This window comes from Bradyrhizobium sp. JR3.5 (assembly GCF_054057015.1).
Genome location: NZ_JBSRYV010000001.1, coordinates 3,175,610 through 3,284,462, shown reverse-complemented (window position 1 = coordinate 3,284,462; position 108,853 = coordinate 3,175,610). Strand labels below are relative to the sequence as shown.

Annotated in this window: 85 protein-coding genes, 1 tRNA gene and 29 pseudogenes (1 of these 115 only partly in view); 61 read left to right on the top strand and 54 right to left on the bottom strand. The window is 60.4% G+C overall.

Features of this window, described 5'->3' with window-relative positions:
• Positions 1-134: 134 nt before the first annotated feature.
• Entirely contained in the window at positions 135-1,292 is a 1,158-nt protein-coding gene (locus tag ACVWW1_RS16585) for a diphosphate--fructose-6-phosphate 1-phosphotransferase (protein WP_456656571.1), read from the top strand.
• Positions 1,293-1,965: 673 nt separating this feature from the next.
• Positions 1,966-2,904, top strand: a complete 939-nt coding sequence (locus tag ACVWW1_RS16580) for an HlyD family type I secretion periplasmic adaptor subunit (RefSeq protein ID WP_456656570.1) — start codon at positions 1,966-1,968, stop codon at positions 2,902-2,904.
• Between the two features lie 179 nt (positions 2,905-3,083).
• Here ACVWW1_RS16580 and ACVWW1_RS16575 read toward each other — a convergent pair whose 3' ends face one another.
• The 3 genes from ACVWW1_RS16575 to ACVWW1_RS16565 all read right to left on the bottom strand — a co-directional run bounded on the left by ACVWW1_RS16575 (position 3,084) and on the right by ACVWW1_RS16565 (position 4,487).
• Positions 3,084-3,434 (bottom strand): hypothetical protein, encoded by a 351-nt coding sequence (locus tag ACVWW1_RS16575; protein WP_456656569.1) that lies wholly within the window; start codon positions 3,432-3,434, stop codon positions 3,084-3,086.
• 196 nt (positions 3,435-3,630) lie between these two features.
• A complete protein-coding gene (locus ACVWW1_RS16570) occupies positions 3,631-4,011 on the bottom strand; it encodes a hypothetical protein (RefSeq protein ID WP_456656568.1) in 381 nt (126 codons plus the stop codon).
• 266 nt (positions 4,012-4,277) lie between these two features.
• Positions 4,278-4,487 (bottom strand): hypothetical protein, encoded by a 210-nt coding sequence (locus ACVWW1_RS16565; RefSeq protein ID WP_456656567.1) that lies wholly within the window; start codon positions 4,485-4,487, stop codon positions 4,278-4,280.
• Between the two features lie 71 nt (positions 4,488-4,558).
• Here ACVWW1_RS16565 and ACVWW1_RS16560 point away from each other — a divergent pair, with 71 nt between their 5' ends.
• A complete protein-coding gene (locus ACVWW1_RS16560; RefSeq protein WP_456656566.1) occupies positions 4,559-5,008 on the top strand; it encodes a c-type cytochrome in 450 nt (149 codons plus the stop codon).
• A gap of 850 nt (positions 5,009-5,858) precedes the next feature.
• Here ACVWW1_RS16560 and ACVWW1_RS16555 read toward each other — a convergent pair.
• From ACVWW1_RS16555 to ACVWW1_RS16540, 4 genes and pseudogenes are all read right to left on the bottom strand, one after another.
• Entirely contained in the window at positions 5,859-7,295 is a 1,437-nt protein-coding gene (locus ACVWW1_RS16555) for a DUF1254 domain-containing protein (RefSeq protein WP_456656565.1), read from the bottom strand.
• A 140-nt stretch (positions 7,296-7,435) separates the two neighbouring features.
• Positions 7,436-10,091, bottom strand: a pseudogene (locus tag ACVWW1_RS16550) (arylsulfatase).
• Positions 10,092-10,499: 408 nt separating this feature from the next.
• A pseudogene (locus ACVWW1_RS16545) lies at positions 10,500-11,318 on the bottom strand (IS110 family RNA-guided transposase); the annotation flags it as partial.
• Between the two features lie 78 nt (positions 11,319-11,396).
• Positions 11,397-12,002: a GNAT family N-acetyltransferase gene (locus ACVWW1_RS16540; protein ID WP_456656564.1), complete on the bottom strand. Its 606-nt coding sequence runs from the start codon at positions 12,000-12,002 to the stop codon at positions 11,397-11,399.
• 378 nt (positions 12,003-12,380) lie between these two features.
• Here ACVWW1_RS16540 and ACVWW1_RS16535 point away from each other — a divergent pair, with 378 nt between their 5' ends.
• The 3 genes from ACVWW1_RS16535 (at position 12,381) to acuR (ending at position 15,373) form a co-directional block, all read left to right on the top strand.
• On the top strand, positions 12,381-12,899 hold the full coding sequence (locus ACVWW1_RS16535) for a hypothetical protein (protein ID WP_456656563.1): 519 nt from the start codon (positions 12,381-12,383) through the stop codon (positions 12,897-12,899).
• Positions 12,900-12,927: 28 nt separating this feature from the next.
• Positions 12,928-14,613, top strand: a complete 1,686-nt coding sequence (locus ACVWW1_RS16530; protein WP_456656562.1) for an alpha/beta hydrolase domain-containing protein — start codon at positions 12,928-12,930, stop codon at positions 14,611-14,613.
• 127 nt (positions 14,614-14,740) lie between these two features.
• Positions 14,741-15,373 carry an acrylate utilization transcriptional regulator AcuR gene (gene acuR / locus ACVWW1_RS16525; protein WP_456656561.1) on the top strand — a complete coding sequence of 211 codons (633 nt, stop codon included), beginning with the start codon at positions 14,741-14,743 and terminating at the stop codon, positions 15,371-15,373.
• 567 nt (positions 15,374-15,940) lie between these two features.
• Here the strand turns inward: acuR and ACVWW1_RS16520 are convergent.
• Positions 15,941-16,975, bottom strand: a complete 1,035-nt coding sequence (locus ACVWW1_RS16520; RefSeq protein WP_456656560.1) for an IS110 family RNA-guided transposase — start codon at positions 16,973-16,975, stop codon at positions 15,941-15,943.
• 284 nt (positions 16,976-17,259) lie between these two features.
• Here ACVWW1_RS16520 and ACVWW1_RS16515 point away from each other — a divergent pair, with 284 nt between their 5' ends.
• From ACVWW1_RS16515 to ACVWW1_RS16500, 4 genes and pseudogenes are all read left to right on the top strand, one after another.
• A complete protein-coding gene (locus tag ACVWW1_RS16515) occupies positions 17,260-17,577 on the top strand; it encodes a co-chaperone GroES (protein ID WP_456656559.1) in 318 nt (105 codons plus the stop codon).
• 141 nt (positions 17,578-17,718) lie between these two features.
• Entirely contained in the window at positions 17,719-19,362 is a 1,644-nt protein-coding gene (groL, locus tag ACVWW1_RS16510; RefSeq protein WP_456656558.1) for a chaperonin GroEL, read from the top strand.
• A gap of 441 nt (positions 19,363-19,803) precedes the next feature.
• Complete coding sequence (locus ACVWW1_RS16505) at positions 19,804-20,112, top strand: GlsB/YeaQ/YmgE family stress response membrane protein (RefSeq protein WP_456656557.1); 309 nt, start codon at positions 19,804-19,806, stop codon at positions 20,110-20,112.
• 15 nt (positions 20,113-20,127) lie between these two features.
• A pseudogene (locus ACVWW1_RS16500) lies at positions 20,128-21,196 on the top strand (fatty acid desaturase).
• Between the two features lie 453 nt (positions 21,197-21,649).
• On the opposite strand, the gene ACVWW1_RS16495 reads toward ACVWW1_RS16500, so the two are convergent.
• Positions 21,650-22,159 (bottom strand): chromosome partitioning protein ParB, encoded by a 510-nt coding sequence (locus ACVWW1_RS16495; protein WP_456656556.1) that lies wholly within the window; start codon positions 22,157-22,159, stop codon positions 21,650-21,652.
• A 189-nt stretch (positions 22,160-22,348) separates the two neighbouring features.
• Between ACVWW1_RS16495 and ACVWW1_RS16490 the strand changes: the two genes are divergently transcribed.
• Positions 22,349-23,143, top strand: a complete 795-nt coding sequence (locus ACVWW1_RS16490) for an enoyl-CoA hydratase/isomerase family protein (RefSeq protein WP_456656555.1) — start codon at positions 22,349-22,351, stop codon at positions 23,141-23,143.
• Between the two features lie 217 nt (positions 23,144-23,360).
• On the opposite strand, the pseudogene ACVWW1_RS16485 reads toward ACVWW1_RS16490, so the two are convergent.
• From ACVWW1_RS16485 to ACVWW1_RS16470, 4 genes and pseudogenes are all read right to left on the bottom strand, one after another.
• Positions 23,361-23,776: pseudogene (locus ACVWW1_RS16485) on the bottom strand (DUF2000 domain-containing protein).
• Between the two features lie 392 nt (positions 23,777-24,168).
• Positions 24,169-25,255, bottom strand: a pseudogene (locus ACVWW1_RS16480) (YeeE/YedE family protein).
• A gap of 73 nt (positions 25,256-25,328) precedes the next feature.
• Entirely contained in the window at positions 25,329-25,679 is a 351-nt protein-coding gene (locus ACVWW1_RS16475; RefSeq protein WP_456656554.1) for an ArsR/SmtB family transcription factor, read from the bottom strand.
• Positions 25,680-25,683: 4 nt separating this feature from the next.
• Positions 25,684-26,088, bottom strand: coding sequence for a thioredoxin (locus ACVWW1_RS16470; protein WP_456656553.1), 405 nt, complete (start codon positions 26,086-26,088; stop codon positions 25,684-25,686).
• An 88-nt stretch (positions 26,089-26,176) separates the two neighbouring features.
• Here ACVWW1_RS16470 and ACVWW1_RS16465 point away from each other — a divergent pair, with 88 nt between their 5' ends.
• Positions 26,177-26,908, top strand: a complete 732-nt coding sequence (locus tag ACVWW1_RS16465) for a cytochrome c biogenesis CcdA family protein (RefSeq protein ID WP_456656552.1) — start codon at positions 26,177-26,179, stop codon at positions 26,906-26,908.
• 3 nt (positions 26,909-26,911) lie between these two features.
• On the opposite strand, the gene ACVWW1_RS16460 is transcribed toward ACVWW1_RS16465, so the two are convergent.
• Positions 26,912-27,631, bottom strand: coding sequence for a hypothetical protein (locus ACVWW1_RS16460; RefSeq protein ID WP_456656551.1), 720 nt, complete (start codon positions 27,629-27,631; stop codon positions 26,912-26,914).
• A gap of 47 nt (positions 27,632-27,678) precedes the next feature.
• Here ACVWW1_RS16460 and ACVWW1_RS16455 point away from each other — a divergent pair.
• The 14 genes and pseudogenes from ACVWW1_RS16455 to ACVWW1_RS16390 all read left to right on the top strand — a co-directional run bounded on the left by ACVWW1_RS16455 (position 27,679) and on the right by ACVWW1_RS16390 (position 38,465).
• Positions 27,679-28,300: pseudogene (locus tag ACVWW1_RS16455) on the top strand (SoxW family protein).
• A gap of 126 nt (positions 28,301-28,426) precedes the next feature.
• Positions 28,427-28,883, top strand: a pseudogene (soxX, locus tag ACVWW1_RS16450) (sulfur oxidation c-type cytochrome SoxX).
• An 18-nt stretch (positions 28,884-28,901) separates the two neighbouring features.
• Complete coding sequence (soxY, locus tag ACVWW1_RS16445) at positions 28,902-29,354, top strand: thiosulfate oxidation carrier protein SoxY (protein WP_456656550.1); 453 nt, start codon at positions 28,902-28,904, stop codon at positions 29,352-29,354.
• 18 nt (positions 29,355-29,372) lie between these two features.
• The gene (gene soxZ, locus ACVWW1_RS16440) at positions 29,373-29,699 is read left to right on the top strand and encodes a thiosulfate oxidation carrier complex protein SoxZ (protein ID WP_176532082.1); all 327 of its coding nucleotides are present in this window, start codon (positions 29,373-29,375) and stop codon (positions 29,697-29,699) included.
• Between the two features lie 26 nt (positions 29,700-29,725).
• Complete coding sequence (soxA, locus tag ACVWW1_RS16435) at positions 29,726-30,547, top strand: sulfur oxidation c-type cytochrome SoxA (protein ID WP_456656549.1); 822 nt, start codon at positions 29,726-29,728, stop codon at positions 30,545-30,547.
• A gap of 27 nt (positions 30,548-30,574) precedes the next feature.
• Complete coding sequence (gene soxB / locus ACVWW1_RS16430) at positions 30,575-32,266, top strand: thiosulfohydrolase SoxB (RefSeq protein WP_176532080.1); 1,692 nt, start codon at positions 30,575-30,577, stop codon at positions 32,264-32,266.
• Between the two features lie 4 nt (positions 32,267-32,270).
• Entirely contained in the window at positions 32,271-33,542 is a 1,272-nt protein-coding gene (gene soxC / locus ACVWW1_RS16425) for a sulfite dehydrogenase (RefSeq protein ID WP_456656548.1), read from the top strand.
• Positions 33,526-34,218, top strand: a complete 693-nt coding sequence (locus tag ACVWW1_RS16420; RefSeq protein ID WP_456656547.1) for a c-type cytochrome — start codon at positions 33,526-33,528, stop codon at positions 34,216-34,218. Before soxC ends, ACVWW1_RS16420 begins: the two co-directional genes overlap by 17 nt.
• Entirely contained in the window at positions 34,215-34,679 is a 465-nt protein-coding gene (locus ACVWW1_RS16415; RefSeq protein WP_456656546.1) for a DsrE family protein, read from the top strand. Before ACVWW1_RS16420 ends, ACVWW1_RS16415 begins: the two co-directional genes overlap by 4 nt.
• A 14-nt stretch (positions 34,680-34,693) precedes the next feature.
• The gene (locus tag ACVWW1_RS16410; protein WP_456656545.1) at positions 34,694-35,599 is read left to right on the top strand and encodes an alpha/beta hydrolase; all 906 of its coding nucleotides are present in this window, start codon (positions 34,694-34,696) and stop codon (positions 35,597-35,599) included.
• A gap of 8 nt (positions 35,600-35,607) precedes the next feature.
• On the top strand, positions 35,608-36,051 hold the full coding sequence (locus ACVWW1_RS16405; RefSeq protein WP_456656544.1) for a DsrE family protein: 444 nt from the start codon (positions 35,608-35,610) through the stop codon (positions 36,049-36,051).
• Between the two features lie 116 nt (positions 36,052-36,167).
• Positions 36,168-37,254 (top strand): annotated as a pseudogene (locus ACVWW1_RS16400) (YeeE/YedE family protein).
• 112 nt (positions 37,255-37,366) lie between these two features.
• The gene (locus tag ACVWW1_RS16395) at positions 37,367-37,918 is read left to right on the top strand and encodes a YeeE/YedE thiosulfate transporter family protein (protein ID WP_456656691.1); all 552 of its coding nucleotides are present in this window, start codon (positions 37,367-37,369) and stop codon (positions 37,916-37,918) included.
• A 4-nt stretch (positions 37,919-37,922) separates the two neighbouring features.
• Positions 37,923-38,465, top strand: coding sequence for a YeeE/YedE thiosulfate transporter family protein (locus tag ACVWW1_RS16390; protein WP_456656543.1), 543 nt, complete (start codon positions 37,923-37,925; stop codon positions 38,463-38,465).
• A gap of 24 nt (positions 38,466-38,489) precedes the next feature.
• On the opposite strand, the gene ACVWW1_RS16385 is transcribed toward ACVWW1_RS16390, so the two are convergent.
• Positions 38,490-38,807, bottom strand: a complete 318-nt coding sequence (locus ACVWW1_RS16385) for an ArsR/SmtB family transcription factor (RefSeq protein WP_176532071.1) — start codon at positions 38,805-38,807, stop codon at positions 38,490-38,492.
• A 185-nt stretch (positions 38,808-38,992) separates the two neighbouring features.
• Between ACVWW1_RS16385 and ACVWW1_RS16380 the strand changes: the two genes are divergently transcribed.
• Positions 38,993-39,334 (top strand): rhodanese-like domain-containing protein, encoded by a 342-nt coding sequence (locus ACVWW1_RS16380; RefSeq protein WP_456656542.1) that lies wholly within the window; start codon positions 38,993-38,995, stop codon positions 39,332-39,334.
• A gap of 51 nt (positions 39,335-39,385) precedes the next feature.
• On the opposite strand, the gene ACVWW1_RS16375 is transcribed toward ACVWW1_RS16380, so the two are convergent.
• The 5 genes from ACVWW1_RS16375 to ACVWW1_RS16355 form a co-directional block, all read right to left on the bottom strand.
• Positions 39,386-39,595, bottom strand: a complete 210-nt coding sequence (locus tag ACVWW1_RS16375) for a hypothetical protein (protein ID WP_207837030.1) — start codon at positions 39,593-39,595, stop codon at positions 39,386-39,388.
• A gap of 241 nt (positions 39,596-39,836) precedes the next feature.
• Complete coding sequence (locus ACVWW1_RS16370) at positions 39,837-40,226, bottom strand: DUF302 domain-containing protein (protein ID WP_456656541.1); 390 nt, start codon at positions 40,224-40,226, stop codon at positions 39,837-39,839.
• A 40-nt stretch (positions 40,227-40,266) separates the two neighbouring features.
• Positions 40,267-40,470: a YgaP family membrane protein gene (locus ACVWW1_RS16365; protein WP_456656540.1), complete on the bottom strand. Its 204-nt coding sequence runs from the start codon at positions 40,468-40,470 to the stop codon at positions 40,267-40,269.
• 28 nt (positions 40,471-40,498) lie between these two features.
• The gene (trxC, locus tag ACVWW1_RS16360; protein WP_456656539.1) at positions 40,499-40,942 is read right to left on the bottom strand and encodes a thioredoxin TrxC; all 444 of its coding nucleotides are present in this window, start codon (positions 40,940-40,942) and stop codon (positions 40,499-40,501) included.
• The gene (locus tag ACVWW1_RS16355) at positions 40,939-42,225 is read right to left on the bottom strand and encodes an NAD(P)/FAD-dependent oxidoreductase (RefSeq protein ID WP_456656538.1); all 1,287 of its coding nucleotides are present in this window, start codon (positions 42,223-42,225) and stop codon (positions 40,939-40,941) included. Before ACVWW1_RS16355 ends, trxC begins: the two co-directional genes overlap by 4 nt.
• Positions 42,226-42,333: 108 nt before the next feature.
• Between ACVWW1_RS16355 and ACVWW1_RS16350 the strand changes: the two genes are divergently transcribed.
• The 8 genes and pseudogenes from ACVWW1_RS16350 (at position 42,334) to ACVWW1_RS16315 (ending at position 53,491) form a co-directional block, all read left to right on the top strand.
• Complete coding sequence (locus tag ACVWW1_RS16350; RefSeq protein ID WP_456656690.1) at positions 42,334-42,633, top strand: ArsR/SmtB family transcription factor; 300 nt, start codon at positions 42,334-42,336, stop codon at positions 42,631-42,633.
• Between the two features lie 125 nt (positions 42,634-42,758).
• Positions 42,759-43,748, top strand: a complete 990-nt coding sequence (locus tag ACVWW1_RS16345; RefSeq protein ID WP_456656537.1) for an efflux RND transporter periplasmic adaptor subunit — start codon at positions 42,759-42,761, stop codon at positions 43,746-43,748.
• Positions 43,745-46,969 (top strand): efflux RND transporter permease subunit, encoded by a 3,225-nt coding sequence (locus ACVWW1_RS16340; RefSeq protein WP_456656536.1) that lies wholly within the window; start codon positions 43,745-43,747, stop codon positions 46,967-46,969. Before ACVWW1_RS16345 ends, ACVWW1_RS16340 begins: the two co-directional genes overlap by 4 nt.
• A 10-nt stretch (positions 46,970-46,979) precedes the next feature.
• Positions 46,980-47,340 (top strand): annotated as a pseudogene (locus tag ACVWW1_RS16335) (carboxymuconolactone decarboxylase family protein).
• Between the two features lie 853 nt (positions 47,341-48,193).
• Positions 48,194-48,574, top strand: a pseudogene (locus ACVWW1_RS16330) (tyrosine-type recombinase/integrase); the annotation flags it as partial.
• 477 nt (positions 48,575-49,051) lie between these two features.
• Positions 49,052-50,090, top strand: a pseudogene (locus tag ACVWW1_RS16325) (efflux RND transporter periplasmic adaptor subunit).
• Between the two features lie 2 nt (positions 50,091-50,092).
• A pseudogene (locus tag ACVWW1_RS16320) lies at positions 50,093-53,171 on the top strand (efflux RND transporter permease subunit).
• Positions 53,168-53,491, top strand: coding sequence for a DUF3240 family protein (locus ACVWW1_RS16315; protein ID WP_456656535.1), 324 nt, complete (start codon positions 53,168-53,170; stop codon positions 53,489-53,491). The pseudogene ACVWW1_RS16320 and the gene ACVWW1_RS16315 overlap by 4 nt, the downstream one beginning before the upstream one ends.
• A gap of 44 nt (positions 53,492-53,535) precedes the next feature.
• Here the strand turns inward: ACVWW1_RS16315 and ACVWW1_RS16310 are convergent, their stop codons facing one another.
• The 6 genes and pseudogenes from ACVWW1_RS16310 to ACVWW1_RS16285 all read right to left on the bottom strand — a co-directional run.
• Positions 53,536-54,090, bottom strand: a complete 555-nt coding sequence (locus tag ACVWW1_RS16310) for a tetratricopeptide repeat protein (protein WP_456656534.1) — start codon at positions 54,088-54,090, stop codon at positions 53,536-53,538.
• A 287-nt stretch (positions 54,091-54,377) separates the two neighbouring features.
• Entirely contained in the window at positions 54,378-56,945 is a 2,568-nt protein-coding gene (locus ACVWW1_RS16305) for a cation-translocating P-type ATPase (protein ID WP_456656533.1), read from the bottom strand.
• A complete protein-coding gene (locus ACVWW1_RS16300; RefSeq protein ID WP_456656532.1) occupies positions 56,946-57,539 on the bottom strand; it encodes a hypothetical protein in 594 nt (197 codons plus the stop codon).
• A gap of 97 nt (positions 57,540-57,636) precedes the next feature.
• Positions 57,637-58,470 carry a universal stress protein gene (locus tag ACVWW1_RS16295; protein WP_456656531.1) on the bottom strand — a complete coding sequence of 278 codons (834 nt, stop codon included), beginning with the start codon at positions 58,468-58,470 and terminating at the stop codon, positions 57,637-57,639.
• Positions 58,471-58,790: 320 nt separating this feature from the next.
• On the bottom strand, positions 58,791-59,498 hold the full coding sequence (locus ACVWW1_RS16290) for an AI-2E family transporter (RefSeq protein WP_456656530.1): 708 nt from the start codon (positions 59,496-59,498) through the stop codon (positions 58,791-58,793).
• A 70-nt stretch (positions 59,499-59,568) separates the two neighbouring features.
• Positions 59,569-59,820 (bottom strand): annotated as a pseudogene (locus tag ACVWW1_RS16285) (AI-2E family transporter); the annotation flags it as partial.
• A gap of 212 nt (positions 59,821-60,032) precedes the next feature.
• On the opposite strand from ACVWW1_RS16285, the gene ACVWW1_RS16280 reads away from it, so the two are divergent.
• A complete protein-coding gene (locus ACVWW1_RS16280) occupies positions 60,033-60,602 on the top strand; it encodes a cytochrome b (RefSeq protein ID WP_456656529.1) in 570 nt (189 codons plus the stop codon).
• A 155-nt stretch (positions 60,603-60,757) separates the two neighbouring features.
• Positions 60,758-61,315: a Spy/CpxP family protein refolding chaperone gene (locus ACVWW1_RS16275; RefSeq protein WP_456656528.1), complete on the top strand. Its 558-nt coding sequence runs from the start codon at positions 60,758-60,760 to the stop codon at positions 61,313-61,315.
• Positions 61,316-61,456: 141 nt separating this feature from the next.
• Here ACVWW1_RS16275 and ACVWW1_RS16270 read toward each other — a convergent pair whose 3' ends face one another.
• Positions 61,457-61,702, bottom strand: a complete 246-nt coding sequence (locus tag ACVWW1_RS16270) for a hypothetical protein (RefSeq protein WP_456656527.1) — start codon at positions 61,700-61,702, stop codon at positions 61,457-61,459.
• A gap of 185 nt (positions 61,703-61,887) precedes the next feature.
• On the opposite strand from ACVWW1_RS16270, the gene ACVWW1_RS16265 reads away from it, so the two are divergent.
• The 9 genes and pseudogenes from ACVWW1_RS16265 to ACVWW1_RS16225 all read left to right on the top strand — a co-directional run bounded on the left by ACVWW1_RS16265 (position 61,888) and on the right by ACVWW1_RS16225 (position 70,169).
• A complete protein-coding gene (locus tag ACVWW1_RS16265) occupies positions 61,888-62,187 on the top strand; it encodes a PepSY domain-containing protein (protein WP_456656526.1) in 300 nt (99 codons plus the stop codon).
• Positions 62,188-62,853, top strand: coding sequence for a response regulator transcription factor (locus ACVWW1_RS16260; protein ID WP_456656525.1), 666 nt, complete (start codon positions 62,188-62,190; stop codon positions 62,851-62,853).
• Positions 62,850-64,242, top strand: a pseudogene (locus tag ACVWW1_RS16255) (sensor histidine kinase). The gene ACVWW1_RS16260 and the pseudogene ACVWW1_RS16255 overlap by 4 nt, the downstream one beginning before the upstream one ends.
• Before the next feature lie 151 nt (positions 64,243-64,393).
• Positions 64,394-64,975: a cytochrome b gene (locus ACVWW1_RS16250; RefSeq protein WP_456656524.1), complete on the top strand. Its 582-nt coding sequence runs from the start codon at positions 64,394-64,396 to the stop codon at positions 64,973-64,975.
• A gap of 17 nt (positions 64,976-64,992) precedes the next feature.
• Entirely contained in the window at positions 64,993-65,688 is a 696-nt protein-coding gene (locus ACVWW1_RS16245) for a VIT1/CCC1 transporter family protein (RefSeq protein WP_456656523.1), read from the top strand.
• Between the two features lie 290 nt (positions 65,689-65,978).
• Positions 65,979-66,101 (top strand): hypothetical protein, encoded by a 123-nt coding sequence (locus tag ACVWW1_RS16240; protein WP_456656522.1) that lies wholly within the window; start codon positions 65,979-65,981, stop codon positions 66,099-66,101.
• Positions 66,102-66,107: 6 nt separating this feature from the next.
• Positions 66,108-67,656: pseudogene (locus ACVWW1_RS16235) on the top strand (thymidine phosphorylase family protein).
• Positions 67,653-68,574 (top strand): annotated as a pseudogene (locus ACVWW1_RS16230) (ribose-phosphate diphosphokinase). The pseudogenes ACVWW1_RS16235 and ACVWW1_RS16230 overlap by 4 nt, the downstream one beginning before the upstream one ends.
• Entirely contained in the window at positions 68,571-70,169 is a 1,599-nt protein-coding gene (locus ACVWW1_RS16225; RefSeq protein ID WP_456656521.1) for an MBL fold metallo-hydrolase RNA specificity domain-containing protein, read from the top strand. Before ACVWW1_RS16230 ends, ACVWW1_RS16225 begins: the two are co-directional and overlap by 4 nt.
• A 343-nt stretch (positions 70,170-70,512) precedes the next feature.
• On the opposite strand, the gene ACVWW1_RS16220 is transcribed toward ACVWW1_RS16225, so the two are convergent.
• The 3 genes and pseudogenes from ACVWW1_RS16220 to ACVWW1_RS16210 all read right to left on the bottom strand — a co-directional run.
• Positions 70,513-70,623, bottom strand: a tRNA-Gln gene (locus tag ACVWW1_RS16220).
• 312 nt (positions 70,624-70,935) lie between these two features.
• Entirely contained in the window at positions 70,936-71,064 is a 129-nt protein-coding gene (locus ACVWW1_RS16215; protein WP_456656520.1) for a hypothetical protein, read from the bottom strand.
• A 93-nt stretch (positions 71,065-71,157) separates the two neighbouring features.
• Positions 71,158-71,526, bottom strand: a pseudogene (locus tag ACVWW1_RS16210) (SDR family NAD(P)-dependent oxidoreductase); the annotation flags it as partial.
• Positions 71,527-72,211: 685 nt separating this feature from the next.
• Between ACVWW1_RS16210 and ACVWW1_RS16205 the strand changes: the two are divergent.
• Positions 72,212-72,367: a hypothetical protein gene (locus tag ACVWW1_RS16205; RefSeq protein WP_456656519.1), complete on the top strand. Its 156-nt coding sequence runs from the start codon at positions 72,212-72,214 to the stop codon at positions 72,365-72,367.
• A gap of 407 nt (positions 72,368-72,774) precedes the next feature.
• Here ACVWW1_RS16205 and ACVWW1_RS16200 read toward each other — a convergent pair whose 3' ends face one another.
• Positions 72,775-73,203, bottom strand: coding sequence for a universal stress protein (locus ACVWW1_RS16200; protein WP_456656518.1), 429 nt, complete (start codon positions 73,201-73,203; stop codon positions 72,775-72,777).
• A gap of 61 nt (positions 73,204-73,264) precedes the next feature.
• On the opposite strand from ACVWW1_RS16200, the gene ACVWW1_RS16195 reads away from it, so the two are divergent.
• Positions 73,265-73,615 (top strand): hypothetical protein, encoded by a 351-nt coding sequence (locus ACVWW1_RS16195; RefSeq protein ID WP_456656517.1) that lies wholly within the window; start codon positions 73,265-73,267, stop codon positions 73,613-73,615.
• Positions 73,616-73,660: 45 nt separating this feature from the next.
• Here the strand turns inward: ACVWW1_RS16195 and ppsA are convergent.
• Positions 73,661-76,082 (bottom strand): annotated as a pseudogene (ppsA, locus tag ACVWW1_RS16190) (phosphoenolpyruvate synthase).
• A gap of 115 nt (positions 76,083-76,197) precedes the next feature.
• Here ppsA and ACVWW1_RS16185 point away from each other — a divergent pair.
• Positions 76,198-77,292 carry an SbmA/BacA-like family transporter gene (locus ACVWW1_RS16185; protein WP_456656516.1) on the top strand — a complete coding sequence of 365 codons (1,095 nt, stop codon included), beginning with the start codon at positions 76,198-76,200 and terminating at the stop codon, positions 77,290-77,292.
• A 26-nt stretch (positions 77,293-77,318) separates the two neighbouring features.
• On the opposite strand, the gene ACVWW1_RS16180 is transcribed toward ACVWW1_RS16185, so the two are convergent.
• The 3 genes and pseudogenes from ACVWW1_RS16180 to ACVWW1_RS16170 all read right to left on the bottom strand — a co-directional run bounded on the left by ACVWW1_RS16180 (position 77,319) and on the right by ACVWW1_RS16170 (position 80,651).
• Entirely contained in the window at positions 77,319-78,257 is a 939-nt protein-coding gene (locus tag ACVWW1_RS16180; RefSeq protein ID WP_456656515.1) for a 1-phosphofructokinase family hexose kinase, read from the bottom strand.
• Positions 78,254-79,252 (bottom strand): glucokinase, encoded by a 999-nt coding sequence (gene glk, locus ACVWW1_RS16175; protein ID WP_456656514.1) that lies wholly within the window; start codon positions 79,250-79,252, stop codon positions 78,254-78,256. The genes ACVWW1_RS16180 and glk overlap by 4 nt, the downstream gene beginning before the upstream one ends.
• Positions 79,249-80,651 (bottom strand): annotated as a pseudogene (locus tag ACVWW1_RS16170) (GH1 family beta-glucosidase). Before ACVWW1_RS16170 ends, glk begins: the two are co-directional and overlap by 4 nt.
• 119 nt (positions 80,652-80,770) lie before the next feature.
• Here ACVWW1_RS16170 and ACVWW1_RS16165 point away from each other — a divergent pair.
• On the top strand, positions 80,771-81,235 hold the full coding sequence (locus tag ACVWW1_RS16165) for a hypothetical protein (protein ID WP_456656513.1): 465 nt from the start codon (positions 80,771-80,773) through the stop codon (positions 81,233-81,235).
• 108 nt (positions 81,236-81,343) lie between these two features.
• Here ACVWW1_RS16165 and ACVWW1_RS16160 read toward each other — a convergent pair.
• The 5 genes and pseudogenes from ACVWW1_RS16160 to ACVWW1_RS16140 all read right to left on the bottom strand — a co-directional run.
• Positions 81,344-81,715 (bottom strand): annotated as a pseudogene (locus ACVWW1_RS16160) (FtsX-like permease family protein); the annotation flags it as partial.
• 42 nt (positions 81,716-81,757) lie between these two features.
• Positions 81,758-81,895 (bottom strand): hypothetical protein, encoded by a 138-nt coding sequence (locus ACVWW1_RS16155; protein WP_456656512.1) that lies wholly within the window; start codon positions 81,893-81,895, stop codon positions 81,758-81,760.
• 18 nt (positions 81,896-81,913) lie between these two features.
• The gene (locus ACVWW1_RS16150; protein WP_456656511.1) at positions 81,914-82,408 is read right to left on the bottom strand and encodes an ABC transporter permease; all 495 of its coding nucleotides are present in this window, start codon (positions 82,406-82,408) and stop codon (positions 81,914-81,916) included.
• Between the two features lie 70 nt (positions 82,409-82,478).
• Positions 82,479-82,526 (bottom strand): annotated as a pseudogene (locus ACVWW1_RS16145) (hypothetical protein); the annotation flags it as partial.
• 56 nt (positions 82,527-82,582) lie between these two features.
• A complete protein-coding gene (locus ACVWW1_RS16140; protein ID WP_456656510.1) occupies positions 82,583-83,362 on the bottom strand; it encodes an ABC transporter ATP-binding protein in 780 nt (259 codons plus the stop codon).
• Positions 83,363-83,515: 153 nt separating this feature from the next.
• On the opposite strand from ACVWW1_RS16140, the gene ACVWW1_RS16135 reads away from it, so the two are divergent.
• A complete protein-coding gene (locus ACVWW1_RS16135) occupies positions 83,516-83,710 on the top strand; it encodes a hypothetical protein (protein WP_456656509.1) in 195 nt (64 codons plus the stop codon).
• 165 nt (positions 83,711-83,875) lie between these two features.
• On the opposite strand, the pseudogene ACVWW1_RS16130 reads toward ACVWW1_RS16135, so the two are convergent.
• From ACVWW1_RS16130 to ACVWW1_RS16105, 6 genes and pseudogenes are all read right to left on the bottom strand, one after another.
• Positions 83,876-84,999 (bottom strand): annotated as a pseudogene (locus ACVWW1_RS16130) (ABC transporter permease).
• A gap of 6 nt (positions 85,000-85,005) precedes the next feature.
• Positions 85,006-87,744, bottom strand: a complete 2,739-nt coding sequence (rbbA, locus tag ACVWW1_RS16125; RefSeq protein ID WP_456656508.1) for a ribosome-associated ATPase/putative transporter RbbA — start codon at positions 87,742-87,744, stop codon at positions 85,006-85,008.
• Positions 87,745-87,753: 9 nt separating this feature from the next.
• Positions 87,754-88,849, bottom strand: a pseudogene (locus ACVWW1_RS16120) (HlyD family secretion protein).
• Between the two features lie 203 nt (positions 88,850-89,052).
• Positions 89,053-89,283, bottom strand: coding sequence for a hypothetical protein (locus ACVWW1_RS16115; RefSeq protein ID WP_456656507.1), 231 nt, complete (start codon positions 89,281-89,283; stop codon positions 89,053-89,055).
• 1,764 nt (positions 89,284-91,047) lie between these two features.
• Positions 91,048-91,323 carry a ChaB family protein gene (locus ACVWW1_RS16110; RefSeq protein ID WP_456656506.1) on the bottom strand — a complete coding sequence of 92 codons (276 nt, stop codon included), beginning with the start codon at positions 91,321-91,323 and terminating at the stop codon, positions 91,048-91,050.
• Positions 91,305-92,025, bottom strand: a pseudogene (locus tag ACVWW1_RS16105) (CBS domain-containing protein). Before ACVWW1_RS16105 ends, ACVWW1_RS16110 begins: the two are co-directional and overlap by 19 nt.
• Before the next feature lie 146 nt (positions 92,026-92,171).
• Between ACVWW1_RS16105 and ACVWW1_RS16100 the strand changes: the two are divergent.
• From ACVWW1_RS16100 to ACVWW1_RS16065, 8 genes and pseudogenes are all read left to right on the top strand, one after another.
• The gene (locus ACVWW1_RS16100; RefSeq protein ID WP_456656505.1) at positions 92,172-92,765 is read left to right on the top strand and encodes a nitroreductase family protein; all 594 of its coding nucleotides are present in this window, start codon (positions 92,172-92,174) and stop codon (positions 92,763-92,765) included.
• Between the two features lie 101 nt (positions 92,766-92,866).
• Positions 92,867-92,995 (top strand): OpgC domain-containing protein, encoded by a 129-nt coding sequence (gene opgC / locus ACVWW1_RS16095; RefSeq protein WP_456656689.1) that lies wholly within the window; start codon positions 92,867-92,869, stop codon positions 92,993-92,995.
• Between the two features lie 7 nt (positions 92,996-93,002).
• Positions 93,003-93,281 (top strand): annotated as a pseudogene (gene opgC / locus ACVWW1_RS16090) (OpgC domain-containing protein); the annotation flags it as partial.
• Between the two features lie 129 nt (positions 93,282-93,410).
• A pseudogene (locus ACVWW1_RS16085) lies at positions 93,411-94,595 on the top strand (ATP-dependent metallopeptidase FtsH/Yme1/Tma family protein); the annotation flags it as partial.
• Positions 94,596-94,774: 179 nt separating this feature from the next.
• Entirely contained in the window at positions 94,775-95,098 is a 324-nt protein-coding gene (locus tag ACVWW1_RS16080) for a BA14K family protein (protein ID WP_456656504.1), read from the top strand.
• Between the two features lie 33 nt (positions 95,099-95,131).
• A pseudogene (locus ACVWW1_RS16075) lies at positions 95,132-97,173 on the top strand (protein-L-isoaspartate(D-aspartate) O-methyltransferase).
• 59 nt (positions 97,174-97,232) lie between these two features.
• Positions 97,233-97,679 carry a baeRF12 domain-containing protein gene (locus ACVWW1_RS16070; RefSeq protein ID WP_456656503.1) on the top strand — a complete coding sequence of 149 codons (447 nt, stop codon included), beginning with the start codon at positions 97,233-97,235 and terminating at the stop codon, positions 97,677-97,679.
• A gap of 103 nt (positions 97,680-97,782) precedes the next feature.
• Positions 97,783-98,604 (top strand): universal stress protein, encoded by an 822-nt coding sequence (locus ACVWW1_RS16065; protein ID WP_456656502.1) that lies wholly within the window; start codon positions 97,783-97,785, stop codon positions 98,602-98,604.
• A 633-nt stretch (positions 98,605-99,237) separates the two neighbouring features.
• On the opposite strand, the gene groL (ACVWW1_RS16060) is transcribed toward ACVWW1_RS16065, so the two are convergent.
• From groL (ACVWW1_RS16060) to ACVWW1_RS16050, 3 genes are all read right to left on the bottom strand, one after another.
• On the bottom strand, positions 99,238-100,860 hold the full coding sequence (groL, locus tag ACVWW1_RS16060) for a chaperonin GroEL (RefSeq protein ID WP_456656501.1): 1,623 nt from the start codon (positions 100,858-100,860) through the stop codon (positions 99,238-99,240).
• Positions 100,861-100,938: 78 nt separating this feature from the next.
• A complete protein-coding gene (locus tag ACVWW1_RS16055; RefSeq protein ID WP_456656500.1) occupies positions 100,939-101,481 on the bottom strand; it encodes an Hsp20/alpha crystallin family protein in 543 nt (180 codons plus the stop codon).
• 879 nt (positions 101,482-102,360) lie between these two features.
• A complete protein-coding gene (locus ACVWW1_RS16050; RefSeq protein ID WP_456656499.1) occupies positions 102,361-103,083 on the bottom strand; it encodes a L,D-transpeptidase family protein in 723 nt (240 codons plus the stop codon).
• 663 nt (positions 103,084-103,746) lie between these two features.
• On the opposite strand from ACVWW1_RS16050, the pseudogene ftsH reads away from it, so the two are divergent.
• Both ftsH and ACVWW1_RS16040 read left to right on the top strand, forming a co-directional pair.
• A pseudogene (gene ftsH / locus ACVWW1_RS16045) lies at positions 103,747-105,594 on the top strand (ATP-dependent zinc metalloprotease FtsH).
• Positions 105,595-105,880: 286 nt separating this feature from the next.
• The gene (locus ACVWW1_RS16040; protein ID WP_456656498.1) at positions 105,881-106,183 is read left to right on the top strand and encodes a hypothetical protein; all 303 of its coding nucleotides are present in this window, start codon (positions 105,881-105,883) and stop codon (positions 106,181-106,183) included.
• Between the two features lie 457 nt (positions 106,184-106,640).
• On the opposite strand, the gene ACVWW1_RS16035 is transcribed toward ACVWW1_RS16040, so the two are convergent.
• From ACVWW1_RS16035 to ACVWW1_RS16015, 5 genes and pseudogenes are all read right to left on the bottom strand, one after another.
• A complete protein-coding gene (locus ACVWW1_RS16035; RefSeq protein ID WP_456656497.1) occupies positions 106,641-107,141 on the bottom strand; it encodes a c-type cytochrome in 501 nt (166 codons plus the stop codon).
• Between the two features lie 167 nt (positions 107,142-107,308).
• A complete protein-coding gene (locus ACVWW1_RS16030) occupies positions 107,309-107,482 on the bottom strand; it encodes a hypothetical protein (RefSeq protein ID WP_456656496.1) in 174 nt (57 codons plus the stop codon).
• 33 nt (positions 107,483-107,515) lie between these two features.
• Positions 107,516-107,716: a hypothetical protein gene (locus ACVWW1_RS16025; protein ID WP_456656495.1), complete on the bottom strand. Its 201-nt coding sequence runs from the start codon at positions 107,714-107,716 to the stop codon at positions 107,516-107,518.
• 146 nt (positions 107,717-107,862) lie between these two features.
• Entirely contained in the window at positions 107,863-108,645 is a 783-nt protein-coding gene (locus tag ACVWW1_RS16020; protein WP_456656494.1) for a lipid II flippase MurJ, read from the bottom strand.
• A 73-nt stretch (positions 108,646-108,718) separates the two neighbouring features.
• Positions 108,719-108,853 (bottom strand): annotated as a pseudogene (locus tag ACVWW1_RS16015) (lipid II flippase MurJ) (its annotated part continues 333 nt past the right edge of the window); the annotation flags it as partial.

The following is a 108,853-nucleotide window of genomic DNA, read 5'->3' as shown; positions in this document are numbered from 1 at the left end:
CACGGTTAGCAAGACGCAGATCCAAAGATCCATTCGCTGCAGGCCACAGCTCGTTGCAGAATTGGATAATTTTCGCTTCAATCGTCTTTCACTGTCCGCGGGCGGCACAGCAATAATAAAGTCATGGAGAATTCATGCAATCGATCGTCATTGCCCAGGGCGGCGGCCCCACCGCTGTGATCAACCAGACGCTGTGCGGCGCCATCCTTGCCGCGCGCAGGCATGATCCGTCGTTGCAGATTCTCGGCGCGCGCTATGGCGTGCGCGGCCTCACGGCGGACAACGTCGTCGACCTCACCGCCGTCCCCGAGGCGGATCTGCACCGCCTCGGCAATACGCCCAATTCGGCGCTCGGCTCGACCCGCGACAAACCAGATCCCGACACATGTTCTGATATCCTCGCGGCGCTGGACCGGCTCGACGCCCGTGCCTTCGTCTATATTGGCGGCAATGACACGGCCGGAACGCTCGAGCTGCTGCGTCAACAGTCAAGTGGCCCCTGCCATTTCGTGCATGCCCCCAAGACGATCGATAACGACTTGATGGAGAACGATCATGTCCCCGGCTTCATCTCGGCCGCCGCCTTCGTCGCCAACGCCCTTGTCAGCATCGATCTCGATTTTCGCGCCATGCCCGGCATCCATGTGGCCATCGTTATGGGCCGTCATGCCGGCTTTCTCACCGCCGCCGCCGCAGGCTGGCAGCAATCGCCCGACGATGCCCCGCATCTGATCTACACACCGGAACAGCCGTTCTCGATTCCCCGGTTCCTCGACGAGGTCGATGCGGTTTATGCGCGCCTGGGCCGCTGCATCGTTTCGATGTCCGAGGGCGTGCAGGACGAGATGGGTCGGCCTCTCACCGAGGCGTTGGCGGGCGGGGCGGTCGAGCGCGACGCCCATGGCAATCTGCAATTGACCGGCGGCGATCTCGGCATCGAAATCCAAAAAGCGCTGAAATCGCGTTTTCGCAAGGCAAGGGCGCGCGTCGATACGCTAGGCTATCTACCACGCGGATATATCGGCGTGATCGACGAAACCGACCGCAAGGAGGCTTTCGCCGCAGGCGAATTTGCCGCGCAAAGCGCCTTAACCGGCAATGGCTCGGTGGTGCTACACTATGACGGCGACCGCATCGAACCTCAGCTCGTGCCGCTCGAGCGTGTGGCTGGCAAAACGCGTCATATGCCGGACGACTTCTTTTCTGGCAGCAGTGCCGTTTCGGCTGAGGGACGGGGCTATTTTCGGCGGCTTCTACCCACACGGCCCGACATCTTCCTGCCGTTCGTGTGAAAATTCCGGATAGGGCATTCTCAACGTGAGGCTCTTAGAAGTGTTTTTTGGCACAACCGCGGACGTCCGCTCGTGGGCAACGCCGTCCTTGTGCGGAGCTTGGCTACAGTTCCAACCGGTCCGAAGTACGAGACCTGGAGAATAACCGTCGTCTTCCAATTACAACAGGTAGAGAGTTCATTTTCACCGCTCGGATTGGCTGCTGCATGACCGCGCTCTGGTGGCAGGCGGGTGTGTGTCATTCGGCGCGCGATTTGACCCCTCGTCAAAGTTCGGCGCTTATTTGGACATTCATCTGGCGCCCCTCCTCACCCAGCTTCGCTGCGGCAATCCTTCGCTTTTGCCGTTCTGATAATCGTCCCGAGGCCCTTAGCTAACGTCGCGATCGTGCCGCTGCCCAGGAGAGAAACTCGGGGTGCTTCTTCGGCCGGTGTCGATATTGGTGCGGGATTATCGAGAAAGGGCTCAATGCGCCGACGGCGTGCTTGTTCGGATCACGGCGTCTCATGGTTGCGAGCCGACACGTTCAGTCCCAGCCGAGGTGGTACTCCCTTATCGGTATTTACCAAGGCATCGTAGTTGACCAACCTACATTAATTAGCTCGATTATTGATTGCGCCAGGTCGCATGAGCCGGGCTCCCCGAGGCGGTCCGCTTGCGCGAGGCTGCGGTGTTGACGGCCGACGTCAACCACCTCATTGGCGCCTTGCAAAGCCTCGACAAGCAGATGGCCCAGAAGGAGGCGACGCGCCAGCGCTTGGACATGAGAATCGCCTATCAGGACAAGCTGATTCAGACGCTGACCGACCTCCTGAGCGTGCGCCAGCAATCATACGATCTCAAGGTCGGGACCAAGATCAATTTGTACGACGCCAGGGGGGAGCTGGAGAAGTCGCAATCGTCGCGGGCCTCCGACCAGGGCGAGCTGATCGAAACCGAAGCTGCGCTGATGGAGCTCGCCAGCGAGAAGATCAAGACGCTGTCACAATTCGTCGCCGATAATGGAAACAAGCAGGCGGAGGCCGAGCGCAAGGCGGATGGAGCCAAACAGGCGCAGGTCAAGGCGTGGGTGCGTCTGGCGCGCACCAGGCTCCATTCGCCGGTCGACGGCGTCGCCCAGCAGATGGCGGTGACCACCGTTGGTCAAGTCGTCACCACGGGGCAGCAACTGCTGGTCGTGGCGCCAACCGAAGGGGCGCTACAAATCGAGGCGCTCGTCGCCAATCTCGACATCGGCTTCATCAAGCCCGGCCAGACTGCGGCGATCAAGGTCGACGCCTTCCCCTTCACCCGTTTTGGCGTTCTGCACGGAACAGTCATGCGTATCGCATCCGAGGCGGTCGAGGAACAAGAGGCCAAGCGCGGTCTCGCCAACGCCACCGCCAATACGGCCGGCGTCCCGCCTGCCAGTCAGGCCGGACAGTCGCCGAGCTTCGTCTTTCCGGTTACCATCGCGCTCGAAGATCAGGCGATCAATGTAGACGGTGCGATGATCGCTCTAACTCCGGGCATGACCGTGACCGTGGAAATCAAGACCGACAGCCGCCGCTTGATCGACTACCTGCTCTCGCCGCTTGCCAAGGTTGCATCCGAGGCGCTGAAGGAGCGATAGGAGCCGCGTGCGTGAGCACACTGTCAATCGGCGTACGGATTGACCCCTGCCATCATGAGGTCGATCAGGTACTTAGAATGCCGATCGGCGCTCGGACCCCACGCCGAGTAACAAGAAAGGCCAGCAAGCGCGGAAAGCTCACGGTCTTACGCAGAACTTTCTGGGTCTAGGGCTCGTGCCTATCTGGTCCTACGACGCGGCGGCGGCGGCAGCGGCAGCACGTTGCGCTGCCATATGGTCCCGTTGTCGAACTGAACTGTCATACCATCAGGTGTATAGACCGCGCTGATGTTGTAGACGTCGATCCAGATGCGGTTGTTCGGATAGATCCAGTCCGGCCATGCGCGCGAAGGCACGCCAGCCTCTGTTGTGAGATTAAGCTCGGATCCGTTCTGCGTGACAACAGCCAGCATATCGCCACGGCACATTTGGACACAGGTGTAGGTGCCCGTGAGATCCACCGATTGGGCAGCCGCCCCGGTTGCCGTCAGCATCGCCGCGACGCCAAAAATCGACGAGAAACGCTTCATCAATTTATTCCTTCGTTTGAATCTGAACTCAATCCAACGGGGAACTAAACTGAGCTATCTAACCTGCGCGCGGAGGAAGGCAGTTGATCTCCGTCAATCGCCTTGTCGCAATCGTCGCCTCGCGCGCACCGCCTGAAGCTGGAGCGGAGAAATGGACCTGCCTAGCGGAGGCGTTCGCGCTACCACGCGCACGCGGTTAGCCGCCCTGCGATGTCTCGTTCCGGTTCTTGCTCGCTCCTCTCAATCCCGAGCTTTTCGTCAGCGAATTCGCAATGTCCGTCATCTGAATGCAGGTGAGAAGATCGACATAGCTCTGGATCCCTCCGGACGTGGCCTCGCCCTCGCAGGAATCGCGGACTGATGCTGCGGTGGAAGACCACAGCGGACGCAATTGCGTTTGCGCGGTCGTCTCATCGCGCATGCAGTCTCCTAAGCTTTGAGCCTCGTCGAGGCCCATCGCCTTATCGGTCGCTACTGTGGACTGGCACAGGGCTTCCACCCGCAACTCGGGCACCTTATCGGAAACAGGCAGCAGGCTGCTTCCGAGAAGTGCCATAGACAGTAAGGCGATTTTCATTTGCGTGATCCTTTGCTTCAGAATTGCCCGGGTTGAGCCGGCGGAGCCGGCCAGTTCGACCGGACGTTCGTCGGGTTGGCGCGATCGAACAGATCCTGTCGCAAGAGGGGGCTGCGGGTGAGCACCTTGCGATGAGCTTCGACGCTCACCGGGAGCGCGGTCCGAGACGTCGGGGTCTGCTCGCGGTTGCTTCCGGCCAAGGCCGCAGGTGACAATGCGGCATTCAAAATGATGACCGCGGAGAGAAGAAGTCGGGCGCGCCGCATCTAAAAGCCCTTTTCACTGTAATCCGATGCTGTGCCGCCCGCTAATTCCTCGACCAGTACGCGTGACAAAGTTTGCACCGCGTCTGTCTCGTTCGGCAGCAAAAGTCGCAATCGCGGAAAAAGCATTCCAACCTCCTGAATGCCGACATGCGACTTTGCAGGAAGCCACTTCGGCTCTGCGGCGGCGTTGACGCAGATCAAGCAGGACATGCGAAAGACAGCACAACCTTTGGATCCGTCTGCCGAACCAGCCAGACTAGAGTGTCAACTAAGATAACGTTATGAAAATGATTCCATGGAGGTGGATATCGATAGCCTGCATTGTCGTGGCAACGAACACTTGCGTCCGGGCTCAAGATCTTGAAGAGAGGCGGAATGCGTATCTGTCAAATTGCGCGGGGTGCCACGGTGTCGATGGGAAGGGGACGGGTCCGATGAGCAGTAGGCTCAGAATTCAGGCCGCTGATTTGACAGTCCTCGCAAAGAGAAACAATGGCGTGTTTTCAGCTGTTGCCATCGCAGAGAGAATCGACGGGCGTAGCGCACCGCATCACAACTCTGAAATGCCAATTTGGGGATGTCGGCAAGGACCTCGGCCGGACCCGCAAAGAAAAGCATATCAACCTAAGCCTATCGACTCACTGCTGGATCTACCTTGCGACCCAGAAGGGGTTATACAAAAACGAATACGGGATATCGTCGAGTATCTGGCTCAAATCCAGGAGAAATAGATTCGCAGCAGAGAAGAGATGGCATCTGATCATAGCGCATTGATCACGCTCTATCTCGGTTACATCGGCTTCGCAGATAGATTGACGGATGTATTGCTATGGTGGCGGTCACTCCTCACGTGATGCCATGACACGTTGCTTGCCAACGAAGAGCGCGTGATCGCTCGGCCTGTCTAGTAGGTAAGCGGCCCTTACAAAGGTGTACCGCACTTGGCGCACCATCGAGCCAATTGGCAGTGGATCGGCGGTGATCGTTTGCGACTTGATTCACATTAAGGATCGCGCGGCGAGCGCAGGCGTCGCCATGAAATAACCGGCTGTTCTACGCTACCGGCGGCGCGGCCTTCATCAAGTCCAGCGCCAATGGCACCTCGATTGCCGGCTCGCCTTGCGGAACGGCTGGTGTGCTTACGAACTGTTCTGCTTCGGCATGGCGGCCGGTCTAGGTGCCGAATGGGCGTTCGCCCAGAACTGGTCCGTAAAGCTCGAATACCTTTACGATCCGTACCGGCATCGATCACAAGTTCTAGGTGTCATTCGGCGCACTGTTTGCCCCCCGTATTGCCGCATCTGGGAATGTTACCCTGGTGGCGCCATCGCCGATGGCGACCCGATGGCGATTGATTGACCGCGCCAGGTGGACTTTCCGGCTTGCTCGACGAGAGGGGCTGTGGGCGGGTCGGGCCCTCCATTCGCCGGCGCCATCCTGTAGCGAGGCTGGCTTTAATGGTAGCCGCAACGAAGATAGACGGAAATTAGACGAATCTTCCGTCCCCTTGGGAGAAATGAATCAGCGACCTCCCTCGGCTTGGAGCCGAGCTCTTCAACACAATCGACCCTGAGTGGAAGATTACGAGACCCGTCTCACACCAGGCGGCTGCCACGTTCCTTTGCCTATGGGCAGGATCGATGGCGCTTCGGTCTTCGGCCAGTACAACCGCATGCCCAAATAAATCGGCCCGTTGGGAGCTGGTAACCAGTTGGCCTCCCTGTCGGCGCCTGGTGATTTGTACTGAATGTAAATCGTGACCGACCCATCCGCATTTTTGTTCATCGCGGGAAGCATGGGAGAATTGACGAGGTACCGATCGATCGGGTTTTGAATCAACAACTCAGTCTTGCCATCATACATCGTGATCGACCAGAACGCGTTCACCGGCGGCAACTGACCTGAAGGAAAAGTTATTGTGTAGTTGTATTTGCTGCCGTCCAACGTCTGTCCATCGGCGTCTTTCCGGGTCAATGGATACGTCGCTTCTACCGAATCGTTGCCGTAAATGCCCGCCTTTGCTCCCGCGGCGCGAAGCAGCCAATTTCCATTGTAGAAGGCGCTATCCCCAAAATACGCAGCTACTCGCCAGCCGTTCATACCAACGCCGGCGTTTTCGATGGCAGCGTCAACCTTGCGCTCGCCTTCCGCCATTCCCAACAAGACCTCCGCCTTGTCTTCCAGCGACAGATCATTGAAGTTGGAGATCTTGCCGGGTCCGACACCGATGCGGGCAAGCTTGGCGCGGATGTCCATTTCGACGGCTTGGGCCGGTGCGAACTGCAAGGCGAAATCGAGGTACTCGAAGAAGTGTTTCTTGACGAGTTCCTTGTCGATCCTCGGAAAGCTGATCTCTGGCGCGAGCGGTGGCGGCGATTGTTTGAGGTATTTGGAAAGCGTCTCTACGTTGTACCCTGCCTGGACATTCCTGACGTTATCGATGTCATCCGGGTTGAAAAGTTGGGTACGATATATCGCGATCGAAAACTGCGTGGTTGACCGGAATACTTTCTTGATGCCGGACGGCGTTTCGCCCTTCCAGTTGGGCCCGACTACCATGTAGTCGCCAGCTTCGCTTCCGGTGGCGCGGGAACCTATGTAACCGTAATTGTAGACGTTGCCATCGCAAAGCTGAACCGAGTAGTAGCGCTTCGGGTCAACTGCCGGGACGGAGAGAACAATGGGCTCCACCCGCAAGTCCATCCAGACCATAGAGTAGGGCGTATCACTGTTGGGGGAGATGACAGCCGTGTCCTTGTAGCTAAAGACGTGGTCTTCGTTCTTGATCTGATTGAACGGTGCTTTGAACTGTCCAGAAGAATGATCGACGGCATACTCGTACATCACCGCGTAGTTCATCACGATAGCCAGGCCGTAGATGAATCCCTCTTCAGCGATATCCTTTGCTGCCAAAAAGCCGGGGCGGTTTGTCTGAGCGAGTGCCGGAACGGGCCTAAATGCGGCGGCAGCAATGGTTGCCAGCGCGGCAGTGTGGAGCAGTTCGCGTTTCGTCAACATGGGGAACGCCTCGTTATGCTTGCGGTTCAATCTGACCGCGAACCGGGGGCTCGGCAAGGATAGATGGACTGCGCCGCGCGCCCTCTGCGGTGAAAAGGGGCCTGTAAACGGCCCCTTTGCTCCTTGTTCTCAGCGCGTGATTACTTCATGCATTCCCGCACGAAGCCGATGCGTTCGACAGGATCAAGCTTCTTTGCGTCAGCCTGCTTTCGGCAATCTTCTCTCTTGTCGAGCCGCATTTCGATTTTCTGGACCAAATTGAGATCCTCTCCGACGGGTCCGTCGCTCGCTGCCTGCATCCCTGCCGTCAGCTTCTTGATGTCGGCGGGCGACAGTTGCGGGCGATCGACCTTGATCGTCAGTTTGTCGAGCTTGGCGGTCAATGCGAACGGCGGCTTGTAGTCGGCGTCGTTCACGCTGGTCAGCGTGTCGGAGCCGATGTCGAAGCTCTCGTCCCATTGCAGGGTGATCGGCAGCGTCTTCGGCATCTTCTTCGTTGCGACGTCCTTGCCGTCCACCTTCAGGGTGCCGGTGCCGGACTGGCCGAGGCCGCTGAAGTTGTTGTACTCGAGCGTGCCGGCGCCGATACCGTCGTATTTGAAGTCGAACTCGACGATGTGCCGGCCTGGCGAGAGCGCATCAGAGCCCTCCCACTTGATGCGTTCGAGATCGGCCAGATTCCACAAGAAGACGGGCTTGCCCTGCAAGAGGTAGAAGCCGTAGCCGGCGAAGCGTCCGCCCGAGGTCAGAATCATGCCCTCGGCGCCGCCCTGCGGAACTTCGATGTCAGCCGTGATCGTGTAGGAGGCATTGAGGATCGCGGGCGAATCCCCCTGCGGCAATCCCGTCATCGGCCGCGTGTACACGAACTCCTTGCGGCCTGCCGTGATGTTCGGCCGCGGTGCGATCATGCGGGCGGCGACCGAGGCGTCCATCGGGAAGACCTGGTACTTCCTAGCTTCCGCGAGGAACTTCTGCCGCATCTCCTTGACCTTCTCCGGATTTTGCGCGGCGATGTCATCAACTTGGCTGAAGTCCTTATTCAGGTTGTAGAGTTGGAAGACCTGGTTATTGAGCGGATCCGGGTTGGCAGGCCCAAAGGCTTCCCAAGGCGCACGGTTGACCTTGGTGGAGAGCATCCACCCGTCGTCATAGAGCGCCCATTGGCCCATCATTTCGAAGTACTGGGTCTTGTGGTGCGAGGCGACCTTCGCGTTCGCTGCGTCGAACGTATAGGCGAAGCTCGTGCCTTCGATTGACGCCTGCTTGATGCCGTCGACCATCTCGGGCGCGCTGACGCCGGCGGCCTCGAGGATCGTCGGCAGGACGTCGATGACGTGAATGAACTGCTCGCGCAGGGCGCCCTTGTCCTTGATCCGCGCCGGCCACGACACGACCATGTTCTGGTTGATGCCGCCGAGCCTTGAGGCGTTCCTGCTTGAACCAGTCGAAGGGTGTGTCGAACGCCCACGACCAGGCGGCCGACATGTGGTTGTAGGTTTGGTCGGTGCCCCACACGTCGTACCACTTCATCTGCTCCTTGACGGGCATTTCCGAGACGCCGTTGAACCACGCGACCTCGTTGGGCGTGCCGAGCGGTCCGCCCTCGGCGCTGGTGCCGTTGTCGCCGTTGATGTAGATGACGAGCGTGTTATCGAGCCGGCCAAGATCCTGGAATTGCTGGATCACGCGACCGATTTCGTGGTCGCTATAAGCGGCGAAGGCGGCGAAGACCTCAACCTGGCGAACGAAAAGCTTCTTCTCTTCCGCGCTGAGCTGGTCCCACGGCTTCAGCAGCTCCTTGGGCCATGGTGTCAGCTTGGTGTCCGCCGGGACCACGCCGAGCCGCTTCTGGTTCTCCAAGATGCGTTCGCGCAGCTTCTCATAACCGTCGTCGAACAGGTGCATCGCGCTGATCTTGTCCACCCACTCCTTGGTCGGGTGGTGAGGCGCATGCGTGGCGCCAGGGGCGTATTTGATGAGGAGCGGCTTCGACGGATCGGTCTGATGCATCCGCGTCATCCAGTCGATGGCGTCGTCCGCCATCGCCGTGATCAGGTTCCAGCTCCCCGGCTCCTTGCCCTGGAACGGATAGATCTGCGTTGTGTTGCGGAAGAGGTTCGGCTCCCACTGGTTGGAGTCGCCGCCGACGAATCCGTAGAAATACTCGAAGCCCATCCCGGTCGGCCACTGGTCGAATGGACCGACCTGGCTCGCCGTGTAGATTGGCGTGTTGTGGTCCTTGCCGAACCAGGACGTCGCGTAGCCGTTGTCGAGCAGGATACGCCCGATCGTCGCCTTGTCCTTGGCGATGATGCTGTTGTAGCCCGGATAGCCGGTCGACTGCTCCGCGACCACGCCGAAGCCCGCCGAATGGTGATTACGTCCGGTGATCAGCGCGGCGCGCGTCGGCGAGCACAGTGCGGTGGAGAAGACGCGGTTGTAGCGCAAGCCCTCATTTGCGATCCGATCCATGGTGGGGGTCGGGATGACACCGCCGAAGGTGCTCGGCACCGCGAAGCCGGCGTCGTCCGTGATGATCAGCAGCACGTTGGGCGCGCCGTTGGGCGGCGTGACACGCGGCGGCCACCAGGGCTTCGACTGTAGGGCGTCGTCCTTGATCGTACCGCCGAACTTCGGATCGGGCGGCGGGAGCTGCTGTCCGGTGATGGTCGAGGTCGCACTGGGCGAACCCGGGGTGCCCGTAACCTGTTGCGCTGGCGCTTGGCCGGCGCAGATGAGCGAGCTTGCGAGGCAGAGAAGTGTCCCGGTGAGGAGCCGGTGAGAGACAGGCATCTTCGTTCACTCCCTGAACTCGGTTTGAAGGATCAAGTGTGAACTGCCTCTCCGGTCTCCCTGTTGATGTGGATCAAGACAGTCCGGCCGTGGCCCGTTCGGCCTCGAGAAAACCCAAGGTGTGTGAGGTTCACTGACGCTATCGTGCACAGGGGACCTAGATGATGCGTGCCGGCATCGGTGCACGGAGGTCGTCACGACGAGAGAGTTTTTCGAGGTGCCCCAAATTGCCAAGGCCGCACGATAAGGCAAGATCGTTGCCGAGATCGCGTTTTCACGTTCTTCGAGCATTATCTCCGCCCATCGGCAGAAGGCAGCTATTTCCTCACCATATGGTTGGTCGGCTGCGCCGCGGTTGGTACGGCTTCGGAGATCGAGAACGTCAGCCAGGTGTTCCAGCCGACCGGTGGAGATTTTGCCGAGGATGGTGCGGTCTCCGGTCGAGATCTGCTTGGGCACCAGTCCGAGCCAGGCGCCGAAGTCACGGCCTTTGGAGAATACGTCTCCAGTGCCGATCGCGGCCACCATGGCGCTGGAGATGATCGACCCGATGCCGGGCACCGTCATCAGGCGCGAACATGCCTGATCTTGACGGGCCAGTGCTTCGATCTCGCCGGATAGGCCATCGATGCGCTGATCCAGCCGGCGCCAGTCGCCTGCCAACTCCTCGATAACACGCAACATGCGTGGCAACAGGGCATCGGTGCGCGTCGCAAGGATGGTAGGCAGTTCCGTGCGCAGGAAGCCGATACCCTGGCGCACGGCGATCCCGCGTTCCAGCATAAAAGCGCGAATCTGGTTGATGATGCCGGTGCGTTGCGACACCAGCCGCTCGCGCACCCGATGCAGCGCCTGCAGATCGAGTTGCTCCGCGGTCTTGGTCGCCACGAACTTCATCGTCGGACGCTGCACGGCTTCGGCAATCGCTTCGGCATCGTTGAAGTCGTTCTTCTGTCCCTTGCTGTAGGGGCGAACATATCTGGCCGGCATCAACCTGGCATCGTGACCAAGCGATGCGAGCTTGCGGCTCAGGTGATGTGCGCCGACGCAGGCCTCCATGCCGACCAGGCAGGGCGGTAAGTTGGCGAGCCGCGCTTCCACTTGGCCACGCGACCACTTTTGCCGTAGCACGATGGCCCCGCGCGCATCGTGGCCCACGACGTGGAACGAGTTCTTACCGATATCGATGCCGATCACGGCGAGTGCGGTATTGGGTGTCTCAGACATGGCGTGCTCCTTGTCTTTGGCGCCCCTTGCCAGCTTCGCTTGCTGGCGGGGCAGGAGCACGGCCGGACGATCCCAGCCCTAAGACGTGGTCGGAGCCACGTCGGAAATCCTTGCTCTGCCTATGAGGTCATTTCGACGCTGCGAGCTGCTTGGGCAAAGACACAACCATCTCGAAAAGCTCCCTGCGGATTGCGGCAATCGTTCTTCAGAACGCCCTCCAAGGCGAAGCCAGCCCGCTGCCACAGCGCGTGACCGCAAATTCTTAGCATCACAACGGATTTCGACCCGCACAAAGAAAGACCAACCGAATTTGGTCAGTGCCAATACAGCTTCAGTGATGTAGCCCTGCCCAACCCTGTTTGTGGCGCACCAGTAGCCGATCTCGCCTCGCGGAACGGTCCAGTCGAGCCGAAGAAGCGAACAATTGCCAATGAAGATACCAGCGCGTTTCTCAAAAATTGAAAACCGAAATTCGGAGCGATTTTCGAAATCGGACTCTCGTTTATTGATTTGCTCGATCGTGTCTTGGATGGTGGGCTTTGCCCCTTGCGCCCACTCCATCCAACGTGAAAGTTCGACCCAGCTCTCGATGACTGCTGCATTCATCGCCGATGCATCGTCAGTCAAGGCACCACGAAGACACAGGCGATCAGTTCCCAGACTACGTGAGATATCCGAGTTCAACTTTTGCCTCTATCCCAAGAGTTAGCATTCCTGCAAAGCTACCGTTGAGCCGTTAAACTGCAAGGGTACGCCCACCAATCGATTATGTCCCTTCCTTGCCGGTAGCTGACCTCCGCGTCGGGCACCGCAATGACCGGCTTAGCGGGCAGAAGCCTTGTCCGACAACGCGCTGTCAAAAAAGATTGATGGACGAAATCGCTTGCAGCCAAGCCGAATACTAGACGATCGGTCTAATTTATGGCACCTCAGAAAAGCGCGGTGAAATCAGCTTTGGTTGGGGCTCGGTCGCTACCGCTGACCGGTTGATGAGGGAATCTTCGACAAACAACGTCCGCCCATACCTTCACGGTTGGGTGGATTCAGCATGAGAGATCTCGCATGTTTCGCAATATCGCGCTTGGAATGACGATCACTCTCGCAATGGCTCTAACCGCGCCGGTGGCCATTGCGCAGCAAAAGAACCACGTCAGCTATGATACGCCGGCAATTCAGACGGTATACACGCAACAACACGTCATCGACGTTGGCGACATTCCGGGACATCAAGCTCGGCTCTTCGAAATTCGGCGGACCTATGGTGACGATGCCCCCCTCATCAACGGATCGAGGTTGAAGGAGCAGTGGACACGCGGCATGTCGGACTACATCGACAACAACGGTCCGGCTCTCATCTACAACGTTTGGATACTGGAGAACGGGGAGAAGTTTTTTGTCAGGACATCTCTGGTCGCTCAAAGCAGTGGAGATGGGAAGCTTACGAACATGACATCGGGCGTCATTACCGGTGGCACGGGTAGCCTCGCCAGAATGCGTGGCATCGTCAGCAGTCATGGCCCGTCCGAGCCGAAGGCCGGCATCAATGCCAATCAGACGGACATCGACTATTGGATGGAGTGAGAAGGCCTTCGCGATAGGCGATGGACCGGTGAAAAAGTTGCCGGTCCATCATGTCCGTTCTGATGCGGCGTGTCGTGATCAAAAAATGCTCGAAACCAGCCGCTATCCCCTATGGAGAATTCCCATGCCGCACCGTCGAAACGGGCGAATTGTGATGTTCTTGTTTTGCTTGTTCAGCCTGATCTCGACGGCGCGGCCAGTGAGCGCAGAAGTTACCCGGATCGAGTTCACGTCGAAGCAGCCTTACGGCACATTTCGCGCCGGCGACTATGTGATCTGGCAGGGCAAGATCCGCGGCGACCTATCGCCGCAAGAGGCCATCCCGGGGATCGTCAAGGCGCCGCGCAATGAACGCGGGCGCGTCGACTACGCGGCGAAGATCATTCTCATGATGCCGGAGGCTCCCAGCGGGGAAAACGGCGCGTTGCTGGTGGACGTACCCAACCGCGGGCAAGTCTGGGCTGAGGCGATCTACAACTCGCCACGCGACGTGCGGTTTCTCCCGGGCACGCTGGAGCAGGGCACCGGCTTTCTTCAGGACCATGGTTTCGCGGTTGCGGAGGTTTTTTGGGAGCTTGGACAGGGTACGGACCTGCCTTCGTTCGCCGACGCCGATGGCAAGACACGCTTCGTCGAGGGAGTGGGCTTTGCGATCGTCCGCGATGCCGCGGATTTCTTCGCGCATGCAGCTTCTGACAAGGGTGGAACGCCCAACCCGCTCAAGGGAGTTATCGACCGCGTGCTCGCGAGCGGCAGGTCCCAGGATGGACGATTCCTGAAAACCTTTCTCCTGAACGGCTTCAACATGATGGGCAACCGGCGCGTTTTCGACGGAATGCATGTGTTCGTCTCGGCCGCTGGCCTACTTCCGATCCTGCAGACGGGCCTTGGACCAATGTCGAGCGCCGAGGGGGCTCCCACATTCGACAACCCGGATTTTCCCGGCGTGAATGACGGACCGCTCACGATCGGGGAGATCACGGCCAAGGTCGAGGCGCGCGGCGAGGTGCCTCCGAGGATGATCCTCGTGAGCTCCACCACGGACTACTATTCGCTGCGCGCTTCGCTTGGCCGCACGGGCGCGTCCGGAACCGCGGATCAGCCACTGCCCGCCAATGTGCGGATGTACGATATCGCGGGAGGCCCACATGTACCCGCCCCCAAGGCACCGGCCTGCACACTGACGCCGGGCCGCCTCGATTGGTCGCCGCTGTCGCGGGCCCTCCTGCTGCACCTTGATGCCTGGGTAAGCCGCGGCACCAAGCCGCCCGCCAGCGAACTGATGTCGCTTGAAGCTGCGGGCGGCGAGCTACCTGCGCTGCGCGCCCCGACTCGGCTTTCCGCCGCAGTGATACAAGTGCCGAAGCGCGATCAGGACGGCAATGCGCTCGGCGGCGTGCGGCTGCCGGATGTCGCGGTGCCGACCGGCACCAATGGCGCCCAGAACCAGCCGCAGACATTCACCTGCATGCTGATCGGGTCCTTCTCGCCATTCGCAGCGACGAAAGCGGAACGAGAGCGTACCGGTGACGCCCGCCCGTCGATCGAAGAGCGCTATCACGGCCGCGACGATTACGTGAACCGGATCCGGATCGCCGCCCAGGATCTGCTGGCGCGTGGGTTTCTGCTGCCGGAAGACGCGGCAGTGATCGTTCAGGAAGCCGCGTCGACTAACCTGTTCGCGCCCGCACCAACGAATGCCGAGCCACGTTGAGTGAGCCAAGCCGGAGCCTAGGCCTGCCACCGAATTAGTGGATGGAGTGAGAGGGTCTTTGCCAATTGCAGAACGCCGCATCACGGGCAGTTTGCTTCTCCTAGACGATCGGTCTATTACGGTCTGCATGAGCAAGACGCTGCCTCGCCGCCGTCGCGGGCGACCTCCTAAGGAACTTGCCGGCACCAGCGCGACCCGTGACGCGCTGGTCCGTGCAGGTGTCGTTATGCTGACGGAGAAGGGCTATTCCGCGACGGGGATCGAGGAAGTCTTGCGGAGCGTCGACGTGCCAAAGGGGTCGTTCTACCACTACTTTCCGAGCAAAGAGGCATTTGGAGCGGAGCTGATCGACAGCTACGCTGGCTACTTTTCGCGGAAGCTCGACAGCTTCTTCCTGAACGAGCAGCATCCCCCGCTCGAGAGGCTCAGAGGTTTTTCCGACGATGCTACGTCCGCCATGAAGCGCTTCCGTTATGCGCGAGGCTGTTTGGTGGGCAATCTTGGGCAGGAGATGAGCGTACTGCCACAATCATTTCGCCAGCAGCTGTTCGATGTGTTCATCGACTGGCAGCAGCGCACTGCCAAGTGCTTGAGAGCTGCCCAGGCTACTGGTGCAATCTCTTCCAACCAAGATTGCGACTGGCTTGCCGAGTTCTTCTGGATCGGTTGGGAGGGCGCGGTTCTTCGCGCCAAACTCGAACGCCGTTCCGAACCGCTTCATTCCTTCTCAAAGGGCTTTTTCAAGCTCCTCGGTGAATGAGTCGTTTTTCGTGTAGATGGCCGAAGGCACAATCCACCACACTATCTCCGCGCCATCATTTCAACCGGCTTGATCAGCCGCTCGTGCTCCGAGAGCCTGCCGATCTAGAACATCCCGTTGAGCTGATCGATCTCATGCCCGTGGCAAACGGCGCTCAGGTTGTCGAATTCTTGGTTTTGCAAGCGCATCCCCGAGTTGATCTGAATAAATGTCGGCTTCTGGGCCCATCGCGACATTTGCTGCAGTTGCACAAGGGCGGTCGGGATCGGAGGACAGCGGACATCGCCGTCGGTTTACGAGTACGGGGCCTTCTGTAATGGGCACGATGATGTCAAGCCTCCCGAGTGAACGTCTCGTCGCCGAGCTCATGCTTCTGTCCGTGGTCAACGCCTGGCCGCCACATCATGCTGTCAGAGGGAGCGGTGAGCCTATCTAGATACGCGTGGTTTGTCAGATGACGACCACTGGCCGTGTAACGGCTTCACCGGATCCACCGTCCCGGCGACGGGACTTCGGGCACCGGGCTTCAGTTCATCCCGGTTGCGTTCTTGATCTCCTCCACGTCTTCTATGCTGCAATCGAGCCGGCGTCACTCCATCGATAAGTCGTGCCGTCGACCCAGATCCGATGCAGGATCACTGCGAGTTTGCGTGCCAAGGCGACCTTTGCGCGCTTCGAGCCTCGCCGCTTGGCGACGTCCATCCCCCAGCGCTTCAGTTTTGAGAACCGCGTGACGCGCGATAGCAGAACGTTGGCGGCTTCATACAACGCTGTGCGAACCGTTTCGTCGCCGGCCAGCGTGACCCCGCCTGTGACGTCCTTTTCTCCCGATTGGTACTTCTTTGGCGTGAGCCCGAACAGCGCGCCCGCTGCCTTCGATTTTACGATGCGATGAGGGTCATCAATCGCCGATTTGTAAGTAATTGCCACCAGGGGACCAACGCCTGGTACTGTCATCAGCCGGCGACAGACTACATCGTCACGCACAATTGCCAGCACAGTCTTGTGTAGCCTTCCGTACTCGACCTTCAAGGCCGATCGGGCCGAAAGCATCGCTGTGGCAATGCGCTCCAATGTCGCTTGCCCCGCAACCAACTCTCGGACCCGCGCTTCGAAATTCCTTCGCGTCACCGGGCCAACCTTCAGACCGAAGCCACGCAAAATCCCCCGGATACTTAATTCCACATCGATCAGCCGTCCGAGAAGCTGTTTGCGTGCGATCAGGAGTGCCCGGATCTCTTGTGCACCGGCCGACTTTGCGTGTACCGGCTGGAACCATCCCATCCGGATCAACTGGGCTATCCCGCGGGCATCCTTGCGATCCGTCTTGACCGTCATCGCCGATAGTGCAGCCTTCACGTGCCGCGTTTCCAGCAGAACCGTTTCGAAGCCTGCATCTTTCAGGCCCGCATGCAGCCATTGCGACAGCGGCCCAGCCTCCAGCCCGATCCGCTTCACTGCAAAGCCGAGCGTCTTAAAAAATTCAACCAAGGCGTCGGGTTCGCTGGCGACCTTCGCCTCCTTCAGGATTTTACCCTGGGCATCCACAACGCAAACGCTCGACAGTTCCAATGACACATCGATTCCGGCATAGTTCTCCACGGCTGTCCTCCGTCTCCAGATGCTTGGGGCCGACTCACGTCGTGACCCCGTTTGATCATCTATCGGGGGACAGCCACCGTCATGCCCCCTTGCTCGGAGCAGGGCCCATTACCGCATCTAGACTAGTCTAGGGCCTCGTGCTCAAGGGACTCGAGGTAAAGTCTAACATCCTGGGCCGAAGCCCTTGCGGGCCAGTGTTGTAGGCTTATGTGAAGAGCGGCCAGCACTCGCTCATTGCGACTGCCAATCCAGAAAAATAAATCACAAAATCCAAGGAGGATCGCATGAAATTTCGTCCGCTCCACGACCGCGTGGTGGTCAAGCGCATCGACGCCGAAGAGAAGACCGCAGGCGGCATCATCATTCCGGACACTGCCAAGGAAAAGCCCTCCCAGGGCGAAGTCATCGCCGTCGGCCCGGGCGGCCGTGACGAGGCCGGCAAGCTGATCCCGATCGACATCAAGGTCGGTGACCGCGTCCTGTTCGGCAAGTGGTCGGGCACCGAGGTCAAGATCGACGGTGTCGACCTCCTGATCATGAAGGAGGGTGACATCATGGGCGTCCTCACCGACGTTCCCGCCACCAAGAAGAAGGCCGCTTAAGCGTTTAGCCCGTTTCCTTATTATAGGGGTAGGCGCAATCGGCATCTCGAAGGATGAGGTCGTCATTCAAGTCTTCAGCCCTCAAGGACCCGCCAAGTCGCGCGAACTTCGGGACCTGACCAGTCGAAAAGTGAGATCATTATGTCAGCCAAAGAAGTCAAATTCGGCGTCGATGCCCGGGATCGTATGTTGCGCGGTGTCGACATTCTCCATAATGCGGTGAAAGTGACACTCGGTCCCAAGGGCCGCAACGTCGTGCTCGAGAAGTCGTTCGGCGCTCCCCGCATCACCAAGGACGGCGTCACTGTCGCCAAGGAGATCGAGCTCGAGGACAAGTTCGAGAACATGGGCGCCCAGATGGTGCGCGAAGTCGCCTCCAAGTCCGCTGACGCGGCCGGCGACGGCACCACCACCGCGACTGTGCTTGCAGCTGCGATCGTCCGTGAAGGCGCCAAGTCGGTTGCCGCCGGCATGAACCCGATGGACCTGAAGCGCGGTATCGACCTGGCGGTGGAAGCCGTGGTCGCCGACCTCGTCAAGAACTCCAAGAAGGTCACCTCGAACGAGGAGATCGCCCAGGTCGGCACCATCTCCGCCAACGGCGATGCCGAGATCGGCAAGTTCATCGCCGACGCCATGAAGAAGGTCGGCAACGAGGGCGTGATCACGGTTGAGGAAGCCAAGTCGCTGGAGACCGAACTGGAAGTCGTCGAGGGTATGCAGTTCGACCGCGGCTACATCTCGCCCTATTTCGTCACCAACGCCGACAAGATGCGCGTTGAGATGGAAGATGCCTACGTCCTGATCAACGAGAAGAAGCTATCTCAGTTGAATGAATTGCTTCCCTTGTTGGAAGCCGTGGTGCAGAGCGGCAAGCCACTGGTCATCGTCGCTGAAGACGTCGAAGGCGAGGCGCTTGCCACCCTCGTCGTCAACCGCCTGCGTGGCGGCCTGAAGGTCGCGGCCGTCAAGGCTCCGGGCTTCGGCGATCGCCGCAAGGCCATGCTGCAGGACATCGCGATCCTGACCGGCGGCCAGGCCATCTCGGAAGACCTCGGCATCAAGCTCGAGAACGTCACGCTGCAGATGCTCGGTCGCGCCAAGAAGGTGATGATCGACAAGGAGAACACCACGATCGTCAGCGGCGCCGGCAAGAAGGCCGACATCGAAGCTCGCGTGGCGCAGATCAAGGCGCAGATCGAGGAGACCACCTCGGACTACGACCGTGAGAAGCTGCAGGAGCGTCTCGCCAAGCTCGCAGGCGGCGTCGCGGTGATCCGCGTCGGCGGCGCGACCGAAGTCGAGGTGAAGGAGCGCAAGGATCGCGTTGATGACGCGATGCATGCGACCCGCGCGGCTGTCGAGGAAGGCATCGTCCCGGGCGGCGGCGTCGCCCTGCTCCGTGCTTCCGAGCACCTCAAGGGCATTCGCACCAAGAACGACGACCAGAAGACCGGCGTCGAGATCGTGCGCAAGGCATTGTCCTACCCGGCCCGCCAGATCGCGATCAACGCGGGTGAGGACGGTTCGGTGATCGTCGGCAAGATCCTCGAAAAGGATCAGTACTCGTACGGCTTCGACTCGCAGACCGGTGAATACGGCAACCTGATCTCGAAGGGCATCATCGATCCGACCAAGGTGGTTCGGGTGGCGATCCAAAACGCGTCCTCGGTGGCGGCTCTTCTGATCACTACCGAAGCCATGGTGGCCGAAGTGCCGAAGAAGAACGCGGGTGGCAGCGGCATGCCTCCGGGTGCGGGCGGAATGGGTGGCATGGACTTCTAACTCCGAACATTCGGAGCTCAACAATAAGATGGCTCGGCAGCGATGCTGGGCCTTCTGTACTGGCTATACGTCAATCTCGACCAGTGAGATCGCTACTCTACTTGATCCGGAGGAGACCCACCTGAAATCTGCACCCATCGATTCGTAGCTTTCGACTTTGCGAGTGCACCGCCGCGGCTGTCTGATAGATCAGATCGAGACTTGGCCGATTGCCGATCGGATTGGTCGCATAAGTCCGGAAGAAGCCTGACGACACATATACGGGCTATCATCCGCCATCGCCGAGCAAAATTGCACATTTGTTTGCGCGGAGCGGTCAACTTGTTCCGCCAGAACAAATGATGTCTGAGCAATATTGCACAGTATCTGTCGCCGCTCGAGGCTATCCTGCGCAAGCGCGGTAGCTTCATAACGTGACTGTCGGATCGTGAGGGCGCAAAGATGAACATGTCCGGCGAAAGCCTTCTCGTCATCTTGGTTGTCGGCGTCGCCGCCGGCTGGCTTGCTGGCCAGCTCGACCACGGGACTGGCTTTGGCCTCGTTGGCGACCTCATCGTGGGAATCGCGGGCGCCTTCATTGCGAGCTGGCTGTTTCCGCAACTCGGAATCCATTTCGGTTTGGGTATCGTCTCAGCGATCATGAGTGCCGCGATTGGCGCGGTGTTGCTGCTTCTGATCATCAGACTGGTCCGCGGAAGAAGCCGATGGGCTGGAGGCTGGGACGGACCCTGGCGGCGGCGCCGGTGGTAAATGCGGTCGGAAGGCATGGTCCGTAGCCCACCAGAAAGCCGCTCGTTGGCACGCCTGCTTGCCCGCTATCGCGAACCGAACAGCGCGCGCAGCGTATTCGAGCTGGTGATTACGGCCGTGCCTTTCCTCGCGATCTGGGTCTTGATGTGGGCGGCTCTTGACCACGGCTACTGGATTGGGCTTCTGCTGGCGATACCCGGAGCCGGTTTCCTCGTCCGTCTCTTCATGATCCAGCACGACTGCGGCCACGGATCGTTCTTCCACGGCCGGCGCGTCAACGATTGGGTCGGCCGAACCATCGGGATCTTGACCCTCACTCCGTACGATTACTGGCGACGTAACCACACCCTCCATCACGCGAGTTCGGGTAATCTCGATCATCGAGGATTCGGCGACATCGACACATTGACAGTGAGCGAGTTTCTCGAACGGTCCCGATGGCGTCAGCTGCTTTATCGTCTGTACCGGCATCCGATCGTAATGTTTGGCTTGGGTCCCACCTATCTGTTTATCTTGCGGCACCGCTTGCCGATCGGGATGATGCGAAGCGGCTGGAAGCCCTGGCTAAGTACGATGGGCACGAACGCCGCCATCGCGATCCTGGCCGCCGCGATGATTCCGGCTGATCGGCTTTGGGCCCTTCCTTCTGGTGCATTTGCCGATCATGGTTTTGGCGGCGTCGATTGGTGTCTGGCTGTTCTATGTCCAACACCAGTTCGAGGACACCACCTGGTCCCATGACGGCGCCTGGAGTCTTCACGAAGCTGCGCTACATGGCAGTTCGCACTATTACTTGCCAGCTGTGTTGCGCTGGTTCACGGCTAACATTGGCGTCCACCACGTCCATCATTTGTGCAGCCGAATCCCTTGCTATCGGTTGCCGGACGTGTTGCGAGATCATCCGGAACTCGCTGCCATTGGACGGATCACCCTGCCGCAAAGTTTGCAGTGCGTGGGGAGGGCTCTGTGGGACGAGACTGGGCGACGCCTCATTTCGTTTCGAGAGCTGGAGATTGCCCTGCTGCTTGAAGGGGGCAACAACCAGACGCCTGTATTCACATCGAATTTTGGTATCGACCGCTGACGCACCAGTCGGGGTCTCGTACGCCAGTGAGCTCCCACCTGGTGGTCTCGGCAGTGCGCGGGCTCTGACCTTCCAGCCCCGACGGCCCTACCTGACTCGCTGCTCTGAGACGGTGCAAGTTGCTCTCTATCCCGCAGCGAGAGGGGGGATTTCACGCTTGCCGCGGACAGCCGAGAACTGAAGCGACATCTTGTTCGCTATATCCGCGGCACGCAGTCACTAGTGTGTCGCCGGAGTTGGACCGTCGTAGGAACTCGAGCATCCAGCCGGGGAGGGCATTCACACATTGGATGTCGCTTGCTGGAGATAGCTCACGCTGACTATGATGGATTGGAGTGAGAGTTTAAGTATTTCAATCGATTAGAAGCTAGCGCGTGCACGACATGTGCACCTGGAGATCAAAGAAATCCGTCGGATAGATGATATTGGATGCGCAGGACCGAAAGCGGGCAGTCAATAATGGCCGCCGTCGCGCTTTTGCTGCGCGATCCACTCCGACAACGTCTTTTTCGGCGTCGGTCCCGAAGCGCGGCTTGGCGATGTTCGCGGGTTCTCGCGCGCGCCACTTGTCGAGCGGGCTCGCTCAGTATCCGTCTTGTTCAAGGCATCAATCGATCTCTCTGCAGCTTCCTTCTCGAGACGCAGCTTTCTCAAACGCGCCATCTTGTCGCGTTCTGCGTCTGCTTCGGGTCCCTCGGACAAGAGCGTGCTTTGCTGAGCCAGCTCCGCCGAGACCACAATGCCCACAATCGTCGTCTCTCCAAGTGCCTTGCAAGCTTCTAGCCGATGTAGTCCCTCGATCAGAACGAAGCGGTCTTCGTCGGTCCTGACGAGAATGGGGGTTTGTTGTCCGATTTCCAGAATACTTCCAGCGATCTCCTCGACGACTTGAGGCTTGATTGCCTTCTTTCTTTTCACGGGAACGTAGATCTTCTCGATTGGGAAGCTTTCCGGTTGGGGCATAGCTTCTACTCCGCTGTACAGGCCCGTCGGAAACGCATGCCGAGGAAGCACGAGTTTAGGGCTGATCCGCTCGGCTGCAATGGCAATATTAGCGGACCAAGTCTTGATCGGTCCGGGGCCCGAGCGCATTCTGGGCGGTGCACCGCCGACGCGTGACGGTCCGGCGAACCGTTGTGGTGAGGGTAGGCTATGTCCCTTGTTTCCACCGAGGATCACGGCGCGGTCCGTGTCATCACCTATGCTAACGCCCCGTTCGGCACCATGACGGCCGCCGGGGCGGCCGAGATGTTCGATGCGGTCACCGCTGCAGGGATAGCCCCATCGGTGCGGGTCATTGTCATTACAGGGGGCATACCCGGCATCTTCATCCGTCACTACGACGTTGAAGAACTCTCTGAGGCCGCGGATGCGATTGAGCGCGGAGCGCCTCGCGCCCCGTCGTCGCCTGGTCCTCGACCACCTGGTTTCCACGCGCTGACGGACGCGATTGCAGCCGTCGACAAACCGGTCATTGCGGCTATCAATGGCCTGTGCATGGGGGGAGGCTTCGAGCTTTCGCTGGCATGCGACCTACGCATCGCCGGGAGCACAGTCACGGCGATCGGACTTCCGGAAACGCGCATCGGCATCTTTCCCGGCGGTGGCGGTACACAGCGTTTGCCCAGGATAGTTGGAGAGGCCAGGGCGCTCGAGATGATCCTCTGTGGCCTGACGGTGACGGGACTGCGCGCGCACGAAATCGGTATTGTGCATGAGGTTGTCGCCGATCCGCTCGCGCGTTCCCTTGAGATCGGCGCTGAGCTATCGAGCCGAGGTGCCGAAGGCCTGGCCTTTGCCAAGCGCCTTACCCGGTCAGCTCTCGACCGTCCGTTGGCCGAAGGCCTGGCTGACGAGCGCAAAAGTTTTGCCACCGTGATGAGGACAGCTTCGGCTCGGGAAGGCCTGCGGGCCGGCCGGCCACCGGCCGAAATCCAGAAGCTCTAATGTCACACGGCTTTCCTTGAGGTAGGCCAACGCCAAAACTTGAGGCGCTCTTGCTCGCGGTGAGCTTGAAACTTGGCTCACGAGGGGCTGAAAGGTCTTAATCTCCTGACGATAGCATTTTGAAGCTGTGCTTGAGCGGGGGATGGCGTCGTGGCGCAAGGGTGCACGACCAGCTCATGATGAGGTCAGTCCTCAGGCTCGTGACGGAGCGCTATCTTCAGCGCAAGAGCTTCAGATTGCCCGTCAGCGACCGAACCCATTTTTCAGGCCCGTAGAAGCCCAAGCCGTCAATAGTCGTTCGAGAGTGCGCGCAGCGGAAATTCGGCGAGATAGTCCTCAAAGCGGTGGAGCCCCCTGGCGTTGCGGAAATGGTACCAAAACGGCGCCGCTCGCCAATGGCTGCGCGCGCGTCAGCAGTGCGGACAGCGCTTCGGGCGTGGCTTGCAGAATTGGTACTGGACGGTTCGCACTGGTCCGGACAGTGAGCCCGTTGCCGTCGGTCAAGAGGTTTCCTCCAAGGTCCGGCTCTGCGGCGCCGATACCGATGCTCAAGGCCGCAACTGTGTTCGCAATCAACCCAAGCGGCAAGGCTGGATTCACAATAATGGCGATGCGCGCGCCGACGGTATTCATTCGGAAATCATTCCTGCAGCCGGGTAAGTCCCAGTACCTCCATGCTTCCCTGGCGGGAAGCTTTCCCCGATCGTTGCTGCGGTCATTCGATCAAGATGTCTGGCGCTAGCTGGCTGGCGAGATCTATTGCATAGACCGTCGAACGCTTAAGCAGTCATTTCGCACTCGCGGATCGAAGCGCTAGAACGCCAGTACCATCGCTACAGTTCATCCTGGTGCGGCGCCCATGTGAGGTTTGAACTTGAGGTCCGTCACGGTGATGTCGAGGGCCAGAGCATGCCACTAGGGTCGAGCGGATGATAAAGAGCAAGCGCACACGCTATTCAAAAGCCGAGCAGCTACTCCGCAATTCGCTGAGCTCCCACAAAAGATAGGCCGCGTCCCGGAACCTGCTAGGTCGAAGGTCCGAATAGCCTTCGCACTACAGGCAGCCATTCGCCGGTCATCGTAAATTCCAGCCCTAGTCGCGCGCCGCACGCGATCGCCAGTAGCGTGATCGGGGCTGAAACCGCCAGCGTCGAGAATGCAGTAAGGCCCTGTCCGATGGTGCATCCCATCGACATTATGCCGCCGACGCCCATCAGCAGCGCGCCAATCATGTGACGCTTCAATTCGCGGGCGTCGTCGCAAGCCTCCCAGCGGAAGCCGCGCGCAAGCATCGCCGCGGCAAACGAGCCCGCGACCACGCCGGCGACCGAGCCGATGCCGAAATTCAGCCGCGCGCCGGAGAAGGTGGCAACATAGAGGATGCTATCGCCGAGCGGCGCGACAAAGGTCAGCGAACTGACACGGATGGGATCAAACTCGTCATCCGCCAGCCACCCGGTCGCGAACCAACCGAACGCGATCGCACCTCCGACGGCAAACCCGGACACAAGCAGTCTCGGCGATCGGATGAGTTTGCCGTCTGCGAGCGCCCAAACGACGAGTGCGGTTGCGATGGAAGCGACGTAGGATCGCACGTGTTGCAGCGCCAGCACCGGGACAAAGTATTGATGTCAGCGCCTGATTGGTACCCTCGCCCAGCCGCAGGGACAAGGGCTCGACGAACAGCACACGGAGCATTCCCGTCACGCCGCGCATGGTTGCGAGCGCCGACAGGCCGAGCACGAGAAAGACGACGATGGCGCGCAGATCGCCGCCGCCGACGCGCACCAGCGAGCCGAAGCCGCAGGTGCCGACCAGCGCCATGCCGACGCCGAACATTAGCCCTCCGATGATCGCACCGCCCAAGCCGATCGATGCTGTGAGATAGATCGACCGCGACAGATCGACGATGCCGAATTCGGCGAGCGCTTGCGTCGCAAGCAGCGCCACGGCCGCAGCGAGTGCAAAGGATTTCAGCCGACGATAATCCGCTCCGAAGAACGCATCCTCGAGCATCGCGAGCGTGCAGAAGCGGCCCGCACGGCCAGCGACGCCGAGCACGGCGCCGGCGGCAAGCCCGCATGCAAACGCTATGGTCGAAGGGCTCAGCATTCCTCCCGCAAGATGTTCGTTTTGCGTCGCGGGCAGTCTGCGCCGGCAGGTGGCGAAAAGCCAGAGCGGAAAATTACCGGCGGCGCCGGCGAACTGGCTCGCAGAACACGTCGTAGACGGCGATGAGAATCTTGCGGACGTCCTCGCTGGCGAGGCTGTAGTAGATCGCCTTGCCGTCGCGGCGGGTCGTCACCAGCCGATCGAGTCTCAGCCGCGCGAGCTGCTGCGAGACGGTCGACTGCCGCTCGCCCAGGAACTGCTCAAGCTCGGTCACCGATTTCTCGCCCTCGGCGAGGATGCAGAGTAGCAGCAACCGGGACTCATGCGACAACGCCTTGAGCATGTCGCTCGCCTCGCGCGCCTTCTCGATCATCTGCTCGAGTTCGGCGGAGCCCTCGATCTCCTTCAGCTTCGGCAATGTCATCGCGTCAAATTCCCCTGAGCAAAATCCCGACAGCGTTCACGACTTGGCCCGGTTCCGCTCCTGTTTGGGACAGGATCCGGTCCAAGAGGCCGAAGAAGAAGGCATCCCCCGGATAGCCGCGAATGCGCCCGATCTCACGGCCCTCTTTTACCACGACGAAGGTCGGCGTGAAGGCGCCAGGATCGATTCCGGCGAGATCAGCGGGCAGGGGGCTATTCAGGTCGACCCGGCGCAGCGGCGCGGCCTGGCTTTCCTCGGTCTCGGCATAGATCGGCGCGATCTCGGCGTTGAAGCGCGGGCACCACACGCAGCCGGCCCGCTCGAACATCACGAGCTCGGCTGCGCGCGAACCGGTCGCGGGCAGCGCGAGCGCGACATTGATTGCGAGCAGGGCGATGATTCCGTTCAATCTCACGTATTGGATCTCTGGACTTGCTTTTGGACTACCTTGTCGCTTTATATCATTAAATTCGCATATGTGCTAGGGATGAGGCGCAATGACCTTGGACGTCACGCTGGGTGGGGCCTTTGTCGCGGGGCTGTTGTCGTTTCTGTCGCCCTGCATCCTGCCCCTGGTCCCGCCCTTCCTTTGCTACATGGCCGGCGTATCGGTCACCGATCTGTCCGGAGGCAGGCCCGACCTGCGGCCGCGCATCCTGGTCTCCGCACTGGCTTTCGTGGCGGGCTTCTCGCTGGTGTTCGTAGCGCTCGGCTCGACCGCGTCGATCGCGGGGCGCTTCATCTCCGCGCATCTTTCGACCCTCGGCATCGTCGCGGGCAGCCTGATCATCGTCATGGGCCTGCATTTTCTGGGGCTGCTCAGGATTCCGCTGCTCTATCGCAGCGCGACTGTGCAGGTCGACAACCGACCGACCGGCGTGGCGGGGGCCTTCGTCATGGGGCTGGCGTTCGCGTTCGGCTGGACACCCTGCGCGGGCCCCATTCTCGCCGCCGTCCTGCTGATGGCGGGATCGGAGGACACGACCGGACGAGGGGCGCTGCTGCTGCTGGCCTATTCGGTCGGGACCGGCATTCCCTTCCTGATCGCGGCCGCCTTCACCGGCAGGTTCATTGCAGCGCTTGGCCGCGCGCGTCGTCACCTCGGCCTGGTCGAGAAGACCATGGGCGTCTTCCTAGTCGCCACCGGTCTGATGTTCCTGACCGGCCTGATGCCCGCGGTTTCGGAATGGCTGCTGGAGCGATTCCCAGGACTCACCAGCATCGGCTGATGCTTAACCGTAGCGGAAATCGAGCAGCTGGGCGTAGGACCGCAGCTCGATCAGGTAGCGATGCACGAGCGGTCCGTCGCCGGCCATTGCCGCATGTGCAATCTCGCTGCTGCTTGCGATCGCGCCGTCAATGAGGCGGCGGAACTCGCTCTTTTCGGCGATCTCGGGACCTGCCCAATCATTGCAGCGCTGCAGGCGATCGCGAAATGCGCTTGCGGCGGCGACAGTGTCCTCGGAGTTCGCAGGCGCCGGCTGCTCGCCGTACCGCGTCGCCGCGACCCGCAACTTTTCCATCGCCGGGGCTATCTCGAAGACGCAGTCACCGAGATCGTACAGGCCTGAATTGCGCCTGAGCTCGTGAAAGGACTGACGAAGTGAAAGCAGCTCGCGGCCGGCGGCGACATCGTCTCCACTGTCCAGTGCACGCGTTGCCGCCGTGAGACTTTCGCGTCCCCGGTCGAGGAAATCCGACACAGCGGCCGGCGCGTAAGCGGGCAGGGGAGCGGACGTGTTTGGCTCGAGCCGCTTCCACGCGACTACCGCCTCGTCGGCCTCCATCTGCGCCAGTGCAATGTTTCCGGTGCGCGCATAGCTCGCCGCGCTGCGTAGATTGGCCATGATCGGCCCCATCGCCGATGTGAAATCCGCAGGCTTGTCAGCGTCGGCGCCGAAGGCGAGCGCGTGCGAAGCTAGCCATGCCAACAGGACGATGATGCAGCGCAAGATCAGAAATCCTTGTCACATTCGCGTATTTGAATATCATAATGAAAATGACCGACGCGCAAGATCTTCCAACGCATAAATCCCTGATGCCGCTTCGCACGCCGACGCGGCGCGGTTTTCTCGCAATCGCATCCGGCGCCGCTCTGGGCATCGGTAGGAGCGAAGCTGTGGCCGAACCGGCGCTCGGGGAAGACGGGCTCTATCACGAGCCCTGGTTTCTGCAGAGCTTCCTAGATCTGCGCGAGGACCTCGAAAGCGCCGCGGCCGGCGGCAAGCGCCTCGCCGTCATGTGGGAGCTGCGCGGCTGTCCCTATTGCCGCGAGACGCATCTGGTGAATTTCGCCGATACCGACATCACCAACTACATCCGCGACAATTTCGAGGTGTTGCAGCTCAATCTGATCGGCTCCCGTAAGGTTACGGATGTCGACGGCCAGGAATTATCCGAGAAGGATCTCGCCCAGAAATACGGGATCAGGTTCACCCCGACGTTTCAGTTCTTTCCGCCGTCGTCGGCCGGTATCGAAGCAAAAGACCCTATGGCGCGGGAGGTTATGCGCGCACCGGGCTATCTCAAGCCGACGCATTTCCCTGGCGATGTTTCGCTTCGTGCGGGAGCGGGCCTATGAGCGCGGCTCGTTCCGGGATTTCCTTGCCGCCAATGGCTAGCTGAGAGCGTCTTTTCCAATTTCGCTTGACGCGACAATTATATGAACATATCCTAATAGATGAATTTGATGGATTGTGAGTCCATCGTAATCAAAGGCGGGCGTCACCGTCATAAGGGTAGGGAACATGCGGCGCTCGCTTGTAGCTGCGTTTGCACTGTGTCTGTTGGCCGGAGGCGTTCTTGCCCAGCAGCCGGCCGCGGAGCCGATCAAGCTCGACATCATCAATGACTCGCTCCCGAAGTCGTTGACCGGCACGCCCGGCAATGCCGAGGCGGGCAAGAAGGTGTTCCTGACACGCACGCTCGGCAACTGCCTCGCCTGCCACCAGGTCACCAGCCTGAAATCCGAGGAATTCCACGGCGAGTTCGGTCCGTCGCTCGACGGCGTGGCCGGCCGCTATACCGAGGCGCAATTGCGCCTCCATCGTCGCCGACCCCAAGCGCATCTTCACCAACACGGTCATGCCTGCATTCTTCAAGAACGACGGCTTGAGCCGGGTGCGCGGCGAATTCGTCGGCAAATCGATTCTGACGGCCGCGCAGGTCGAGGACGTCATTGCTTTTCTCAAGACGCTGAACTGACGGCGAGGAGGACCAGGAATGAAAGCCATCAATCGACGGCAAGCATTTGCGCTCGGGGGCGGCTTTGTCATGCTGACCTTGATGCCCATGGCGGCCGATGCCGAAGTCACGAATGATGCGGCCAAGTGGATCGAGAAGTTCACCGGCGGCAAGCAACCCGCCAAGGGCAAGATTTCGCTCGACCTGCCGGAGATCGCGGAGAACGGCAACACGGTGCCGTTGTCGATCAACATCGAGAGCCCGATGACCGCGGACTTCTATGTCAAGGAGGTCATCATCCTCGCCGACGGCAACCCAAACGCGGGCGTTGCGACGCTGTCCTTCACGTCGCTATCGGGCAAGGCGGAAGCCTCGATCCGAATCCGGCTCGCGACCACGCAGAACGTGGTTGCGATCGCGAAGATGAGCGACGGTTCGCTGTTCACGGAGCAGAAGACTGTGAAAGTCACAATTGGCGGCTGCGGCGGCTAAGGGCTTAGGAGAGGAAAGATGGCAGACAAACCGCGCATCAAGCTTCCGAAGGAAGCTGCCAAGGGCGAGGTCATCCAGATCAAGACCCTGGTCTCGCATGTCATGGAATCCGGCCAGCGCAAGGACGCGCAGGGCAAGACCATTCCGCGCAAGATCATCAACAAGTTCGCCTGCGAGTTCAACGGCAAGCCGGTGTTCGCTTGCGCGCTCGAGCCGGCGATCTCGGCCAATCCCTACATCCAGTTCGATGCCAAGATCGACGAAGCCGGAACGTTCAAGTTCTCCTGGACGGACGACGACGGCACGGTGATCACCGCTGAAGAGAAGATCGCGCTCAAGGCGTGAAGCGCCCGAAGCAAGGGAGAGCACGGATGCCGGTGCGATATCTCGGTCTCGCTGCTGTGCTTGCCGCCAGCGTATCAGTTGTGACCTGCGCGTCCGCGCAGGAGGCCGAGCGCAAGGGCATCGCGGCGCCGCCCGGCCACGTCTTCAAGACTATAATCTCCGGCTACGAGTTTCGCAGCAAGGAGACCCGAGCGCTACAGGACGACGATCTCGAAAATCCGGGCTTCCTCGCCGTGGAGCGTGCGGCGGATGCCTGGAAGAAGGCCGAGGGCAGCGCGGGCAAGTCCTGCATGAGCTGTCACGGCGAGGCCGAGACCAGCATGAAGGGCGTCGGAGCCGCCATGCCGAAATGGGATGACAAGCTGAAGAAGCCGGTCAATCTCGAGCAGCGCATCAACATCTGCCGCACCGAAAACATGAAGGCGGAACCCTGGAAGTTCAAATCCCAGGAACTCACCGACATGACCACCTTCGTGCGCTACCAGTCGCACGGCATGAAGGTCTCGGTGAAGACCGACGGTCCGATGTCGACCTGGTTCGAACGCGGCAAGCAGATCTACTACACGCGCTACGGCCAGCTCGATCTCGCCTGCGAATCCTGCCACGAGCGCAACAACGGCAAGTTCATGCGCGCCGATTTCCTGAGTCAGGGCCAGACCAACGGCTTTCCGACCTATCGGCTGCGCGACCAGCGCCTGGTGCCGCTGCATGAGCGTTTCGAAGGCTGCATGTTCGACGTGCGCGCCGAGCCGTTCAAGCCGCTGTCGGACGAATTTCTAGCGCTCGAGCTCTATGTCGCCTGGCGCGGCATCGGACTGCCCGTCGAGACGCCGTCGGTGCGCAATTGAAACGATGAGCATGCAGGAGCATTGCGCATGATCTCTCGCCGCGAGTTCATTCAGGTTGCTGCGGCAACGGCGACACTTTCGACCGGTGTCGGCTCCGGCCTGACCCGGGCGGTGGCCCAGCAGCGCCTGACCGAGAAGGAATTACTGGCATTCGAGCCGCTCGGCAATGTCACGCTGGTGCATGTGACCGACATCCACGGCCAGCTCATGCCGCTGTATTTCCGCGAGCCCTCGACCAATCTCGGCGTGGGCGAGGCCAAGGGCCTGCCGCCGCACGTCACCGGCAAAGAGTTTCTCGCGCGCTTCGGCATCGCGCCCGGCTCGTCGGCCGCCTACGCCCTGACCTCCGAGGACTTCGAGGCGCTGGCCAAGAGCTACGGTCGGATCGGCGGCCTCGATCGCGCAGCCACCGTGATCAAGGCCATCCGCGCCGAGCGCGGCGACAAGGTGGCGCTGCTCGACGGGGGCGACACCTGGCAAGGATCGTGGTCGTCGCTGAAGACGCGCGGCCAGGACATGATCGACTGCATGGCGCTGCTCAGGCCCGACGCGATGACCGGACATTGGGAGTTCACTTACGGCACCGAGCGCGTCAAGCAGGCGATCGAGGGCCTCGGTTTCCCGTTCCTCGGCCTCAACATCCGCGACACCGAATGGAACGAGGCGGCGTTCGATGCCTCGACCATGATCGAGCGCGGCGGCGTCAAGATCGCGGTGCTCGGCCAGGCTTTCCCCTATACGCCGGTCGCCAATCCGCGCTGGATGATTCCGAACTGGTCGTTCGGCGTGCGCGAGGAGGACGTGCAGGCGCAGGTCGACAAGGCGCGCAAGGACGGCGCGCAGCTCGTCGTGCTGCTCTCACACAACGGTTTCGACGTCGACCGCAAGCTTGCGAGCCGCGTCAAGGGCATCGACGTCATCCTGACCGGGCACACCCATGATGCACTGCCCGAGGCGGTGAAGGTCGGCAAGACCCTGCTGATCGCGTCGGGCTCGTCCGGGAAGTTCGTGTCGCGGCTCGATCTCGACGTCCGCGACGGCGAGGTCAAGGCGTTCCGTTACAAGCTCATTCCGCTGTTCTCCGATGTGATCGCGGCGGACGCCGAAATGGCCGCGAAGATCGCGGAGGTGCGCAAGCCCTATGCGGCCGAGCTGTCCCGCGTGCTCGGCAAGACGGATTCGCTGCTCTACCGGCGCGGCAATTTCAACGGCACGTTCGACGACCTGATCTGCCAGGCGCTGGTGCAGGAGCGCGATGCCGAGATCGCGCTCTCGCCCGGCTTCCGCTGGGGCACCAGCGTGCTGCCCGGACAGGACATCACCTTCGAGGACGTCACCAACGCGACCGCGATCACCTATCCGGCCGTCTATCGCATGGGCATGACGGGGACGCGGTTGAAGGAGATCATCGAGGACGTCGCCGACAATCTCTTCAACGTCGATCCCTACTATCAGCAGGGCGGCGACATGGTGCGGATCGGCGGGTTGTCCTACGCGATCGACGTCACGAAGCCGCAGGGCAGCCGCATCTCGGACATGCAGATGGTCAAGAGCGGCGCGCCGATCGATCCCGTCAGGGAGTATCAGGTCGCCGGCTGGGCCAGCGTCAACGAAGGAACCGAGGGGCCCCCGATCTGGGAGGTCATCGCCAACTATTTGGCCAGAGAGAAGACGGTGCGCCTCGAACCCAACAGAGCTGTCAAAGTGACCGGAGCGTAAAGCGATGTCGAAGATGGACAGTCCCCGGCAATCCCGACGCGGTTTCCTGGCCGCTGGCGCCGGCGTTGCGGCGTCGGTGCTCGCAAAGCCCGCCCTAGCGGGCAGCGGCAACCCGGCGAACCAGCCGCCGAACGTGCCGGAATGGACCAAGGCGCTCGGCGAGGGTGTCGCCGTGCGCCCGTACGGCAAGCCGTCGAAGTTCGAGAAGGACGTCATCCGGCGCGACGTTGAATGGCTGACCGCCTCGCGCGAGTCCTCGGTGAGCTTCACGCCACTGCATGAGCTCGAAGGCATCATCACACCCAACGGCCTCTGCTTCGAGCGGCACCATGGCGGCATCGCCGAGATCGATCCGGCGGATCATCGCCTGATGATTCACGGGCTTGTTGAGCGTCCGCTGATCCTGACGCTGGAGGAGCTGAAGCGCTACCCGCGCGTCAACCGCATCCACTTCATGGAGTGCGCGGCGAATTCGGGCATGGAGTGGCGCGGCGCGCAGCTCAACGGCTGCCAGTTCACCCACGGCATGATCCACTGCGTGCAGTATACCGGCGTATCGCTACGCACGCTGCTCGAGGAAGCCGGCGTCAAGACAACCGGCAAATGGCTGCTGGTCGAGGGCGCCGATGCGGCTGCGATGGATCGCAGTCTGCCGATCGAGAAGGCGCTGGATGACTGCATCATCGCCTACAAAATGAACGGCGAGGCGCTCTATCCCGAGCAGGGCTATCCGATGCGCCTCGTGGTCCCGGGCTGGCAGGGCAATCTCTGGGTCAAGTGGCTGCGTCGCATCAAGGTCGGCGACCAGCCCTGGCATACCCGCGAGGAGACCTCGAAATACACGGATCTCCTGCCGAGTGGCAAGGCGCGCCGGTTCACCTGGTCGATGGACGCCAAATCGGTGATCACGAGCCCTAGCCCGCAGGCGCCGATCAAGCACGGCAAGGGCTTTACCATCATCTCCGGGCTCGCCTGGAGCGGCAACGGCAAGGTCAAGCGCGTCGACGTGTCGCTCGACGGTGGCCGCAACTGGTGGCCGACGCGGCTCGATGGACCCGTCCTCGACAAGGCGCTGACGCGCTTCTACTACGAATTCGACTGGAACGGCGAGCCGCTGCTGCTGCAATCGCGCGTCCAGGACGAGACCGGTTACGTGCAGCCGAGCAAGGCCGAGTTGCGCAAGATCCGCGGCGTCAACTCCATCTATCACAACAATGGCATCCAGACCTGGCATGTGCAGGCCAATGGTGAGGTCGAGAATGTCGAAGTCGCTTAAGTTCGCTGCAATCGCACTGCTCGCGTGCGCGTTGTGTGCGCCGGCGCTCGCGCAACAGAAGGCGGACGCCAAGAGCGGTCCGCGCTATCACATCGGACGTGCGCCGACCGCGGACGAAATCCGCGGCTGGGATATCGACGTGCGGCCCGACGGCCAGGGCCTGCCGGAGGGCAAGGGCACGGTCGCCCAGGGCGAAAAGCTCTTCATGGACAACTGCTCGAGCTGCCACGGCGAGTTCGGTGAGGGCAACGGCCGCTGGCCAGTGCTGGCCGGCGGCAAGGGCTCGCTGACATCAGACAATCCGGTCAAGACGGTGGGCTCGTACTGGCCCTACGCCTCGACCGTGTTCGACTACGTCCGTCACGCCATGCCTTACGGCAACGCCGAGTCGTTCTCGGTCGACGAATATTATGCGCTGGTCGCCTATGTCCTTTACCTGAACGATGTGGTCACCGACCAGAACTTCGAGCTGACCAACAAGAACCTTGCCACGATCAAGATGCCGAACGAGCAGGGTTTTGTGATGGACGATCGCGCCACTAGCGAGAAATCCTTCTGGCAGAAGGATCCCTGCATGAAGGATTGCATAGCGCCGGTGAAGATCACCGCGCGTGCCGCCGTCATCGATGTAACGCCTGAGGACGGCAAGGACGGGAAGCCGCGGGGCGTGGAATGACGCGCGGCCTGGCGAGCCGCCGTGGATTGTTTCGCGGTCTGCTCGCTGCGGCCTTCATCGTGACGAGTCTCGCCGCTCCGTCCCGGGCGGCGGAGTCGCATAGGCTCGTGTTGCAGATCAGCGACGACGACCCGGTCAAGATGCGCGCCGTCCTCGATGTTGCGGCCAATGTCTCGCGGCATTATTCCGGGCAGGGCGAAGACGTCGAGATCGTGGTGGTCGCCTTCAATGGCGGCCTCGACATGCTGCTCGAGGACCGCTCGCAGGTGAAGGAGCGCCTGGTGAACTTCCTGAAATCGATGCCCAATGTGAGCTTCATCGCCTGCGGCAATACGCTGGAGACGCTGGCGGTGAAGGAGGGCAAGCGGCCGCCGCTGATCGAGGGTATCAGCGTCACCCAGGTCGGGGTTGCCATGCTGATGGATCTTGCCGAAAAGAACTGGACGATTGTCCGTCCCTGAGGAGAGAGCCGCCGATGCGATGGTTGATGGGATGGGCGGTCTTGCTGCTTCTCGTCCGGTCTGTCGGCGCCGCTGAGCAGGAGCTTGAGCTGTCGATCGACGGCCGCACGACGCTCGCGACACTGCGCACGCCCACCGCGATGGGACCGAATACGCCGCTCGTCGTGATGACCCACGGCACGCTCGCGCACAAGGATATGGAAGTCATCCAGGGCATCGCGAAGGCGCTCGAACAGCGCGGCATCGCGTCGCTCGCCCATACGCTGTCGCTGGGGCTCGATCGCCGCAAGGGCATGTACGACTGCGCGACGCGGCACGACTATGTCGCCGGGGACGCGGTTGCCGAGATTGGCGCCTGGGTCGCGAAGGCGAAGAGCATGTCCCGGCTCGTTGTCGCGCTCGGCCATTCGCGCGGCGGCAACCAGGTGGCGCGCTATCTGACGGCAGGCGAAGCTTCGCCGGTCGCGGGCGCGGTGCTGCTGGCACCGGTAACCGCAAAAGCGGAGGCTGATTTGCGCGCCTCTTACGCCCAGACCTATGGCAAGCCGCTCGAGCCGCTGCTCGAGAAGGCGACCAAAGCCGTGGCGGCGGGACGCGGCGGAGAATGGATGGATGCCCCGGGCTTCATCTATTGCCGCAACGCCGTGGTGACCGCGCGCGCCTTTGCGTCCTTCTATGCCGCCGACGCCGCACAGGACACTGCGGCGCTGGTGGCGCGCATGAAGCTGCCGGTGCTGGTGCTTGCCGCAACGAAGGATACGGTCGTGCCCGATGTGGTAGCGTCCTTCGCATCAACGGCCGATTCGAGTGGCGGCCGGGTGCAGCTCGATAAGATCGAGGATGCCGATCATTTCTTCCGCGACCTGTTCGCCGAAGACGTGGCCGACCGCATCGCTGAATTCATCAAGCAAACAAGATAGGAGGGACCATGCAGCGTCGATCCATGCTTCGCGCGAGCCTTGCCGGACTCTTTGGCGTCTTCGCCGTGCGCGAAGCGACGGCTGCGACGGAAGCGTCCACCCGGCAGCGCGTCGTCTATCATCTCGCCGATGCCGATCGTGTCGTCTTCGTGCTGGGCAATCTCCAAAACCATGTCGACGGCGTCGGCGGGCCCGGCAAGGCCGACATCAGGCTGGTCGTGCATGGGCCGGCGCTGCGCGCCTTTCATGCGCTCGCCGCCGAAGACCACACCGTCGACATGATGAAGAAGCTTGCTGACGCCGGCGTCGGCTTTGACGCCTGCGCCAACACCATGAAGGCGCAGGGCGTCAAGCTCGACGATCTCACGCCCGGCTTCGTAGTGGCCGAGAAGGGCGGCGTGGTGCGGCTCGCCGAGCTGCAACAGCAGGGATATGCCTATCTGCGCCCCTGAGCGCTTCGGAAATGCGCTATCGCCCTGTTCGTCATCTGGGTTGGTTTTGATCTGGCTCATTTGGGGAGAATACAGGATCGATAGACTGGGGAAATCACAAGGGAGTCGTAGCGAACGTGCTGACGTCGATTGCCGATCTCATAGGTGAGGATCTGCTGTCGTGGATCGGCGGGCTTCTGATCGGCGGCTTTTTCGGCTTCTTCGCTCAACGCAGCCGATTCTGCCTACGCGCCGCGGCGATCGAGTTTTCGCGCGGGCAAGCAGGGCAGCGATTGGCGGTCTGGTTGTTGACCTTTGCCGGCGCTCTGATGGGAACGCAGTTGCTGGTTGCGCTCGGATGGCTTGACGTCTCCGAGGCGCGTCAGCTTGCACAGCAGGGCAGTATCTCCGGCGCGCTGATCGGGGGCTTGGTGTTCGGTTGCGGTATGGTGCTGGCGCGAGGCTGCGCGAGCCGCCTGCTGGTGCTTTCGGCGAACGGTAACCTGCGCGCGCTCTTATCTGGTCTGGTGTTCGCTGTTGCGGCGCAAGCGGCCTATCGCGGGGGGCTGTCACCTGCTCGGGAGTGGCTGACCAATCTTTGGCTGATCAACGGCGGCCCTTCGCGTGACATCATGAGCCTCGTGGGCGGGGGGACGGCGGAAAAGCTTGCTTTCAGCGCCATCTGGCTGCTGGGCCGGATTTGGTTTCGCGTTCCGCAGCCGTCTTGCTCCGCGGCTGCTCTGGTCTGCGCTGCTGACTGGCCTGGCCGTCGTCGCGGGTTGGCTTTTCACCTATCAGCTATCGCAATCCTCCTTTGCTCCCGTGGCGCTGAAGAGTCTCGCATTCAGCGGGCCGTCTGCCGAGGTCCTGGCCGTGGTGCTTAATAGTCCCAATATCCATCTTGATTTTGATCTCGGCATCATCCCGGGCGTGTTTCTCGGCTCCTTCGTTGCAGCCGCCTACGGACATGAGGTTCGGCTGGAGGGCTTCTCCGACGGATTGGGCATGCGCCGCTACCTGATCGGTGCCGTCCTGATGGGGTTCGGTGCGATGCTGGCCGGTGGCTGCGCGGTCGGGGCCGGAATCACAGGCGCCTCGGTGTTCGCCGTGACGGCATGGCTCGTGCTCATGGGCATGTGGACGGGCGCGGCGGTCACCGATCAGCTCGTCGACCGCGGCTGGTCGCCGTGGGTGCGTCACGCCGCCAGGGCCGAGGGCAGCTGAAGACTGCATGCTATTTTAGCGATTGCTAAATTCCGATTTTTGAATATAAAGAGGATCGATGGTTGATGGCTGCGGCCGCGACAGGCGCCGCATTTTTCGGGGAAGACGCACCATGACGACTATCACTCACGATATCGCGCGGGATGTGCCGCGAAGCGCTCGACTCGACTGGTCCCCTTATCTGGTCGGTGCAGGCATCGGCATACTGAGCTGGATCGCGTTCGGTTTGTTTGGCGATCCGCTCGGCGTCACCACCGCTTATTCGCGCATCGCGTCGCTGTTTGCGACGCCGTTCATCGGCGTCGATGCGGTTGCTCAGAACGACTATTGGAAGAGCATGCCGCTGAAGTGGGACTATGGTGTTTGGTTCCTGGTCGGCATCCCCTTCGGCGCTTTCGTGTCGGCCGTGCTTTCGGGGACTTGGCGTCTCGAGCTCGTTCCCGAGGTATGGAAGGATCGCTTCGGTCCATCGGTCACGAAGCGTTTCATCGCCGCTTTTTTCGGCGGAGCCGTCATCATGTACGGCGCGCGCCTCGCCGGCGGTTGTACCAGCGGCCACGGCATCTCGGGCGGCCTTCAGCTTGCACTGTCGAGCTGGCTGTTCCTGGGCGTGATGTTCACAACCGGCCTCGTCGTGTCGGCCATCATGTTCCGCAAGTTCTGAGGAGATGACGATGCTTGCGATTTTTGGTGCCTTGGCGATGGGAGCCGTCTTCGGATTCCTGCTGCAGCGGGGAAATGTAACGAGCTGCAACGTGATCGAGAACCAGTTCCGCCTGCGCGACTTCACGGTCCTCAAGGTCATGGGCACCGCGATCGTGGTCGGGGGGATCGGCGTCCTGCTGCTGGTCGATACCGGCAACTCCAAATACTACGTCAAGGATGCCAACATGCTCGCGGTCGCGCTGGGCGCGGCGCTGTTCGGCGTCGGAATGGTGGTCTACGGCTACTGCCCCGGAACGGCTCTCGGCGCGATCGCGACCGGCAGCGTTCATGCGTTGGTCGGTGCCCTCGGCATGGTAGCCGGCGCGATTCTGTATGCGCTGAGTTTCGACTGGCTCAAGGGACATGTCTTGAATGTCTGGGCGCTCGGCAAGGTCCGGTTGCCAGATCTGACAGGTGTGCCGGACGCTGCGTGGTTCATCGTGCTCGCGATCGGGGCCGGATTGTTCTTCTGGTGGGTCGAGACGAGTCAGCCGAAGCGGGCCTGAAACGCCGGGCGTCAGCAAGGCGGCTCAGCGAGCCTTCCTGCTGCAATACAGCCGGTGCAGGGTGGCAAACAGCTCTTCCACGCGCGGGTCGGAAATGCGGTACCAGATCGTCTGGCTGTCGCGCCGGGAGGCGACCAGCCCTTCGCCCCGCATTTTTGCAAGATGCTGCGAGAGTGCCGAGGGTGAGATCCCGACGGAGTCCGCGAGGGGGCCGGCGCTCGCTTCGCCGACCTCGACCAGCTGGCACAGGATCAGCAGCCGATGCTCATTGGCAAACATGCGCATCAGCGCGGCGAGCTCGCTTGCTTTTTTCTCCAGGATCTGAGTGTCCGGCTTGCGCATCTGGTGCCTTCAATAGCATTCGGCATTCCATCGTCAAGGGTCGCGCGGGCATCGTTTCTTTCGCGAAGTTCGAGCGTGATCCCGCGATCGCTTGATCCAACAAGGTTGAATATATTCGACAATTCGAATATGTTGGCGGTACGGCGGCTCGGCCAGCCAAGCAAAGCAAAGAAGAGGTATCTGCCGTGCTGTCAGGATTGCTGAAGAAGTTCGCGGGGGCAACCAGCGTTGCTGCGATCGATCACGATGAGTTGGTGCAGTCGCATCGCGAGAAGAGCTGCACGATCGTCGATGTCCGGGAGCCGCACGAATTCGGCAACGGCCACATTCCGGGCGCTCTCAATCATCCGCTGTCGCAGTTCGATCCAGCGAGATTGGCGCAGGGCAAGCCGGTCGTCCTGATTTGTCGGGCAGGTGGTCGCTCGGCGACTGCGCTGCGCCGTGCACTCGCCGCCGGCCAGCAGAACGTGCGCCACTATGAGGGCGGCATGAGCGGCTGGCGCTCTCGCGGAGGCGCCGTTGTCTAGGCGTCTGCGGGTTTAATGAACTCCGCGCGATCGGCGGCACGGGTCGTCACCTCAGGCGGTACCGGCACGGCAACTTACACATGGCGTCGTGATCTCCGTTAGTCCGGACGAGGCCGGCTTGAGATCGCCCCTGACGCCGACGTCCTGAGCCGCGATAGCGAAACGGCTCGCTGCGCGATCGATCGCCGAGCCCGCATCCTGCATGCCATCGGGCATGTACCTGGTAACCTCGGCGCCGCCGTGCAGACTCAGGGACGACATCCACAGCTCGACTCCGCGATCCTCGCGGCGTCGTCGGCATGGCCCATCCCAAGTTGGGACTGACTCTCCTGCAAGGCTTGAACATGGTCCCGCATGTTGGACAATGTATGATCAATCATTGGCCGCAGGAACTTCACCAGCCGCCGCTTGTCGTCGCCCTCAGCTACTGCCAGTGAGAAACAGGTCCCTCGATGATGATATCGTCGGTCATGGTCGGCCTCTGCAATCTGTGCGAAGGGTCTCACGCAATCTCGGCGACGACTTGCTTCAGCAACTCGCGAACTTGACCCGCGAGGGCGCCGAGCTTCGGATTCTGGATCGCCGTCATCGAAGCGACGGGATCCACCGCCGAAATCTCGACCTTGCCGCCCTCGCGCTGCTGAACCACGACGTTGCAGGGAAGCATGGTGCCGATCTTGTCCTCGAGGCTCAGCGCCTCGTAGGCGAGCTCGGGATTGCATGCCCCGAGGATGAGATATGGCCGAACCTCGACCCCAAGCTTCTTCTTCAGGGTGTCCCTAACGTCGATTTGGGTGAGCACGCCGAAGCCATGGTGCTTCAAGGCTTCGGTCGTGGCCGCCACCGCTGCCTCGAACGGCAGGTCGACGGTTTTCGAGAAGTGATAGGTCATGGCTGTCTCCGTCGAATTGGGTGTTCTTCTCCGTACCAGCTCACGGGAACGCGCAGCCACCGCGCAGGCCCAGCTTCTTGAACACGATCGCAGCGGGGCAGAAGCCAGTGAACGAGGCCTGCAACATGTTTAGCCCGGCGAACGCCGTCAGCAGGTACCAGTACGCATTCACGTAAGTCCCCAGTGCGAGTCCAAGCAGGACGACGAAACCTGCGAAGGCGAGAACGGCTTTATCGACATTCATGGCATGCTCCTATTGAAGGGGTACGGTCTTACGAACCTGTCAGGCCAGCCTGGGTCCAGGCGACGATGCTGCGCGCATCCATCGCGCCGGCGTGGCGGGCGATTTCCCGGCCGCCACGCATCAGCAGCAGGGTGGGAATCCCCGCGATGTTGAGGCGCGACGAGAGGCCTGGCGCGCCGTCGGAGTTGAGCTTCAGCAGCCGAACCTTCGGCTCGAGTTCGCGCGCAGCGCGCTCGTACATTGGTGCCATGGCGCGGCAGGGTCCGCACCACGGAGCCCATACATCGACCAGGACCGGGATGTCGCTGTTCGCGACATGACGCTGAAAACCTTCTTCGTCGACCTCGATCGGAAGACCGGTGAAGATCGCCTGGCGGCAGGCACCGCATCGCGCGGCCGCCGGCGCGCGCTCGGCGGGCAGGCGGTTGGTCCGCCCGCAATACCCACAGACGATCCGGCATGTCTCACTCATGTGCCAGTTCGAACCTCCCTGATCTTGGCGATGTTCAGCCTGTCGAGCACGAATCGTTCATAGAACGGCTCGCTCTCGCCTCGCCGCATCTTGCGGATGAAGTACTTTTCGAAGGCCACCTTTGCGTAGTGGACCCACTCGCCCTTGGACGACCAGCTAACGTTGCGCGGCGGGATCTGCGGCTGTGCCAGGAATGCGACGCCGGAGTCGCCGAAGTCCGCAAGGCAGATCGCGTTCAACGTCGGCTGCGTCTTGGGTTCCTGGCCGCGGAGCAGGGCACCAATGTTCATTGCAGCCGCTGTGACCATGGATTCGATCATGAAGCCGGTCTTCGGGACGCCGACCGGCACTGGCGTCGCTCCGACCGGCGCGATTGCCACGCACACCCCGACGGCGAATACATTTTGGTAGGCGGGGTTGCGCTGGTGCTTGTCAACGATGACAAAACCGCGCGGATTGGTCAGTTTTTCGATGCCGCGCACCGCCTCGACACCGCGAAACGCGGGCAGCATCATCGAATACGAAAAAGGCAGATCGTGCGCCTTGTGCGCCGTACCGTTTTCGGCGAATTCCTCCACCGACATCGTGCCAGGCCCGACGCTGTCCACGCGCGCGTTGGTGATCCATTTGATGTGCTTCTCACGCATCTCGCTTTCGAGCATGCTCTTGGTGTCGCCGACGCCATCCAATCCGAGATGGCCGATGTAGGGCTCCGAAGTGACGAAGGTGATCGGCACCTTGTCGCGCAGCTTGCGGCGGCGCAGTTCAGTTTCCAGGATGAAGAGGAATTCGTAGGCCGGCCCGAAGCACGAGGCGCCTTGAACCGCGCCGATCACGACGGGGCCGGGATTGGCCGCAAGCCTTTCGAACGCTTCGTAGGCTCGCGAGGCGTGATCGACATGACAGATCGATTGAGTGTGCCCTTGCGGACCGAGGCCCGGAATTTCGTCGAAGGCAAGCTCGGGACCTGTCGCGACGACAAGGTAGTCGTAGTCGATCGAGGTGCCGTCGCCGAGATCGACGCGATTCTGGGCCGGATGCACGCGCTTGGCGCCCTGCGTCAGCAGGCGGATGCCCTTGCGCTTCATGATCTCTTCGAGATTGATTTCGATCTCGTTTCGCTTGCGCCAGCCGATAGCCACCCAAGGATTGGACGGAACGAAGTGATAGACAGCGCCATGCGAGATCACGCTCAGGCGGTCATCCTTTCGTAACTGCGGCAGCAATTCATAGGCCATCAGCGTTCCGCTCAGACCGGCTCCGATTACAACAATTTCCGCCATGGGTACCTCCGTTGGATGTCGATCGCCGGTTCCGTCCCGGCCCTTCTACACTTGACGATATATTCGGTTATGCGTATATACGCAAGTATGAAGATAGATAGTGAAGTTATGGAGCGGGCGGCCGATCAGGCGACCGAGTTGCTGAAGGCGCTCTCGAACCGGCATCGGCTTCTGATCATCTGCCAGTTGATTGACGGCGAACGGTCGGTCGGTGAACTCGCCGAATTCCTGAGCCTGCGGGATTCGACGGTCTCCCAGCACCTTGCGCTCCTTCGCAAGGATGGTCTGGTGTCCGCCCGCCGGGAGGCGCAGACGATCTTCTATTCGATCGCAAGCGAGCCGGCGCGTGAGGTGCTGAAGACGCTCTATCAGGTATTTTGCGCACCGAAATCCGCAAGAACGAGATGAAAGTTACGAGCGATCGCGTGGCGGCGCCTTGAGCGAGATCAACGCCCCATCCTGTAAAACCGATGAGATGACAGAGGCGCACCGTGCCGCGGTGTGACGGTTCCATGATTACGCGGACAAACCTTATGCGGCCCTTGGGATTTATGGTCGCGATCGCGGCCGCCACCTTGCAGGCCAGCCTCGCGACGGCGGAAACGCTGACGGTGGCGCAGCACGTCGTCACCGACGAAAAGGCCGTCTTTGCCACAGTCGAAAGCATCAGCGTGGTGCCGGCGCGCGGGCGCATCGGCGGAACCGTGGTCCAGCTCCACGTCAGGGAAGGGGACCGCGTGACCGCAGGGCAGGCGATCGCCACCATCGGCGACGAGAAGCTCGGCCTGCAGATGAAGTCGCTTGATGCGCAGATCGAGGCGCTGCAGGCGCAGGCCAACCAGGCGCAGATTGATTTCACTCGGACCGAGGGGCTGGTCGAGCGCGGCACACTTCCGCGCGTCAAGCTCGACGAGACCCGGACCGCGCTGAACGTGGCGGAGAACGGTCTGCGCGCCAAGACAGCCGAGCGTGCCGTGATCAACGAGCAACTCAACCAGGGTCAGGTGCTTGCACCGACTGAGGGGCGCGTGCTGAAGAGGCTCATCACGATTGGTTCTGTCGTATTGCCCGGTGACCCCATCGTCACGGTCGCGCAGCAGAACTTCAAACTGCGGTTGCGGGTGCCGGAGCGCCATGCGCGCCGCCTCAAGGCCGGTGACAAGATTCGCGTCGACGGCGCGGAGCTTGGCGGCGAAGCCGCCAAGTGGGGCGTTATCGATCTCGTCTATCCGCTGATCGAGGAAGGGCGCGTCATCGCGGATGCGACCGTCGAAGGGCTCGGCGAATATTTCGTCGGCGATCGGCTCCGGGTATGGATCTCCGGTGGGGCGCGGCCGGCCTTCATCGTTCCGGCAGGCTACGTGACGACCCGGTTCGGCATCGACTACGTGCGGCTACAAAGGGCCGGGGGGGTGATCGACGTGCCGGTGCAGCGCGGGCCGGAATTGCCGACGCCCGCGCTTCCCGACGGCCTTGAAATTCTGTCCGGCATTCGCGCCGGCGACCAGTTGATGCGGCCATGAACCTCGGACTCTCGGGAAGGCTCACCAAGGCGACGATCGCGTCGCCCCTGACGCCGTTGTTTCTGATCGCTGCGCTCGTCGTCGGCCTGATCGCGGTCATCGTGATTCCGCGCGAGGAAGAGCCGCAGATCAGCGTTCCGATGGTCGATATCCGCGTCAACGCCGACGGCTTGCGCGGACCCGATGCGGTCGAGCTCGTTACCAAGCCGCTCGAAGCGATCGTCAAGGGCATCGACGGCATCGAGCACGTCTACAGTCAGACTGAGGACGACCGGGTGATGGTCACCGCGCGGTTCCTGGTCGGCACCAAGGCGGAGGACGCGATCCTTCGCGTCCATGAGAAGATTCGAGCCAATCTCGATCGCATCCCGGTTGGGATTCCCGAGCCATCGATCGTCGGCCGCGGCATCAATGACGTTGCTGTGACGGTCCTGGCACTGTCGCCGAAGCCGGAAGCCGCCGAACGCTGGACCGATAAGGATCTGTTCGAGCTTGCCGACAAGGTCCGCTCGGAGCTCGTGAAAGTCGACAGCATCGGACTGACCTACATTTCAGGCGGCGCGGCGCAGCAGATCAGGGTCGAGCCCGATCCGGGAAAGTTGTCGCTGTTCGGCGTCACGCTGCAACAGCTCGTGTCCAAGGTCAAGGACGCCAATCGTTCGTTCCTGGCCGGCCAGGTCCGCGATGCCGGCATCGTTCGAAATGTCGCCGCAGGCCAGACGCTCGCGGGCATTCCCGATATCGGCCTGCTCCTGATCTCGACCCGTGACGGCCGGCCGGTCTACGTCAAGGACGTGGCGAGCGTCATCATCGGTCCGAACACGATCGAGCATCGGGTCTGGAACGATGCGCGGGACGGGAATGGGCAATGGACCCGGGTGCCCGCGGTCAGCCTCGCACTCGCCAAGCGCGCCGGCGCCAATGCGGTGGTTGTTTCCTCCGATATCAATCACCGCCTGGAGGGATTGAAGGGGCGTCTGATCCCGGAGGACGTGCAGGTGACGGTGACCCGCGACTATGGCGAGACCGCCAACGAAAAGGCCAATGAACTCCTGTTCCATCTCGGGCTCGCGACGATCTCGATCGTCGTGCTGATCGCGATTGCGATCGGCTGGCGCGAGGCTCTGGTGACCTTTGTCGTGATTCCGACGACGATCCTGCTCACGATGTTCGCCGCCAACCTGATGGGCTACACCATCAACCGTGTCAGCCTGTTCGCGCTGATCTTCTCGATCGGCATCCTGGTCGACGACGCCATCGTCGTCGTCGAGAACATAGCGCGGCATTGGAGCATGCGCGACGGCCGGCCGCGGTTGCAGGCGACCATCGAGGCCGTTGCAGAGGTCGGCAATCCCACCGTCGTCGCGACGCTGACCGTGGTCGCGGCGCTGTTGCCGATGCTGTTCGTGTCGGGGCTGATGGGCCCTTACATGGCGCCTATTCCTGCCAACGCTTCGGCGGCGATGCTGTTTTCCTTCTTTGTCGCCATGGTGGTCGCGCCCTGGCTGATGCTGAAGCTGGCGCCGAAGCGCGAAATGACCGCCGTGCATGCTGCACATGATGAAGGGCGCCTGGGCCGGCTCTACCGACGCTTTGCCACGCCGATCGTGCGCAGCAAGCGCTCTGCATGGATATTCCTGCTCGGCGTCGGCATCGCGACGCTATTGTCGATGACGCTGTTTGCGACCAAGTCGGTAACGGTCAAGCTGCTGCCGTTTGACAACAAGTCGGAGATCTCCGTCGTCGTCGACCTGCCGGAAGGAGCGAGCTTGGAGGCGACTGAGCGCACCTTGTTCGGTGCGGCCGAGATCGCCCGGCAGTTGCCTGAAGTAACCTCTGTCCAGTCCTATGCCGGCACGCCGGCGCCGTTCAATTTCAACGGCCTTGTGCGTCACTATTACCTGCGCGAGCGCCCCGAGCTCGGTGAAGTGCAGGTCAACCTGACGGCGCGCGCCGAGCGCAAGCGCGCCAGCCATGAGATCGCGCTCGAGCTGCGCGAGAAGCTGAAGGCACTCGATCCGCCCAGGGGCACCAGCATCAAGGTGGTCGAAGTGCCGCCCGGGCCGCCGGTGCTTTCGACGCTACTCGCCGAAGTCTATGGTCCCGATGCGGCCACACGCCGCGCGGTCACGGCCGAGCTCAAGAAGGTCTTTGCAGAGGTGCCGTTCATCGTCGATATCGACGATTCCATCGGCGAGAAGCGGCCGCGGCTCCGGCTCTCCATCGACCAGGACCGGCTCGAATTCTTCGGCGTCGAGCAGCGGGATGTCTATGACACGATACAGGCCCTGTTTGGCGGCATCTCGATCGGCTATTCGCATCGCGGCGAGGACCGCAACCCGATCGAGATCGCGGTGCATCTCGGCAAGCGCGACCTGGTCTGGGACGAGGCGCTGGCCTCGACGCCGGTACCCGCCAACACGGTGCCCGGCAGCAAGACGGTGGTAGAGCTTGGCCAGGTCGTGAAAGCGACGATGGAGGATGGTTCACCGACGATCTTCCGCCGAGACGGGCGTTTCACCGACATGGTGATGGCCGAACTTGCCGGGCGCTTCGAGGCGCCGCTCTACGGCATGCTTGCGGTGGCCGACCGCGTCGATGCCCACGACTGGGGCAATCTGCCGAAGCCGGCGATCAGTCTGCACGGGCAGCCAGCGGATGAGGCGCGTCCGACGCTGTTGTGGGACGGCGAATGGGAAATCACTTGGATGACCTTCCGCGACATGGGTGCGGCCTTCGGCGCGGCCATCCTTGGCATCTACGTGCTGGTCGTCGCCCAATTCAGGAGTTTCCGTTTGCCGTTGGTCATCCTGACGCCGATCCCGCTGACGTTGATCGGCATCCTCGTCGGGCATTGGCTGTTGGGTGCTCCGTTCACCGCGACGTCGATGATCGGCTTTATCGCGCTGGCCGGCATCATCGTACGCAACTCGATCCTGCTGGTCGACTTCATCAGGCACAGCAGCGGAGGCGGCAAATCGCTTCGCGAGGTGGTGCTGGAGGCCGGCGCAGTCCGCTTCAAGCCGATCCTGCTGACCGCGCTTGCGGCCATGATCGGCGCCGCGACAATCCTCCTCGATCCGATCTTCCAGGGATTGGCGATCTCGCTGCTGTTTGGTTTGGCATCGTCGACGCTGCTGACCGTGCTCGTCATCCCCGCGATCTACATCGCGTTGCGGGCGCCCCGCGAAGCGCATCCCACCAGAGACGTACCGAACTAACGAGGGCAAAATGGACAAGAACTATCCCGAGATCACTACGGCGATTTCTGCAAAATCTGCGCAAGCTGCGCAACGACATCCCCGACACGATGAAGGGATTTGCCACGCTTGCGCAGGCCGCGACGCGGGACGGCGCGCTGGACAAAAAGACTAAGGAGATGATCGCACTTGCGCTCGGCGTTGCCTGGCATTGCGACGGCTGCATCGGCTCTCACAGCGAGGCGCTTGCGAAGCTTGGCGCCACGCGGGAAGAGGTTGAGGAAGCGCTCGGCATGGCGATCTACATGGGCGGTGGTCCAGCGCTGATGTATGCTGCTGATGCAATGGCCGCGTTCGAGCAGTTCAGACGGTGCGTGGGCGCGGAAAATTAAGGCAGCACCGCATTGGGGCGATATAGTCGGGTAGGGAGGTCGGGTTGAGGGCATTGAGAGATCAGGCGGCGGACGTAGCTGCGGTTCTTCGTGTGTTTGCCAGCGAAGTGCGGCTACTCCTCTTTTGCAAATTGATCGAGTCGCGCGAGGCAAGTGTAAATGACTCGCAGAACACGTAGGTCTTTCCAGTGCTGCTTGTCCCAACATCTTTCGAAGATGCGCTTGGCAGGTCTCGTGACGTTTCGCCGCGAAGGCCATGGTATCGTATACACGATCCCGCGGTAAAGGATCTGATATCTACATCATGGCGGCTGTCTTATCCGCGAACAAAGACGTATCGATAGCCTTGTGACCTCAAATCGGCGAACAAGACGCGTCTAGCGGAGCCGTCAGCCTGACCTGAGGGGAGAATCTCTCACCGCCCTCTGCATTGTCGAACCCACTATCGGAGAAGATCTAAGTCGGATTTGTTAGAATGGCTTGGCGCTTCTTCGCGAGAGAGGCGCGGAAGATCCGGGGCCGATCATGACCAAAATGCGTAGGATCGTATGAGGCGGTCATGATGGCGATCTTGACCTGCCGCTGTCACTCGCGCGAGTCCTTGGTCCGCGTGAACGATTTTACACCTGACGGCCCCGCAGTGAATGATCTTCCACCGTCGTGGAGGATTTTACACCTCCCACGAGGCGACCGCCGAGGATCACGTGTCATTCGGCGCGCGGTTTGCCCCTCACCGGCGCTAAAGGTTGACCCCTGCGAGGACTGAGCAATCCTTTGGACCGCCGTCAGAAAGTTGATCAATTGTGGGGTCAATGTTGGAAGCCGATGGGGGTTAAAATTCTGCGCTTTCTCAAAAGGAGGACGACCGAAGAAGGCCTCGACGATCGTCACCGATACCGGCCGTATCGAGCGCCACATCGTTCCCCTCATAGGAACAAGGCGGGTCAAGGACCTCACCAAAACCGACATCAACAAGGTCCTCAAGGACATGATGACCGGAAAGACGCGGGTTGCGGTCAAGACCAAGAAGCTGCGCGGAAAAGCCGTCGTCCGCGGTGGTGCAGGAACGGCCACCAGTACCGTTGGCCTTCTCGGCGGAATCCTCACCGACGCCGTCGAAGCCGGCATTATTGAAACCGATCCGGCCCATGGCATCCGCAAGCCAAAGGATAACGTGCGAAAGCGTCGCCTATCGGAGGCGGAGTATCGAATCCTCGGTCGGATACTTCGATCCGAAGGAGATCGGGGAGGAGCGCCGTTTGGCAGCCTAGATGCTGCGCCAAGCGCATCCTGCAGCCTCAGCAGCAAGACAAACTCCCCAAAAGCTGACGAGGCGGTCGGAGTTATTCCGAGCGTGGCTTATTGAAACGCTCATCCTGACGCCACTACTCGGCCAAGCACCGGCGGCCAAACAGCCCGATTAGGTCGATTAACAACCTTGCTCGCCCGACCTGACAGTTAACTGACTTAGATCAACAGCCTCCCGTCAGCCGGATGAGAGTATTCGTTTCGCCCGCTGGTGCGTGATTCTGAAGTTCAACCGAAAACCGGGCGTGGGCCCAGCAAGACGGATTGGATCCGATCTCGATCGGCTGTGATGTGGAAGAGATCGATGACACATTCTTACCAGGCGAGCCTGCGTTTGACTTCATGGCAGGGCCGAGCTCGAACCATACTGGCATTTGCATTCATCGGCCTGCCGTCCGTAGCGATGGCCGAGGATGCGGTGAAACTCAGCCCCGAGCAGGCAACGAGCTTGGGGGTTCGTGTCGTTCATCCCGTTCCGAGCCCAACCGACAAAACGCTGCCCTATCCCGCCCAAATCGTGATTCCCACGCCGCAATTGTGGGTCGTGAGCAGTCCCGTGGCCGGCATGGTAACGGGTCTGTCGGTCGCGCGAGGCGACCGGGTCAACGCTGGCCAGCCGCTCGTCGTCATGGAGAGCCCAAGCTTCGTGTCACAGCAGCGCGATTACCTGCAGGCCGTTGCCCAAGAAGTTCTGACCAACCAGCAGCTCACCCGTAACTCGCAGCTTTTCCAGAGCAACGCTGTACCGCAACGTACTCTGGAGTCCAGCCAGAACGAGGCCCGCCAAGCAAGTATCGTGGTTGCTGAGCGGCGGCAAATGCTTCGGCTCAGCGGTCTTTCGGATGACGCAATCTCGAAGCTGACCGGCGAGGCCGCCATCAACGCGACCCTTTCGGTGGTCGCACCGCGGCCGGCAACCGTCGTGGACATCCTGGCCTCTCCCGGCCAGCGGGTGGAGCAAACGGCTTCGCTCATCAAGCTCGCACAACTATCTCCGCTATGGGTCGAAATCGCGATTCCGGCATCGAACATCAGCGCCATCCGGCTAGGCGCTAAGGTCGAAGTCGAGGGCCCATGCAACGCCGGGGCAGGTCGTGCTGATATCGGAGACCGCCGATGCTGCGACCCAAACCATATTGGTCCGGGCAGAGGTCCCGAACACCGGCGAACTGCGGCCCGGGCAGACGGCCCAGGCGCGGATCGGCTTTGCTTCGTCGGCTGAAAACGCTTGGGAGCTTCCCTATAGCGCGCTGATTCGACGCGGTGAAGAGGCTTCGGTCTTCGTGGCGACACCAGGCGGCTTTCGTCTGGTACCGGTGAAACTGCTTGAGGAGGACCAGGATCATGTCGTGGTCTCCGGCGCCATAACCGATAAGGACGAAATCGCCGTTGGTGGCATCTCCGCTTTGCGTGGAATCTTGCTCAAGCTCGGGGCCGGCTAGCCATGCTCGAGCGCCTTGTCGCATTTGCACTTTCCCAGCGGCTGTTCGTCGCCCTTGCCGTGCTTCTGCTGGTCGGCGCCGGACTGGTCATGCTGCCAAGCCTGCCGATCGACGCGTTTCCCGACGTCTCGGCCCGTCCAGGTCAAAGTCATCATGAAGGCGCCGGGGCTCACCCCGGAAGAGGTCGAGCAGCGGATCACTGTTCCGATCGAGCTCGAGCTGCTTGGATTGCCAAACAAGAAGATTCTTCGCTCCACGACGAAATACGCGCTCGCGGACATCACTGTGGACTTTGAGGATGGCACAGACATCTACTGGGCGCGCAACCAGGTCTCCGAACGCCTGTCCAATATCGCGCGCGACCTGCCAGAAGGCGTGACGGGTGGGCTGGCCCCGATCACGAGCCCGCTCGGCGAAATGTTCATGTTCACGATCGACAGTCCGGATCTGTCGCTGGCTGAGCGCCGCAGCCTTCTTGATTGGGTGATCCGTCCCGCGCTGCGAACGGTCCCCGGCGTTGCCGACGTTAACGCGCTTGGAGGCCATGTCCGGGCTTTCGAGATCGTGCCGATCAGCGATGCACTTGCGGCGCGTGGCATCTCGTATGACCTGTTTCGACGTGCGATCGACACGAACAGCCGCAACGATGGAGCCGGTCGCGTCAACCAAGGTGAAGACAGCGCGTTGGTTCGGATCGAAGGCAGCATCCGCACGATCGAGGATATCAGGCAAATCGTCATCTATACCAGGGATGGCATCCCGATCCGGGTCAAGGACGTCGCTCGGGTCCAGGTGGGATCGTTAACGCGCTATGGCGCTGTCACGACCGATGGTCGCGGCGAGACAGTCGAAGGACTTGTCCTTGGTCTGCGCGGCGCCAATGCCCGCCAGCTCGTCAGCGATGTGCGTGCCCGCCTTGACGAGCTCCAGCAGTGGCTACCCCAGAGCGTCAGCATCAACGTGTTTTACGATCGCAGTCGGCTGGTCGACCGCGCCGTCGGGACGGTTATCCGCGCACTCGGCGAGGCAACAGTCTTGGTCATTGTCTTATTGCTGTTGTTCCTGGGTAACTGGCGAGCCTCGCTCGTGATTGCTCTAAGCCTGCCACTCGCGATCGTCATCGCGCTGATCGTCATGCGCATTGTCGGCATGTCGGCGAATCTGATGAGCTTGGGCGGCCTAGCCATCGCCATCGGCATGCTGATCGACGCCTTGGTCGTGGTCGTCGAGAACGTCGTGGGCAATCTCAGCAAGGAGCGGCCGGACAAGGCCACACCGCTGGTTCACATCATTTTCCGCTCGGTTTCCGAGGTGCTGCAGCCGGTCGCGTCAGGCGTGCTGATCATCATGATCGTGTTTGTGCCGCTGCTGACGTTGCAGGGGCTTGAAGGAAAGTTGTTCATCCCTGTTGCACTCGCGATCATCTTCGCACTGGGCGGCTCGCTGCTGCTGGCACTCACCGTCATCCCGGTGGCGACTTCGTTTCTCCTCAAGACGGCCTCGCACGCTGAACCGTGGCTGGTCCGCCTGGCATCGCGCCTCTATGCTCTTGCTTTGGATTGGGCTCTGAAGAACGAGCGCAAGGTGATCATCGCGGCAGTCGTAGCCCTCGCGGCCGCGGGCTACGCTTACACCCAGCTCGGCAAGACGTTCATGCCGACAATGGACGAAGGCGACACCATCGTCAGCGTCGAGGCGCTGCCATCCATCAATCTCGACGAAATGATTGCGATCAATGCGAGGCTTCAGTCCGCCATCCTCGCGAAGGTCCCTGATGTGAAGGGCATCGTGGCCCGGACCGGGTCCGACGAACTCGGCCTCGACCCGATGGGGCCGAACCAGACCGATACATTTCTGGTTCTGAAGCCGGTAGAAGAGCGGAAGACGACCGATAAAGCCGCCCTGATCGAACAGCTTCGCCACGTGCTCGCCGATTTCCCGGGGCTGTCGCTCAGCTTCACGCAGCCGATCGACATGCGCGTGCAGGAGATGATCAGCGGTGTGCGCGGCGATGTCGCGGTGAAGATATTCGGGCCCGATATCACCAAGCTCAACGAGATTGCGAGCAAGCTGTCGGCGATTCTGTCCAGCATCGATGGCGCCGAGGACGTCTACACCACCCTCAACGAAGGTGCGCAATATTACACCGTTGCCGTCAACCGCATGGAGGCAGGACGCCTGGGCCTGACCGTCGATGCGATCTCCAACTCGTTGCGTACCCAGATCGAGGGCCGCACCATCGGCACTGTGCTCGAAGAAGGTCGGCGGACCCCGATCCTGATCCGCGGCAGCGAGACGACGCGGGAGGCGCCGACGCTATTAGCGAGACTGCCGCTGACGCTCGCCTCCGGTCAGCACGTCGCGCTTTCGCAAGTGGCCCGCATACACCGCGTCGACGGGCCTGTCGTGGTCAACCGCGAGAACGGATACCGAATGAGCGTCGTGCGGGCCAATGTCCGCGGCCGCGATATGGTCGGCTTTGTAGAGGCAGCCCGGCAGAAGGTTTCGGCCGAATTGACGCTGCCGCAGGGTTATCGGCTCACTTGGGGCGGCCAGTTCGAAAATCAGCAACGCGCCGCCGCGCGCCTCTCGATCGTGGTGCCGGTTGCGATCGGGCTCATCTTTATACTGTTGTTCACGACCTTCGGCTCGATCCGCCAAGCTCTGTTGGTGTTGGTCAACATCCCGTTCGCGGTCATTGGCGGTGTCTTTGCGCTGGTTCTAACCGGCGAATACCTTTCGGTTCCGGCGTCCGTCGGGTTCATCGCGCTGCTCGGTATCGCCGTGCTCAACGGCGTCGTGCTGGTCTCCTATTTCAATCAGCTGCGCGCCCACGGCGTTCCCGAGGGGCGCATTGTCGTAGACGGGGCCAAACGCCGGCTTCGACCCGTCTTGATGACGGCCACCATCACTGCGCTCGGCCTCGTCCCGCTCTTGTTTGCCACGGGACCAGGTTCGGAGATCCAGCGCCCTCTAGCCGTCGTGGTAATCGGCGGTCTCGTCTCGTCGACGGCCTTGACGCTTATCTTGCTGCCGATCCTCTATCGCCGGTTTGGCAGCGCCGCGAAGGAGGTCAAATGAGTGCCGAACTCGTCTGCCTGACGCTGATCGCGGCGCGATCGCTTCGCGATGAGCTATTCGACTATCTTAGCGAACAGCGCGACCTCGTGTCCGGATTCACGGCCTCCGACGCTGCCGGACACGGTCCCGGCGTACGGCTGCAGACACCGGCCGAGCGCGTCAAGGGCCATGCCGACGACCTTATGGTCCGGATAATTCTTCAAGCGCAAGCTGCGGCGCAGTTGCTCGAAGGACTGAAGACGGCTTTCGCTGGATCCAGGATTGTCTATTGGGTTTTGCCCGTGTCGGAATTCGGCGTGATCGATGTCACCAGTCGATGAGCGTTCGCCGGTTCCCGGTCGTTGCTCTTCAGATGGAGTAGGCTTCATCTGCGGCGCTCTGGCGGAGTACCGCCCGAGGTAAGTGCTTCTGCTCGCCGAATATCCGCCTCGGCACCGACCCGATCCCCGATCCTCGCCTTCATTGTTGCGCGCTCATGGATAAGAGCCGCATTTCTCGGATCAGCTTTGATAACCACATCGAGGTCGGCGATCGCACGATCGAACAGGCCTTTGCGGCTATAAGCCGCTGCCCGAGCGCCAAAGGCTGCGAGATAGTCCGGCTTCAGTTGAATCGCGCGATCGAAATCCGCGATAGCACGGTCGAACTCGCCCTTGGCCATCAACGCGACGCCGCGATTATTGATCGCGACATGATAATCGGGCATCAGGCGGATGGCCTGATCATAATCCGCTATGGCGCGGTCGATCTCACCGTTCGACCTGAACGCGAGGCCCCGATTGTTGTAGGCGGCGACGAGTTGGCCGAGTATCCGCTCACCCGCCTTGATGACCGCCGTGCAACCCTGGATTGGGCGATCGGACGAGAACTCGGCAGCACGCGCGCAGGAATCCCAATCTTCGTCGGTCAGGGCCAACACGGGTGACAGCCAAGATGCGACCAACAGCGCAGCCGTGGCCGCTCCAGCCAGAGCGAATCCGAGCCGTTTCCCTTGGGCCACTTTTGGGCTTCTTCTATTGACGGTACGACGCCCGCCAATCGTTCTGCTGGTCATACCGACGCTTTTGGTCCGTCATTGGTGGGAGTGCGGCGTTTCTTCTTCGCGTGCCCCAAGGATTGGCCGTTGCTCTTCAGTAGCGCGGTTGCGGTGCCCATGATTCTCGCACCCAAGCCGAAAGCAGCTATTAGCTTCGCAGATTTGCCATTTCAGGCTCGAAGTCGCGCGCGCCAGAAAGGCTTCAGCAATTCCAGCGCGACTAGGATGAGTAGCGCCGCGCCCATCGTCGCCGCAAGGTCGTTGAGATGCAGCACACCGAAACGGAACAGCTCACGCAAGGCTGGAACCGTCAGGCACGAGCCAAGTATCGCGGAGACCGTGAGCAGAATTGAGAGCAGCGTCACATTGGGGCGAACCAGGGCGAGCTTGAGGGATGAACTGAAAGAGCGGTTCACAAGGATTAGGCTGAAGATGCCGAGTACGAGCGCCACGAAGGTGAGTGCTCGACCTTCATCGTCCGGCATACCGTTTCTGAGCGCAAACACAAACATTGCGCCGGCCATCGCAAAGACGAGAGCACCCTGCAAGGCTCCCCAGCCAATCAAGGCAAGCGGTAGCAGTGGCTCGGCCGGTGAGCGCGGAGGGCGGCTCATGACATCCTCTTCTTCTTTCTCAGCCTCGAAGACCAGCGAGCAGACAGGGTCAATGACCAATTCAAGGAAGGCGATGTGGATGGGACTGAAAATGATGGGCAATCCGAGAAGAAGAGGCAGCAAGGCGAGGCCCGCAATCGGGACATGGACCGCAACGATAAAGCTCATCGCCTTGCGCAGATTGTCATAGATGCGCCGGCCCAGCCTGATCGCGGTGACGATCGATCCGAAATCGTCGTCCAGCAGCACAATGGAGGAGGCTTCGCGGGCGACGTCCGTGCCACGGCCGCCCATAGCGATCCCGATATGTGCGGCTTTCAGTGACGGCGCGTCGTTGACGCCGTCGCCGGTCATGGCGACAATTTGCCCGTCGGCTTTCAGCGCCTCGACGATGCGGAGCTTTTGTTCGGGCACAATCCGCGCGAACACCACCGAACTCCGCGCGCGAGAGATCAGTGTTGCGGCGTCGTACCTACCTATCGTATCTCCCGTCACCGCCTCGTTCGCCGCAAGGCCGGCCAGGCGCGCGATGGCAATGGCGGTCGCCGGATAATCGCCGGTGATCATCACAACCCTGATGCCGGCCGACTGACACTGCCGAACCGCGGCCGGAACACTTGCGCGCAGCGGATCGGCGAACCCGACGAGGCCGAGCAAATTGAAGGCAAATTCGGCGGGAGCCTTGGGCAAGTCTGTTCCGACATGGTGAGCCTGCGCGACAGCCAGAACACGCATCCCCTCCGACGCCATGGCGTCCACTGAAGCCTGTAGATCCGCGGTTTCGCTCTTCGAGAGCCGGCACAGCCGAGTGATGGCCTCGGGAGCACCCTTCGCGGCCACGATCAGCGGCTCACCGCCGCCTGGCGCCCAGACTTGCGTGACCGCCAGAAGCTCCGGCCTCAGGCCATACGTGTTCACCAGCTTTGCGTCAGCATGCGACAAAAGACCTCCGGATAGACTGTCTGCGAGCTCACGGAGTGCCCTTTCCATCGGATCGAACGCCTCCGGCGCGCTGGCCAGAACGCCATAGGTTACGATTTCGTGGAAACTTGGCGCGATCGGACCACCGTCACCGCGACGCCATTTACCTTCCGCCGTCCTCAGTTCAGCGACAGACATCCGATTTTCGGTCAGCGTGCCGGTCTTGTCCGTACACAGTACGGTCGCCGATCCAAGGGTTTCGATGGCGTTCGAACGTCGCGTCAGGACCCGGGCGCGCGAGATACGCCAGGCGCCCATGGCCATGAAGACCGTGAGCACTACCGGAAACTCTTCCGGCAGCATCGACATGCCGATGGTAATCCCGGCCAGCAGTGCTTCCAGCCATCCGCCACGGAACAGGCCGTAGAGCACCATGACCACCACGCTAACGGCACCACCGCCGATCGCTGCCAGCCGTACCAGACTGCGGGTCTGGGACTGCAGTCGGGGCGGCTCGGGCTCGAGGCGATGAAGCAATTGACCGATCTTGCCCATTTGGCTGTTGGCGCCCGTCGCGACGACCTCGGCGGTGCCAGTGCCGCGAACTACCAATGAGCCGGAGTAGACGTAGGGCGAGTCCTCGCCGCCCGGAGCGATTGACGCGCGCGAGGCGTTGGGCGACACCAGCTTGCGGACCGGGACAGATTCACCGGTCAGCAAGGATTCGTCGGCCTGGAAGTCGCGCGCTTCGAGGAGCAAGGCGTCGGCCGGGACGCGGTCGCCTTCCGCCAGAAGGATAAAGTCACCCCGTACCACTTCGCGTCCGGAGATCCGCTTGCGCGCGCCCTCCCGAATAACAAGAGCGCGTGGGCTCGCCAGGTTGCGCAGCGCTTCGAGCACATGCTCGGTCCGCGTCTCCTGAACCACCGTGATCATGATCGACATCAAGGCGAAGGCGAGCAGGATCAGCGCCTCCTTGATATCACCCAGCAATAGATAGATTGCGCCCCCACCGATTAGCAGCGCAAACATGGGCTCGCGCAGCACTTCCAGCACAATCCGGAGCGGCGTGCGGCGGTCCGGCTGGGGTAGTTCGTTTGGGCCCTCAGCAGCCAGCCGCGCTTGCGCCTCACTTTCGCCAAGGCCGGTCAGGCGCGGGGCAGAGCTATCATGAGTTTTTCTCGCTGCGGGATTTGGGTCCATTTAGGGCGCCTTGTTCGAATGCGACACGGCGCGCTCCGGAGCCTCGCCAGGGTGATATAGCTTCTTTTCAACCGCCGCAGCCGACAGCCTGCGGTAAAGATCGCGTCGTCGTGCGATGGGCCACCAATCGTAGAGGAAGATTTCGAGGGGCCGCCAATTGGCCACCCACCCGAAGATCAGGAAGCTTTCTTCCAACATCCTTCTGAACGGCACATCGGCAATGAATCCGGACGCCAGGTTTGAAGCAAGCAGACAAGCGATGAGAATCGCAACGCCTATTGAAAGAGATCGGCGGCCGATTCGGAAGAGCTCATTGAGGTCGCCTTGGATGACGGCTGCGCGGCCAGCGAAGTATTTGCCGAGAGCTTCCGGGAGGTCTCGTGCAAGATCCGTTTGCGCCTCGTCATCAGGAAAATGAACCGCGATCCTGAATGGCCGGTCTGCCGGCATTTCTCTGGCCCACCCGACGATATATTCTTCGGCCTCGCGGTCGAGGTCCTTCTCACGAAATGGAAAAGGATCAAGCGTATGGAAGAGCTGCTCGATCTCATCGACGCGGATTTCGATCACATTCTCCGCATTCTTTGAGATCATCAGTTCGTCCGATCATAAACGCCAACATGTTCGCGGCGATAGCGCGTTAGTTCGGCATCACGGGCGCCAACCAGATTATGATTGCCCCTGCATGCAACTAATGTGAAAATAGAATGGGGAGCTGCGGCTTCGACAACATGCTCCTGGTTGCGCCGCCAAGAATGAATTCGCGGAAGCGCGAGTGCCCGTAAGCCCCCATCACAAGCAGGTCTGCGTTGTCGGAAGCGACCTCCCTCGCGAGAACATCGCCGATCGACCTTCCCGCCGCATCCACCCGGTCAAGGGTGACATCGATCCCGTGTCGCGACAGGTTCTTGGCGAGTTCCTCGGACGAGTGCTTGGTGTCGATGATTTTCTCGTTTGTCACCGTGACAACCCGCACTCTCTTTGCCTTTTCCAGCATCGGAATGGCGTCAGCAACCGCCCGCGCTGACGAGCGGCTAAAATCCCATGCGACTATGACCGTGTTCAGTTCAAACCTGCCGGAGGGAGGGCTTTCCGGCAACACCAAGGTCGGCCGTCCCGATCCGAAGATGATCGCTTCAGCATACCATTGATCATAGGATTCGGGCACCGAGACGATCGTGAGATCGCGCAGCCGCGCATACTCCGCCAGCCGCTCCGATACGCGATGGCTCAGGCTCTTCTCAAGGATGGTCTCGTGCAACAGGCCAGCCTTTTGCGCAGCTGCCTCAAAGGCGGCAAGGAGGTCTTTCGCGCTATCATGACTCCGGTGCGCCTCACCGCCAGCTATCGCCTCGACAGTTCCAAATGAAATAAAGCTTCCAGGGACCTCGATGTGAACCTCGCATGAGATCGCCGCAATATGTGCGTCAAGCGCGTAGGCGAACGATACGGCACGGTCGATCACCGAAATGGGCGTGGGATCCGGGTAACTGGTCAGGGTGAGCAGAATATCTCTAATAGCCATCGAACCCTCCGGCAAACTGTCGGAGGCAACCTTAGCTTCTGCGTTGCCAGGTGATTTGATCTATCGCAGTTCGTCGGTGGGCTTATCGCCCGGATCCAGCCCGAATTGAGCGCCGATCGCTTCGTTCGTGGCCAGCTTTGGCTTTTCCAGCATAGCGACTACGACCAGCGCAATGCCGCCTAGCCCTTTTGGTTCCCAACAAGAGCCGGGAGCCCAAATGCCGGTCTCCGGGAGGTCGGTGAACGTTCATGCCGCGAGAGCGAGGTATCCGGCCTGATCCTTCTAATCACGGGTGCCTGGACTGGTGCGCGCCGGCGGCTTTATCGAACGCTAGTTTCCAGAGAGGCTCGTACGCGGACGGCCAGATACGACGTTCGCCGAGTATCCCCTCGATGTAAAGCGCGTTCACCGCGACGAGCAGGACGACGGCGAGCGGAGCTGCCAACAACACGCCGACCGGGCCTAACAAAAGGCCAAAGACCAAAGTTGCAAAGAGAGTGAGGACCCGGAGGAAGTTCGACCGCCTCCGCCTGAACCACCGGGGTGATGATGTTACCCTCCACGAAATGGATGCCGGCATAGAGGGCAACGACATAGCCCACCAGCACGGGCCCCTGCATCGAAGCCATAAGGATCCCGGACACTGAGGCTAGGATCGGACCAACATAGGGAACGAAAGCAAACATGCCCGAAATCAAACCCAATGCTATGGGTGCAGTGACGCCGAGCAACGCCAAGCCGATTGCAGTCAGCGTGCCCACAACCGCCATTGTGATCGATTGGCCAATGATCCAGCGCCTGAGAGTGACTCCAACGAGCTGGAGCATTTCCCCTGCGCCGTCCCGCCCGGGCGATGGTACCAACCGCAACAGACCCTGAACATATCGAGTGGGCTGCACTGCGAAATACAATGCTGCGAACAGCAGAACGGCGATGTAGGCGGACAGTCCGGACGACAGAACCAAACAGTGCCGCAACGTAACTCGCAACTGGCGCAGTGACGTTGCCAAGATTGATGTCCTGCGCATGCCCGAGAAGCCACGTGCCCCATGAACTCGATGCGAATTCACGGGCGAGTTGTGTGAGGCTTTGCGGCAGGTCCTTCGCAAGTAGGTTGAACTGTGATGCGATTTGAGAGCCGAACAGCCAGCCGACTGCCACAATAGATCCGAGGAGCGTGAGCACGACCGGCAAGACGGCCCAGGCCTCTGGTATTCGGGTTCGGCGGCTTAGCTCGTGGGCGAGGCCTCGCAACAACAAGGCTAGAAGAGCAGCCCCGAAAGCAAGCACCAGGACGTCCGAAAGCTTCCAAACAGCGAGGCCAACTACACCTACAAGACAAAGCACCATAACGGAGTGCGCGAATGAGGGGCCGGTCGATTTCGTCGGCTCCACTGCTTCACGCGAGGCGACAATGTCCAATTTTTCCATGATCGTTTAGGTTCCGAGAGGCGTGCAATCCGCAAGTGACACATCAGGCTACAAGAGAGATCTTCCCGTTGATTCAGATCAACTTCGAGCGCTCGGGAACGGCCTACTTTTGCTATCCGAGGGGTCAAGCCATGAAGAACGTCGCGAGCGATGACTACGGACCGGTCGCCAAGACGTTGCACTGGGTAACGGTTCTTCTCGTTATCGTTGCCTGGACGTTAGGCATGTTCGGTGAAGAGCTTTCCGAGAAGTCGGCGCAGAGCTCCGCGTTACTGACGCATATCTGGATCGGATTGACTATTCTGGTGGTCGCAATCGTGCGGATACCGTGGCGCATCGCAAACCCGCCACCGGAAAGCGTACCCACCGAGTTCGGCAGATGGTTGGTAGAGTGGACCGATCCGGCGTCTCGGTTGATGCACTACGTCCTCTATGGACTCTTGGTGGTGGTACCTGCTTTCGGCATCGCGCTGCAGTTCGCACAAGGCCACTCGCTACCGCTATTCGGGCTTGGAGAAATTCCATCGCCCTGGCTCGCTGACAAAGTATTCGCGCACAACGTCAAGAAAGTGCATGAGGTTCTGGCCAACGCTCTCGTGATTTTGGCGGCATTTCATATGGTCGCCGCGCTTGTGCATCATATTGTTTTTGGCGACAACACTCTAAGACGCATGCTGCCCCGCCTGCGCAAGCAGATGTGAAGCTATTCTGTACTCCCCGCGGTCGCGGAAAAGATTCTTACCAGCGCCATGGCCGAATTCTCGCGTCGTTTTGTTCTTGACCAAAATCAAGGTGGCGGATGCGGCTAAAGACAATCATTCATGTGTTCACTCGTCCTATGAGGAGGAGAAACGTCGTGAGAGTACTAAGCAAGAGTGCGATGGTTGTGCTCGCTATCGCGGTAGCAATTTTCGGCACAGCAGTTGCCCAGGACCAGCCCGCGCAGCAAGGCGCGTCGCCCGGATGGTCCTGGGGCCCCCGCGGGATGATGGGTTACGGGTTCATGGGGCCTGGCATGATGGGCGATGGCGCTATGGGCCCTTGGATGATGGGAAGGAGCAGATCAGCGGAAGCAATCTGCAACGCGATGGGCAGCCATATCGAGGGACGCCTAGCCTACCTCAAAGCGGAGCTTAAGGTAACGGATGCACAGGAGCCGCTTTGGAACGCCTACGCTGCCGCCGCGCGCGACAATGCGAAAACCATGATTGCCCGCTGCACGACCATGATGGGGAAGCGTGATTCTCAGGTAAGTTTGCCGGACCGGCTGGACCAAAATGAACAGCTAATGGGCGCGCAACTCGATGCGATGCGTGCCATGGACAAGGCGCTCAAGCCTCTATACGCCGCGCTCACCGACGGTCAGAAAAAATCTGCGGATCAGTTGTTCTGGAGTCCAATGGGCATGATGTGATCCAAGGAACAGAGAACGAGAGAGCGCAGCGCCGCAGCGGCAAACTTGGCGATAAGAGCAGAGCTGGGCTCCCGCTTGTTCTCTGTCCGTAGTATCGACGCCGAAGCCGGTAGGCCGGCTCTGGGCTTGCACACCGGAATATTAGTCTCGATCCTCGTCTTCCTGCTCACGGGGTTCCCTGCGCTCCTCACGATGTCGTTCGCGAGCTTCGTGCGAGCGCTCGTCGCGCTGCGCGCCCGGATGCTCGCCGTCCTTGCGGACGCTTTCAGTCTGGGTCGTCACCTGGGAGTTATCCTTGCCCAGCACCCTGTCTTGGTTCGCTTGGGCTACAGCCACCAGTCCGCCAATTCCGGCCAATACGGTCGTCAGGATCAGTGTTTTGCGCATCGTCGGTCTTCCTTTCGCTTTGAGCCGGCCGATCATTCGTCCGGCTGACCGCGACCTTGACGCGAAGGCGCTGATGTTGCCCCGTTGATCCATGTCAGTCAAATGTCAGGTCAATTTCGGCATATTTGGCGTCGCATTCAACTGGGAAACGCATGCGCCTGCACCACCTATCGACCGTGGTCCGAATGGCACTCCTGACCGCCGCATTTGTGGCAATAACAGCGCCGCCATCGAGCGCGCGCGACGACGATCCCGAGCACCGGGAAGCGGTACGCCGGGTCGTGGAGGCTGGCGAGGTTCTTCCGCTGTCCAAAATCCTGGAAAAGATTCGGGTCAGGGTGCCCGGCGACATCACAGGGATTGAAATCAACCGCGAAGAGGGCCGCTGGCACTACGAGCTTCGAGTGATCGATCGTGGCGGCCGCGTCCTAGAAGTGCACGTCGACGCGCATAGCGGCAATATCGAACAGATCGAGGTAAAGTAGATGCGCGTGCTTCTGGTCGAGGACGATCCCCGGATTGCGTCCGACGTTGCACGCACGCTGGAAGCCGCCGGCTACGTGGTGGAGACGGTTGGCGACGGCGAGGAGGCCTGGTTTCGCGGCGATACAGAAGATTACGGTGCCGTCATTCTCGACCTCGGTCTGCCCGGGATGGATGGGCTTTCGGTACTCAAGCGCTGGCGGGCCAACGAACGCCAAATGCCGGTCCTGATCCTGACGGCGCGCGGCAGCTGGGCCGAGCGGGTGGACGGCATCGATGCTGGCGCCGACGACTATCTGCCAAAGCCATTCCGTACCGAGGAACTGCTCGCACGATTGCGGGCGATCGTCCGGCGGTCCTCCGGTCATGCTTCTTCTGTGCTGAGCGCGGGTGATTTGACGTTGGATGAACGTCAGATGAAGGTCAGCCTCCGCGGGGTACCTGTCGCGCTATCGCAGCTCGAATATCGCCTCATCGCCCACCTGCTGCGCCATCGCGGCCGCGTCGTTCCACAACACGAGTTGGACGAGAACGTTTATGGGCCAGGGCAGGAGCACGATTCAAATGCGCTAGAGGTCCTGGTACGCAGGGTTCGCAAGAAGCTTGGACAAGAAATTATCGAGACGCGGCGTGGGTTCGGCTACTCGGTGCCGGAGACGCACCCATGAGATGGGCGTCGCTACGGCTTCGTCTGGTCGCCGGTGGCATGATCGCCATCCTCGTCGCGCTCGGGGTGGCAGGTGCAGGCCTGGTGCTTTTGTTTCAGCGTCATGTGTCGCGTACGATGGCGGCTGATCTCGACGTCCATCTCAGGCAGTTGCTTGCCGGGATCGACATCGGTTCTGATGGGCGCCTCGTCATTACCCGGCAACCTGCCGATCCCAGGTTCGAGGAGCCGCTGTCTGGCCTGTACTGGCAGGTAACGGACGATCGCGACCAGATGCTACGTTCGCGTTCGTTGTGGGATACGACGCTCCGCTTACCGCCCGATGAGCCCGGCCCCAGCGAAGTGCATCAGCACGAGGTCAATGTGGCCGGGCGATGCCCGCGTGCTCGTCACAGAACGTAGCGTGCTGATGACCGCCGGCGATCGGCGCATGCGCGTTCGGGCGACTGTCGCATCGGATTTGTCGAGGGCAGCGGTAGCGGTAAAGGCCTTTGCCAAGGATCTGTCCGTCGCGCTCGGGCTGCTCGCGCTCGTGCAGGCGATCGCAACCTTAATTCAAGTCGGCCTTGGGCTCCGTCCGCTTGCCCTGCTTCGACGCGGCATTTCCGATATCAGGGCCGGCCGTCTCAGACATCTTCCAACTGCCGTGCCGAGCGAAGTGGAGCCGCTGGTCGAGGAAGTCAATGCGCTGCTCGACGCCCAGGGGCGGGAGATCATGCGTTCCCGTGGCCGCGCGGCTGACTTGGCTCACGGATTCAAGACGCCGCTTGCGGCGCTGATTGCCGATGCGGCGCGCCTCCGAGAACGCGGCGACAGCAAAATGGCTCAGGATATCGAAGCGGTTGCCGATTCCATGAGCCGCTATGTCGATCGGGAGCTGGCGCTCGCTCGGCTGCGCAGCGGTGCGCGCAATACCGAAGCAGCGGTGACCGAGCTTTATCCCCTCCTAAGCTCGCTTCTGACAACGCTGGCGCGGACGCCCTACGGCGAAGGAGTTCGATTTGAGCGCTCAATTCCAGAAGGTTTGCGCATTCCGCTTGATCGCACCGATCTTGCCGAGGTACTCGGCAATCTCCTTGAGAACGCTGCGAGGCATGCCAAGGCGCGGGTCAGCATCACGGCCATTGCCGAACCGCTATCCGTGGTCGTTGAGGACGATGGTGAAGGCATTCCCAAAGAGCAAATTGTGCGTGTGCTCGAAAGAGGCGGACGACTGGACGAACAGGGTTCGGGCACGGGCCTGGGCTTGGCAATCGTCCAGGACGTCCTTGAGGCCTATGGATGGCGGGTTCAGATCACCCGTTCGGAGTTGGGCGGCGCAAGGGTGACGATCGCTCGTGGTACTGATCGCGATATCCGCGCCGAAGGGCACAAAAGCGCAGCGGCCTAACCCGCTCATCCTGACAATTCGCTGACAGTGCTGGTCAGCCAGGCGACGGCCCACGTGAGCTATCGGTTGCGTCCGATAGGCCGGCCAGCCCTTGACTTCCGTCAACGGCAAACGACCGGCTGGCCACTAGTCTTCGGATGGAGATTTCAACATGCGCGTTCGAAATTCATCGCAAGGTTATGGCGCGATCGCGATTGCGCTGCATTGGGTCGTCGTTGCGCTTGTCTTGGGCGCGTGGGTCACCGGACAATTCGGCGACGAATTGCCCCGTGGGGCGCCGCGCGAGACCGGCCTATTTGTCCACATGTCACTGGGCCTCGCCGTCGTCGCTTTCGTGGTCGCTCGGCTGTTTTGGCGCCTTAGCGACCCGCCTCCCGCGCCGGAAGAGACGTCGCTTGGCGCCTGGGGCGAGTGGGCCGGAAAGGTCGTTCACTACCTTATTTACGTTACCCTAATTGCCGTCCCGGTTGCCGGGATCGTGGTGCAATTTGCTCGCGGGCACGCATTGCCAGTCTTGGGCCTGTTCGAACTGGCCTCCCCATGGCTCGCTGATCGCGCTTTCGCGCATGATGTCAAGGAAGTTCATGAACTGCTCGCCAATGCCATGATGGCACTGATCGGACTTCACGCAGCCGCGGCGCTCGGCCACCATTACATTTTCCGGGATCGGACTCTGTTGCGCATGCTGCCTGTCGCGCGATCTCGACCCTTTGTGAGTTCGCAAAAACTCTAAACCGATTGGGGATCATCATGCCTGCCACGCCGCACATCGAAAAGCATTTCACGGCATCAGAATCGGTGCGCGATGTGGTGATCGGCATGGCCGACGGCCTGACCGTGCCATTTGCGTTGGCGGCTGGCCTTTCGGCGGCGGTGGTCAGTACGGACGTCATCGTTACGGCCGGCCTCGCCGAAGTCGTCGCTGGTGCCATCGCCATGGGCCTTGGCGGCTATCTCGCGGCACGCACCGACGCAGAGCACTACGCGGCCGAGGAAAGCCGGGAGAACTACGAAATCGATCACTTGCGCGAAAAGGAGATCGAGGAAGTCGAGACGATCTTCCGAGAATATGGCCTGGAGGGAAACGTTCTCCAAAACGTCGTGAACGGGATCGCAGCCGACCGGCGACGATGGGTCGACTTCATGATGCGTTTCGAACTGGGCCTCGAGCGGCCCAACCCAAAGCGCGCCCCGATCAGCGCCGTCACGATCGGCGGCTCCTACATCGTCGGCGGGCTAATTCCACTGATCCCTTATATGGTGGCGCATAGCATCACGACGGCACTGCAGATCTCCGTCGCGGCGACTGGAGTCGCGCTGCTGTGCTTCGGCGCAGTCAAAGGACATTTCACCGGCGTCAATAAGATCAAGTCAGCACTGCAGACGCTGCTTGTCGGTGGGCTCGCCGCCGGTGCGGCCTATTGGCTTGCTCATCTGTTTGGGTAGAGTCGTCGCCGCGCCGCTCATCGTTTGGGCCGTGCTGTGCCACCCATTGGTCAGGACCTCATGTCGCTCGGGTAGCGGGCGCGGTGCTGCGGAGGAAGGACTCGAACCCCGGGACCCTGGATGATAATTCCTGCGCTCGAATCATACCCTTTGCTGCGAGCTGAAGGTGATAGTGCCTACAACTAAATAACCCGCCATCTTGGCTGTATTGCACTGCAACCGCCTCTTGCGATGGATCAAACACCGACGCTCAGGGGAAAGCTAGGTTTTTGGCTAAGAGGGAGAGCTCCATGCCGTTCCAGGAAGTCCTGCTGACACCCACAAGGTATCCGGACCGGACGCCCGTCTCCGTAGTTGAAGCCGAGGCTTTCATCGCGGCAACGGTCGCACTTCCAATCCCGATCTGGCGTTGACCGTCCATGGCCGAAAGCACGAACACTTCCCGCCCCCAACTGAAAATCCGTCGGGTTAGTCTCGATACGGGCCGGGAAAACGTCGTCGTGATTTCGCGCCATTCTAGCGCTCTGCAGCCCGAAGTCTTTCGCGGCTTCAGTCGGGTCGAATTGCGCAGTAATTCGCACGTCCTGCTTGCTACCCTCCTGATCACCGACGAAGACACGCTGGTGGGTCCGGACGAACTCGGCCTTTCCGAGCCGGCGTTTCGGCGTTTCGCCGAGCCGGTGGGCCGGCTCGTCACCGTGAGCCCCGCGGCCTCGCCGGAGAGTCTCGATGCCGTCCGCAACAAGATCCAGGGCCGCACGCTTGAGCCCGCCGAAATCGACGCGATTATTCGTGACGTCACGCACTATCGCTATTCCGATATGGAAATTGCAGCGTTCCTGATCGGCTCAGCTAGCTTCATGACCTCAGGCGAACTGCTTGCCTTGGTCGAGGCGATGGCGCGGGCGGGCACGCAGTTGAGATGGCCAAGCCCGATTGTCGTCGACAAGCATTGCATCGGCGGTATTCCGGGCAACCGCACGTCCATGCTTGTCGTGCCGATCGTAGCCGCACACGGCCTGACCATCCCCCAAAACGTCTTCGCGGGCGATTACCTCCCCGGCCGGTACCGCCGACACCATGGAAGTGCTGGCCCGGGTCGATGTCAACGTCGAGGAGATGAAGGAAATCGTCGCGGCCTGCCACGGTTGTCTGGTCTGGGGTGGACACGTCAATCTGTCGCCGGCGGATGACATCCTGATCTCCGTTGAACGCCCGCTCAGCCTCGACACCCGCGAGCAGATGGTGGCTTCGATCATGTCGAAGAAGCTCGCGGCCGGTTCGACCCATCTTTTGATCGACCTGCCGGTCGGCCCGACGGCGAAACTTGCCAACGCCGCGGACGCGATGCGGTTGCGCAAATTGTTCGAGTTCGTAGGCGATCATTTCGGAATATCCGTCGAAGCGATCACGACCGACGGCCGCCAGCCGATCGGCAACGGCATCGGTCCGGTTCTGGAAGCCGCGGACGTCATGGCCGTCCTCAGCAACGACCGCGCCGCACCGGCCGACCTGCGCGAAAAATCGCTGCGGCTTGCAGCACATCTTCTGGAATATGACCCGCAAATGCGCGGCGGCAGCGGTTATGCGCGCGCCCGCGAACTGCTCGACAGCGGCGCCGCGCTCAAGAAGATGCAGGAGATCATCGACGCACAGGGTCCTTGCCACTGCCGCGCCGACATCGGCAAACTGACTTTCGATATCATCGCGGCTGACGACGGTGAGGTGGCTGACATCAATTGCCTGCAGCTCAATCGCTTGGCGCGGACGGCGGGCGCACCGATCGATAAGGGCGCCGGCATCAAGCTGTTCAGGAAGGTCGGCGACCGCGTCGAAAAGGGCCAGCCTCTGTACCGCATCTACGCCTTCGACCAGTCCGAACTCGACCTTGCCGTCGGCGCCGCAAAGACGAATCCGGGCTACACTGTCGTCAATTCGCGGACGTCGTCCAGCAGGACAGCGCCGTGAGCGCGGCCAGCATCCAAAGTTTGCCGACCTCGTCGCGCCAGGCCGCCAGGCTTGCCGAACGGCTGGGCCTGCCGTCGCGCGAGATTGCCATCCATAACTTTCCAGACGCTGAAATCCGGGTGACCGTCGGACCGTCGTCGCCTACGACAATCCTCTATGCTTCACTCGACCGACCCAACGAAAAACTCATCGCTCTTCTGTTCGCAACCGAAGCGCTGCGGCGCGGTGGTGCCAGGCGCCTCGTCCTCCTTGCGCCCTATCTTTGCTACATGCGCCAGGACACCGCGTTCCATGAAGGCGAAGCGATCAGCCAGAACGTTGTCGGCTCGCTGCTCGCAGCGTGCGTGAATCGCGTGATCACTGTCGACGCGCATCTCCATCGGACGGCGGAGATCAGAACAGTATTTCCGGGAATCGAAGCCGACAATCTGTCGGCGGTGCCGGCCATCGCAGACGAACTGCGCAAATCCGGGATTGATCCCGCGACCATCGTCATCGGACCGGATGCGGAATCGCAGCCGTGGATAGCCGATCTCGCCGGCCGCCTTGGACTGTCCTCGACGGTGGCGCAAAAGAGCCGTGCAGGCGACCGCTCCGTCGAGCTTCACTTCCCGGAGCCTGCGCGTATTGCCGGCCGTCCCGCCCTGATCGTCGATGATATCGTGTTCATCGGGCGGCACCCTAATCGCCTGCGCTAGGGCGCTGGCGGCGTCCGGCGCAACCGCGATCGATGCCGTCGTCACGCACGCATTGTTTCCCGAAGAGCTCGGCTGCGAGATGCTTCGATCAGGCATTCGTTCGATCCGTTCGACAAACAGCGTGCCGCACCCCACGAACGCCATCGAGCTTGACGAACTTTTCGTCGACGCATTGAAAAGCGAAATGCTTCGACCAGGACCTACGGAGGGCTCCCGATGAGTGTGACAATCCAGTTTTGCGGCGCCGCGCGCACGGTGACGGGCTCCTGCCATCTCTTCGAAACTCGATCCGGACGCTTCCTAGTCGACTGCGGATTGTTTCAAGGCCACAAGACCTTGAAAGAGCTGAATTACGGCGCCTTTCCATTTCGCCCAGCCGATATCGATGCCGTGCTCCTGACCCATGCCCATATCGACCACAGCGGCTTGCTTCCAAAGCTCGTGCGCAACGGCTTTGCCGGCCACATCCTGGCGACGCGCGGCACCATCGATCTCTGCTCCTACATGTTGCCGGACGCCGGCAGCATCCAGGAGTCCGAGGTTGCCGCGCTCAACCGCCGCAACGCGACGCGCGGGCGCGCGGAGGTTACGCCGATCTACACGCAGGCCGACGCGGTCTCCGCGATGCAGTCATTTGTGCCGGTTGCTTACCAAGAATGGAACGATGTGCTTCCCGGCGTTCGGGCTCGCTACTGGAATGCTGGGCATCTGCTCGGCTCGGCCTCGATCGAAATCGAATGCGTCGATGGCGACGCCTTGCGAAAACCGCTGCGGATTCTTGCGTCAGGTGACATCGGCCCAGACGCCAAATTGTTGCAGCCGGATCCGGAAGCGCCGGCAGGTTTCGATTACGTTATCTCCGAATCGACCTATGGCGACCGCGAGCGGTCGCCCATTGCGGCCGACGCCCGCCGTGCGCGGCTCGCCGTGGAGGTTCGCGAGGCTGCCGCCCGACAAGGCCCGCTCCTGATACCGGCTTTCGCGGTGGAGCGCACCCAGGAGCTGATCGTTGATTTGGTAGACCTGATGGAGCGCAGCGAAGTGCCGGCTGCGCCAATTTTTCTCGATTCGCCCCTGGCGATCCACGCCACCGAGGTCTTCCGAAACCACGCATCCAGCCTTGACCAGGACGTCGACGCACGCAGGCTTTTGAATTCGCCGCAGTTGCGGTTCACCGAAACAGTGGAGGAGAGCAAGGCAATTGCAAGACTGACCGGCTTTCACATTATCATCGCCGCCAGCGGCATGTGCGACGCCGGACGTATCAGGCACCACCTGAAGAACTGGCTGTGGAACGCGCGCGCCACCGTCTTGCTGGTTGGTTTTCAGGCCCGGGGAACACTGGGCCGTTTTCTCGTTGATGGTGCGAAAGCCGTTCGGCTCTGGGGCAACGAAATCAGGGTCGCGGCCACCATCCGAAGCATCGACGATTATTCGGGACATGCTGATGGCGCCGAGCTTGCGCGTTGGATCGCCGCGCGCCGGCCAATCGAGCGGGGCCTGTTTCTGGTTCATGGCGAGGAGCCCGCCATTAACGGGCTGGCGGAGCGCGTTTCCGAACGGATCATTCCGGCGGCCCGGGTGTTTGAGCCGCTGCTGGATGATATTTTTGCGTTATCGACAGCGCCACCGACCTCCCTGGACGTGTCCCGTCGTCGGCGGCTTGCGCCCGAGGCGGTGGTTGCGCTCGATTGGCATAACGACATGTCGAAGCTCGTCCTAGACATCAGCGATCGACTGGCAGCAGCCGCGGATGATCGGGCTCGTGGCATCATCGTTCGCAGATTGCGGCGTGCGCTGGAAGTAGCCGGTTGATCTGCCAGTTTTCTTGAAATCACTGGTGGGGAGGCAAGAGGACACGGTCATCACCGCTCCCAGGTGACCTTGAGGAGAGAGAGCACGAATGTTCGCGCCTGACGCTTCTCATGCATAGAACCCAAGAACATGCGAATCGAGTTTGCATAAGTGTGAGCGGCGGCTTGCGAGCGCGAATAAGATCGGCGTTCCCCAGATTGGCGAGCTTCCGACCGTAATCGTCAGTTCCAAGCAATCGGCACTCGGCGACGATTTTCCTCTGGGTTGCTTACTCGGCCAAGCAAAGGCGAACTCGAGTTTCAGTCCAGGCGAGCAATATAGCGCTGCAAAACAAGGGAGAAATTGGCGCACCCGACACGATTCGAACGTGTGACCTCTGCCTTCAGAGGGCAACGCCAAGGGGCCCCTTGGGGGAGGAATGGTAGCCGCCCTCTAACGATGTTAGTACGCATGCCGCTATTTTTGACCTCCTTCGACGACACCTTCTCAAGCTAGCTCTGGCTTGCCCATGATGGATTGGAGCGGGAGCTCAAGGTTTTCAGTTGGTTAGGGGGCGGAGTGTGCACGACGTGTGCACCGGGAGATCAAGAAAAATCTATTGAAGTCTAGCGTCGGCGGTCGCCGTTGGTTGATGTCCAAGGAAGCGCGAACGCTCATTAATAGTGAAGCGGCCGAGCAGGGCAGGGATCACTTCTTATGGGGGGCTTTGGTGAGCCGCCGGGGTTCGAACCTGCAACCAGGTCGCTGTGAGTGATCTGGCAGCACTCTACTCGGCGCGCCCGAGGCGCTCGGCGGTGACGAAGGTCTGCTCCGTGGCCTGTCCGTTGGCAAACAGGAGCGCGGCTGCCACAGCGATCTCGTCCAGTGCTGCCTCCCGCCGCAGGCTCAAAGTCATGCCGAGATGAATGAAATCGGCCCGCTATTGCAGGCTAACCTCGAAGTCGCGGATGCTGGCCGCGGCGCCCATCCATGCAACGCGATTGCCCGCCTAATGTCCGGCGCTCTGTCCGCCGTCGACGTGCAGGATCTCGCCGGTCGCGAAGGCGGCACCTTCGAGGTAAAGCACCGCGTCGACAACATCGCGCACCTCTCCCATCCGCCCGATCGGATGCAACTTGGCCAGGAAGTCGAACGTTTCGGGTGCTTGCATCGGCGTCTTGATCGCGCCGGGTTCCGCGGCGTTGACGCGGATTCCTTTGCTCGCGTATTCGATTGCGAGCGATCGCGTTGCCGCGTTCGAGCCGCCCTTCGTCAGCGATGCCAGCACCGAAGGGGCGCTGCTGCTTGCGTTCTCGTCGAGGCTAGTTGTGATCTGGACGATGTGTCCGGATCCTTGCTTCAGCATCTCCTTGGCTGCCGCGGCGTTCGGTGATCTGATATTCGTGTCCGGCGTGACCCCTTCGCAAAGGGGACGTAGCAGGGGTGGTGGTGTTCGCGAGGCGCTGCCAAGCACGCTTCTGGTCGCCCTTAGCGTCGTGACCACTATCCTCAAAACTGGGTATCGGGATGTAGCGGTCTGGGGTCTGGTCTCCCGCTATCATGTATCTCCCACCCAATATGTGGCGGGCCTCAGGAGAAGCGGCCGTTTTGTGAGGGGGCCTCACCGGGAGTGATCGGCCGACGCGCAAAACGACGGTAGTATTTATGCATAACGCTGTCCGTATTTGTGTGCGTCGGAGGTTACATTTTCTGTCGACGCCCGGACATAAGAGGAATCTACCTACTTTTATCGCCGCTCCGACCTCGGCATTCACCGGCGACAGACAGTGTTCTGCTCCCGCCTTATCATGGGGAGCATCATGCCCCACACTCAGCCCGACGGCGTGCGGTGCCGCTTCGAAATGACAGCGGCAGATGCGCCTTTAGATCATGAGTTCTCCATGTTCGATTTTCCCGGGTGCGAGGGGGGCCCAGAGGCGATGCACGTCATCAGAACGGTTGGAAGCTCGGAAGATCCCATGAAGTCGATGGCTTGCAGAGGCTGGATCGCGGGCGCTTCCCGCCCCAAAAATAAGCTTCTTGCACGGTTAGTGAGGTCAGCTATGGAAAAGTTCATCCACCGGGAGAACCTGGCCCTGTTCAAAAAACGTCTCGCGGAGACGCACACCGACGCGGAGGGAGACGTGCTCGTGAAGTTGCTGACGGATGAGCAGGGAAAAGAACCGCCGCCGAGTAATGCCATTCCCAAATCGTCTTGATCTGCATGTTGTCGCTCTCCTCGAACAAGACGCAGCAGTACGGGCGATATAATCGTCTCCGGCCCAGACCTGGGCCAAGCATAGGACAGTTGAGAGCCTTTTGCGCGACTGTGATACATTCGTGTGAACGCTCATCTGATCTTTCCATGGAACACTCAAGCTTCGCAGCTCCAGCTCCCCGTGAGGTCCGAATCGACAACCTCCACCAGCGCAAAGTTTCTTCTAGGAGGAGAGACACCCCGGACGGGCGATGGCAACGAGCTGCCGCAGGTGTCGCGCTAGGGCGCGACGGCCAAAATTCGCTGATAGTCGATCTTTTCCCCGATTCACAAAGCCCGCTAGGGGCCCTCTCAGTGGCTTGGCGAGCCGGAGGATGAAACTGGACGGAGGCTCATTCTATGGCCTCTCTAGGGGACCACAACGACGGGGCAGGGCGCGAGGCCGACGAGCTTCTGAGAGACGCTCCCAAGCAGCAAGCCGGCCAATTGACCGCGACCCCGCCGCCCGACGACGATCATTTTAGCTGAGCTGCTTACCGCCAAATCAAGTAGGCATTGAGTAACGTCACCCCAGCTCGTCTTGACTTCGACGCGTTGCGCGCCGAGCCGTCGCGCGTGGGCTTCCGCGGTTCTCACTGTCTGGGCCGCCAAGGCCTCCAGCACGTCGCCGGTACTGACCCCGGTCTGCGGCAGTTGCCGCACCTCTTCTCCCAGGAGGCGATCTGCAACCGTCACGATCAGCAGATTGCATGCCAATGCTTTGGCAATCTCTGCCGCGGCTTCGACTGCGCGACTTGCTCCCGCAGATCCGTCGGTAGCCACCATGATGGTTGTCATGACATTTGTCCCTTCGCGTCGGCAACCGCTCAAAAGCTAGCTTTAAAAAAACAGAAAGATATTGATCTCGCTCAAGCAGCCTGATGGCCGGGTTTTCCATTCTTTGGTTATTTCGGAGAATGCCCAAATGACCAAAGAGATGCGGAAGAAGCGAGAAGAGAATTGTTTGCCGTCAGCGAAGACTTATCGCGGGACCCTTCTTTCTGAGCAGCAGAATGACGAGCGCAGAGTGCGGGACGCCTTGGACGACGATGAAGTGCGCGAAGCGCTAAAGCTCATGCATGAGCGCAATGAGCGCGCGCGGAAAAAGCAGGACGAGAACGGTTCGAAGACAGCGGAGATCAATCGCGAGGGCGCTTCTTCTCGAGCTGGAGGAAGAGCGCCGATTTCAGGATGTCGTGAAAAACAATGAAGTTTGCGAAGCGCTGAAACTGTCGCAGGCGCGCGACAAAAGCACCTAGCTTGCGACAACCGTCGATTTAGCCATACTCCGTTCAGCTTCACGGACGATAGCCATCGTACGCAGTACGCTCGATGGATTGACGCTGATCGAATCGATGCCGAGTTCGGTCAGGAATTTCGCGATCTCAGGATAGTTTGCCGGCGCCTCGCCACAGATCCCAACATGCCGCTGGCTGCGCTTGGCGCCTCTCACCGCCATTGTCAGCATTTGCAGCATTCCGGGATCGCGCTCGTCAAAATCGAACGCGACGATGTCGGAGTCCCTGTCGACGCCCAGCGTGAGCTGGGTCAGATCGTTGGAGCCGATCGAAAATCCATCGAACAATTTCGCGAACTGATCTATCAAAATTACGTTGTTCGGAATCTCGCACATCATGAATATCTCAAGGCCGCCTTCGCCTCGGGTAAGGCCGTGACGTGCCATGGCTTCGATGACATTGCGCGCCTCATCGAGGCGCCTGCAAAACGGAATCATGATCTTGAGGTTGGTCAGTCCCATCGTGTTACGCACGCGGCGCAGCGCTGCGCATTCCAGCGCGAAGCCCTCGGCATAGGCCGGGTGAGCATACCGTGCGGCGCCGCGGAACCCGAGCATTGGATTCTCCTCCTTCGGCTCGAAGTCGACGCCCCCCAATAGGTTGGCATATTCGTTCGTCTTGAAATCGGAAAGCCTGACAATGACAGGGCGCGGATAGAAGGCCGCGGTGATGGTGCCGACACCCTCCGAAAGCCGCTCGACAAAGAAATCGGACGGTTTCTGGTAGCGCTCGGTGAGGAGCTTGATTGAGCGGCGATCGCGCGCGGATTTGACCTTCGCGGGCTGCGCAAGCGCCATCGGATGAATCCCTATATGTTGATTGATGATGAACTCCATCCTCGCGAGCCCGACGCCGTCGTTCGGCGCCATTGCCGTCTTAAAGGCGATTTCCGGATTGCCAAGGTTGACCATGATTTCGGTGTGCGGTCGTTCCAGTCTGTCCGTCGCAATCCGCTCGACCGAAAACGGTAGTGCGCCATGATAGACATGACCGATGTCGCCGTCCGCGCAGGACACAGTGACCGACATTCCAGTTTTCACCTGCCGCGTGATGTTTTCGGTGCCGACCACCGCCGGCACTCCGAGCTCGCGGGCGATAATGGCAGCATGACAGGTTCTGCCGCCGTGGTCCGTGACAATGGCAGCTGCGGTCTTCATCACCGGTTCCCAGTCCGGACTGGTCGCGGAGGCAACCAGTACCTCGCCAGGCCTGAAAGCGCGAAGATCGCGTTCGTTCTTGATCAGCCGAACCTTCCCGGTGGCGATCTTCTCACCGACGGCGCGGCCAGCGGCAACAACCTTGCCCGTTGATTTGAGCGCATAGCTTTCCAGCGCTTCGGGGCCGCGGCGAGATGCCACCGTCTCCGGACGCGCCTGAATGATATAGAGCGCGCCGTCGCTGCCGTCTTTCGCCCACTCCACATCCATGGGAGTAGGCGCGCCGGCTTTTTGAGAATAGTGGCTCTCCACGACGATGGCACACCGCGCGAGCTCCAGGACATTCTTGTCGTCGATGCAGAACCGTTTGCGAGCCGCTTGCGACGTCGCAACGTTGCGGGTGGTTGCGTGTCCTTTTGCATAGACCATCCGCATTTCCTTCGTCCCCATTCGGCGCGAGAGGACGGCGCGGAAACCGCTATTGAATGTCGGCTTGTGTACATAGAATTCGTCCGGGTCCACGGTTCCCTGGACAATGTTTTCGCCGAGGCCATACGCTCCGGTCACGAAGACCACATCGCGATACCCGGATTCGGTGTCGAGCGTGAAGATCACGCCACTCGCCGCGAGATCGGAGCGGACCATCTTCATGACCGCAACGGATAGCGCGACCTTGAAATGATCGAAGCCATTGTCGATGCGATAGGAGATCGCTCGATCTGTGAACAGCGAGGCAAAGCATCGCCGGCATGCGAGCACGAGGTCATCCGGACCGCGAACGTTGAGAAAGCTCTGGTGCTGTCCCGCGAAGCTCGCGGTCGGCAGGTCTTCGGCAGTCGCCGAACTTCGCACCGCGAACCGCGACATTGGCGCCGTATTCTTGTTCCAGTTGCCGATAGGCGTCAGCAACTTCGCGGCGCAGATATTCCTGATCAGTCGCAGCGTAAACGATGGCACGCGCTGCACGAGCTCGCTTGGCGAGATCCGCAATGTTCCGCTTGTCCAGGCCAGCGAGCAGGCCGCCGAGTTCGTCCCAGGCTCCTGCCTCTGTCAGCGCGTCACGATAAGCCGATGCGACCAGCGCAAAGCCGTTCGGTACTTTGACTCCGTGCCGCGCGAGCGCCGAGTAGAGCTCCCCCAGCGAGGCGGTTTTGCCCCCCACCAGGGGAACATCCTCAAGCCGGATATCCTTAAACCATCGGGTGTAAACAGAAGCGTTCATGGTGCTTCTCCCGCGCCGCAGCATTTTCAATGCAATTTTGCCCGACCGGCGGTCGCAGCTTTTGCGGAAGATCAAGTGTTTGGCGACGATAGGTCTTTAGTTATCAAATTTGATCATGGCCAAAGAGCGCGAAGACAACCGGTACCGGGAGTGGCGCCGATTTTGGGAAAGCGCGTCAGGTCTCTGGCGCGGCGTGTCGGCGTGGCGGATTTGGCTGCTCTGCGCCTCGCTGGTCGCCATGGTCGCGCTGCAGCTCCACTTTCAGTTTCGCTTGAATTACTGGAATCGCGATTTCTTCGACGCGCTGGAGAGCCGGGATCCAGAGCGTTTGCAGGCTCAGGCCATCCTTCTCATCCCCTTGTGCGGTGCGAGCGTTGTACTCGCAGCCACGTCGGTCTGGGGCCGTATGACCGTGCAGCGCAAATGGCGCGAATGGCTGACCAACAATCTGATCGACTATTGGGTCGACAACAACCGATATACAGGTTTGTCGCTTGTGCAAGGAAATCAGAAGATCATCCCAGAATATCGCATTGCCGAGGATGTGAGGATCGCAACAGATGCGCCGGTCGATTTTGCGCTTGGGCTTGTCTCATCTCTGTTGACCGCCGTCATCTTCATTCAAGTGTTGTGGAATGTCGGGGGGGATGCCAGCTTCTCGGTGTTCGGTTATCGGCTTTGGATACCGGGTTACCTGGTCGGAAGTGTCGCGGTCTATGCCGGCATCGTAACGACCGCTATGATTTTGGTGGGTTCGCCACTGACAAGGGTCATTCAGATCAAGAACCAGGCCGAGGCTGAATTGATTACGGCAGCTCACTTGCTGCGGGATATCGGTGAGGGGGTGATGCCCAAGCAGCAGGAGGCGGATGTCCGGTGGGAACTCCAGCTGGCGTTACGGAACGTGCTCGCTCAATGGCGGCGCCTGTGTTGGCAGCTCGTGCATACAACGCTGGTGTCGCAAGGAAACACATTGCTTGCGCCCATCGTCGGGCTTGTCCTGTGTTCACCAAAATTCCTGACGGGCACAATGACGCTCGGCGAGCTTACACAGGCCGCCGCAGCTTTCACTCTCGTTCAGGCCTCGTTCAATTGGTTGGTCGACAACTACAGCCGTCTGGCGGATTGGGTCTCTTTCCCTCGAAAGGGTAGGCGGTCTGCTGCTTTCGCTCGACGAGCTCGATCATGGAGTCTTGTCGGCCGCTCGTGAGAAGGCCTCCATCCCCGGCGAACCCGTCACGCCACTTTAATCACAACCTGCTGCGCAAGACGCTCGACATCGTCGGGCAGGCAGAGACTGGTGCCTGGATTCAGCAGCGCTGCGGCCCCACCGGCGACAGCGTACCGGAAGGCCTCTTCGAGATTGCTTCTCGAAGCGAACCGCCAGAGCAGCGCTCCGAGAAAGCTATCACCTGCGCCGACGGCGCCAGCCGGCGTGATGGGAAGCGGCTCAGCTCGCAACACCCGTTCGCGAGTCACCAGCACCGCGCCGAGATGGCCCATGGTCAGGGCAATGGTGCCTACTTTGCCGTTATGGACGAGAGCTTTGGCGGAGGCTTCCCAATCGCCGGCATCGTTTGGCTCGTGGCCGGCCAACTCCCGCATTTCCCGCAAATTCGGCTTGATCAAATCGACACCTTCGGCGAGGGCGGCAGCAAGTGCCGGGCCTGATGTATCAAGAACCATTTTGGCGCCGAGCCGCTTCGCAATACGTGTCACTCGTGCATAGAAATCGTCGGGAACCCCTCGCGGCAGACTTCCGCTTGCGACCACAAAGCGGGGAGATGGCTCGATCCTGCAGAGCAATGTCAGGCATTGTTGCCACTCCCCCTCACTGAGACTTGGTCCGGGCAGGATGAAGCGGAACGGCCGGCCAGTGCTGGTTTCAGTAACGAAGAAGTCTTCCCGCGTTTCCTCCATGATAGGGAAAGTTTGACTTGGCACTCCCTCCCTGTTGAGCAATCTGCGCAGCAAATCTCCGGTGGCGCCGCCCACGGGGTAGATCGCGCGGACATCTCCGCCTAAGCGTCGAATGACGCGCGCCACATTGATGCCGCCACCTCCGGGATCGCGTTGTTGCGACGTGCCCCGCAGCTTGTAGACCGGGAGGATCTTCTCAACCGACGTCGACAGATCGACTGCCGGATTAGGCGTAATCGTCACAGTATCTGTCATGACCTGGCATGAACCGCATATGTGTCAGCGCTTGCTATATTCCGATCGAAGAACGCCTTGAGCCCAATGAAGCTGCTGTCGGGGTGGATAATGACGCTGATCGGAATACCGCGAAGATAGGGTTCAAAGCGTCCCTTGCGTTCGAATTGCGCTCGAAATTTCGATTCGATGAGGCGATCCGCAAAGCGCGGCACGATGCCGCCCGCGATATAGACCCCGCCTCGGGCGCAGAAGTTCAGCGCGAGATCTCCGGCGACGGTGCCGAGCAGGGAACAGAACATATCGAGTGCCGCACAGCAGACGTCACAACTCTTGTCCAGCGCCGCTTGAGTGATCCCTGCGGGATCACGGTCCGGCACTGCCACGCCATCGATCGCGGCGAGCGCCTGATACAGGTTTGCAAGGCCGGACCCGGACAGAACGCGCTCCACGGATACATGCTCGAAGCGCCGGCGCAGTTGGCCGATGACACGCTCCTCCCTTTCGGAAGTCGCAGGAAGCGTCGCGTGACCGGCTTCAGTGACCGCCACCAACGGCGCCCGTGGAAAGAGGCAAGCTGCGCCAAAGCCGGTGCCCGGCCCGACCACAAGCATGGCTGCGCCAGTTGTCGGAGGCTGCCGTCCAATGGCGAAGAGATCGGACGGTTGCAGTGCCGGCAGCGACCAGGCGACAGCTTCGAAATCGTTGAGGAGATGAATTGTCCCGAACCCAAACCTGTTCTGCAGGTCAGTCGCATCGACCGTCCATCGGCTGTTGGTGATAATGCAGCGATTGTTCTCCACCGGCCCCGCGACCCCGAGCACCGCGGCTTCAGCCGAGGCGCCTGCGCGACGGGTGAGGAAAGCAGCGATCGCCTCGGTCGCGCTCGAAAAATCGGCGACCCTGACATGCTCGATCAGCCCGATTTCACCTCGCTGCGCAAGCGCGAAGCGTGCGTTGGTGCCGCCGATGTCCGCGAGAAGAGCCTGCTCGTTCCTCGATCGACGGTCGTTCATCGCGTTGCCGTTATTGCTTCAGCAGAATTTTTGCTGATTTGCGGAACTGAAGGTCTTCGTTTTCCCGTGATGAGGCTGGCGTACCATCGGGCCGAAGCTTTGGGTATGCGCCGTTGCGTGGGGAAGTCGACGTAAACCAGGCCAAAGCGCTGATCATAGCCAGAGGTCCATTCAAAATTGTCCAGCAACGACCAAACAAAATAGCCACGGACATCCGCACCCGCTGCGATCGCGTCCTGCATGGCATCGGTATAGGCTTGCAAGTAGGCAATCCGCCCAACATCTTCGACGTGGCCGGAGCTGTCGGGAGTGTCGTCGGATGCGGTTCCGTTCTCCGTGACGTAGATCGGCAAGCCGAAGCGGCGATGAATGTCGAGCAGGGTATCGCGAAAGGCCTCAGGCTCGATTGGCCATCCAATTGTGGTTCTTGGCACGTCCGGTGGCGGCGCACCGAAAGTAGCCCCCCGATGACATTGGGGTCAGCCTTGATGTAATGCGGCGAGTAATGATTCAGCCCGAACCAGTCGACCGGCCCGGCGATCAGCGCCATATCGCCGGGTTTTTGGAAGGGTTCGATCGCCTTCGCCAGCGCAGGAGGATAGGACGCGAAGAACTGCGGATAGGGAAACGCATCGTTCCAGTATTCGGTAAAATGCCTCGCGGCAGCCGCATCGTCAACATTCGGACCAGCCGGAAAGCACGGCTGCCGATTGTGTATAGCGCCGAGCGAGGCGTGGGGGACCGCGGCCCGGAGCACCTCAAGGGCAGCGCCATGGCTCAGATTGACGTGGTGGATGGCCCTGTGCAGGGCGTCGGCGTCGGCGATCCCCGGCGCGTTCCAGCCGAAACCATATCCGAACAGCGTGAAGACACACGGTTCATTGAACGTTGCAAACCGCCTGACGCGGTCGCCGTAGCGTCGTGCGATGAGTGCCGTGTAATCGGCAAACCATCCTGCGATATCCCGGTTCTGCCAGCCACCAAGCTCGTGGAGGGCCTGCGGCAGATCCCAGTGATAGAGGCATATCCAGGGTTCGATGCCTGATGCGAGCAGCTCATCGATCAATCTATCGTAGAAGGCCAGCCCGGCCTCGTTGGATGCGCCGCGTCCTTTGGGCAGAACCCGCGGCCACGAGATCGAGAAGCGGTATGCATCGATGCCAAGATCGCGCATAAGCGCAACGTCTTCCTTGTAGCGGTGATAGTGATCGCAAGCGGTTTCGCCGGTATCGCCATTTTTGACGCGACCGGGCTCGCGGCAATAGACATCCCAAATGCTGTCGCCGCGACCATCGATGCACGCCGCACCCTCGATTTGAAAACTTGACGTCGAGACGCCCCACACGAAGCCGGAGTTCGGCGCCAGCGACATCTGCGTCGCACCTTGCATCTTGACCATTGCCGCCCTTTGAATGCCGTTAATCAAGAAACAATGCAGAGCCTATCGATTGTCCGATTGATGAAGATCAAGAGGGGGCTGAAAGAACTATCTAGATGTTGATTGCAGTTCTCAGTCACATGAGCGAAATGATGCGCTGTCACAATCCCCTTCCGGTTCCTGATCGCCTCGATGCCAGACTTCAGCCAGTCGTCTCTGTCTGGGAGGGCCTAAGGCGCGGCGAGAATGGAATGCCTTTTGCTGACGACCTCGGCGTTCAGAGCCTACCCAATCTGCCGGGAACTCCTTTCTTGCTGAGCGTGTCCGAGTCGCCGGAGCGCTACCGCTTCGAATTCATGAGCGATAGCTTGCAGGGGGCTGCGGTGGTTGGAAGCTTCCTCGACGAGATATCGCCGAACGTGAACTTCAGCTTTCTGCGTGCCCAGAGCAGCGCCACGGTGGAGGCCGCCGCGCCGACGTTCCTTCGCCTGACACAGTTATCCGGGTACAGCTTCTCTAGAATCCTACTGCCTCTGTGGGGCAACGGACAGGTCAATATGCTTTTAGCCGCCATCGATCACTACGCGACGGCCGACCGCTTGTGAATGTCTGGACCATTAACGCGCAACGCCTCCTAAAGCGCGCTGCAGGCTTCCGGAATGTCGCACGTACCCGAGGAGTTCTCGGGTCGCACGATTGCGGCCGGCCTCCTCTTCGCATCGCAGGGCCCCGATCGGATTTAGACGGGCTGCTTTGCGGGCTGGATAGTAACCGAAGAAAATTCCGACCGCGGCCGAAAATGCAAAGCCGCCGAGCACGGCTGACAACGATATCAGCGCCGGCCAGCCAAACAGGGGCGGCAAGGCGAGCGAGAAAGCGACGCCGGTCAGGATTTCTTCAAGTCCGCCACTGACGCTGAGAAAGACCGCCTCCGCGAGAAACTGAAGCAAGACGTGGATCCGGCGTGCCCCGATCGCCATGCGAAGTCCGATTTCGCGAGTCCTCTCGGTGACGGACACCAGAAGGATGTTCATAATGCCGATCCCGCCGACAAGCAGGGAGATCGAGGCAACGGCCGCGAGTAGCACGGCCATGGTTCGGCTGCTGCCTTCGGCGGTTTCTGCGATCTAGCTGAGGTTGCGCACCGAGAAGTCGTTGGGCTGGCCAGGCCGGATGTTGTGACGCCTTGTCAGGATATGGTTGACCTGCTCGACTGCACCGCTCAGGTCACCCTGACTGCTGGCTTGGATGTAGATCTGGTTCACGAAGCCAGTCAGCCGCGGTTACAAATTGTAGGGATTGGGGCTCGGAGGATAGACCCAGTTCAGCGGAGTTTGGCTTTGCGAAGGAGCGGCGACGCCAAGGATTGTCCGTTCGGCGGTTGTGAACGGCACCATGATGACGTCGTCTTGATCCTGGCCATAGGCCATCTGCCCCTTTGGCGCCAACAACCCTATCACGCGCAACGGCGTGCTCTTGACCTGGATCGTGGCTCCGATGGGGCTCTGGTCAGGATCGAAGAGCTGGCGGGCGGCTGACTGACCGAGGACGGCAACCAAGGCCGTTGAACGCTCATCGTCACCGCGGCCATCCAAAATGCGCCAGTTGGTGATCGGCGGATAATTTGCGCTGACGCCCTGGATGTTGGTCGTCCAATTGCGGTCCATGTATTGGATCTGGCCGCTCCGGCGGATCAGATAGCTCACGCTGCCAACGCCCTTTGCTTCGCGGCGAATGGCATTGACGTCCGCGGTGGTCGGTGTCGACGCGGCTGCCAAAGCCGGCCCGCGCCCCTCCAAAGACTGTCGCTCCGGGGACCACAACGAACAGATTGGTCCCGAGACTTTCGCTCTGCTTCCGCACCGCCTCGCTGGCTCCTTGTCCGACAGCGACCATGGCAACGAGTGCGGCGACCCCGATGAAGACGCCAAGCTTCGTCAGCAGCGAGCGCGTCATTTCCGGATCAATGCCTGGATGGCGGCGGACGAGACCATCCTTGCAAATCCGAGCGCCGTATGGAGAGAGACGGCCGGGCCGGTGCGCAACGGCGTGATAGGAGGTTCGCCCGGAGTGGTGTTCAGGACCAGTATTTTTGCAGCGCGGCTCTCATCCGAGATGATGCGACCGTCTCGCATTGTCACCACCCGATCTGCGTATTTCGCGATATCAGGCTCATGGGTGACCATGACAATGGTCACGCCTCGCTTACGGTTGAGCGTCCGCAACGTGTCCATGATCTCGTAGGAGGTGCAGGTATCAAGGTTTCCCGTGGGCTCGTCGGATAGAACGAGTCCGGGATTGTTGATCAGGGCTCGCGCGATCGCGATCCTTTGCTGCGGTCCTCCCGAGAGCTGGCCTGGTGTGTTCTTTTCTCGATCCCCCAAATTCAATAGGCGCAACGAATTCCGTGCACGTTCATCGCGCTCTACTCCGCTGGATGGCGCAACATCCGAATAGAACGGCGGAAGGGCAACGTTCTCGATTGCGGAGGTTCGGGCAAGCAAATTGAAGCTCTGGAAGACGAATCCAATCCGCTGACTACGGATCCGCGCAAGCTCCGGCTCGCTGAGCTTGGCGACATCGACGCCCTCGAAGAAGTACTGGCCTCCCGACGGTTGATCCAAGCAGCCGAGCATCGACATCAGGGTCGACTTGCCGGAGCCGGAGGATCCCATGAGGGCAACGACCTCACCACGCTCGATGACAAAGCTTGCGTCCGGCTGTGCGTGCACGTCCACGTCGCCGACATGATAGGTCCGGCTGATGCCAATGGTTTCGATGACGGGTGTCGGACGTCTGGTTAACTATAAGCGTGGGGGCGTGGCGGCCGCAGACGCCGGGCGTTCTGCCACAACCACCTGATCGCCGGACTTGAGATCGCCACCGTGGACCTCCACGAAATCGTCGTCGTTCAACCCCGGTTCAATTTCGACACCGACGGGCTGACTATCTCTGAGGACCCAAACCCGTGGATGGCCAGAATCGACGAGATGGTATTTCCGGAAGCGGCTTGGCTGTACTCGGAGTACAGCAGGATGAACGTGGCAAGCAGAAAAGTGGCGACGCTCCGGCGTGCATAACTTAGTAAGAGCGTGCTGTTCGCCTGGGAGTTGACAGAGATCAATTGGAAGTGGCGAACCGGCCGTATCAGCTCGATAGCTTGCCATTTTAGGCCGGCTGCGAGCAAAAACTGCCGGCGTTTGGTTGGCCACTAGCTCAGATGGCTTCGACGTTTTTCACATCGCCTACGCGGAAGCCAGCGCAGCTCTGAAACGCAGGAGTGACAAGGCAAGAAACAGTGCTCCAATGCCCGCAACGGCTAAGAACTGCGGCCAAACCACGTCCAGCCCTGCACCTCGATAGAGAATCGCTTGCGCGAACGAGACGTAATGAGTGGAGGGGGACGCTTGCATGACGGTCGCAAGCCAGGGCGGCATGCTTTCCAATGGCGTTGCGGAGCCGGATAGGACGTTCATCGGAACCGCAATCAGCATGTAGAGCAGCCCGAGCTGCGGCATCGATCGCGCAACCGTTCCAAGAAATAGTCCGAGACCCGTTGCGAAGAACAAGTAAAGGACGGTGCCGAGCAAGAACAGCGGAATGGATCCCGCAATCGGAACTTTCAGGAGCAGCCGGACGACGAAAGAGAGCGAGAAACCTACTGCGACCGCAATGATGAGCCCGTTGGCCCAGATCTTGGACATCGCTATCTCGAAGGGGGTGACCGGCATGACCATGAGATGGTCCATCGTGCCGTGTTCGCGCTCCCTCACGAGAGCTGCACCAGCCAAGATGATTGCCAGAATGTTGATGCTGCCGATGATGCCCATGACGCTGGTAAACCACGCGGTGGTCACGTTGGGATTGAAGGCGACCCTGATCGCTAGATTGACAGATGATAATGGTGTCGATTCGTCTTGTGACAGGAACCGGGAGATCTCGGTGCTGACGATCTGCTGCGCATCACCGGATCCCAAGCCAGCCTGAACCATGGCGGTTGCGTCGACATTGATCTGTAGGCCAGGCTGTCGTCCGGCCAACACGTCGCGCTGGAAATTCGGCGGAATGTCGATGACGAACGTGTATATTGGCCGTCATTCATTAGATGATCGACGTCGGACTGGGCGATCAGGACCGGCGGCTTGAACAGGGGCATGAGAAATGCATGCGTAATTCGTCGGGAAAGATCCGAATGGTCTTCGTCAACAACGGCAATTGATGCATGGTATAGTTCTTGTGAATTGCTCTGTGCATGACTGATGATGGAGAGGGAAAATGAGTAGATTACCAGGCCCATCAGCACCCAGTCGCTTAAGAAGCTGCGAAGCTCCTTTGTTCCGAGCCAGAATATGTTAGAGAGCGAGCGCATCTCGTTCTACTTCTCCTGTTTTCTGACCAGCAGGAGGCTTGCCAACGTGAGAATCGGAATGAATGCAGCAAGCAGCAGGATGCTGGTCCAGAGGTCTGGAAAGCCGAGGCCTTTGGTAAAGGTGCCGACGACGACCGGCCGATAATAGCTCATGGGAAAGCCGCGGCCGATGATCTGAGCGGTCCCGGACAGCGACGACACGGGAGTCATCATCCCTGAGAATTGCTGAGCGGGAACGATTGTCAGGATGGCAGTGCCGAACAGCGCCGCAATTTGCGTGCGACAAAATGAGGAAATGAGCATTCCGTAGCCGGTGGTGGTGAAGACGAAGATGATAGTGCCGATCAGAAGAGCCAGGAAACTGCCCTTCAGCGGAACCTTGAAAAGCAAAACGGCCATCGCAAACATGATGACGAAATTGATCAACGCTACCGCGACGTAAGGCAATTGCTTGCCGAGAAGGAATTCTAGCCGCGTGACCGGCGTAACATAGAGGTTGGTGATCGAGCCAAGTTCCTTCTCGCGAACGACCGCGAGCGCCATTAGGATCGCCGGAAACAGCGCAAGCATCATGGCAATGGTCGAAGGCACCATCGCATAGATGCTGTCGAAGTCCTGATTGTACTTGAACCGGATTTCGATGTCGGCCGGGAGAGCTGCAACCGGCCGCGTTGTCTTTATGGCGGGATCGGTAAGATAGAGTTGGTGCATACCTTTCAGATAGCCGCGGATCGTCTCGGCGCGGAACGGCATGGCACCGTCGATCCACGCTGAAACCCAGGCTGGACGTCCTCGCTTGAGGTCTATACCGAAGTTCGGCGGAATTTCGATGCTGACGTCGATGCTCCCATCCTTCAGGCGTCGGTCGAGATCAGCGTAGTCCTTAAGACGAGATTTCTCGACGAAGTAGGTCGAGCCTCTGAGTTCCTCAAGATAGGCGCGGCTCTCGGGTGTCTGATCGCGGTCTAGGACGGCGAAGGTCAAATTGTTAACATCCGTGGAGATGCCCAAGCCGAAGACCACCATGAGCAATGTGGTGCCGAACAGCGCGAACATCAGCCGTATCGGATCTCGAACCAGTTCGAGGCCTTCGCGGATGGTGTAGGCAAACAGACGCTGAAAGCTAAACAAAGCGCCGGCAAGTCTCTGCTGCCGTGTCTTGCCTGAAACGAAGCCGGCTGTCAGTGGCGGCTGGTCGAGAATCGGCCCCGAGGTTGCGGCCGGAGTGTCCTGTTCGAGAAACCCGATGAAGGCGTCATCCAACGTCATTGCGCCTTTGGCCCGAATGAGTTCAGAAGGGGTGTCGGTGGCCAGCACGCGACCTTCATGCATCAGCGAAAGCCGATCGCAGCGCGAGGCTTCGTTCATGAAATGAGTGGACACGAAAATGGTCATGCCCTGGTTGCGCGACAGGTCTGTCAATAGGTCCCAGAACTGATCGCGCGCCAAGGGATCGACCCCCGATGTGGGTTCGTCAAGAATGAGCAGATCCGGCTTGTGAACGATGGCAACTGCAAGCGAGAGACGCTGTCTGATCCCGAGGGGCAGAGCGGACGCGAGGTTGTCGAGGTAGCCGGCGAGGCCGCACTTGTCCACGAGTTCGCTGATCCGCTCCTCCGCAAAATCGGGCGGGAGATGGAAAAGGCGGGCGTGTAACGCCAGATTTTGACGGACTGTCAACTCGCCGTAGAGGGAAAACGACTGTGACATGTAACCGACGCGGCGGCGGGCTTCGAAGTTGCCGGCCTCTAGCTGCTTGCCGAAAATCAGTGCCTCGCCTTCGGTCGGCGGCAGAAGCCCGGTCAGCATCTTCATAGTTGTTGTCTTGCCCGATCCATTCGAGCCGACAAATCCGAAAATCTCTCCCTGCTTGATCGTGAAGCTTACCTGATCGACGGCCGTGAAGTCGCCGAATCGGCAGGTCAACCCTCTTGCAACGATGACCGTCCGTCTTTGATTGTCGTGCGGCGGCTCAATCGGCTGCTTCGATCGGGCACCATTCGGTCGCTCTGAAAGCAGGGCTACGAAGGCATTTTCGATGGAACTCGTGCCTGTTTGGCGCCTCAGTTCGGATGGCGAACCGGTTGCCAGCACCTTTCCGTCATCCATGGCGATCAGCCAGTCGAAACGCTCGGCTTCCTCCATGTAGGCCGTTGCAACGATGACGCTCATTCCGGACTTCCGCGCCCGCAAGCGATCGATCAAATCCCAGAACTGCCGACGCGAAAGAGGATCAACGCCCGTCGTGGGCTCGTCGAGGATCAGGAGATCCGGGTCGTGGATGAGCGAGCAGCAGAGACCGAGCTTCTGGCGCATGCCACCAGACAGCTTCTTGGCCGGGCGATCGGCAAAGGGCGCAAGAGCCGTGCTCTTCAAGAGCTCATCGATCCGCCACTCGCGCTCTGCACGCGAATGACCGAACAGTCGCGCGAAGAATTCGATATTTTCGCGTACGCTGAGATCGGGATAGAGATTTTTGCCAAGTCCCTGCGGCATGTACGCGATGCGAGGGCACGTCAAGGCGCGCGCGGTGGTATTCGCAATATCTTCATCAAGGACAATGACTTTGCCCTCCTGGATCCGGCGTGCACCTGCGAGGATGGCCAGGAGTGTCGACTTCCCGACCCCGTCAGGACCGATCAGGCCGACCAGGCTGCCAACAGGAATTTCGATCGAAACGTGGTCGAGCGCGGTCACCCTGCGGTAATAATGGGAAAACGCCCCTGACGGAAACGACCGCATCATCGGCAGTGCTCATGGAGCGGATTCCAGCTGCTTCGGCCAGCTGGTCGACGAATCCCAACGCACATAGGTGACCCCGGGCAACCCGCTTCTGATAGCGTCCGCATGCTCAAGTAGACGTTGCTGATCAATCCGCACCCGGACACGAAACATCAGCTTGTCGCGCTCGCTCTGGGTTTCAACGGTTTTCGGCGTGAACTGCGATTGGCTCGCGACAAAGGAGACTTTTGCCGGAATAGGATGGTCAGGGTAGGCGTCGAGCACGATGCGGGCATCGGCGCCGATCTTGACCTTGCCGGCTTCTGTCGTCGGCAGGTAGATGTCCATGTAGACGTAGGAGAGATCCAGCATCGTGAGGACTTTGCCGCCGGCAGGGAGCACTTCGCCGATGTTGGTGAGGCGATACTGGATGCGGCCCGCTTTGGGCGCGATCAGCGTGTTGTCCGCGATCTGCACCCTGTAAAAGCCGGCGTCAATGCTGGGCGGCGTCGAGCGCGTGTTGAACTTGCAGGACTCTTGCCCGGGCGGCGGCAAGACCCGCGTTGGCGGCATCGAGTTGCTGTTGCCTTTGATCCATCAACTCTCTGGTCGCCCAGCCATTCTTCACCAGTTGCCGCGTCCGCTCGATTTCGTGTTCGGCCAGGGTCTGCTGGGTCTGTTGCTGGACAAGAGTGGCCTGGGCTTCTTCAACGGTATGCTGCGCCTCTCGCGCCTGTGCTTCGGACTTCGAAAGAGACTGCTCTATGTCCCTTGTATCCATCCGGGCAACCGCCTGTCCGGGGGAAACCGCATCGCCGATATCGGCCAACAGTTCCGAGACGCGACCTGCGTATTTGGTGGCGATATCGATCTCGTCAGCTTCGATGCGGCCATTGCCAAAGCTTATCCCGACAGGCAGCGGCGGATGCATCTGCTTCCACCAATAATAGCCGCCTCCGCCCGCAAGGAGCAGCGCGATAAGGACGGACAGCATGGTAGGCCACGTCCGCCGAACGTTTCGTGGAGATACGGGCACCGGCAGATGCGTATCCGTCGGAGCGACAACCGTCGGTGTCTTGGCCGCTACGGAAGCGCGTGCTCCCGTGGTGACGACGTCCTGCTGGTCCATAGTTATGCCTAAAATCCCAAGCCTAGCCTCAATCGCACGTGTGCAATCGAAGCCATTGACGCAGCTCAATAGTTCATGGAGCTGACTCCTCTGTCTGAACCCTCACCATCAACTTCCGGTGAGCTCAGAGCTCCAGGTCTGAAATGACACGAGCCGCGACCGCCGCAAGTCCTTACGTCGCCCCAATTCGGCGACGGCCGAACCTAGTGCAGATCAGAACTCACCGTCTCGTTGACGGGCTTGATGTCGACAATGTCGCCGTCGTTGACGTGGTCGCGGATTGCCTCGAACTCCGCCGAATTGATCTCGAGGAGCCATCGCTTCCACTCTCTTGGATGTCCCTCGGGCGCGACCGGATCGCCCCCTGCGGCGTATTTGTATTTCGCCAGCGCCTCCACGGCTCGCTCCATCGCGCCGCCGTTCTTCAAAGTCACAACGCACCTCATGTCGCACCTCGTCTGTTTGTTAACAAAACATGACACGGGAGCTTTGCTGCACGTTGATTGGAATCAAGACGAAGACGCCGGCACCCATGGTTTCCGTGCGGTGTTGTTGAGCCAGGTTCTGTAAATTGCAGGGCGAACTAGAAGAGCGCTCTTCAGCGCCGGCAGGGCGTCGAGACCGAACTCCGTCGAACTACGTAAGGAACTTACCCTACGGCAAGACGCGCAATGGCGGCGCGACGGGCTTTCGTTAACACTCCGGAAGACCATAGAAGGTTCGGAGGTTTCAATGAACCATTCGATTCACAGCGCCGACCGCGCAACGCACCTCAAAGTCGTAGTCGTCGCCGGAATGGCGGTAGCGGTTGTCTGCGGCCTTACCCTAGACCTCAGTGCCTACACGCAGTCCGTGCCGACGGAGAGAACCGCAGTACTCAACCTTGGAAAGCCGATGAGCATGAGCAGCTCGACGGCAATTGTCGCTCGGTAGTCCGGAGGAATTCCATGCCAAGGACCAAAATGAAAACTCAGGTCGCTGTCGAGCCCTTTGACCCCGCGCTCTGGTCGATTGCAACCGCCCTCAGTATCGCGGTCATCTATCTCGCCTGCCTGACCTAACGTCGAGGATCTTCATAAGCGATCATCGTGCCAGAAATGCTTGCTGAAACAAAGCTAGATGCGCTCAGTGCCATCTATCAGCGTCGAGCGGTAACGTTTGCAACGCAGCTCTCGTAAAATCACCTTCGTCGCGTTTTCGAAATTGATCCATCGAAGGGGCGCATCAGCCCGCTCTGGCAACAGATCCCTCATTGGATAAGGAAGGTAGCCCTCCGGCCGGAACAAACTGAGTGGAAGCGAGGCCGCCGAACCTCCTGATCGAGCAAAATCACGCAGCGGCGCGCTCTTAGTCTCGGTGGCAGTCTATCGCGGCGGCCGATCGCAAACCGGCCCGGCGTCGCCAGTCAATCTCGCGAAATGGGTCGATCGATTGATGCACCACGTCGGGAGCGTGACTGCGCCGTCGCGCTTGCGATGAGCCGACTGAATCAATCTGGATTATGGCTCCGCTTTGGGCGAGAAAACCTGATTGGTGAGGGGCTGCCCGGTCGGGGTGCGCATCAAGATAAAAGCACGATCCATCGATCGATGGCAGCCGTTGCAGCCCTTTGTCATTTCGCTGTAGTCCTTCACGAATGCGTTCACGTCCTTTTCAACCGCCTTTGAGATGGAGTCGACTGACGAAGCGAGCGTCGTGACATTCGAGACGGGATACCAGAGTAGAGCATTGCGGCTTCCACGAAACTCTCTGAGCTGACGTAGCTCATAGGCCGCAAGCAGCCAGTTCCGACCGGTGCCGGCCGACCAGAGCTTGGGATTGCAGTTGGGCGGCGATCATGATGCCGCCGAGCTGTGAGACATATCGCTCAGACTGGCTCGGGACGAGGGGGGCGATTGCGCCAAAGTCGCGGAGATCGGCGCGCCGACCAGCAAAGCGGCTTTTTTGGATTGCTCCAAAATCTGCCTATCGCTTGTTCGGGCATTTGAGACGTCGTTTCGCTCCATCTTGATGGTCAAATTCATAGAACAGACTCGGCGGGGGTGGCAGGTCAAATCCGGCGCGCGGCGGTCGGAGAGACGCGAACATGACTCGTTGACGTGCTTCGATTCGGAACGACAGAGCAATTGCCAGTCAATGCGCCACATGTTTCTCTTGTCCGTGTGCAGCCCAATGCGTTCTTAGTCGCAGTCGTCGGTCTATTCACGGCTGGGTACGGCGTAGCCGCCACGGCGAGCTTGTCGCGCAACCCAGCGATCTCCGTCCTTGACGTAGGATCGCTTGACCGCCGCCCATGCAGTTCGGTGAGCGATCTCTTCCTGCCTGCTTTCGTCTGCATGCGCTGCAAAGCAATGGTTGAAGGCTTCGCGATAAATATCCTGCGCATGCGCCGGCAGATGACTGCGGACCGGAAATGGCAGATCATCGTTCGAGGGGTAGGGCATATCCAGCTCTGCTAACCAACGTTGGCCCATTCCTCGTCCTCGGGCGAGCTGGCGGACATGCCGGAGAATGTATCGATCCAGCGCAGATGGTCGTGGACCTTGACGACCCCACGGACGTTTTCTGCGGCAACGACGGCGGCGGCCCGGTATCGATCATCGGTGATGATCCCGCTGAGATGGACGACTCCATCGCGGGCGATCACGTTCAATCCATGAGGGCTCCAGTCGTTCTTCTTGATTTCATCGATAATGCGCTTGCGAATTTCCTCATCATCCGCAGTTGAATCAGGCGCGTGGCGAACCAAGCCAGCTACCGCCCGCAGGAGATCGGACCGGCACAGAATTCCAACCAACTTGCCATCACGCGTGACCGGAACACGCTTTATCCTGTTCTGCTCCATGACATCGATGACCTCGGCCCAAGCTGGCGCGCTCGGGTACCGAGATTGGAGATGGTGTCATGATCTCCGATACCTTGCGGCCGCGCGCGCGAACGTAGTCTTCGGCCGCCTTGCCCGGGCCGAGGATCAGTTCGACCCAGCGCGCTCGCCTTCGTTGCGTGCCGAGTTCGCTTCGACGGAGAAAATCTCCCTCCGAGACGATGCCCACCAGTACTCCGTTGTCGACCACAGGAAGCCCGCTGACGTGCTTTTGAAGCATTAGGCTCGCGGCAATCGCCACATCGGCCTCGGGCGCGACCGAAACGACGTCTTGCGACTGATACGCTCGCATATGCTCCTCCCATCGCGTGTTTGAAGCCTAACTAGCGCGTGACCAAGGGGCTTGATCTGCATCAAGCAGGTAGAAAGTTGCGCTCGATCAAGGGACAGGAAATCCGATGATCTATTGAATCGGGTTCTCCAGAGCGGAGACACGCCATGTTGACCTATTCGAAGCTGGATACGATGACGGCTATCTATCAGCGACGAGCCGTGAGAAGCTTTGCGCCCGAGATCATCGAGCGGGCGACCATCGAGCAACTGTTGCATGCGGCCGTGCATGCGCCTACGGCGTTTCACCTTGAGCCGTGGGCATTTGTGGTCATCCAGGACAAAAAGCTGTTGCGGCGGTATTCGGATCGCGCGAAGGCCTTGTTGCTTGGCCAGCAAGAAGCTACCTCGCATTTCCAGAAAGCCGAACCGCAGGCAATGCAGGTTATCTCCGATCCGGAATTCAACATCTTTTACGACGCCGGCACACTTATCGTCATCTGCTGCAAGGCAAAGGGGCCGTTCGTTGATGCAGATTGTTGGCTGGCGGCCGAAAACCTTATGCTGGCAGCGACGGCGCAGGGGCTCGGCACCTGCTGCATCGGATTTGCCGTAAGTGTCTTGAACACGCCCGAGGTGAAGGCCGAGCTCGGCATTCCGGAGGATGGAGCTGCGGTCGCCCCGATCATCGTCGGGATACCAAGCGAACCGCAGTCTGCCGGCGTTCGCAAGCCGCCCATGATTCTCTCCTGGACGCCTTAGGGGCCGACAAGCGATGCGACGGGTCTCGTAGGGCATATGTGCTGCTCCTCATTTTTCAGTCGGAGCGAGGCGCCGGCGCGGCCGCGTAACGCGATCTCCGGCTGGACCTGTGCCGAAGCATTGCCCGCTGGTGTATCTTCCTCGATCACATCCTCGACGACGTCTGCGGTTGGTTGACCCTGCGCCACTTCAGCGATGCGTCCGAAGTCTCATGTTCGTCTCCGGCGTGACCTGTGATTGGCGTACCACGCGCGCCGGCTTCGCGAGGGATGGGCCGCAGTCTTCGCGCACGCGCTGCTGCGAAGCTGGGAAATCTATGCAGCGTTCCTCATTCTGATCCTAGTGCTTGTGATGGTCGCGCAGGGCTCGAGAAGCGCTGAATTGGCGGACGAAGCCAACGTGAAAGTTCTGCTGCAAGCGCCGGGTGTGCCACTGACCCGTGCGGCGATCCTGCAGTACCGCCCCGTGAACACGGATGCGTTGCCGACCTTTGTGCTCTTCCGTCTGTCGTTTGCACCTGTCCTCTGGGGAATATTGAAGTTTCCAGGTGTGTCCCTGCTGATCTCAACTTGGATCCGCAACGGCTCATGCATTTTCTGGCTACCGCCATCCTCGTGGCGAGATTCGTTCCGGCGGAGAGGCCGGGTCGCCTTCTTTTCCATTTCCGGCTCGGAGTTTGTCGAAATGTTCGTTGGGGTCGTTGCAGCCCGGGTTCGCGACCTATTCGAGCAGGCGCGCAAGGCAGCGCCTTGCATCATCTTCATCGACGAACTTGATGCGCTTGGACGCAATCGAACTCCCGGCGCATTTGGCGGCTACGACGAAAAAGAGCAGACTTTAAAGCAGCTGCTCGCCGAACTTGACGGCTTCGATCCGAGAGTGGGCGTGATCCTGCTGGCGGCCACCAATCGACCCGAGAGTCTCGATCCAGTGCTGTTGCGGGCAGGGCGGTTCGACCGCCAGGTGCTGGTGGATCGGCCGGACACGAATGGCAGGGCTGCCATCCTTAAGGTACATATCAGCAAAATAAGGGTCAGCAGGGGTGTCGATCTGGACAGGATCGCAAGTCTCACCGCCGGCTTCACCGGCGCTGACATTGCCCAATCTGATCAATGAGGCCGCCATCGCCGCGACGAGGCGAAACGCCGATGAGGTCGGCTTCGACGATTTCAACGTCGCTATCGAACGAATCGTCGCCGGAATTGAGAAAAAGAGCAGGGTGCTCAGCAAAGAGGAGCGCCGAAGGGTCGCTTATCGCGAGATGGGCCACGCACTTGTTGCTGCGAGCCCGCCTGGTGTCGATCCCGTCCAGAAAGTGTCGATTATACCCCGGGGCGTTGGTGCGCTCGGCTATACCATGCAGCGGCCGACTGAAGACCGGTTCTTGCTTTCACCAAGTGAATTGAGGAGCTGCATTGCGGTATTGATGGGAGGCCGTACCTCCGAGCGGCTGATCTACGATGGTGACGTGTCGACAGGAGCCGCCGATGATTGCAGCGGGCGACGGAGATCGCGGTTGAGATGGTGACCAAATACGGAATGGATACAAGAGTTGGACAGCGTACCTATGCGCCCCGGCCGCAGGCCTTCCTGCCTGCGATGCAGGACACAGTAGTCGGCGCCGCTGAGACAACGGGGCGAGAGATCGATCTCGCCGTGCGTGAGCTGATTGAAGCCGGAGACGTTTGCGCAAGACAGAATCTGGAGAAGCGGCGGGCGGATCTTGAGGCCGGCGTTGCCCTTCTCATAGCGCAAGAATCCCTCGCGGCCGAGCAATTCGCTCCGTTGCGCTCCCCAGGCGCTGCCGAGGGTAATCAGGCGGCAGCCTGAGAGTTCACGTCAGTAGACGAACGTTGAGCTGTCCGAGCGGGATCGTTGCCAATGGTGAGTCCTGAACGCCCCGGCGACCACGCGGATTACTTTCCGCTGGGCGCCGAATAAGCCGGTCGCCCTTGATGTCGATCAAACTGATCGGACGAGGATGCGAATATTTTTAGTATCGAAAATGCATGCGCTTGTTAGAATTGACTAGTGCGATCGCTATTGTCGTGTCGGCAGGCGAGACTGTTTCGGCGGCTCCGTTGCTCACGGCAGCCATCTCCACCGCGTCCGGGACTGCTACGGACGCAACGCCGGTCGGCTGGCGTGGTCACTATGGCGGAGGTGCTGGAGAGCCATATCCCAACTATGGATATTACCCTCCGCGGTCCATCGGGCCGACCGAATACGGTGCGCCGGGCCGGGAGGCTTATTGCTCTTCACGTTACCGTTCTTCCGATCCTGTCAGTGGAACCTATTGGGGTCGCAACGGACGTAGGCATTATTGTCGATAGTTGATAAGTTAACCTTGGCAGAGAGCCATCATCATGGCAGTTCCGACCTTCAAGGACCCGCCTTCCAGTGAAATGACATCGTTTCCATCGCTTCGGAAGCGGATGGTCGAGCGAGAGATATCGCTGCGCGCGGCGTATGCGACGAGTTGGTACTTGATGCGATGCGGAAGGTGCCGCGCGAAGTGTTCCTGCCAAAAAAACTTCGTGAATTTGCCTACGAGGATTCGCCGCTTCCGATCGCGGGCGATCAGACGATTTCGCAGCCCTACATCGTCGCCTTCATGATCGAGGCCTTGATGCTCAAAGGCGGAGAAAAGGTTCTCGAGATCGGAGCAGGCTCCGGCTATGCCGCGGCGGTGCTGTCGGAGATCGCGGCCAACGTCTACACGGTCGAACGGCTCGGCACGCTCGCCGAGAGAGCCGCGGCGACACTGGCCGAGTTCGGTTATGACAACGTTCATGTCCTGCATGGCGATGGCACTAAGGGGTGGCCGGACCACGCTCCGTTTGATGCCATCGTGGTCGCCGCCGGCGGGCCGCAAGTTCCGGAATCTCTCAAGGAGCAGTTGAAGATCGGGGGCCGGCTGGTGATCCCGGTGGGGGCGGACCAAAGCAGTCAGGAATTGGTGCGGGTCACCCGCGTTTCAACCAACGAGTATCGCAGCGAAGATATTGCCGACGTTCGCTTCGTTCCATTGATCGGGGAAGAGGGTTGGGAGACCGCCACAGGCGGCGGCCCCGCGCGTGCGCGCCGGGTGTCGCGTCCTGTATCAACGGACGAACAATTGGTCCGTAACCTTGCGGATGCTGCTGAATCGTTTTCATCGATCCAGACTGCCGATCTCAACCCCTTGATGGACCGGGTTGGCCCAGCTCGGATTGTGCTGCTCGGCGAGGCGACCCATGGCACCTCGGAATTCTATCGGATGCGCGAGCGCATCACCCACGATCTCGTCGTCAAGAAGGGCTTTCGCTTTGTTGCAATCGAGGCCGACTGGCCAGATGCCGCGCGCGTCGACCATTACGTGCGACACTTCCAGTATCCGCCGTCCGAGTGGACTGCTTTTGCGCGGTTTCCGACCTGGATGTGGCGAAACACCGAGGTGCGCGATTTCGTCAGTTGGCTTCGCAAACACAATGGCACACTCGAACGCAACAAGCGCGTTGCATTTCATGGTCTTGATCTCTACAGCCTCTATGACTCGATCCGCTCTGTCCTGAACTACCTCGATGATGTCGATCCGGAATCGGCGAGCGTCGCCCGCGAACGCTACGGTTGCCTGACGCCTTGGCAGCGCGACCCGGCCACGTACGGTCATGCGGCGTTGACTGGATCCTATCCCACATGCGAATCTCACGTAGTAGGCGCCCTCACCGACCTTCTTGCAAAGCGCCGAACTTACGCCGAGCATGATGGCGAACGTTTTCTCGATGCCGAACAGAACGCGCGTCTCGTTGCGAACGCGGAGCGCTATTACCGCGTCATGTATTACGGCTCACGCGCGTCCTGGAACTTGCGCGACAGCCATATGTTCGAGACGCTGAAGAATTTGCTCGCGTTTCACGGTCCGGACAGCAAAGCCGTGGTATGGGCGCACAATTCGCACGTGGGCAACGCAGGAGCGACCGAGATGGCTGTTCGCGGTGAGTACAATCTCGGTCAACTTTGCCGCAAGGAGTTCGGGGAGCAGGCCTATCTGGTCGGGTTCGGCACCCACAGCGGGACAGTTGCCGCAGCATCAGACTGGGATGGTCCGATGGAAGTGAAGAAGGTTCGGCCGTCGCTTCCGAATAGCTATGAGCAGTTATGTCACGCAACCGGGCTGGCCCGCTTTATGCTGGGCTTGCGCGGCCGCAGCGATCTGTACGGGCCGGCTGGTCTTGGCAAGGAGCGTCTTGAGCGGGCAATCGGCGTGATCTACCGGCCCGAGACTGAATTCGCGAGCCATTACTTCCGGGCCACCCTGCCGCAACAGTTTGATGAGTACATCTGGTTCGACGATACCCGTGCCGTGACCCCGTTGGAGACCGCTGAGATCAAGGGGCTTCCTGATACCTATCCGTTCGGCGTGTGAAAGGCCAAGGTACGGAGACGTGGCTCGGGTGCAGGTGCCGGTCAAAGGAGCGCACGAATATGCCAAAAATCCCGCATAACGCCCTGGTGTTTGTCGGCGACGGCCGAAAGGCCTTGTTCCTGCGAAACGATGGCGACGCGATATCTCCAAATCTCAGGGCTGAGGAGGTTTTTGAAGACGTAAATCCGTCAACTCACGATCAGGGCAGCGACCGACCGGGACGTATGAGCGAAGCGGCACTGCCAGGCCGCCGTAGTGCTGTCGAGCCAACCGATTGGCATGATATCGAAGAGCATCACTTTGCGCGAAAGGTCGCCGCAGCCATGGAAAAGCTAGTCCGGACCAGCAGGGCGAAGGCCCTCATTGTGGTAGCGCCACCGAGAACGCTCGCTGAGTTACGAAATTCGTTCCATTCCGATGTCAAGGCGTGCATTGTTGCCGAGATAAACAAGGACCTGACGAAAGTTCCAATCAGCGAAATTGAAAGGCATCTTGACGCCGCCTGAAGCGGCTTCATCTGAACCGGGCTGCCCGCAAGGATTTGATTTGAGTCAAGAGGATTGGGCCGAGACGTGGTCGTATGTCGCCACTGCCAAATGAGGAGCCGCCATGTCCTACGCGACGCTTCTGGTTTGTGTGAATGCGGACCGCGTTTCCAAGCAACTGATCGGCGTCGCAGCAGGCGTCGCTGACAAATTCTCAGCCAAGCTGATCGGCTGTTCAGCTCTTGCCATCGTCCCGCCTCTCGTCGCCGAAGGTGTTGTCATCGTCGACAACGCATCGGAGGTCGATATCGCGAAGATGATGGCGGCGCTTGCCGACGCTGGAAGCAAGTTTGGATCGGCAGCCGGTCTCGATCGCAAGGCCGAATGGCGATCGGCCATTGAGTTTCCGACCCAGTCCCTGTTGAGCGAAGCGCGCTGTGCGGATTTGATTCTGATCGAGAAAACCAGGTCCGCGGCCGCTATTCATCGAAATGTCGATGTCGGCGCGGCCATTCTGGGAGCCGGCCGTCCGTTCCTCGTGGTGCCTGCAGCAGTGAAATCCTTGGTCGCCGACCACGTCGTGGTTGCATGGAAGGACACGCGTGAGGCGCGACGTGCGGTCCAGGACGCGTTACCGTTCCTCCACGAAGCGAGGCGCGTGACCGTTATAGAGATTTGCGGGAAGGACCAGATGGACATCGCGCGTTTTCATGTCGACGACGTCACTCGCTATCTGGCGCATCACAGGATCAAGGCTGAATCCCGAGTCGAAGTCCAGGCCCCCGGATCGGGGGCGGATCAGATTATCGGGCTGGCCGAAGACGAGGGGGCCGATTTGCTGGTGACTGGGGCTTACGGCCACAGCCGGCTCAACGAGTGGGTCTTTGGCGGTATGACGCGCGATTTGCTAGCCTCGAGCCCGATCTGCTGTCTGATGTCCCATTGAGGTCATGGGTTGCGAGGCACATGCCATACACAAGCCCGCGGAATTTTTCGCAATCAGCAACGCCTCCGCGGAAAGGGCGTGCGCCTCTCTCCGAACAGACAGGCGAAGCCTCGGGGCCTGATCGAAGAAGAGCAGGTTGACGTCGAACGCGAGATCCCCGCAGAACACAACCAGTCGGTCGAGCAAATCCAGCGCAGCGACCAACCGGACCCACCCTTGTTCGAGGACTGAGATTCCAGGCCGTTGCCCAATGAAGAACGCCTTCTCCGGAGAGATCGACAAATTGGGAAGGGGTGGTGCTTTCGTCATCGCAGGGCTCACGAATTGAAAGGGCAATCCTGTATGAGCCCCTATAACCGGTCTGGTGTTGAGCGAGATCAAGTGATCGGCAAGTCGGCGGTTGGTCGCGGTAGATTGATTATCCGAAGCCGGTTCTCATTGTTTGGAAGCGCGCCGGCTCCGCTTAGTGGCGATTCGGATGCAGCAGCGCAGCGCCTTGCGCAAACACACTTCCTGCCTCCATTAAGAGTGCGGCTGCGGCGCCCGCGGACAGGAAATCTCGCCTGGAGTAGTTCATTGGCGCTCCTCCTTCGAATATACTTGCTCCTTTCCAAGCCGCGGTTAGCAAGTCAGCTACATGGCCATCTCTGGCTCGGCCGGCCGTTCCCTTTTCGTCTCCGGAACTTCCGTCATCGTCGCTTCGGTGAGCAGCAGCACGCTAGCGACGGAGACCGCATTCTCCAATGCGGTTCGCACCACCTTTGCTGGATCGACGATACCGGCCTCGACAAGATCGACGTATTCCTTGCGCGCGGCGTCGAAACCAAAGTTGCCGTGGCCTGCCAGCATGCGAGCAACCACCACGCCACCATCTACAGCGGAATTCTCCGCAATCTGCCGCGCCGGTGCTTCGAGCGCTCGTCTCAGGATCTGGATGCCGGTCTTCTCGTCACCTTCGCAGGTGGTTTCTTCCCGCGTGACCGCGTCGATACATTTCAGTAGTGCGAGACCGCCGCCAGGCACAATTCCTTCGGCCACTGCGGCCTTGGTGGAACTGATGGCGTCATCCAACGCCTCCTTCCTTGCCTTCATTTCGGCCTCGGTGGGAGCTCCGACGCGAATGACGGCAACGCCGCCGACGAGCTTGGCAAGCCGCTCCTCGAGTTTCTCGCGATCGTAGTCGCTGGTTGTCTTCTCGATTTCTCGCCGGATCTGTTGAATGCGCGCTTCGATCCGGGAGCGATCGCCGCCGCTGCCGATCAGCGTGGTATTCTCCTTGTCGGCCACCACCCGTGAGGCGCGGCCCAGCTGTTGCAGCGTCACGCTCTCGAGCTTCAATCCGAGTTCTTCGGACACGACCTGTGCACCGGTCAATATCGCGATGTCCTCCAGCATTGCCTTTCGCCGATCTCCGAAGCCGGGCGCCTTGACGGCGCAGCCCTTAAGGACGCCTCTAAGCTGATTGACGATCAGGGTCGCTAGTGCTTCCCCCTCGATGTCTTCGGCGACGATCAATAGCGATCGGCCCGACTTGGCGACCTGCTCCAGGATGGGAACAAGATCGCGCAAGGCGCCGACTTTGTGGTCGCAAAGCAGCACTAACGGATCTTCAAGAACCGCTTCCATGCGCTCCGCGTCGGTTACAAAGTAAGGTGAAATAAAGCCACGATCGAACTTCATACCTTCGACGACATCCAGTGTGGTCTGGGTGGTCTTCGATTCCTCGACAGAGATCACGCCTTCGCCGCCGACCTTCTCGATGGCGTCGGCAACCAGGGTGCCCACCGCGGCGTCATTGTGGGCTGAAATGGTTGCAACCTGAGCCTTCTCCGCTTTGGAATTCACCGGGCGCGACATTCCGTGAAGTGCCTCGATCGCGACGCGGGCTGCCCGATCAAGTCCTCGCTTGAGATCGATCGCGCTGGCTCCAGCCACAACGTTGCGCACGCCATCGGCAAGAATAGCGTGGGCAAGAATGGTCGACGTGCTAGTGCCATCGCCGACAACGTCGCCGGTTCTCTCTGCGGCCTGGCGAAGCACTTGAGCGCCGAGGTTCTCTTCCGGATCCTTGAGGTCAAATTCCTTGGCGATGGTAACGCCGTCATTGCAGACGATCGGCGCCCCCCAGCTCTTCTGAATCAGGACCGATTTCGACTTGGGGCCGAGCGTAACGCGGACAGCATCCGCCAGCAGCGTTGCGCCGCGCAGGATTTTCTCTCGGGCCGCGGAATGAAACAGGATCTGCTTATGGGCCATTTCGCTGCGTCTCCGGGCGCTATCGTCAAAACGCTGCGGCCTCACCGATCACGTACAACGGTGAGGCCAGCGGTTCACTCACTTCGGTGTCACAGGGATGGTCTTCTGCTTCTTCTGCGCTTCCGGCGACTTCGGAAGGGTGACGGTCAGAACGCCGCCCTTGAAATGTGCTTCGATTTTGTCGATGTCGACGGTCCCGGGCACCTGAAGTGACCGACGGAACGAGCCGTAACGACGCTCCGAAACGTAGTGGTCCTTGGCCTTCTCTTCTTTCTCTTCCTGCTTTTCGCCCCTGATCGTCAGCACATTGTCGGAAAGATGAAGATCGATATTCTTGACATCGAGGCCCGGCAGTTCGGCGGTCACCTCGAACGCCTTGTCCTTTTCGACGATATCGATAGCCGGCCTGACGTTGAACCCGTAATCACGGCGCCAGAAGGGTTCGATGTCCAACAGCGAACGATAGGACGGAGCCTGCAGGAATCCAGTCTGGAACTCATGAAACAGCCGATCGACCTGATTGCGTAGAGCTTCGAACGGTTGCCAATCCGGGGACCTTGTAGGTTGCGCAGCCGGATTCCCTTCAGTCTTGATGGGTAACTTGGTGGCAGCTTCCGCCATGGCGAATACTCTCCTTCGAGGTTTGCTGACAAAGCATATGCCGGGAAGAGAGAGCCTCCTTGATCTCGATCAACAAAGGTGTCGCTCAGAAAACGGCGAGCGACACGCTCGTTTCACGCTGAACTGAAACTCGCCGTGGCACGAGCTGCAAGAAACGTCCGACAAACGAAGCGCATGATGACATTCACTGCAGACCGGTGTTTCGCCGGCACGAACATGGGGAGACGCATGCGGGTTCGGAGAAGCCTCCCTCGTTTGTCGGGGAGATCTTGCTACTTTCCATGACAGCGCAAGTACGTTACCCAGAGTCACGCCATCAATTTCGATATGGTCTGGCGGCTGTTGCAGTATAGTCGACACGATCGCGTCGATCCGTGCGCAGTTGCAAACTAGATCACCGGGTTCTCGAAGATCAATGATCGCGATCATTTCCAAAAAGACGCCTGGACGAAGAGTTGCTATTCGATCGTGCCAACCGGCCCCTTAGGAACAGCTAATAAAAAAGTCGGATTGCTTACCGTTTCCCGGAGGCCGGACGTCAAGCAGTGGCGGCCCGCTATTCGACGGGGTTTGTGAAGCTGCTTGAGTTTGCAAAGCAGCGAAATGTCCGTGTCGCTGTCGGCGTCCGTTCGGTTCCGAGCTCTCCTGCCGAATGGGGTCGCGTTTGACGAAGCGGTAACGCGGCAATCGCGAATTTGGGCATTGGCTTCTACAGTGTTTCCGCCGAGCTGGAGGAGCCCAGGTTCTATTGCGATACTGATCACCTCAACCGGGCCGGAGTTTCAGAATTGCTTGCGCGTCGTCTAAGGGCGATCCTGATCGCGCCAACTGACTGAAACTGCGTTGACTGAAGTGGTGTCGATTGGCGCTATCCTGGCGCTACTCGACGATCTCGATCGTCGTGTTTTGCAATCCCTGGCTTTGAACCAACCGGAATAGTGATCTCGCATCGTCCGGGCCGAGCCTGACGCAGCCGTGGGACACCGGGCGGCCCAGATTGCGGACTTCAGTGGTGCCGTGAACGGCGTATCCGGCGTGAAAAAAGATCGAATAAGGCATCGGAGTGTAGTCGTAGAGTTTGGAATAATGCATCCGCTCCAATTGATAGGGGTGGTAGATGCCGACCGGCGTCCGGTAGCCTTTGCGGGCGGTTGACACCGGCCAGGTCGCGAATTCGGTGCCGTCGACAGTTACCGTCATGTTTTGCAGCGAAAGTTGAATTCGCACAGCCATGCTTGCCCATGCACCGTCGGCCGTAAAGCCCAACAGCAGGCTAGTTATGAGAAGAGGGCGGATGCGCACGTTCATGGCGGGATGCGCACCCCGACCACGGCCGAGTGCGCTGATTTTCTCTTTGACGTTCCGGCTCGGTCGCCGGCAACACCTGCATAACCCAAGAATTCGGCAAGAGACATGATAGAGATCAAAGACTTCAAGAGAATAGGCAGCAATGCCCGTCCCGGAATTGGAATGTGAGTGGCGGTAATGAAGATCAGCGCCTTGCGCAGATTGGGCGAAGATCCGACGCCCAAGCCGGATGCCGCCGATGATGGATGGGAAGCTGTCGTCGAGCAAGACGATGTCGGCGGCCTCGCGCGCCACGTCTGTGCCCCGTTTGCCCATCGCGAGGCCGACATGCGCTTCTGCCTCGGTCAGGCCCGCGCGTGTTCGGGGGGGCGTCCGAGGAGTCCTGGTCCATGACGGCTCCGGAAAAAATCAGTGCGAAAGGAGCGTTTCGCTGAATTGCCATGCCACGAAGACTAGGAAACAAGACACGTCGATGACGGGCGCCTTGCTTAAAACACGGGCCGCGGCAACCGTTCTGCGGCGAGGCGCCTGCGGTTAGACAGTAGACCTTGGTTATCGTCTCGGCCTTCTTGATCCGGATCAACTCTCAGAGGTGCGCGGTATGGAAAGAAAAATGCCATGAGATAATACTGGAGGGTTTGATGTTATTGCACTTGCCAATTGTAGTCCTGGCTGCGCTACCACCAACCTCTGTGGCGAAGGCCGCGCCGACGTTCGACATCGCGCGCGAATGCCGGTCGGAGAGTGGGCCGGAGATACCTCTCGAACGATGCGCTCAAGATGAGGAACAGGCACGCTCTCAACTTAAGGCCCAATGGACGCAATTCGCAGCGTCCGACAGGTCGATTTGCACGCAAGAGACAACCGCCAAGGGTAGCGGCAGCTATGTCGAGTTGCTGATCTGCCAGATGGCACGGGACCGCTAAGACTCAGCCCCGCTAGTCCGGCCATAAATTGATGAGCGACAATTCATCGACGCGGAAACAGGTTCCATGGCTTGCGATACTGGCATTTGGCTGGTTCGGCATGTTGTTGGTGCAGTGGTTCCTGACCTCACACAACACGATCGAAACCATTCCCTACAGCAAGTTTGAAGAGCTTGTCGCGCAGGGTGCCGTTACCGACGTTGTCGTTGGCAAAGACACGATAGCGGGAAATCTCAAGGAGAAGCTTCCGGACGGAAAATCGGCCTTCGTTACCACGCGGGTGGATATACCATTGGCGGAAAAGCTTGCTGCCAAGGGCGTTTCGGTGACCGGGACTAGGTCCGACGGCTGGTTTGCAAACCTGATTTCATGGGTGCTCCCACTCATTCTCATTTATGGCTTCTGGTATTTCATGTTCGGCCGTGTCGGCGATCGGCAAGGCGTGGGCAGCCTCATGGGTATCGGAAAGTCCCGCGCCAAGGTTTACGTCGAGAAAAAGATACCAAGGTGACTTTCGCTGACGTGGCGGGTGTCGATGAGGCCAAGTTCGAGCTGCAAGAGGTGGTCTCGTTTCTGAAGGATCCCAAGAGCTACGGCCGACTGGGCGCGCACGTTCCAAAGGGGATTCTGTTGGTCGGCCCGCCGGGAACGGGCAAGACATTGCTGGCGCGAGCGGTTGCCGGCGAGGCGGGCGTACCCTTCTTCTCGATATCGGGATCGGAGTTCGTTGAGATGTTCGTCGGGGTCGGCGCGGCGCGGGTGCGCGATCTGTTCGAACAGGCAAGGAAGGCGGCGCCCTGCATCATCTTCGTGGATGAGCTCGATGCCCTCGGCCGCAGCCGGACGCCCGGCGCGTTCGGCGGCTACGATGAGAAGGAGCAGACGCTGAATCAACTCCTCGCCGAGCTCGATGGATTTGACCCGCGCGCAGGCGTAATTCTCCTGGCTGCGACCAACCGGCCGGAGATTCTCGACCCGGCATTGCTCCGCGCCGGCCGCTTTGATCGTCAGGTGCTGGTCGATCGTCCGGACAAGTCTGGACGACTTGCCATCCTCAAGGTTCACGTTGGAAAGGTCAAGGTTGATGCTGACATGGACCTTGACCGGATAGCGGGGATGACAGCCGGCTTCACCGGCGCCGATCTGGCCAATCTGATCAACGAAGCGGCGATCGCAGCGACGCGACGCAATGCCGGCGAGGTCACCTTCGATGACTTTGCGGCTGCCATCGAGCGGATCGTCGCCGGTATCGAAAAGAAGAGCCGAACGCTGAACCAGAGCGAGCGCAGGCGGACAGCCTATCACGAGATGGGTCATGCCCTGGTGGCCGCCAGTCTTCCCGGGGTCGATCCCGTGCAAAAGGTGTCAATCATTCCGCGAGGCGTCGGTGCGCTCGGATACACGATGCAGCGCCCTACCGAGGACAGGTTCCTCCTGACGGTCAGCGAGCTGAAGAACAGGATAGCGGTCTTGATGGGCGGTCGCGCAGCGGAACGCCCTGATCTTCGATGGCGATATCTCGACAGGAGCGGCCGACGACCTTCAGCGCGCCACGGAGATCGCAATCGAGATGGTAACCAAATACGGGATGGACGCGAACGTCGGACAACGGACCTACGCTCCGAAGCCGCAGGCATTCATGCCTGCGATGCAGGATGTCGTCGCCAGCGCCGCCCAGGAGACCAGCCGTGAGATTGATCTTGCGGTTCGGCAACTGGTCGAGGCGGGCGACGCAACCGCGCAGGATATCCTGCAGAGACGGCGCAAGGACTTGGAGAAAGGGGTCGACCTCCTCATCAAGCAGGAAACCCTGACGGCCGAGCAATTCGCTCCGCTTCGCCAGGCGGGGCAATCGAGCGGCATCCAGGCGGTCGTGTAGCTCGATTTTTCCCCGTCTCGCCTAAATTGTCCCGCTTTCCGCCTTCGATTCCCGCAGCAGCGGCGCGCCTTGTTTGATCCCGCTCAACGGGACCACTTGAGAAGTCGCTATTATAGGAAAGATGGTCAGACACTATGAAAACTGGAGAGCGCGCTCCCCGCTCAGCAGGTTCGCTCATGTCGTGGAGCGAGTGGGACTGGCTTTGGCCGGTGGATCGTGTGGGTTGTTCGTGGCAGCTCACGTCGCAAGATCAGATTTCAATCTGTTCGGCTCGGACGCCGTGATCATGGCCGTGACGACTTATGGCGCAGCCGGCTTCTATCTCGGCATCGATCTGCCTCCTGCTCCGCAGAAAATCAGAGAGCTGTCGCCGCGCGGCTTCGGATCCAGGGCGGACGCCGTCGAGCTGCTCAGCGCGGCCGGCACCTTTCTCGCCGCGGTTATGGCCGCTATTGCGGTAAGCAGCATCATTCTCGACGAGGTTACACGTCCTCAAGGCGCCAGGGCCGTGTTTTGGGGCTGGGCTTTTGGCGCGTCGATGCAGATCGCCGCCGGCATCATTGCGCGGACCCGCACGCACATTTCCTGACGTAGCTGGCGGTATCCGCGTTGCTATCGGTGTCCTCCGACGCCCTCTGAAAGGGATGATTGTCAGCGGCCCTGTGAGCTCGTCTTGGAGCGAGGTCGTTTTCAGCAAGACGAGTTTGGCCGTCTGCCTACGTAGGTGCCATGCACGTGCACGAGCAGCTTACAAGCACTAGGCGATGGCACGTGTGCTCGGTGGCCGTGGAGCAAGAGTGACAAAGCGGAGGAGCTCAGCTCTCCATCATTCGATCACGCTAAAAACGCCGCGCGGTCGCATTGCTTCTGGCCTACGGCTCTGATCACCAGTTCAGTATCGGCCAGATGCCGCCAACCGGCCGTCCGGCTGGAACACCTGGCTGACGTTTGCGATCTCTGAAGCTCCGCCGGCCAGCACGGTACGCCGACAAATCATATGGTGCGGAAATAGCCGTTCATGATTGCTCGTAAAGGGAGCACTTGCCTTAGCGCGATCCGCCGGCACGTAAAGCTTCAAAGTACGCAACGATCGCCTCGATCTGGTAGTCCGCAAGTCTCGGATTCGGCATGGCCTGATCCGGTCCCAGCCTGCGATGTCCTGACATCAGATATTGCCGAAGGCCGTCGGCGGAAAACGAAGTCCGCTTGCTGATCTCCACGAAACGCGCGGCAGGAAAGCCGGACGCCGGTGTGTCTTTCGCCCCATCCGAGACGACGTGACAACCGCCGCAGGAAGCATTGGCGAGCGCGCGCCCGTCGGCCACCTGATCCGTGAACAGTTGGTCGGGAAATGGCGAGTTGACGGGGACTTGGATGGTGATCGAAGCGTAACCATTGGCACGGTGGCAGCCGTTGCATTCGTTCGTGAGGGCCGAATAGGCCCGGGTGAAGGCGGACACGTCCAGCGATTGTATCGCGTCGCGGACCGCCTGCAGTTTTTCGATGGCACGATTGGCGTCCGCGCCGCCGGGCGATGGCTTGCTCATGTTCTTGAGGCTGGCGTCGATCTGTTGAGCCTCGTAGGTCGCAAGGCTCCAGTTGTTGAGGCGGCCTGCAAAACCACAGCTTGATGTGCTGGAATTGAAGTCTGATCATAAGGTCTGATAACGCGGAAGGCTGGCTTCCGGCTGGCGCAACATCAGGCGGTGCCGCCTCACTCGGCAACGAAAACGTTGCAAGGATCGTGGCCAATAGCAGCGTCCGCAGGATCTTGCCCGGTTTCTCGGTCATGATGGTGAGAATGGCGGTCCAATCGCTTATCAACGTTGATCTCAATCAAGGCGTCGGTCGAAACTGGGTTGCGGCGCACGGTTTTGGCGAAACACATGGTCTGCCGCGGATCTGCGCGACCATCCTCGGATCAGCGCATGACCGTCAGACCTGTACGGGTCATCGCTACCGGCTTCCCCGCTGTGATAACCGCGGTGATCTTGTCGGATGCGACGTCGGCTGTGATGTGCGAAGATATGGTGAGCGCAGCCAGCGAGATTGCGGCCGCCAGCGCCACGACCACGATCTTGAGGTGAGTGGCGCGATCAGCACTGCAAATCGAATGATTCATCAACGCCTCCGAAGAGCTGTCTGTCGGCTTTTCCTAGACGAAATCTGCATCTTCCGAAACTTCGCGCGTTCTCTTAAGGCGACTTCCTTAAGGAGTTCTCCGGAGATCAGCCATCCGTGTCCAACAGCGGAAAGGACCACGGTCGGTTAGCCGAGCCGCAATTTCCGGAATAGTTTGACTTCGAACTCGATCACGTCCGTCACCAGGAAGAAGCGGGCCAAGCCTAGATAGGCCCCAATGCCGAACATGCAGAGCAGCGTGGCGCGGAGCAGGATTGTCGCGAGGTGCATGTCAGGAAGCCACGACAACAATTGTGTCCTCGCGATGAGGCCCAGGCCCGTCGCAATAGCGGCGGCCGCGGCTAGGCGGAGCACAGGGCCGAGCATCTCCTGGCTCCCCCGAAGGAGCCGGGTGCCTCTGGCTGCCGCCTCTTTCTCGAAACGGCGGCGCTGCAGCCAGCCGAGCAGGATCACGTAGACCATGATTGACGTAGAGCTGGCGATGGCAAGGCCGATCGTGCCGTATTGCTGCCGCAGCACCACGTAGAGGGGCACCATAACGATGGCGACGGCAGTGCCGATGATGGTCGGCAACCATGTGCTCTCGAGAGCATAGAAGCCCCGGCTGATCACGGTTTGCGCCGCCCAGGCACTGAGCCCGAGGCAGAGATAGGCGAGCACGGTTGCCGTTTGCTGCGCGTCAGCAACGGTGAAGCGGTCCGCGAACAGGCCCCAGATCAGATACACCGCCTCGAAACCCGCGATCGTCAGGCACACCTGCGCCGCGAAGGTGAGGAGCAGCATCAGGCGAACCGCGCGGCACAGCAAGCCGTAGGCTTCGACGATGCGCCCGGCGGCGACCAGGCCGCTGATGGTCGGATAGGCCGCCACCCCGGCCGCCATGCCGAACATGCCCATCGGGACCTTCATCAGCGTCCGGCCGGCCGTATTGCAGATACGACAGGCTCCCGGCTCCCAGATATGACGCCTGGTTCTTCACGATCCATTCGTCGACCACGACGATCGAGAATCCGATCATGATCGGCACCGACAGCCAGAGGTAGCGTCTGAGGTCCGGATTGCGGAATGCGAAGAGGGCAGTCCAGCGCATCCTGGTTTTCATGCAGCCGTATAAAGG

Excerpts from the sequence above, each read along its gene's own strand:
- ACVWW1_RS16585 (WP_456656571.1), top strand. The coding sequence starts at position 135 with ATGCAATCGATCGTCATTGCCCAGGGCGGCGGCCCCACCGCTGTGATC.
- ACVWW1_RS16575 (WP_456656569.1), bottom strand. The coding sequence starts at position 3,434 with ATGAAGCGTTTCTCGTCGATTTTTGGCGTCGCGGCGATGCTGACGGCA.
- ACVWW1_RS16570 (WP_456656568.1), bottom strand. The coding sequence starts at position 4,011 with ATGAAAATCGCCTTACTGTCTATGGCACTTCTCGGAAGCAGCCTGCTG.
- ACVWW1_RS16565 (WP_456656567.1), bottom strand. The coding sequence starts at position 4,487 with ATGTCCTGCTTGATCTGCGTCAACGCCGCCGCAGAGCCGAAGTGGCTT.
- ACVWW1_RS16560 (WP_456656566.1), top strand. The coding sequence starts at position 4,559 with ATGAAAATGATTCCATGGAGGTGGATATCGATAGCCTGCATTGTCGTG.
- ACVWW1_RS16555 (WP_456656565.1), bottom strand. The coding sequence starts at position 7,295 with ATGTTGACGAAACGCGAACTGCTCCACACTGCCGCGCTGGCAACCATT.
- ACVWW1_RS16535 (WP_456656563.1), top strand. The coding sequence starts at position 12,381 with ATGTTTCGCAATATCGCGCTTGGAATGACGATCACTCTCGCAATGGCT.
- acuR (WP_456656561.1), top strand. The coding sequence starts at position 14,741 with ATGAGCAAGACGCTGCCTCGCCGCCGTCGCGGGCGACCTCCTAAGGAA.
- ACVWW1_RS16515 (WP_456656559.1), top strand. The coding sequence starts at position 17,260 with ATGAAATTTCGTCCGCTCCACGACCGCGTGGTGGTCAAGCGCATCGAC.
- groL (WP_456656558.1), top strand. The coding sequence starts at position 17,719 with ATGTCAGCCAAAGAAGTCAAATTCGGCGTCGATGCCCGGGATCGTATG.
- ACVWW1_RS16505 (WP_456656557.1), top strand. The coding sequence starts at position 19,804 with ATGAACATGTCCGGCGAAAGCCTTCTCGTCATCTTGGTTGTCGGCGTC.
- ACVWW1_RS16495 (WP_456656556.1), bottom strand. The coding sequence starts at position 22,159 with ATGCCCCAACCGGAAAGCTTCCCAATCGAGAAGATCTACGTTCCCGTG.
- ACVWW1_RS16490 (WP_456656555.1), top strand. The coding sequence starts at position 22,349 with ATGTCCCTTGTTTCCACCGAGGATCACGGCGCGGTCCGTGTCATCACC.
- ACVWW1_RS16475 (WP_456656554.1), bottom strand. The coding sequence starts at position 25,679 with ATGACATTGCCGAAGCTGAAGGAGATCGAGGGCTCCGCCGAACTCGAG.
- ACVWW1_RS16465 (WP_456656552.1), top strand. The coding sequence starts at position 26,177 with ATGACCTTGGACGTCACGCTGGGTGGGGCCTTTGTCGCGGGGCTGTTG.
- soxY (WP_456656550.1), top strand. The coding sequence starts at position 28,902 with ATGAAAGCCATCAATCGACGGCAAGCATTTGCGCTCGGGGGCGGCTTT.
- soxZ (WP_176532082.1), top strand. The coding sequence starts at position 29,373 with ATGGCAGACAAACCGCGCATCAAGCTTCCGAAGGAAGCTGCCAAGGGC.
- soxA (WP_456656549.1), top strand. The coding sequence starts at position 29,726 with ATGCCGGTGCGATATCTCGGTCTCGCTGCTGTGCTTGCCGCCAGCGTA.
- soxB (WP_176532080.1), top strand. The coding sequence starts at position 30,575 with ATGATCTCTCGCCGCGAGTTCATTCAGGTTGCTGCGGCAACGGCGACA.
- soxC (WP_456656548.1), top strand. The coding sequence starts at position 32,271 with ATGTCGAAGATGGACAGTCCCCGGCAATCCCGACGCGGTTTCCTGGCC.
- ACVWW1_RS16420 (WP_456656547.1), top strand. The coding sequence starts at position 33,526 with ATGTCGAAGTCGCTTAAGTTCGCTGCAATCGCACTGCTCGCGTGCGCG.
- ACVWW1_RS16415 (WP_456656546.1), top strand. The coding sequence starts at position 34,215 with ATGACGCGCGGCCTGGCGAGCCGCCGTGGATTGTTTCGCGGTCTGCTC.
- ACVWW1_RS16410 (WP_456656545.1), top strand. The coding sequence starts at position 34,694 with ATGCGATGGTTGATGGGATGGGCGGTCTTGCTGCTTCTCGTCCGGTCT.
- ACVWW1_RS16405 (WP_456656544.1), top strand. The coding sequence starts at position 35,608 with ATGCAGCGTCGATCCATGCTTCGCGCGAGCCTTGCCGGACTCTTTGGC.
- ACVWW1_RS16395 (WP_456656691.1), top strand. The coding sequence starts at position 37,367 with ATGACGACTATCACTCACGATATCGCGCGGGATGTGCCGCGAAGCGCT.
- ACVWW1_RS16390 (WP_456656543.1), top strand. The coding sequence starts at position 37,923 with ATGACGATGCTTGCGATTTTTGGTGCCTTGGCGATGGGAGCCGTCTTC.
- ACVWW1_RS16385 (WP_176532071.1), bottom strand. The coding sequence starts at position 38,807 with ATGCGCAAGCCGGACACTCAGATCCTGGAGAAAAAAGCAAGCGAGCTC.
- ACVWW1_RS16375 (WP_207837030.1), bottom strand. The coding sequence starts at position 39,595 with ATGTCGTCCCTGAGTCTGCACGGCGGCGCCGAGGTTACCAGGTACATG.
- ACVWW1_RS16370 (WP_456656541.1), bottom strand. The coding sequence starts at position 40,226 with ATGACCTATCACTTCTCGAAAACCGTCGACCTGCCGTTCGAGGCAGCG.
- ACVWW1_RS16365 (WP_456656540.1), bottom strand. The coding sequence starts at position 40,470 with ATGAATGTCGATAAAGCCGTTCTCGCCTTCGCAGGTTTCGTCGTCCTG.
- trxC (WP_456656539.1), bottom strand. The coding sequence starts at position 40,942 with ATGAGTGAGACATGCCGGATCGTCTGTGGGTATTGCGGGCGGACCAAC.
- ACVWW1_RS16355 (WP_456656538.1), bottom strand. The coding sequence starts at position 42,225 with ATGGCGGAAATTGTTGTAATCGGAGCCGGTCTGAGCGGAACGCTGATG.
- ACVWW1_RS16350 (WP_456656690.1), top strand. The coding sequence starts at position 42,334 with ATGGAGCGGGCGGCCGATCAGGCGACCGAGTTGCTGAAGGCGCTCTCG.
- ACVWW1_RS16345 (WP_456656537.1), top strand. The coding sequence starts at position 42,759 with ATGCGGCCCTTGGGATTTATGGTCGCGATCGCGGCCGCCACCTTGCAG.
- ACVWW1_RS16340 (WP_456656536.1), top strand. The coding sequence starts at position 43,745 with ATGAACCTCGGACTCTCGGGAAGGCTCACCAAGGCGACGATCGCGTCG.
- ACVWW1_RS16315 (WP_456656535.1), top strand. The coding sequence starts at position 53,168 with ATGAGTGCCGAACTCGTCTGCCTGACGCTGATCGCGGCGCGATCGCTT.
- ACVWW1_RS16305 (WP_456656533.1), bottom strand. The coding sequence starts at position 56,945 with ATGGACCCAAATCCCGCAGCGAGAAAAACTCATGATAGCTCTGCCCCG.
- ACVWW1_RS16300 (WP_456656532.1), bottom strand. The coding sequence starts at position 57,539 with ATGATCTCAAAGAATGCGGAGAATGTGATCGAAATCCGCGTCGATGAG.
- ACVWW1_RS16295 (WP_456656531.1), bottom strand. The coding sequence starts at position 58,470 with ATGGCTATTAGAGATATTCTGCTCACCCTGACCAGTTACCCGGATCCC.
- ACVWW1_RS16290 (WP_456656530.1), bottom strand. The coding sequence starts at position 59,498 with ATGCGCAGGACATCAATCTTGGCAACGTCACTGCGCCAGTTGCGAGTT.
- ACVWW1_RS16280 (WP_456656529.1), top strand. The coding sequence starts at position 60,033 with ATGAAGAACGTCGCGAGCGATGACTACGGACCGGTCGCCAAGACGTTG.
- ACVWW1_RS16270 (WP_456656527.1), bottom strand. The coding sequence starts at position 61,702 with ATGCGCAAAACACTGATCCTGACGACCGTATTGGCCGGAATTGGCGGA.
- ACVWW1_RS16265 (WP_456656526.1), top strand. The coding sequence starts at position 61,888 with ATGGCACTCCTGACCGCCGCATTTGTGGCAATAACAGCGCCGCCATCG.
- ACVWW1_RS16260 (WP_456656525.1), top strand. The coding sequence starts at position 62,188 with ATGCGCGTGCTTCTGGTCGAGGACGATCCCCGGATTGCGTCCGACGTT.
- ACVWW1_RS16250 (WP_456656524.1), top strand. The coding sequence starts at position 64,394 with ATGCGCGTTCGAAATTCATCGCAAGGTTATGGCGCGATCGCGATTGCG.
- ACVWW1_RS16245 (WP_456656523.1), top strand. The coding sequence starts at position 64,993 with ATGCCTGCCACGCCGCACATCGAAAAGCATTTCACGGCATCAGAATCG.
- ACVWW1_RS16240 (WP_456656522.1), top strand. The coding sequence starts at position 65,979 with ATGCCGTTCCAGGAAGTCCTGCTGACACCCACAAGGTATCCGGACCGG.
- ACVWW1_RS16225 (WP_456656521.1), top strand. The coding sequence starts at position 68,571 with ATGAGTGTGACAATCCAGTTTTGCGGCGCCGCGCGCACGGTGACGGGC.
- ACVWW1_RS16215 (WP_456656520.1), bottom strand. The coding sequence starts at position 71,064 with ATGACTTTGAGCCTGCGGCGGGAGGCAGCACTGGACGAGATCGCTGTG.
- ACVWW1_RS16205 (WP_456656519.1), top strand. The coding sequence starts at position 72,212 with ATGGAAAAGTTCATCCACCGGGAGAACCTGGCCCTGTTCAAAAAACGT.
- ACVWW1_RS16200 (WP_456656518.1), bottom strand. The coding sequence starts at position 73,203 with ATGACAACCATCATGGTGGCTACCGACGGATCTGCGGGAGCAAGTCGC.
- ACVWW1_RS16185 (WP_456656516.1), top strand. The coding sequence starts at position 76,198 with ATGGCCAAAGAGCGCGAAGACAACCGGTACCGGGAGTGGCGCCGATTT.
- ACVWW1_RS16180 (WP_456656515.1), bottom strand. The coding sequence starts at position 78,257 with ATGACAGATACTGTGACGATTACGCCTAATCCGGCAGTCGATCTGTCG.
- glk (WP_456656514.1), bottom strand. The coding sequence starts at position 79,252 with ATGAACGACCGTCGATCGAGGAACGAGCAGGCTCTTCTCGCGGACATC.
- ACVWW1_RS16165 (WP_456656513.1), top strand. The coding sequence starts at position 80,771 with ATGAGCGAAATGATGCGCTGTCACAATCCCCTTCCGGTTCCTGATCGC.
- rbbA (WP_456656508.1), bottom strand. The coding sequence starts at position 87,744 with ATGATGCGGTCGTTTCCGTCAGGGGCGTTTTCCCATTATTACCGCAGG.
- ACVWW1_RS16110 (WP_456656506.1), bottom strand. The coding sequence starts at position 91,323 with ATGGGCCAACGTTGGTTAGCAGAGCTGGATATGCCCTACCCCTCGAAC.
- ACVWW1_RS16100 (WP_456656505.1), top strand. The coding sequence starts at position 92,172 with ATGTTGACCTATTCGAAGCTGGATACGATGACGGCTATCTATCAGCGA.
- ACVWW1_RS16080 (WP_456656504.1), top strand. The coding sequence starts at position 94,775 with ATGCGCTTGTTAGAATTGACTAGTGCGATCGCTATTGTCGTGTCGGCA.
- ACVWW1_RS16070 (WP_456656503.1), top strand. The coding sequence starts at position 97,233 with ATGCCAAAAATCCCGCATAACGCCCTGGTGTTTGTCGGCGACGGCCGA.
- ACVWW1_RS16065 (WP_456656502.1), top strand. The coding sequence starts at position 97,783 with ATGTCCTACGCGACGCTTCTGGTTTGTGTGAATGCGGACCGCGTTTCC.
- groL (WP_456656501.1), bottom strand. The coding sequence starts at position 100,860 with ATGGCCCATAAGCAGATCCTGTTTCATTCCGCGGCCCGAGAGAAAATC.
- ACVWW1_RS16055 (WP_456656500.1), bottom strand. The coding sequence starts at position 101,481 with ATGGCGGAAGCTGCCACCAAGTTACCCATCAAGACTGAAGGGAATCCG.
- ACVWW1_RS16040 (WP_456656498.1), top strand. The coding sequence starts at position 105,881 with ATGGCCGTGACGACTTATGGCGCAGCCGGCTTCTATCTCGGCATCGAT.
- ACVWW1_RS16035 (WP_456656497.1), bottom strand. The coding sequence starts at position 107,141 with ATGAGCAAGCCATCGCCCGGCGGCGCGGACGCCAATCGTGCCATCGAA.
- ACVWW1_RS16030 (WP_456656496.1), bottom strand. The coding sequence starts at position 107,482 with ATGTGTTTCGCCAAAACCGTGCGCCGCAACCCAGTTTCGACCGACGCC.
- ACVWW1_RS16025 (WP_456656495.1), bottom strand. The coding sequence starts at position 107,716 with ATGAATCATTCGATTTGCAGTGCTGATCGCGCCACTCACCTCAAGATC.
- ACVWW1_RS16020 (WP_456656494.1), bottom strand. The coding sequence starts at position 108,645 with ATGAAGGTCCCGATGGGCATGTTCGGCATGGCGGCCGGGGTGGCGGCC.